This window comes from Micromonospora sp. NBC_00860, assembly GCF_045207375.1.
Classification (GTDB): Bacteria; Actinomycetota; Actinomycetes; order Mycobacteriales; family Micromonosporaceae; genus Micromonospora; species Micromonospora vinacea.
In genome coordinates, this window is record NZ_CP108825.1 from 6,174,842 (window position 1) to 6,287,145 (window position 112,304).

A 112,304-nucleotide genomic window follows, 5' to 3' on the forward strand; every position below is an offset into this window, starting at 1 on the left:
AGTACTCGTGGTTGCCGGTGACGAAGAAGCTGCCGTAGCGGGAGCGCAGGTCGCGCAGGGGCGCGGCGGCCGAGCCGAGTTCGGCCACGGAGCCGTCGACCAGGTCACCGACGACAGCGACGATGTCCGCGTCGAGCCGGTTGATCGCGGCGACGATCCGCTCGGTGTGCGCCCGGCCGCGCAGCGGGCCGAGGTGGATGTCGGAGACGGTGGCGATGCGCAGGCCGTCCATGCTGCGGGGGAGCTTGGCGAGCGGAATCCGTACCCGGTCGAGGTGGGGCGGGCCGAGCGCCGTGCGGATGCCGTACCCGGTGACGCCGGTGGCGGTGAGGCCGGCGAAGATGGCCGCCCCACGGGCCAGCAGCAACCGACGGGACGGATCGTGGTCCGGTGCCGCGACAGCACCGGCGGCCGGCGGCTCGGTCGGCCCGGCGGCGCCGACCAGCACCGGCTCGGGGGCGGCGGTGGTCGGCTCCGCGGCAACCACCCGGCGGCGCAGCACCAGCCGGGCGACCAGCATCGGGACTTCCAGCACGACCAGTACGACCAGCAGGTAGAACATCAGCGCGAGCCACAGGTAGCCCGGCCAGGCGAGCCAGTACAGCCCGGCCTGCGTCCCGGCGAGGGTGACCGGCACGAGCAGAGCCAGCACCAGAGCGGCGATCCCACCGATCCGTCGCCAGCGGCCCGGCGTGGTGGTGTCCCGAACGAGCCGCTTCCACAGGTAGAGGTGGATGAGACCGGTGACCAGCGCCAGGACAGCCACGAACCCCAGAACCGCCATCATGTGTGCGCCTCCCTCAGCCGCCCGCGAACGGGGGCAGGACATCGATCGTCGCCCCGGCCGGTAGGGGTGCCTGACGATCATGACAGGTGACGCCGTTCACGAGGAAACTCGCCACCCGCAGCACGGCGGCGAGTCGGTCGCCGTGGCGCTGGGTCAGCTCGGCCGTGAGGTCGTCGAGTGACCGCCCGGCGGAGACGGCCTCCTCGGCGCGGCCGACGGCGGCACGGGCGCCCGCGAAGTAGCGGACCGTCAGTGGTGTCCCCTCCACGCTCAGCCTCCGATCGCGGACATCGGGCGGGTCGGCTGGAGGAAGGTGGGATCGTCGATGCCGTGCCCGGCGCGCTTGCCCCACATCGCGGTACGCCAGCGCCGGGCCAACTCGTCGTCGTCCGCGCCGGCGCGCAGCGCGGCGCGCAGATCCGACTCTTCTGTGGCGAAGAGGCAGGCGCGGACCTGGCCGTCGGCGGTCAACCGGGTGCGGTCGCAGTCCCCGCAGAAGGGGCGGGTGACGCTGGCGATCACACCGACCCGGGCGGGGCCGCCGTCGACCAGCCAGGTCTCCGCCGGTGCCGCGCCACGCTCCGCCGGGTCGGGGCTGAGATCGAACACGGTACGCAGGGACGCCAGGATCTCCTCGGCGGTGACCATTGTGTCGCGGGCCCAACCGTGCTGGGCGTCCAACGGCATCTGCTCGATGATCCGCAACTGGTAGTCGTGCTCGAGGGCGAAGCGGAGCAGCGCCGGCGCCTCGTCCTCGTTGACACCACGCATCAGCACTGAATTGATCTTCACAGGGCTGAGCCCGGCGGCCGCCGCCCCGGCGAGCCCGGCCAGCACCGCGTCGAGGCGGGGGCGGCGGGTGAGCTTGGTGAACCGGTCCGGGTCCAGGGTGTCCAGTGAGACGTTCACCCGATCCAGGCCGGCCGCCCGCAACGCCGGGGCCAGCCGGTCCAGGCCGATGCCGTTGGTGGTCAGCGAGACCCGGGGACGCGGTGCGAGGGCGGCGACCTCGGTCACGATGTCGACCAGCCCGGCTCGGATCAGCGGCTCACCGCCGGTGAACCGCACCTCGGTCACGCCGAGCAGCTCGACAGCCACCCGGACCAGCCGGACGATTTCCTCGTCCGTCAGCAGCTCGGGGCCGGCCAGCCAGGGCAGACCTTCCGCCGGCATGCAGTAGGTGCAGCGCAGGTTGCACTTGTCGGTGAGGGACACGCGCAGGTCCCGGGCGACGCGGCCATACCGGTCGACGAGGACGCCGTCGGTCCCCGGGGCGGCGCTCACCTGTCGACCGTAGCGCGCTCGGCCCGGCCCAGGACGGCACGGGCGGTCTGGACGACCACATCTCGGTAACTGGCACCGAAGAGTGCGGTGTGCACGAGCAGCAGATGCAGCTGATGCACTGGCACGCGGTCACGCCAGCCGTCCGGCAGCGGCCAACTTTCCTGGTAGGCGGCCAGCACCCGATCCAGGTGGGGGATACCGCCGAAGAGCGCGAGCTGGGCGAGATCCGTTTCCCGGTGCCCACCGTGCGCTGCCGGGTCGATGAGCCAGGCGCGGTCGTCGACCCCCCACAGCACGTTGCCCGGCCACAGGTCGCCGTGGATGCGCGCGGGCGGCTCGTCGCCGCCGAGCCCGTCGAGGCGACCGATCACCTGCTCGACCAGAGCGGCATCGGTGCTGGTCAGCGCGCCACCGTCGACCGAGCGTCGTAGGTAGGGGGCGAGGCGGCGCTCGGCGAACCAGGTCGACCAGCGCCCGTCGGTGAGGGTGTTGTCCGCAGGGAGCGAGCCGATGAACCCGGGCCAGCTGGCACCGAAGGCGGTCGCGCCCGCCCGGTGCAGCCCGGCCAACTCCCGGCCGAAGCGCTCCGCGGCCTCCGGCGTCGGTTCGCCGGGCTCCACCCAGTCGAGCGCCAGCAGCTCCGGCAACACCACGATCACCTCGGGTACGCCGACAGTGCCCGCTTCCCGCAGCCAGCGCAGGCCGGCGGCCTCGGCGGCGAAGAAGCCCTCCGGCGCCGGTCGGTCGGCGCCCTCCGGCCAGGACTTGGCGAAGACGGAGTGGCCGTCGTCGAGGGTGAGCCGGGCGGCGGCGCAGATGTCGCCACCGGCCACCGGCGTCTCCCGGAGCCGCTGATGGGTCCGGAAGGTCGGGAGGTGTGCCGGATGCGCGCGCAGGTACGCCAGGTCCATCAGCGCACGGTAACCGCTCCTTACGACAGCCAGGTGTCGCCCGACGACATCGGCGCTCTTTCCGCACTCGTAGGTGTGGCGTGAGCAGGGAAAACACGTTCAGTAACTGTGGATAAGTCGCGTGTCATCCACAGGGGTGGCAGGGCCAGATGCCCCCACCGCAGGCTTCCGACATGACCTCGACCGAACGCCCGCAGCTCGCCGTCCGCTCACCAGCCGACCTGATCGCCGCCGTGCCGTACCTCCTCGGGTTCCACCCCACCGACAGCGTGGTCGCCGTGGCGCTGGTCGGCCGGCAGATCATCTTCGCCGCCCGGGCGGACCTGCCCGACCCGACGGATACGGGCGGGCTGGCCGGGCATCTGGCCGGTGTGATCCGCCGGCAGGGCGCGGAGGCCGCCACAGTTGTGGGTTACGGGCAACCGGAGCGGGTCACCCCGGCGGTGGACGCGGTGCGCGACGCGCTGAACGACCTCGGGCTGCACGTGCTCGACGCGCTGCGGGTGACCGACGGCCGCTGGTGGTCCTATCTCTGCGCCGAGCCCGACTGCTGTCCACCCGAGGGCCGCCGCTATGACCCGACCGTCAATCGGGTGACCGCCTCGGCGGTCTTCGCCGGTCAGGTCGCACTCCCCGACCGGGCCGCCCTGGTGGCGCAGGTGGCGCCGGTGGACGGCCCGGCCCGGGACTCGGCCCGCGCGGCCACCGCCCGCGCCGAGCTGAGACTGGCCGAGTTGATCGAGCAGGCGCCCGAGAGTGACCTGCTCGGGGCGCGGGCGCTGCGCGCTGCCGGGGTGGCGGCGGTCCGCGAGGCCCAGCGTCGGCAGCGGCGTGGTGAGCGGCTCGACGACGACGAGGTGGCCTGGTTGAGCCTGCTGATGACCCACCTTCCGGTGCGCGATCACGCGTGGGAACGCACCGACGGCCGGGACCGGGACATCGCCCTCTGGACCGACGTGCTGCGCCGCGCCGAGCCGGAGGTGGCCGCCGCTCCCGGCGCGCTGCTGGCGTTCGCCGCCTGGCGCGCCGGACAGGGCGCGTTGGCGGCGGTCGCTCTCGAACGCACGCTCGACCTGCACCCCGACTACTCGCTCGCCCTGCTGCTGGACGACCTGCTCCGGCGCGGCGTGCCCCCGGCCGAGCTGGACGGCTGGCCGTCGGTCGGGATGCCCGGGGTCATCCGCCCCCGCAAACGGAGTCGACGTGGCCGCCGCTGACGAGCCAGATGCCGGAGACTCCGCAGCAGCCGTATCGCAATTCTGCTATAGTCGGCTCTGGTCAGTCTTCTATCACCCAGAGGCCGTGACCGAGCTGCAAGCCATATCCGCGATCGAGCAGGCGGCAATCGGACACGCCGTCGAAAAGCTGGAGAGCCTCGGACCCAACCTGGGTTACCCGCACTCCAGCAAGATCCGAACCGCCGACAATCTGCGTGAGCTACGCCCACGTGGGGGGCGTAGCCGGTGGCGTGTCTTCTACACCCAGGTGGGTGAGGCGTTCGTGGTCGGCGCCATCGGCCCGGAAGCCAGCGTCAGTCAGCGGCACTTCGCCCGGGCCGTCGCAGCCGCAGAGCGAAGGATCAAGGACGTGGAGGCGGAGTGATGAAACCTTCCGAGCTCAAGACCTCGCAGCAGGTCATCGGCGATGCCAGTCGTCAGGACCCGGTGTTCCGCGCAGAGTGGGATCGGACAGCGTTCGCGCGCGAGGTTGCGCTCCGTATCGTGAAGTACCGTACTGAGAACCAGCTGACCCAGACCGCGCTCGCTCGCAAGGTGGGAATGACCCAGTCGGTCATCGCGCGACTGGAATCAGGCGACCAGCCGCCGTCGATCGCGACCCTCGTCAAGCTCTCCAAGGGCACCGGCATGGAGTTCGACGTAAAGATTTCCCGAGGTGCCGCCGAGATCGTAGCCGCATAGCCGGCGGTTTCTCGAGTCGATCGCGGTTCAGAGAGTGACGGGGTGAGCCTGCGACAGGGCGAGACCTAGCCGACGGAGCCGATCTTCTTTGCCAGCCCGACGAAGCCCGCCCAGGCGGTCGGCTCGAAGGTCAACGTGCCGCCGTCCCGGTCCTTGGTGTCGCGGACGAGCACGACACCGGGCAGGTTGTCGGCCACCTCGACGCACGCGCCGCCGTTCGAGCTGCTGCGGGTGCTCTTGCGCCAACGGGCGCCGGTCAGGTCATCCATGCTCGCGCCCTCATCAGGTCGATGGTCAGGTCTCGCGGTAGCGCTAACGACCTCACGCTATCCCAGACCGCCCAGAGTGGAGCAACGTCATTACTGAGGCGTCCGGCCGCCTGGTCGTCGAGGTAGCCGACGTCGCCGCCGTCCGGCGTGCTGGCGATGACGAACGGCCCGGCCTGGCCGGGGTGGAAACCGGCCGTCAGGGGGAGGACGTGGATCATCACGGCCGGCCGCTCGGCGAGCGCGATCAGATGGTCGAGCTGGTCGGCCATGATGTCGGGTCTTCCCCGACGCAGCGCGGCCTCGTCGATGACGAAGACACTCAACGGTGGCCGAGGCCGGTCGAACACGGCGGCCTGGCGGCGGAGGCGCGTCTCCACGTGGGCCCCGGAGGGCCTGACCGAACGTTTCACCGGCTGGGTCAAGGCTCGATAGCCCCGCCGACTCCCGCCCCGGCGCTGATCCCTCGTCCCCCGAGGTCGATCGCCCGGGGCGGGTACCACCGGCGTCGCCCTCCGTCGAAGGATGTACGCGTTGCTCCTGTCCACGGCCGACGCGGCAGGGCCAGCGCCGCCAGAGAATTGATCTCGTGGCTGTTCTCCGTGTTGGTACGACATGACCCCCGAGTTGCTGCTGTCGCTGGCCGGGCTGGCGTTGATCGACAGCACCAGCATCGGCACCCTCTTCATCCCGGTCTGGTTGCTGCTCGCCCCCGGGCCGGTCAACGTCCGGCGGATCCTGGGCTACCTCGCCACCATCGCGGCGTTCTACCTCGCTGTGGGGCTGCTGCTGGTCTGGGGCGGCAGCACGTTGGGCGACGCGCTGGGTGGCGCCCTGGACAACCGTGGTGTCCTCTGGGCGCAACTCGTCCTGGGCGTGGGGATGCTGGCGCTCAGCTTCCGCTACGACGGCAAGCGGCGTCCCCGTACCGGTGGTGTGTTGCGCTGGCGGGACCGGGCCACCGCCGGAGACTCCTCGGCCCGCTGGTTGGTCGGGCTGGCGCTGCTCGCGGCGCTCGCCGAGGTGGCGACCATGCTCCCGTACCTCGGTGCGGTGGGCCTGTTGGCCACCTCGGGGGTGGGAGCGGCCAGCGTGGTGGGGTTGCTCACCGGATACTGCCTGGTCATGGTGCTGCCGGCGGTGTTGTTGCTGGGTGCCCGGGTGGCGCGCCCGCGACTGGTCGAGCCGGTGCTGGCCCGCCTGAACACCTGGATCGTCACGAAGGCGGGCAGCGCGTTGGGCTGGATCCTCGGCATCGCCGGTTTCCTGATCGCCCGCGACGCTGCCGCACGGCTCTCCCTCTTCGACCTGATCGACCGGATCGGGCGATGACGGGCCGCTCGGGTCAGGCTGGCTGCTCCACAGTGATCCGGTGCGGCCCGGTGTAGACGTTCATGGTCCGCCCGCGCAGGAAGCCGACAAGTGTCATTCCCGCCTCGTCGGCCAGTTCGGCGGCGAGGGTGCTCGGGGCGGACACCGCGGCCAGCAGCGGCAACCCCGCCATCCACGCCTTCTGGGTCAGCTCGAAGCTGGCCCGCCCGGAGACGAGCAGCAGGTGCCCGGCGAGCGGCAGTCGTCGTTCCCGCACGGCCCAGCCGATCACCTTGTCCACGGCGTTGTGCCGGCCCACGTCCTCCCGGAGCACCACGAGCTCACCGTCGGGGGTGAACAGGCCGGCCGCGTGCAGCCCGCCGGTCCGGTCGAAGCCGCGCTGGGCGGCGCGCAACCGGTCGGGTAGTTCGGCGAGCAGCGCGGCCGGCACGCTGAGCGGATCGGCCGCGACCGGGAAGAGCGACCGGGTGCGTACCGCGTCGATGCTGGCCTTGCCGCAGACCCCGCAGGAGCTGGTCGTGTAGAAGTTCCGGGACGGGTCGGTGGTCGGTTCCGGTACGCCGGGGGCGAGCACCACGTCCACCACGTTGTACGTGTTCGGTGTCTCCGCGCCGGCGCAGAGCTGCGCGGTCAGCACGTCGTCGGTCGACCTGATCAGCCCTTCGGTCAGCAGGAACCCGATGGCCAGGTCCAGGTCGTCGCCGGGGGTGCGCATGGTGACGGCGAGCGGCCGGCGTTTGCCGGGGCCGGCCGCGCCGACCCGGATCTCCAGCGGCTCCTCCACGGCGAGCGTGTCCGGCCGGCGGACCGAACCGCGCCCGGCGGTCGCCGCGTCCAGGTCGATCCGGAGTACGCCCCGTCGATCAGTTGCCCGTCCCATCCCGCCATCCTCCACCCCACCCCGACCCCACCCACCCCCAACCCCGCGCGTTGATCATGAGGTTGTCCGCGCGTGTCGTCGGCGTGTCGAGCGACAACTTCATGATCACCGGGGCGAGGGGTCGGGCCGGCAGGGTCGGCGCGACCGAGCGGCGGCACGGCTACGGTGGCCGGATGGGGACGTACGCCGCCGTGGTGCTCGCGGGTGGGGCCGCCCGACGGATGGGCGGGGTCGACAAGCCCGCGCTTCCGGTCGGCGGCCGGCCGATGCGTGACCGGGTGCTGACCGCCGTCACCGATGCGACGCCGCGTGTGCTGGTCGGCGCGGCCGACGCCGTGCCGGCGGGTGTGCTGGTCGTCCGGGAGGACCCGCCCGGCGGGGGCCCGGTCGCCGCGGCGGCGGCCGGCCTGGCACTGCTGGATCCCGACGTCGGCGTGGTCGCGCTGCTCGCCGCCGACCTGCCGCTGCTCACCCGGGCCGCGATCGGCGACCTGCTGAACCACCTCGACCGGGAGGCCCTCGACACCGAACCGGCGGGTGGCGGCTCTGCTCCGGCATCGCCGGCCCACAGCGGCCTCGCTCCGGCCCACGGCGGCTCTGCATCGCCGGCCCGCAGCGGCCCCGGCGACGGCGAGCGGAGACCCGACGGGGTGTGTTTCGTGGACGGGGACGGGCGGCGGCAGTCGCTCTGCGGTGTCTGGCGGGTCGCCGCGCTGCGGGCGGCTGTGGACCGGCTGACTGTCGAGCGGGGCGGCAGTCTGGCCGGAGCCCCGGTCCGGGCGCTGCTGGCCGGTCTCGTCGTACGGGAGGTGGCCTGGTCCGGCGAGGGCCCGCCGCCGTGGTTCGACTGCGACACTGACGAGGACGTACGCCGGGCGGAGGAGTGGGCGCGATGACGGTGATGGACGACTGGGTCACGGCGGTCTGCGCCGAGTTGGACCTGGACCCGGCCGCGGTGCCGGTGCCGGCGGTGCTGGACCTGGCCCGGGACGTCGCCCACCAGGTGCTGCGTCCGGGTGCACCGGTCACCGCGTACCTCATGGGGTTGGCGGTTGGCCGTGGCGCGGAGCCGGCGGACGCCGCGGCGCGGCTCAGCGCGCTGGCGGGCGCCTGGCCGGTCGGGTTGGACGCCGAGCCCGCGGACCCCACGGCCCCCTGAGCGCCGCTGTCCGATCCCGGTCCGGGCTGATTCGACCTCCGGGCGGCGTGGGTAGGGTGATCGTGACGGACGGAGGCGATCATGACGGCTGACCACCCCTCGGCGCCGCACGGTGAGCTGCCCGGCGCTTCGACTGAGCCGGCGGAATCGATCCTGCTCGACGAGCCCAGCACCACCGACCTGCGGGCGAAGGTGACCGAGGCGTGGCGGGAGTTCGCCCGGGCGCTCGCCGTACGGCTGCGGGAACTTCCCGTCGGCGCGCACCTCGACGTGACACTGGACCCCACCGCCTCCGGCACCGGGGACGCCGTCTATTCGATAAGCGTCGACGTGGACGCGGACCGGGTGTTGTCCGCCCGCGCGGTCGGGAACGCAGCCCTGCCGGCGGGCTACCGGCTGGACCGGGGTGCGGTGGCGGACATGGTCGCGCTCGGTTGGTCTCCGCCCGGGGTGGTCGCCGGCTCCGGCGGTTCCTTCGGTCTGAACGCCACGACGGCCGAGTCGACCCAGGTCGCCACACTGCTCTCCCGCACTTTGCGGGACGTCTACGGTGCTCCGCACCCGGCGTTCCTCGTCTACCTGGTGCACGACGCCGAGGGCGAGCCGCTGGCCGTGGAGCCGCTGGGCACCGCGCGCAGCGAGTTCGGTCCGGACGCCGACGTCGAGGCGGACCTTGAGGAGGCGTTGGCCGAGGCGGCCGCCGCGCAGGTCGAGCGGGACGACGTGCTCGACCTGGCCGACCGGGTCCGTACCGTGGTCTCCACGATGTTGAAGTCGGACACCGACCGGTTGCAGATCGACTCGGACGGCGACATCACCATCCGCGCCGGCTCGGCGATGGTCTTCGTGCGGGTGCGGGACAACCCGCCACTGGTGGACGTCTTCTCCCCGGTGCTCACCGAGGTTGAGCCGACCGAGCGGCTCTACGTGAAGCTCTCCGAACTGACGAACCGGATGCCGATCGGTCGCCTCTACTGCGCCGACGACACGGTCTGGGCGTCCATTCCGGTGTTCGGCCGCAACTTCCAGGCGACCCATCTGATGCTGGCGGTGCAGGTGATGACCGGTCTCGCCGACGAGTTGGACGACCGTCTGCACGGCGAGTTCGGCGGCAAGCGGTTCTTCGGTGAGGGTGACAAGCCGGTCCGACGCGACGAGTCGGAGCACCGCACCGGCATGTATCTCTGAGGCTCGGTCAGGCCACGTCCAACAGGGTCTTGCCGACCGTCGCGCGCGCCTCGATGGCGGCGTGCGCGTCGGCGGCGCGTTCCAGCGGGAAACGTTGGCCGATGAGCGGTCGGAGGCGGCCGGCCGCCGCGTCCGCCAGGGCCTGTTCGGTGTACGCCCGTAGCCGGGCGGGTGGCACGTCCGGGCGGATCACTGTGACCTGCCGTGCCGTGGCGGCCTCCGCCGACACCGGGGACCACTCACCGCTCGCCAACCCGAAGCTGACCATCCGGCCGCCCGGGGAGAGCAGGTCGAAGGCGGCCCGGGCCACCGGCCCGCCGACCCCGTCGAGCACCACGTCGACCCCGCCGACCGCCGCGCGGACCTGCTCGGCCCACTCGGGCAGCAGGTAGTCGACGGCCAGCTCGGCGCCCAGGCCGGGCAGCCGGTCCACCTTGCGTCGCCCACCGGCCGCGCCGATCACCCGGGCTCCGGCCCGGGCCGCGAGCTGCACCAACAGGCTGCCCACACCGCCGGCCGCGGCTTCCACCAGCACCCGGTCACCTGGGCGGACGCCGACCGCCTCGATCAGCATGGTGGCGGTCCGTCCGTCGGCCAGCAGCGCGACCGCCGCGTCCAGCGCGAGCCCGGCCGGCACCGCGATCGGCGCGGCCGCGTCCACGGCCGCGCGTTCGGCGTAACCGCCGGAACCTCCGGTGGCGCTGACCACCCGTCGCCCGGTCAACGCCGGGTCGACGTCCGACCCGACTGCCGTGATCACCCCGCCGACGCCGTTGCCGGGGATCAGCGGTGGGGTGAGGCGGAACGGGCCGGGGCGACCGGCGCGCAGTTGCGTCTCGATGAAGGTGATGTTCGCGTGAGCGACGTCGATCAGCACCTGGCCGGGGCCGGGCACCGGGTCGGGTGCGGGGCCGGCTACCAGCACCTCGGGTCCGCCGAACTCCCGTAACCAGATCGCCCGCATGACAGTCCCCCTCAGCCTCGATGGGCCGTCCGCCCATTCGGGGTCAGTCCATCTCCTCAACCTCGGTTGAGGTCAAGAGGTGCCGGCGGACGGGCCGACGCCGGGCGATTCGACCAGCCGGGAGAGCACGATGGTGCTGCGGGTGGACGTCACGAAGGACTCGGCCCGCAGCCGCTCCAGCGCGGCCTCCAGGTGGGCGATGTCGGCGGCGCGCAGGTGCACGAGCGCGTCCGCCTCCCCGGAGACGGTGTACGCGCCGACCACCTCGGGGTGTCGGCGGGCGGCCACGCCGATCTGCGCGGGGGTGGTCCGGCCGGCGCAGAACAGCTCGACGAACGCCTCGGTGGTCCAGCCGACGGCGGCCGGGTCAACGACGGCGGTGAATCCCCTGATCACGCCGGTGGCGCGCAGTCGGTCGACGCGACGCTTGACCGCTGGGGCGGAGAGTGACACCCGAGCGCCGATGTCCGCGTACGACGCGCGGGCGTCCGCGACGAGTAACGCAATGATCCGCTGGTCTACCGCGTCTATCTGCAACGTTCCGCCTCTGGGAAGCAACACTTGTGGCTGTTTTCAAAGTTCCACGGTACCTACTCTTGGTGACCGTGAACCAGCAGCGTTTCCCGCGAAAGCGGACATATCTCATGTGCTCGCCGGAGTACTTCGCGGTCGAGTACGCGATCAACCCGTGGATGGACGTCACCACCCCGGTCGACCGGGACCTGGCCCTCAAGCAGTGGGACCGGCTGCGCGAGACGCTGGTCGGCCTCGGCCACGAGGTGCACCTGCTCAGCCCCGAGCAGGGCCTGCCCGACATGGTCTACGCCGCCAACGGCGGCTTCATGGTGGACGGCAGCGTCTACGGCGCCCGGTTCAAGCACGAGCAGCGGGCCGCCGAGGCCGCCGCTCACCACGCCTTCTACGAGGCGCAGGGCTGGCGGTTCATCGCGCCCAGCGAGACCAACGAGGGCGAGGGCGACTTCGCCTACGTGCCGGAGGCGCACGGCGGGCTCATCCTGGCCGGGCACGGCTTCCGCACCGAGATCCCGGCGCACGCGGAGGCGCAGGAGGCGTTGGGCCGCCCGGTGGTGTCGCTGCGCCTGATCGACCCCCGCTTCTACCACCTGGACGTGGCGCTCGCGGCCATCGACGACACGAACGTCGTCTACTTCCCGGGCGCGTTCTCCGCGGCCAGCCAGCGGGTGCTCACCCAGCTCTTCCCGGACGCGGTGATCGCCGACGACGAGGACGCCATGGCCTTCGGGCTCAACCTGGTCAGCGACGGCGCGAACGTGGTGCTCAACAGCGAGGCCACCCGCCTGGCCGGCAAGCTCAAGGCGGCCGGGTACACCCCGGTCCCCGTCGATCTGGCCGAGCTGAAGAAGGGCGGCGGCAGCGTGAAGTGCTGCATCGCCGAGTTGCGGCACTGACAGGCGAACGTCTCGGGGCCGGTCTCCCAGTGGGAGACCGGCCCCGAATCGTGCTCCGGGTGGGCGTTCAGCCCAGCGTGGCCAACTCGTTGATCAGCACGTTCGACATGACCTGACCGTCGCGCTGCACCTCGCGCAGGTACCACTTCTGCTGCGGGGTGCGCGGCTGGTTGAACTGCCAGATGCCGCGCGGGCTGTCGATCTGGCCGATCTTGCCCAGGGCCAGGTTGACCTGCTGGGGCGTGGGCTTTCCACCGGTCAGCTGGATGGCCTGGTCGAGCACCTGCGCCGCGTCGTACGACGCCATCGCGTAGGTGGTGGGGGTGACCTGGTACTTCTTGCGGTACGCCGAGGCGAAGACCCGGTTCGAGGTGTTGTTCAGGTCGGCCGAGTAGTTCAGCGCGGTCTGGATGCCCAGCGCGTTGTCCTTCAGGTTGTCCAGCACGGTGCCCTCGGTGAGGAAGCCGGGTGCGTAGATCGGCCCGGCGAACTTCTCGCGCAGCTGCTTGATGAACTCCACAGCGGCCGCCCCGGCGAAGAAGCAGAAGACCGCCGTGGGGTTCTTGGCCAGCGCCTTGGTGATGTCCGAGGAGTACGTCGTCTTGCCGGGGGTGGAGGTGGCGTTGGTGTAGGTCACCGCGTCGCGGATCCGGGAGTCGCTCGCGCCGAACTCCTGCCGGAAGCCGCGGACGACGTCCGGGCTGCCGACGTTCTCCGGCATGATGATCGCGATCCGGCCGTTCGCCGGCAGTTGCTCGCGCAGGTAGCGGCCCAGCGCCTTGCCGGCCTCGTCGAGCACGTACGAGGTCCGCCAGATGTAGAACACGCTCTGCAGGCTGCTCGGTGAGGCGTTGGAGCCGATCAGCGGGACCCGGGCCTGCTCCACGGTGTCCTTGATGCCGACCATCACCGCCGAGTTGACCACGCCGGTGAGCGCCAGCACGCCCTGCTTGAGTAGACCCTCGACGGCGGCCTTGCCCGTCTTCGCGGTGTCGCCCTCGTCGGCGGTCAGCAGTTCGACCGGGTGGCCGCCCAGCCGCTGGTCGTGCAGGTCGAGGAAGAGCTGGAAGCCATTGGTGATGTCGTCGCCGATGCTCTTGAAACCACCGGCCTGCGGCGTGATCAACCCGATCTTGATCGGGCTGCGGTCGGCCGTCGACTCGGCGTCACTGTCTGAGCCACACCCGGCGACGAACCCGGTGGTACCGAGCGCGGCCAACAGTTGGAGCGCCCGCCTGCGATTCATCTGCGACACCGAGTTCCTTCCAAGGAGCGTTACAGGGCCGAACACCGCCCCTCCGGCGTTCTACCTGGTCCGCGACGCTGCGTCAATGGCTAGTGATCATCGTGCAAGGACCGCAACACAGCAAGCACGTGAGGCCAGGCGACGGCCTCCGGGTCGATCAGCCCGAAATGCTCGCATCCAGGCAGTTCAACAAGGGAGATATCGGAACCTGCGGCACGCGCCTCCGCGACGAAATCCCGGCTCATCTCCACCGGAACCTGGAGATCGTCCGAACCGTGCACAACCACTGTGCGTGTTCGTATCGGTACCAACATCCGTGGATCCGCCGTCGCGTACCGGTCCGGGACCTGCGCCGGGCCGCCGCCGAGCAGCGCGGCGACCGCGCCCGAGTCCAGATCTCGCCGGTACGCCTCGCTCAGATCGGCCACCGGCGCCAGCGCGAGCACCCCGCTCACCGTCGTCGGGGAGGTGGCCGCCGCGAAGAGCGCCAGGTGGCCGCCGGCGGAGTGCCCGACCAGGATCGGCGCGGCCCGGCTCACCCGGCCGGGCAGGGCCTCGGCCGCCAGCGCCGGCAGCTCGGCCACCCCGGCCAGTACGTCGGTCAGGGTGCCCGGCCAGCCACCTCCGGGCTGCCCGGTGCGGCGGTACTCCAACTGCGCCACCGGGTAACCGGCAGCGGCGACGGCCGCAGCCAGCGGGCCGGTGTGCCGCCGGTCGTACTCGGCCCGCCAGAACCCGCCGTGCAGCACGACGACCAGCGGTCGGGCCGGCCCGGTTCCCGGCGGGAGGCGCAGATCGGCCACCTGATCCGGGTCGTCCCCGTACGCCACCGTCTGGTCGGGCTCCGGTGCGGGCCGGGTCAAGACGGCGCGCGGGTCGACAGGCATGGCGCGACGGTAGCGCGCCCCGCCCGGGTGGTTCGGCCCCGGGAGTCGGTCCCGGCCGGCATGGCTCGCGCCCGCTGGGTAAAGATGGACCCCATGACCGAAGCGCGCTCCGCTGGACAGAACGACGAGCCCGGCCCCGACGACTCCGGCCACTCCGGCACCGTTGTGGTGGTCGGTCCGGACGGCCGGCCGATCGGCACGATGCAGACCGACGAGGGCCAGGGTGAGGACCCGACCCGCCTGGTCGAACAGCCGGCCAAGGTGATGCGGATCGGCAGCATGATCAAGCAGTTGCTGGAGGAGGTGAAGGCCGCACCTCTCGACGACGCCAGCCGCAGCCGGATGCGGGAGATCCACGAGCGGTCGATCGTCGAGCTCAAGGAGGGCCTCGCCCCCGAGCTGCGCGACGAGCTGGAGCGCATCTCGCTGCCCTTCGCGGAGGACAAGGCTCCGAGTGAGGGCGAGCTGCGGATCGCGCACGCCCAGCTCGTCGGCTGGCTGGAGGGCCTGTTCCACGGCATCCAGGCGGCCCTGGTGGCCCAGCAGATGGCCGCCCGGGTGCAGCTGGAGCAGATGCGCGGCGGCCGGCAGGCGCTGCCCAGCGGCCCCGGCGGGGTCGTCCCCGGGATGCCGGGCATCGGCCAGCCGGGCGGCGGCGAGGGTCACAACACCGGTCAGTACCTCTGACCTCAGTCCACCCCGAAGACCTTCTCCAGGTACGCCGCCACGCCGTCCTCGGTGTTCGCCGTCGTCACGTCGTCGGCGACCGCCAGGACGGCGCGGTGCGCGTTGGCGACCGCCACGCCACGACCGGCCCAGGTCAGCATCGGGACGTCGTTGGGCATGTCACCGAAGGCCAGCACGTCCGCCGCGGCCACCCCGAGTTGGTCGCAGTACCAGGCCAGCCCCGCCGCCTTGGTCACCCCGGCCGCGGAGATCTCCACGAGCCCGGAGGAGGACGAGTGCGTGGCCTCGGCCAACCCCGCCACCGCCGTGGCGATCAGCTCGGCGAAGGCATCCGGGTCCTGCTCGCCCGCTCGGGCGAGGAGCTTCACGGCCGGCGCCGAGAGCAACTCCTCCGGCGTCGCGATCGGCCGGATGCCGTTGGCGTCGGCGTCCCAGCGCAGCGGGTAGTGCGCCTCGTGCCGCATCTCCCGGCTGTCCAGGATCTCCACAGCGAAGCTGATCCCGGGCACCTCGGCCCGTAGCCTCCGGGCCACCTCGGCCAGGTGGTGCGGGGCGAGCGGGTCCGCCCGCACCACCTCGTCCTCGAACGGGTCGTAGACCACGGCGCCGTTGGCGCAGACCGCCGGCAGCGGTCGGGCGAGCTGGTCGTACACCATCTTGAGCCAGCGGACCGGACGGCCGGTGACCAGGACGACCGGCGTGCCTCGCGCGGAGATCCGCGCGAGCAGGTCGGCGGTGCGAGGGCTGACGGTGTGGTCGTCGCGGATCAGCGTGCCGTCGATGTCGGTGGCGATGAGGCGGGGCGTGTCTCCCATTACCGGGACAGTAGCCGGTCCAGGTACACCGCCACCCCGTCGTCGTCGTTGCGCAAGGTCACCTCGTCGGCGACGGCGCGCAGCGTGGGGTGCGCGTTGGCCACGGCCACCCGCGACCAGCCGGCCCACTCGAACATTGGCAGGTCGTTGGGCATGTCACCGAAGACCAGCACGTCGGCCGGGTCGACCCCGAGGGTCTGCGCCACCACTGTCAGCCCGGTCGCCTTGTCGACGCCGGGCGGGCAGATCTCGATGAAGCCGAGCCCGGCCTGGGTGAGCGTGGCGACCTGCGGCGGGACGATCCGGCGGGCCACCGCCAGCAACTCGTCCACGTGGTGGTCGGCGGTCCGGGCGAACGCTTTGATCACGTCGCAGGCGAGGCACTCGTCGCGCGTGCGCGCCTCGAAATGGTCCTGGTAGGGCCAGTTCTCGTGGTAGTCGCCCCACAGCGGGGCGTCGTGCTCGTCGGACGCCTCGACCATCACGGTCAGCGGGCCGACCTCCGCCTCCAGGTCGGCGAGGAGCCGGGCCAGCACCTCGGCGGGCAGCCGCTCGTCGCGCAGCACCACCGGGCCGGTCGGGTCGCTCTGATCGACCACCCGGCCACCGCCGGCCATCACCAGGAAGTCGGCGGCGCGGATGTCGTTGCGGGTCAACTCGGTCAACCGAGGGCCGCGTCCGGTCGCGCCGACCACCGGAATCCCGGCGGCGCGCACCCGGTCGAGCACCCCATGGGTGTACGCGGAGACGGTGTCATCGCTGCGGACCAGCGTCCCGTCGAGGTCGGTCGCGATCAACTTGGGCAGTCCCGGGCGGGTCATGGTTCCTCCTTCGCCCGCCGCCGTCGCACCTGCCACGGCCAAGGAAACCGAGGCCCGGGCGTGACGGCGGGCAGCAACCGTACCTCGCGGAACGGGTCGCATCCATGGCTTCCAGGCGAATCGGGCGCCAACCCCGGGCACCCACAAGATGTCCTCCACCGTCCGCGCGATCTTGCACTTTCAGTTGCCGTTTTGCGGGTTTATGCGCCCTGTGTCGGGACAGCAACCGCAAGATCGACGCGGTATGGGGTGGGGGGTCAGGAGTGGGGGTCGGGGTGGGCGAAGGGGGCGGCTGGGGTGACCGTCAGGTCGGCTGGGGCCGGGAGGCCGTCCTCGACCGGGTGGTGGTCTCGGCGGCGGCGCCAGAGGCGCGCTGCCGGGGCGTCGGCGGGACGGTCGTCGTCTGCTGGCCCGGCGAACGCGCCAGCGGGTGCGGCGGGCGCCAGCCGCAGGGCGGCGGCGAACAGCGCACAGGCGGCGAACGCCATCACCAGCCCGCGGCCGTACTCGACCTGGAAGCCATCCTGGGGCGAGTAGAAGAAGTTTCGCTGACCGGGGTTGTCGAAAGAGGCGGTGGCGGCCACCAGCAGCGCCAGCAGGGCACCGGCCACTGTGAGGCCGGCCAGCCGGGCGTTCGGCCGCACGGCCGCCGTGCCGCGCAACGCCAGCGCCACGGCGCAGACGAGGGCGAGGAGCCCAACCAGGTAGCCAACCCCGAAGCCACCGACCTCGGACACCCCGGCGGGCACCTCGATCGTCGCGTTCCCCTCGGGCCCGCCGTTCGGCAGGCTCATCACCAGCCACTCACCGACCAGCGAGGCGATCGCGGCCACCGCGCCCAGACCGGCCAGCAGCAGAGGCAGTCGCGGATCCCGCGCGAAGTCGGCCAGGGACCAACCGAAGCGGCGTCGCGGGGCCGGGTCGACGGCACCCCACTCGATCACGGCCGGGGACTCGGACCGGTCGCCCTGCCGCGGGATTGGAAGCTCCTCGGACATCGGCCACCCTTCCGCCGGTCACGGACCTGGGTCGCATCATGGCACAGCAAGCTGGTGGTGACAGGGATCGCAGGGCTGGCGAGCGCGCCGGTCTGTCGCTCGGCGGTCGCCTTTCCGCTAGCGTTTGCCTCATGCCTATCCGTACCGCTTCAGCACAATGGCAGGGCAATCTCACCGAGGGCGCGGGCACCATCCGCACCGGTAAGGGCGGCCTGTCCGGCAACTACTCCTTCAAGTCGCGCTTCGAGGAGGGTGAGGGCACCAACCCCGAGGAGCTGATCGCCGCAGCGCACGCCGGCTGCTTCTCGATGGCGTTCTCCAAGGGGCTTGCCGACGCGGGCTCCACGGCCACCTCGGTCGAGACCACCGCCAAGGTGCACCTGGACAAGACCGACGCTGGCATGACCGTGACCCGGATCGAGCTGGAGACCGTCGGCCAGGTCCCGGGGATCGACGAGGCCGAGTTCCAGAAGCTCGCCGAGGCCGCCAAGGCCAACTGCCCGATCTCCCGCCTGCTCTCGCCGGGTGCCGAGATCACCCTCAACGCCCGCCTGGCCGCCTGAGCGGGCAGACCCAGACCGTACGTCCACGGAAGGAGCCTCCGCCCGGTCCCGGGTGGTCGCTTCTTCCGTGCATGTGCGGGTGACGGCCCCGGTCGTCCAGCAGGACCGGGCCGGGTGCCCCCGCGTCGGGCACAATGGGCGAGGTGCCGGTGGAGATGAGCCGTGAGCGCTTCGAGGAGTTGGTCGGCGAAGCCCTCGACGAGGTGCCCGAAGAACTGCTCGGCCTGATGAACAACGTGGTGATCCTGGTCGAGGACGACCCGCCACCGGGCGAGGTCGACCTGCTCGGCCTCTACGAGGGGCATGCGCTCACCGAGCGCGGTTGGGACTACTCCGGCGTACTGCCCGACCGGATCTTCATCTATCGCCGTCCGATCCTGCGGATCTGCGACAACGACGAGGACGTCATCGACGAGGTGGCGGTGACAGTGGTGCACGAGATCGCCCACCACTTCGGCATCGACGACGCGCGGTTGCACGCGCTCGGCTGGGGCTGAACCCCGCCGCTCGACGCCCGCCCGCGCCACACGAACGCGCCGCGCCGCCCGGTCGATGGCCGGTGCTTGCCGAGGTCGCCTACCGTCGGTGCAGCGAACGCGACCCTATTCAGGAGGCCCTTTCATGCGCAGCGAGCTGTTCTCCGCGGAGAATCTGGAGAAGGAGTCCGCGCAGCCCGGCATGCGGTTGCAGAACTCCAAGATGTTGAAGATCGAGCTCAACGGCGAGGCGATGGCCCGGGTCGGGTCGATGGTCGCCTACCAGGGGAACGTGCAGTTCCAGGCACTGGGCTCAGGCGGGCTCGGCAAGTTCCTCAAGCAGAAGCTCACCGGCGAGGGCGTCCCGCTGATGAAGGTCTCCGGCCAGGGTGACGTCTTCCTCGCCGAGCTGGCCAAGGACGTGCACATCATCGACCTGGAGCCGGGCGACGCCCTCTCCATCAACGGCAGCAGCGTGCTCGCCTTCGACTCCACCCTCCAGTACGACATCAGGATGGTCGGCGGCGCCGGGATGGCGTCCTCGTCCGGTCTCTTCAACTGTGTGTTCAGCGGCTACGGGCGGATCGCCATCACCACCAAGGGCACCCCGGTCGTGCTGAACGTGGACGCCCCGACGTACGTCGACCCGCAGGCCGCGGTCTGCTGGTCGGCGAACCTCCAGACCGGCTACCACCGGGCCGAGCAGCTCGGCCTCGGCACACTGCTCGGCCGTCGTACCGGCGAGTCGTTCACGATGAGCTTCGCCGGTCAGGGCTTCGTGGTGGTGCAGCCGTCCGAGGAACCGCCGGTCCTGGGCAGCGGCCAGCAGCAGCAGGAGGGCGGTCTGCTCGGCGGTCTGCTGAGCTGATCGGCAGTGGCGCGGGGCGCTCCGATCTTCGGGGGCGCCCCCGCCCCGCTCAGGTCAACTCACCGGTACGCAGGCGGGCCAGCCAGGCCGCCGCGTCGGCGTAGTCGACGTCGGAGAGGCCCGCCGGCGCGGGCACCGGGCGTTCGCCCGCCTCGGCCCACCGGTGCCGGGGATAGGAGCCCAGGAAGCGGACGTCGGCACAGACCCTCCGGAGCCCCTGCAACGCCTCGCCCAGGCGTACGTCGGCCACGTGACCGGTGCAGTCCAGGAAGAAGACGTACCGGCCCAGCGCCTCGCCGGTCGGACGGGACTCGATCCGGGTCAGGTTGACCCCCCGGACGGCCAACTCCATCAGCACGGACAGCAGCGCGCCGACCCGGTCGTGGGCGATGTAGACGGCGAGCGAGGTGAGGTCGTCACCGGTCGGCGGCGGTGGCGGCCCGGGGCGGGACACCAGCGCGAACCGGGTCACCGCGTCAGGGTGATCGGCGATCTTGTCGGCAAGTGTGGTGAGTCGGTGCCGTGCGGCTCCGATCGGAGCGCAGATCGCCGCGTCGTACTCACCCGCGCCGGCACCGGCGGCGGCCGCGCCGTTGGAGAGCACGTCGACCACCACGGCGTCGGGCAGGTGGTCGCGCAGCCAGCCCCGGCACTGGGTGGACGCCTGTGGATGGGCCGCCACGGTGCGGATCGACGTCAGCGAGGTGCCGGGCCGCGCGGCGAGCACGAACTCCACCGACAGGATCACCTCCCGGGTGATCACCAACGGCTCGCCCTCGGCCATCTCGTCCAGCGTGACGCCCACCGCGCCGCCGATCGAGTTCTCCAGTGGCACCAGCGCGGCGTCGGCGTCGCCGGCGCGGACGCTGTCCAGCGCCTCTCCGACGCTGCGGGCGGGCGTACGGGTGCCGCGCTCGGCGGCGGGTACGGAGCGCAGTGCCTGCTCGGCGAAGGTGCCCTCCGGCCCGAGGAAGACGAAACGTGTCGGCGGTGTTCCCGGCATGCCGATCAGCCTACGCACCCGGCCCGATGGCCGGGCCGGCGTCGCAGGCGAGGGTGCGGATCCCGGCCGGGCTGGTGGCGCGTACTTCGATGGTGCAGACGTCCGTGCCGGCGGTGACCAGCACCGGGGCGGTGGGTTTGCCCCGGGTGACCACCTGGAGTTCCTCGTGCCCGGTCACCGCCAGCACCGTGAACTGCCAATCAGCGGCACAGAGTGGCCCGGTGCGGACCTGGACCCGGACGTTCGCCGGTAGCACTCCGGCCTGGCCACGCAACAGTTGCAGCACCCGCTGGCCGGTCGGCCCGTTGCGGCAGGCCGTCGCGACCAACCCGGCGTCCGGGGTGGGCGTGACCGTGCCGGGAGAGGGCGCGGTGGCCGGCGGGGTCGTCGGCGTGGTGCTCGGGCCGGGCGTCGTCGGGGTCGCGCTGTGGGTGGGTACGCCGTTTGGCTCCCCCAGCCCGGGTGGGGCGCCACAGCCGGCCAGCGCCGTGACGACGAGCGCCATCGGCAGGACTCGGGAGATGGTCCGCGTGGGAAGACGGTCGGCTGCCCGGCCGGGAGCCGCAGGTGGGGTGTGGATCGCCCGCGGTGCGAGGGGCGCGGGGCGGGGTGGGGTGAACGGCACGGGCCGATCCTCGGGACATCGGAGAATTCGTCGCGGCCGGGGGTGGCCGAGCCCATCGTAGGGTGAGCGGCCGGTCGGGTGAAGGTCAGCCGGTGACGCGATGCCCGGCGCGCTGGAGCGCGGCGGTGCCCTCGGCGAGCCGGACGGTCGGCACCAGCAGGTAGTCGGTGTCGAACGTGGAGAAGGTGACGGCGCTGACCCGGGCCTCGGCGAGCGGGTCGACGAGCGCGGCCAGGCTGCCGGTGGCGGCCAGCGCCACCGGGGCGGTGACCCGGAGGCAGCGCCAGGTCGTTTCCAGCACGGCCTGCGCAGGTGCCCGGTCGGCCGGGCAGATCACGGAGATCCCGTCGGAGGTCCAGCTCACCGTCACCACGTCCGCGCCGCGCAGCCCACTCGACAGCGCGTACGGCACTGTGGTGCCGGCCGGCAACCGGCACACAGCGTATTCCCCCGGCAGCAGAGCGATATCGAGCATGAGGGCACCCTACGGCCTTCGTGTGGGCCCACCCCGGCAACGCCGCCTGCGGCGAAGGACACACTCCGCCGCAGGTCAGACCTCGGAGAAGAAGGTGAGTGAGCCGGCGACGGTGCCGTCGGTGAGGACCGGGGTGGAGATCGCGTCGACTGTCGCGTCGGAGCTGTTCGCCGTGGCGGCCTGCACCCGGAGTAGTCCACGGGCGAGGCGGCCGGAGGAGAGCGCCAACAGGGGCGGGATCTTGTCGATCTCGGCTTCGGTCAGCTCGCCCCGGTTGGCGGTGAAGTCGAGCAGGCGGAGCCCGCCGTCGAGCAGCGGTCGCCCGATCAGCCTGTCCGGCTCACCGAGACAGAGCAGTTCGCAGCCGGCCGTGGAGATCGCCACCACCCGGGTGTCGGCGTCGATCAGCAGACACGGCTCGTCGGCCCGGGAGACTGTCGACGACCATTGGCCGACGTTGTCGGACTCCGGCTCTGTCGAGGCCCGCGCCGCCGGCACGAACGCTTCCGAGAGCGAAAGTTCGACGTGGGCCACCGCGCCTCCTATGTGCACCGATCGACTGTCCACGCTAGCGGGTCGCCGACGGAATCACCGAGCGCACCGGGTCACCGGGGCGCGCAGCGTGAGCCGAGGCGACCGGTGACGGCGCGGAGACCGGTGAGGTGTACGGGGGGACCGGAGCCGCGTGGCGTCGCCGGTGACGTTACCGGCGGTGGGCCGGCTTGTCAGCGGCCGTTCGGCCCTCGTCGTACCACCGGTAGTCGGCTGTTGGACGGTACGTGCCGTTCAGCCAGGTCCCGGGGTGCTGTGCGACCCGGGAAAGCTTCTCGGCGGTCGCGGGGCTGATCCGGCTGCCACCGGCCACGAGCAGCCGGTCGAGTTCCCGGTGGGTGGCCATCAGACAGTCCTTCGGAAGGCCGTAGACGCTGATCACGCCGGAGCCGACGAAGGTCAGCACCGGCGTCACCGGAACCGGTAGCCCCACCGCCTCGGAAAGGGCCTTGCTGGCCCGCTTGGCGTCCCGGCGGGACTCGGCCACGTACGGGGGCCGCTTGCCGTTGATCTGCACCACGTCGCCGGCGACGAGCACCCTGGCCCGGCCGTGGTCCGCGATGGTCACGGCGAAGAGGCCGCTCGGCCCGATGGCGAGGAACCCGGCCCGGTCGTCCTGACCGCGGTCGAGGACGTCTGTCACGTCGGTGCGCGGCCACTCGATGACGTGCCAGGCGGGCCCGAGATGGTCGAGTTGGCCCAACGCCCGTGCCCCGGCCGCCTCCAGGCGGCGTGCACCCCGCTCGGCCCGACGGCGGCGGGCCCATTCGAGTGGTGTCGGACGGGCCGGTTCGAGAACCCCCGGCGCCTCGACGCGGGGGTGAGGCACCGCGACGGGCGGCAGTGCCCGAGCGGACGGTACGGCTCGTCGTGCGGGAAAGACAGTCATCGCGACCTCCGGCAAAAGGTCCCTCGAAGTTATGTCCTCACTACCCTACGTTGCCAGTACCGGTGTTCGGCAAGCCGGAGCGCCGGAGTGACTGTGGATGAATGCCATATTCATCCACAGTTCTTTTCTCGGATGCCGCTAAACACTGCCCTACGCTGCGGGAGTGACCCACTACGTCGACAGCGAAGTCGGGCGGCTCGGCACCGTACTGCTGCACCGACCCGGCCCCGAACTGGCCCGGCTCACCCCCCGCAACAACGACTCGCTCCTGTTCGACGCGATCCCCTGGGTGGGACGCGCCCAGGAGGAGCACGACGCGTTCGCCGCCGCCCTGCGCGAGCGCGGCGTCGAGGTGCTCTACCTGGCCACCCTGCTGGCCGAGACGCTTGCCGTCGCGGACGCCCGGGCCGAACTCACCGAGCAGGTGCTGCGCTCCCGACGGCTCGGTGACACCCTGCGGGCCCGCGTGGCGGACCACCTCTCCTACCTGGACCCGGCCGCCCTGGCCGACGTGCTCACCGCCGGGCTGGCCCACGAGGAGTTGCGGATCAGCTCGGAGCGCCCGGGCGGCTTGGTCTACACGCTGATGGACCGCCACGACTTCGTCATCGACCCGTTGCCCAACCTGCTGTTCACCCGCGACTCGTCGCTGTGGATCGGCGACCGGGTCGGTGTCACCAGCCTGGCCATGCCGGCCCGCCGCCGCGAGACCACCCTGACCGACGCCATCTACCGCCACCACCCCCGGTTCGCCGGCACCGAGTTCGTCTACCGCCCCACCCTCGAGCACCTGGAGGGCGGGGACGTGCTGCTGCTCGCACCCGGGGTGCTGGCGGTCGGGGTGGGCGAGCGGACGACCCCGGCCGGCGCCGAACGCCTCGGCCGGCAGGTCTTCGCCGCCGGCCTGGCCCACACCATCCTGGTGGTGCCGATCGCCCAGAAGCGCGCCACCATGCACCTGGACACCGTGTGCACGATGGTCGACGTGGACGCCGTGCTGATGTATCCCAACATCGCGAGCGCGCTCTCCGCGTACACGGTGATCGCCGGCGCTGACGGCGAGGACCCGCGGGTGGACGGGCCGGCACCGTTCCTGCGGGCCGCCGCCGACGCGATGGACCTCGACCTGCTCCGGGTCATCGACACCGGGCTGGACCCGGTCACCGCGGAACGCGAGCAGTGGGACGACGGCAACAACACCCTCGCCCTGGCCCCCCGGCTCTGCGTCGGGTACGAGCGCAACACCGAGACCAACGCCCAACTGGAGCGGGCCGGCATCGAGGTGATCCCGATCGCCGGCTCCGAGTTGGGCTCCGGTCGCGGCGGACCGCGCTGCATGTCCTGCCCGATCACCCGCGACCCGCTGCCCGTCGCCGGCTGAAACGCGCGACGACCGGCCCGTCACCCGGCCGAGCGGGACGACAGCGTCCGGGTCAGCGCAGGGTGAGCTGGCGGCCGAGCAGACCCTGACGGGCCCGGCGGCCGGCGGCGTCGAGTGGGTCGGTGACGGTGAGCGCCTCCGCGTACCGCTTGGCGAACTGCGCCACCGGCTCCTCCCACTCGGCCGCCGGGGTGTCCTCCGGCAGGTCCCAGACCGGCACGAGTCGGCCGTGCGCGCGGAACATGCCGGCGAACTTGGTCTGCTCGCCGAGCGTCAGCGTGCCGGCCGCGCCGAGGCGGGCCAGGGCGTCCAGGGCGGCGTCCTCGTCATCCGGCAGGACCCAACGCACGTGGGCCTTCTCCGGGACCTGACACCAGTACGCGGCCTTCGCCGCGGTCAGCCGCACCGTCGGGTAGATGGCCGCGTTCGCCCGCTCCAGCGACGCCTGGACGGTCGGATCGTCGGCGGCCCCTGGGTCGAGCCAGAAGTCGAAACCGTCGTGCATGGTGATGTCCAGCGGACCGTCCACGAGGATGTCCTGCAGCCGGGGCCCGGGGCCGGGCAGTGGCGCCACGGAAACCTGACCACCCGGCTCGGCGCGCAGCGCGCTGAGCAACGCGTCGGCCAGGTCCCGGGAGACGTCGCCGGACTGCTGGTGGCGCTGGAGACCGATGAGCACCCGACCGTCCGGCTTGGTGATCGCCGGGGCGGCCATCGGCAGCACCGTGGCGAGCGTCGCCGCCCGGTCACCGAACTCCTCGACCAGGGCGGGCGCCAGCCGCAGCGGGGCGGAGGCGGCGGGCACCAACTCGCGCAGCGCGATCCACTCGGACTCGTCGACCAGCCCGTCGAACGGACGCGGCACGAAGACGTCCCGCACCTTGTCCCGACGGGGGGTGGTCTCGGCGGCGGTGCGCTGGCTCTTTCGACGCTTGCTCACGGCGTCACAGCCTAGAGCCCCGAGCGGCACGCCGTGGTCGGGACCCGCCCGAGCCGTCCTCAGCCGGCCGGCACCAGGTCGGGTCGGGGTGCCGGCACCCCGTCGAACTCCGCCCAGACGCGCTGGCCCATGCCGTCCTGCTCGACGCCCCACCGGGTGGCCAGGCCGGCCACGATGTGCAGGCCACGCCCGTCCGCGGCGTCCGGGCTGGCCGTCCGGAGTCGTGGCCCGGTGCTCGCGCCGCCGCCGTCGGTGACCCGAAGCTGGATCTGTGCGCCGTCGGCCGAGGGCCGCAGCCGCCAGGCGACCCGGATCACGCCGCCGGGCAGCGGCCGGGCGTGCCGCACCGCGTTGCCCACCAGCTCCGCGAGCACCGCGATCAGGTCCGCGAGGAGCGTCGGGGGTACGACGTCCGTCAGCTCGGCGGCGAGCCGGTGTCGGGCCAGCCGTGCCCCGCCCGGGTGGTGGGGAACCACCACGCACCAGGCTCGATCCCTCGCTGCCGCTGCCGCTGCCACCGTCGCCTCCACGTCGCGCCACCCCTGTCAACCGCGCGGTAGCCGCACCTCTGCGACCGTACCGCCGCCGGTCCTCGGACGTAGGGATACCCATCCATTCTGCTGTTCAACGATCCGGCGGACGAGATAGAGGCCGAGCCCGGCCCCCGGGTAGCCGCGACGGTCGCCGGACTCGCCCTGCCAGAACCGGTCGAATGCCCGTTCCACGTGCTCCGGTCGGATGCCGATGCCCTGGTCGCTGACCCGGAACGCCACCAGTTGGCCGTCGCCGCAGGCGGTGATCTCGATGGGCGAATCCGGTGCCGAGTACTTACCGGCGTTTGTCGTCAACTCGGTCAGCACGGTGGCCAGGCTGGGCCGGTGGCCGAGCGCCTTGGGTAGATCGCCCGGGAGGCGGAGCACCAGCCGGCGGCGCAGCTCCGCCGGCAGGTCCACGACGGCGGAGCGCAGCGCCTCACCGAGGTCGAACGGGGTGGGCGGGTCGTCGCCCGGCCCCACCTCGGCCGCCGAGCTGAGCAGACGGTCGACCAGCCGGGCCAGTTCGTTGGCGCGTTGCCCGATCACCCGGGCCGCCTGCCGTCGATCGACGTCGGTCAGCGACTCCCAGTGGTCGGTGAGGGTGTCCGCGTACCCCTTGATGACGGTGACCGGGGTGCGCAGCTCGTGGCTGGTCACCGCGACGAACAGTTCCCTGTCGTGGTCGCGGCGCTGCTGGTCGGTGATGTCGCGGAAGGTGACCACCCGCAACGTGCCCGGGCCGGGCAGATCGCCGGAGGTGATCCGCAGCCAGCGGCCGTCCGGCATCCGATGGTCCCGGACCTGCCCGGAGGGTGGCAGCGGGAACGGCAACGGGCGGCTCAGCGCCTGCTCGACCGTCCGGCCGGTGACCTGGGCGGCGGCCGGGTTCCAGAGCCGGACGCGCCCGTCCCGGTCGACGACGGCCAGCCCGTCGGCGAGGGCCGCCACCACCGGGCCGTCGCCGTGCACCGGCAGGCCACTCTGGTCGCCGTACATGTGCCCGACGCAGGACGCGAGGTAGGCGACCACCCCCTGCTGCTCGGCGCCCGGCTCGTCGTCGCCCGGATAGAGCGCGTGCAGGCTGCCGACTGTGTGACCGCCGATCTCGGCCCGGGAGACCACCATCCGGCGCAGCCCGCTGCCGGCCAGTTCACCGGCCAGCTTGCCGTTGAGGTCACCCACCCGCACCTGACGCACCCGTGGCCCGGAGAGCAGGCAGACGGTGTCCGGGTCGTCGACCGCCAGCGGTCGGCCGAGGGCCCACTCCGCGACGCCGGTCGCGGCGATCACGCGACCACCTGTCGGACCGAACTCGACGAACGCCATTCCGGTCGCGCCGAGCGCCGGCTGGGTCACCCGGAGCAGTTGGGTGAGGACCGGCAGGCCCGCGTCCCCCGAGTTGATCATCTCGATCACTACGGTGTGGCCGGCGATGAGAGCGGGGAAGTCGATTCGCTCCGGCATGTGCCGAGTCTGCCCCGCCGACAGGGTTTTGGGCACCCCCGCCCGGCGGATGGGGTCAGCGGTCCAGCCGGGCGAGGGCGTACGCCGGCCGGTCGGTGATGATCCCGTCCACCCCGGCGGCCAGCACCAGCTCCAGGTCGGTCGGTTCGTTGACCGTCCAGACGTACACCTGGTTGCCGGCCGCGCGCAGTGCGGGCAGCAACTGCGGGCGGGCCCGGACCAGGCCGATGCCCGGCCCGGCGATCCGCGTGCCGAACGGCAGCCGACCCAACCGCAGCCAGCGCGGCAACACCTCCAGCAACAGCACGGTGGGCAGCGTCGGGGCCAGCTCGCGCACCCGACGGACCGCCAGCGGGGAGAACGACATGACTGTCACCTGCACCGGGTCGTCCGGCGCGGGGTCGGCCAGCCCGTACCGGCGCAGCAGGCTGACCAGGCGCCGTTCCACGTTCGAGCCGTAGCGGGACGGGTGCTTCGTCTCCACCAGCAGCCGGACCGGCCGCCCGGCGGCGAGCACCGCGTCCAGGAGCCGGGCCAGGGTCAGCAGCCGGGTGTGCGACTCGTCCGGCGGCAGGTCGCCGTTCGGCGCGCTGCCCGGGTGCCACGAGCCGAAGTCCAGGGCGTCCAGCTCGGCGAGCGTACGCGCGCTGACCAGACCGCGACCGTTGCTGGTGCGGTCGAGTCGTCGGTCGTGCACGCAGACCAGGTGCCCGTCCCGGGTCAGCCGGACGTCGCACTCCAGGCCGTCGGCACCCTCGTCAAGGGCGCGCAGGTACGCGGCGAGGGTGTGCTCGGGTAGGTCGTACGAGGCGCCGCGGTGCGCGAAGACCAGTGGCCCGCCCATTCCGCCGGCCTCAGATGACCTGGCCGGGCTGCCCGTTCGCGTCGACCACCGGTCGGCCGACAGCAGCCCACTGGCGCATCCCGCCGTCGGCGTTGCGCACCTGCTCCCAGCCGTTGTTGATCAGGTAGGCGACGACCTGGGCGGAGCGCCCGCCGGAACGGCAGACGACCGCCACCTCCCGGTCGGTGGGCACCTCGGCCAGCCGGGCCGGCAGCTCCATCATCGGCAGGTGGTGAGCGGTGGGCGCGTGGCCGGCCGCCCACTCGTCGTCCTCCCGCACATCCAGCAGGTAGGTCTCGTCGGCGATCTCGGTCACGGGCACGGTGGGAACCTGGGGTCCGAACACAGGAAGCAACACTAGATCCTCATGGCCCGGTTCGGCACCGACCGGGCCGTCGGCACTGTCACAACCGGGTCACCCAGCGCGGGTTGGCCTGCGCCCAGGCCGGCACCCGCGTGCCGCGAAGCGCCTCGAAGAGCCCGTTGCCCCCGTTGTCCAGCACCACGTACGAGACCTCGTCGATGGTCTGCGGCGAGGAGGGCACCTGGACGCCGCGCATGCCGTCTGGCGGCAGCGCGCGCAGCGCGAGGAGCAGGTCCTCCAGGGGTACGCCGTTGGTGTCGACTGTCAACGAGCCGCCGACCGCCCGGAGCACCTGGTCCAGTTTGACGGGGTTGCTCCGCAGGTCCGCCCTGCCGGCGCTGTCCAGCATCGCCCTGAGCAACTGCTGCTGGTGGTGCTGCCTGTCGTAGTCCCCGCCGGGCAGGTCGTAGCGCTGTCGGACGTAGTCCAGTGCCTGCGCCCCGTCCATCTGGTGGCAGCCGGTGGAGAAGACACGGTTGGTGTGGATCGAGCGGACCTCGGTGTCCACGCACATCTCCACCCCACCGAGCAGGTCGATGACCTTCCGGAAGCCGGAGAAGTCGATCAGCGCGGCACCGTCGAACCGGATTCCGGTGAGTCGGTTCAGGGTGGCGGAGAGCAGTTGGGCGCCGGCCTGTCCGCCGCCGCCGTGCTCGTACGCCGCATTGATCTTGTCTTGGCCGCCGCCGAAGCCGTTCGCGGGCGGGATGGCGACCAGCAGGTCGCGCGGGATAGAGACCAGGTACGCCTCCCGCTGACCGGCGGGGACGTGCACGATGAGGATGGTGTCCGAGCGTTGGTCCGGGCCACTGTCGCCCGGGCGTCGGTCGGAGCCGACCAGGAGGTAGTTGAGCGGCCCGTCCAGGTCGGTGCGGTCGGTGCGGGCGTCGGCGTCGAGCAGTTGCTCCTTGGTCACCGTGCGGTCGTACCGGTGGCTGAGCATCTTGAGACCGGCCACGGCGAACCCCGCCAGCAGGACGAGCACCAGGCCGACACCGAGCAGGATCCGCGGCCCACGGGCGCGAGGTGACCGGGCGGGCGGGGCCGCTCCGGCCCGACCCGCTGCGTTCCGTCCCCACCTGGACGTGACCGCCTCCCCGCAGCCGATACGTGAACCCTGCTCACGTCAGGCTACGGGCGGTGACGAGGTCGTCGCTGAGTTTCCCCGACTACCGGCCCTACTTGCGGGTGGAGATCACCTCGGGGTGGGTGAAGACGAACTCGGCGAGCTTGTCCTGCTTGACGGCCTGGAACATCGCCATCGTCTCTTCGCTCAAGCCCTCGGTGTTGTTGTCGTTGGCGTGGAAGGTGCCGTTGTTGGTCTTGAGCATGGTCAGTTCGTTGCCGGTGACCCCGCGCATGGTGAAGATGAAGTCCTCGATCGGCACGCCGCCGGTGTCCAGCACGAACGCCTTGCCCGCCGCCTTGATCAGGTTGTTCATCTTGGCCGGGTTGGACAACATCCCGCCCTCGGTGGCCTTCTTGGCCATCGCCTTGATCAGCTGCTGCTGGTTCGCCTGCCGGTCGTAGTCGCCGTTCTTGAGGGACTTGCGCTGGCGGGAGTAGTCGAGCGCGGCCCAACCCTCCATCTCCTGGCAGCCCTTCTTGTGCACCACCGGAGTGCGCTCCTTGCCGGTCTTCTTGGCGTCCGCGTTCCACATCGGCTTGCCGTCGACGTACGACATGTGCAGCGACTTGACCTCCTGGCTGACACAGATCCGCACAGTGCCCAGGGTGTCGATGACGTTCTTGAAGCCACCGAAGTTGATGATCGCCGCGCCGTCGAAGCTGATCCCGGTGAGCCGCTTGATCGTCTGCGCCATCAACTGGGCGCCACCCTCCCAGCCGCCGCCGTTGGCGGCACCGGCCTGGAACGCGGCATTGATCTTGCCGCTGCCGCCGCCGTAGCCGCTCTTCTTGAACGGAGGGATCTGCGCCTCGGTGTCCCGGGGGATCGAGATCAGGTACGCCTGGTCGTGCGTGGCCGGAATGTGCAGGATGATGATGCTGTCCGAGCGGACGTCGTCGGCAGCCCAGCGCTCCCGCGCGTCCACACCGAGCAGCAGCATGTCGATCGGGCCGTCCAGGCTGGCGCCGCCCTCGGCGTCGGACTTGCCGGCATCACCCAGCAGGTTGCCCTTCGCGATGCCCCCGGTCGCCTGCCCGATCAGCGCCTTGCTGCCGACGATGGCCACGCCGCTGCTCAGCATCAGCACGGCACCGAAGACCACTGTCAGCCTGGCCCAGAGCGGGTCCTTGCGCTTGGTCCGCTTCTTCGACCCACCGCCACCCGGGCGGTCCCCACCGCCACCACCACCGCCGCCGGGCGGACGCGAGCCCGGCCCGCCACCCGAGGGGCGTGCCTGCGCTGGTATGGCCGCGGCGACTCGACCGCTGGGGGCGGCGGACCCGGAGGAAGAAGGGCGACGACTGGCCTGAACCGGCATTCGTGCTCCAGCTCGTGATCAGGAGGGGGCGGCACCACTGTACGTACATCAAATCGACTTGGCGAGTTCATCCCGGGTCAATCCGGACGTCGAATTTCACCGACTCAGTCGATCGTCGCCGCTCGATGACCCGAACGGCTGGTGCCCGTCGGACCGGGGTCAGCCGCCGTCGTTGCTCTTCGGCGGGTTGGCCTTGACCCAGTCGGCCATCGTGTCCGCCGACATGGCCTGGTACATCGCGAGGGCCTTCTCCCGGTCCGATACCACCACCGACTCGCCGTTGATCGTGTCGCTGCCCGAGTTCGGGCTGGTCACAAAGGTGAGGTTCTGGCCGCGCAGGTTACGGAACTGCAGCGCCATGTCTGTAACCGAGAAAGACTGGTCGACGGTTACGGCCGCGGTCACCGACTTCAAGAAGTCGTTCAACTTCTTCGGGTTCGCCAGCGTGCCGGTGCTGGCCGCCTTGTCCATCAATGCCCGAAGGAACTCCTGCTGGTGCCGCATCCGGGCGAAGTCCCCGTCCGGGAACTGCTTGCGCTGCCGGATCCAGTCCAGCGCCTCCGCGCCGTCCATGTGGTTGGTGCCCTTGGTGAACGTCCGGTACGGCTTGTGGATCGAGGTGACGGTCCGCTCGACCTTCAGGTCCACCCCGCCGAGGGCGTCGGTGACCTCCTTGAAACCGCCGAAGTCGATCGCCATCACGTGGTCGATCCGAACATCGGTGAAGCACTCGACGGTGCGTACCGCCAGCGGCAGCCCACCGAACGCGAACGCTGCGTTGATCTTCGCGCGGGAGCCGGAGCCGCAGTCCGCGCCGGCGCTCTCCGGGATCGGCACGTACAGGTCCCGCGGGATGGAGACCAGGTATGCCTCCTGGTGGTCGGCTGGGATGTGCATGACGATGATCGTGTCGGCACGCCACTGACTTTTGCTGTCGACCGGAGCGTCCGGGTCCCGCGAGTCGCTGCCGACCAGCAGGATGTTCAGCGCGCCATCGACTGTCTTCGCCGGCCGGCCACCGGTGATCTCCGCGAACGGGTCGGTGCGGGCCAGGTCACTGTTGAGGTTGCGGGCGTACAGCCAGGCGCCGACGCTGCCGAGCAGCGCCAGCACCAGCACCGCGGCCCCGGCCACCAGGGCGATCCGGCCCCAGCGCGGTCGCGGCCCGCGCCGCCCCGGCCCACCGGCGCCACCCGGGCCGCCGGGCCCGGTCGGCCCCGCCGGGCCGCCGGAGCGAGGCTCCTCCTCGTCGTACGACGGGTAGAAGCGTGCCTCGGTCGGACGGGCACGCCCGGAGGCGCCCCGGTCGGGGCCAGGCACCGACGCGCGCCCGGCGCTGCGGTGCAGGTACGGATGCGGGACGCCGGCAGACGAGGTCGCGGACATGTAACTCAGGGTACGTAGCGAGAGCCACTGCCGCCTTCAGGCGACACTCAGCGGCTGGCCTACGCGAGGGAACTGGTTACCCTAGCCGCGTCCGGAAGTACTCGATCGTGCGTCGCAGGCCATCTTCGGGCGCCACCGACGGCTCGTATCCGAGCAGTTCACGAGCGAGGGTGAGATCCGGCCGGCGCATCTCCGGGTCATCCGAGCTGCGGGTGACATAGGTCACCTTCGAGGTGCTGTCGGAGAGCGACACGATCAACTCGGCGAGTTGCCGCATGGTCAGCTCGTGCTCGGTGCCGCAGTTGACCGGGCCCGTCTCGGTCGAGTCGAGCAGCAGCAGGATGCCGCGCACCAGGTCCTCGACGAAGCAGATGGACCGGGTCTGGTTGCCAGTGCCGTGCACGGTGATCGGCTCGCCGCGCAGCGCCTGGGAGATGAAGGTGGGGATGGCGCGGCCGTCGTCCGGACGCATCCGCGGGCCGTACGTGTTGAAGATCCGGACGATCGCCGCGTCGAGCCCGCGGTAGCGGTGGTACGCCATCGTCGCGGCCTCGGAGAAGCGCTTGGCCTCGTCGTAGACGCTGCGGACCCCGATCGGGTTGACGTTGCCCCAGTAGGTCTCCCGCTGCGGGTGCTCCTTCGGGTCCCCGTACGCCTCGGAGGTGGAGGCCATCAGGAACCGGGCGCCGTCGGCGACCGCGCGCTCCAGCAGGTGCAGGGTGCCCACCGAGCCGACCCGGAGGATCTCCACCGGCAGCTGCGCGAAGTCGGTGGGGCTGGCCGGAGAGGCCATGTGCAGGATCGCGTCGAACCGCTCGGTGAGCGCCGGGTGGTGGGTCGGCAGGCCGTCGGAGATGTCCGCCTCGACGAGGGTGAAGGTCGGCCGGTCCAGCAGGTGGGCGACGTTCTCCTTGGAGCCGGTCACGAAGTTGTCCAGCGCCACCACTGTGCAACCTCGGGCGATCAGGGCATCCACCAGGTGCGACGGGACGAAGCCAGCTCCGCCGGTGACGAGGACGCGGTGACCGGAACCAAAGCGCTCAGCAACCTTCATACCGCTCAGCCTACCGACAGCCGAATTCGCGGAAGGGGTCCCCTGTTGACGTCGCGCGTCAACAGGGGACCCCTCTGCAGAGGTGGCGCTGTCAGTGGGCGCCGGCGCCGGTGAGGGCGCGCACCTCCAGCTCCGCGTACTTGTCCTCGTCGTGCTCCTTGGAGATGACGGTGCCGATCCACCCGCAGAGGAAACCGAACGGGATGGAGAGGATGCCCGGGTTGGACAGTGGGAACCACTGCCAGTCGTGGTTCGGGAACATCGAGGTCGCCGCACCGGAGACCACCGGCGAGAAGAACACCAGCAGTACAGCCGAGAGCAGCCCGCCGTAGATCGCCCACACCGCGCCGGACGTGTTGAACCGCCGCCAGAAGAGGCTGTAGAGGATCGCCGGCAGGTTGCCCGAGGCGGCGACCGCGAAGGCCAGCGCCACCAGGAACGCCACGTTGAGGTTCTGCGCGAAGATCGACAGGGCGATCGACACCGCACCGATCGCCAGCGCGGAGATCCGGGCGACCCGTACCTCCTGCCGCTCCGACGCCTCACCCTTCTTCAGCACGTTCGCGTAGAAGTCGTGCGCCAGGCTGGACGACGAGGCCAGTGTCAACCCGGCGACCACCGCGAGGATGGTGGCGAAGGCGACCGCCGCGATGATCGCCAGCAGGGCTGCCCCACCGAGTTCGCCGCCGAAGAAGTCGAGGCCGAGCGCTTCGGCCAGCTGCGGCGCGGCGGTGTTGCCGGCCTTGTCCTGTGCCGTGATCGCCTGGCTGCCGACCAGCGCCGCCGCACCGAAGCCGAGGGCCAGGGTGAGCAGGTAGAAGGTGCCGATGATGCCGATCGCCCAGAGCACGCTCTTGCGGGCCGCCTTCGCGGTCGGCACCGTGTAGAAGCGGATCAGGATGTGCGGCAGACCGGCGGTGCCGAGCACCAGGGCGATGCCCAGGGACAGCAGGTCGACCTTGTTGTAGAAGGTCTGTGTCGAGTTGCCGGCCACCTCGACGCCGTACCGCAACCCGGGTTCGAGGAACGCGTTGCCCTTGCCGGATGCCGCGGCCGCCTGGCCCAGCAGCTCCGACAGGTTGAAGTTGAACTTCGCCAGCACCAGGATGGTCATCAGCAGCGCGCCGCCCATGAGCAGGAACGCCTTGACGATCTGCACGTAGGTGGTGCCCTTCATGCCACCCACGGTGACGTAGATGATCATTAGTGCGCCGACCATGATGATGGTGGCCACCTTCGCGGTGTCAGCGTCCATGCCGAGGAAGGTCGTCCCCGGCCGGATACCGAGCAGCAGCGCGACCAGCGCGCCGGCGCCCACCATCTGCGCGAGCAGGTAGAAGATCGACACCGTGATGGTGGAGACCGCCGCCGCCGTCCGCACCGGACGCTGGCGCATCCGGAAGGCCAGCACGTCCGCCATCGTGTACCGGCCCGAGTTCCGCAGCAGCTCGGCGACCAGCAGCAGGGCCACCAGCCAGGCGACCAGGAAGCCGATCGAGTAGAGGAAGCCGTCGTAGCCGTACAGCGCGATGATGCCGGCGATACCGAGGAACGAGGCGGCCGACATGTAGTCGCCGCCGATCGCCATGCCGTTCTGGAAGCCGGAGAAGGACCGGCCACCAGCGTAGAAGTCGGTCGCCGTCTTGGTCTGCCGGCTGGCCCAGATGGTGATGCCCAGGGTCACCGCCACGAAGACCAGGAAGAGCGTGATGGTCAGGTTGCGGGCGGTGTGATTGCCCGCCTCAGCCGCGAGGAACGTCTCAACCGCGAGGACCTTGCTCATGGGTCACCTCCCCGATCTCGGCGCGGATCCGGTCCGCGACGGGGTCGATCTTGCGGTCCGCGTACCGCGAGTAGAGCCAGGCGATCAGGAACGTGGAGACGAACTGGAGCAGGCCGAAGACCAGTGCGACGTTGATGTTGCTGCCGAACAGCTTCGTGCCCATGAAGTCCCGGGCGTACGCGGAGAGAATGACGTAGAGCGCATACCACAGGAAGAACGCGACGGTCATCGGGAAGACGAAGCCGCGCAGCGCACGCCGCAGCCCGGCGAACTCGTCCGACCGTTGTACGGCCAGGTACTTGTCCGACTGGGAAGCGGCCGGAGCGGGTGTGTCCGTGGACATCTGTGGATCACCACCTTCACAGGCGTCAGAGGAGTTTCGCGCACCGTAAAGAGCGCACTCCCCGGCAGGGAAGGCTGAGATCGACGCCGGTCGGCGAGTGCGCCGAGCGGTTGGCTGGCTGCGCCAAGTGACTCAGGTCACTGCGATGATCGGTCGCCTCCGGGCGAGGCGGCAGTTCAGGCCGGCAGCTCGTGATAGCGACCGCGGTAGTGCAGCAGCGGAACGGCCTCCTCGGCCAGGTCGACCGCCTCGATGGTGGCCTCGACCAGCAGGCCCCAGCCGTACTCCCGGGCGGTGTCCAGCCGGCACCCGGCCCAGCCGCCGGCGTCCCCCGGGACCGGCCCGTACGGCGTCTCGACCCACGCGCCGGTGGCGAAGAGCCCGCCCGGGGCGGGGAAGAGGCCGGCGAACCGGTCGGCGAGTTGCCGGTGCGGCGGGCCGAGCGGCGTGACAGCGAACCGACCCGACTCCTCGACGGCCGCCCAGAGGTCGGACTCCGGGTCGATCAGCCCGAGCAGCCGGTCCGGTTCCCCCTCGGCCACCAGGGTCGACGAGACGGTCAGCCCGGCCGGACCGGGCGCCGTCCAGAGGGTCACCGGTGCGGCGAGGCGACCACGCAGCCGGCGTACCGGTGACCGCTGCCCGGTCGGCACCGCGAACGGATCGGTGTGGTGGATCTCGGCACCCGGCTCATGATTCACGTGAAACATTGTGCCGCCCCGGACCCTCGCCCAACCAAGGAAGCGCTCGTGCAGATCGGCGGGTCGTCCGCCGAGCCGGGCGAGCTGATCACCGGCCTCCGCCATCATCGTGGCCAGGTAAACCAGCAGCCCCGACACCGCTACAGCGGCCGCATTGGCAGGTGTGGCCGGCTCACCTTGGCCCTCCGGCCGTCCGGGGCCTTGGAGTCGCCCGGCTGCGGCGCGGTCCGCTCGGCGGAGGGCCATGGCCGAATGACCGTGATGCCTCTGAGTCATATTGATGCCTGAGAGTCATCACGCTCGCGGTGACACACCGATCCCTGGTGCGATGCGCCGTCCGGTCGCTTGCGTGGTCTGAGGTTCGATCCGCTGGCCGGGCTGCGGGCTTCACCAGCGGCCACCGACCGACAGCGGCTGCCGACCTGGTTCGTCCCGTGGCGCAACCATGAGGAGCAGGCGATCCGGCTCTGCGGAATTCGAGCCGTGCCTGATTCCCGGACTCCTGTAAACCGAGGACTATGCCCGCGCGGTCATTTCCGCTGCCCAGGACCCCGGCCGACGCGCCGGTTAGCGGCGCGGCGTGACAGTGGCCAGCAGCTCCGGCTGGCGGCGGTCCAGCACGTCGCCGGCCAGGTACGCGCCCAGCAGCGCCGCGCCCAGCCCGTACGCGACGCCGACCGGCAGGGCCAGCCAGAGCCACGCGTCACCGAGCAGCGCGGCGGCCACCACCATCGGCACCGCGGCGACCACCGAGGCGAGCATGGCCAGCAGGGTCAGCAGCCCCTTCGCCAGGCCCGCGCCGCTGTTCATGGCGAACGGGTTGCTCGTCTCCGGCAGTGAGTACGCCCCGAGCACCGAGACCAGGCTGTTCACCGCCAGCCCGGCACCGTAGGTCGCGACCAGGCCGCCGATGGTGAGCCCGATCCACCCCGGCCGGGCGAGCACCAACGACAACACCACCGAGACGACGCCCAGCATCGGCAGCACGTACAGCGAGAAGGCCGTCATCCGGGCCCGCAACTCGACCCGGCCGGGCACTCCGGCCACCACGTTCGCGGCGTACGCGCTGCCGTCGAAGCCGAACTGGTTGGCCAGGGTGACGGCGGCGAGCACTCCCACGAGGAGCATGGAGATGGTGACCACGACAGGTGAGCTGTCGCTGGCAGCCGCCGTGAACCCCTCGTCGCCCATGGCCGCGAAGTCCCCACCGGTCACGTTGATCATCACTGGCACGAAGATGCCGACCACCGCGATCGTGATCAGGTTGGCCCGGCGTCGCGCGTCCCGCCACCAGTAACGGGCCTCCCGGGCGACCAGGGCACCGAACCGGTCCCGGCCGGCCCAGCTGGCGACCCGGGGAAACAGTTGGGCGACAGCGCCGCCGGTGACCCCGCGCCGCACCGGGGCCTTACCGGCGCTCGCCGCACCCACCATCGCCGACTCGATCGACCGGGACCACCAGGCCAGCAGGGCGCCGAGCGCCACCACCGTGATCAGCAACTTGACCGGTGCCGCCCACACCCGCCCCTGGGCCACGTCGATGCCGACGGTCCACGGAGCGCCGAGCGGCGTCCAACCGATCACGGTCGCCGCACCGGTCAACCGGGTCCAGTCCGCCTCGCGCAGCGCGGCGAGGCCGAAGACCTGCAACGGGCCGAGCAGCGCGGCGGTCACCGCCAGCAGCACGGCCGCCAGGTCGCGGACCCGCCGGGACCGCAACATGGTGGCGAAGGCGCTGGTCACCGCCCGGCTGGCGGCCACACAGAGCAGTATCCCGGCGAGCACACCCACGACGGCGACCAAACCCGCCGACCAGCCACCCAACGACCAGGCGGTCAGCACCAGCCCGAACGACGCGATGAGCACCGCCAGCACCGGCACGCTGATCAGGGCCGCCACGAACAGGCCGGTCACCAACGTGCGCCGGGGCAGCGGCAGCAGCGCGAACCGGGCCGGGTCCAGTGTCTCGTCCACACCGAAGAAGACGAGTGGCAGGAACAGCCAACCGAGCACCAGCAGCCCGCCACCCGCCGCAGCGATCAGCACCGCGTACCGGCCGTCGCCGGTCAGGCCGGGGGCGGCGAAGAGGAGGAACCCGGCGGCGGCGAACCAGAGCCCGAGCAACGCGCCGCCGACGAACATTGCGATCCGCCAGCCCTGGCCCCGGAAGTTGTTGCCCATCACCCGCAGCTTGAGCCGCACGAAGTGTCGAGCGGAGACCGACCGTACCGGCGCGGCGGGGCTGGCGTCCGCGCTCACTGGGAGAGCCACGACAGCTCCTCGCCGGTCGCGGTGCGGCCGCCGACCACCTCGACGAAGACCTGCTCCAACGAGCGACCGCCACGAACCTCGTCGATGGTCCCGACCCGCTTGATGGTGCCGCCGGCCAGGATCGCCACGTGCGAGCAGAGCCGCTCGACGACCTCCATCACGTGACTGGAGAACACCACAGTGCCGCCGCCGGCCGCGTAGCGGGTGAGGATGTCCCGGATCAGCGCGGCGGAGACCGGGTCGACAGCCTCGAACGGCTCGTCCAACACCAGCACCCGAGGGCCGTGCAGCAGCGCGCAGGCCAGGCCGATCTTCTTCTTCATGCCAGCCGAGTAGTCCACCACCAGCGTCCGACCGGCGTCGCCGAGCGCCAGCACGTCCAGCAGCTCGGCAGCCCGCTGGTCGACCACCGCCGGGTCCATCCCGCGCAACAACCCGTTGTACGCCAGCAGCTCCGCCCCGGTCAGCCTGTCGAACAACCGCACCCCGTCGGGCATCACGCCGAGCAGCCGCTTGGCGGTGACCGGGTCCTGCCAGACGTCGTGCCCGAGCACCCAGGCCGAGCCGGCGTCCGGCCGCAACAACCCGACAGCCATCGACAGGGTGGTCGTCTTGCCAGCACCGTTCGGGCCGAGCAGGCCATAGAAGGAACCGGCGGGAACGTCCAGGTCGACGCCGGCCACCGCGATCGTGCCGTCGAACCGCTTGGCCAGGCCACGCAGTGCGAGCGCGGGGTGCTCAACAGTCATGCGCCGACGTTATCCGTCGATCGCCAGTTCCGCCGTCCGGCGACGGGCGGACCTGCGATCATCCCCGAGGCGGACGACGATCGCGCCGATCTTGCAGCTTCTGTTGTCGAAATGGGCTGATATGACGCTTGCGTCGGGACAGAAAGTGCAAGATCGCGGGGGAAGGCTCGGATGCTGTTGATCACTGCATCCGGAGGGCTTCCGGGGTGTGCAGGCGGAGCATGGTGGCGGCGACGTCAGCGGGAGCTCGGCGGCGGGTCGCCATCGACACGGCGACCATCACCGTGAAGGCCAGCGGCACCGTCCAGGCGGCCGGCTGCGCGATGAGCGTGGCCGGCCAGCCGGACAGCGGTGGGCCGAGCACGGTGACCAGCACCGCGCCGATCGCCGCGCCGCCGCCGACCACCACGCCGGCGGTGGCGCCCACGTCGGTCAGCCCGCGCCACCAGATGCCGAGCACCAGCAGCGGACAGAAGCTCGACGCGGCGACCGCGAAGGCCAGCCCGACGACCTGCGACACGTCCAGTCCGGAGACGTGCAGCGAGAGCACCGCCGGCACACCACCGGCGATGACCGTGGCCAGCCGGAACCCGCGTACCGAGCCGCGACCGAGCACGTCCGTCGAGATCACCCCGGCGACGCTGGTCAGCAGCCCGGACGAGGTGGAGAGGAACGCCGCGAAGGCGCCCGCGGCGACCAGCGCGGCGAGCAGTCGCCCGGTCAGCCCGTCGCCCAGGGCCGCGCCGGGTAGCAGCACCACCACCGCGTCGGTCTGGCCGCTGAGCAGCAGTTGCGGGGTGTAGATCCGGCCGAGCACCCCGTACAGGGTGGGCAGCAGATAGAAAGCGCCGACCAACGCGAGCACGACCAGTGTGGTCCGGCGGGCCGCTGCGCCGTCCGGGTTGGTGTAGAAGCGCACCAACACGTGCGGCAGGCCCATGGTGCCCAGGAAAGTGGCCAGGATCAGCGAGTACGTGGCGAAGAGGCCACGGTCGTCGTCACCTGCGGCGCTGGGCAGCAACCAGTCGTTGGCATCGGTGGCCACCCCGGAAACCTCCGGCACCGGGTCGCCGGCCGCGAAGGTCAGCTCGTCGCCGGGGCGTACCTCCCGGATGTCACCGTCGGGCAGGGTGAGGGTCGCGCGGTGCTCGACCACGACTGTGGTCGCGGCCCGGAACGTCGGCCCGTCGGGTGGGGTCACCGCCGGTCGGCCGTCGGCCTGCCACTGCAGGGCCAGGAAGACCACCGGTACGGCGAGAGCGGTCAGTTTGAGCCAGTACTGGAACGCCTGCACGAAGGTGATCGCGCGCATTCCGCCCAGCGCCACGTTCGCGGTGACAACGGCCGCCACCAGCAGAGCTCCGAGCGGGTACGGGGAGCCGGCCACCGTGGCCAGGGTCAGCCCGGCGCCCTGGAGCTGCGGCACCAGGTACAGCCAACCAATGAAGATCACGAAGGCGGTGGCCAGGATGCGGAGTCGACGCGACCCCAGCCGCAGCTCGCAGAAGTCGGGCAGTGTGAACGCCCCGGAGCGGCGCAGCGGAGCGGCCACGAAGAGCAGCAGGGCCAGGTAGCCAGCGGCGAACCCGACCGGGTACCAGAGCACGTCCACGCCGTACTTGAGGACCAGCCCCGCGATGCCGAGGAAGCTCGCCGCCGACAGGTACTCCCCGCCGATGGCGGCGGCGTTCCACGTCGGACTGATCGCGCGGGACGCCACCAGGAAGTCGGACGTGGTCCGGGCCAACCGCAGCCCGTAGAAGCCGATCCCGACGGTGACCAGGGTGACCGCCACGATGGCCGGGACCACGAAGTCGTTGCCCACTCAGCGCTCCGGCCGTTGCACCAGGTCGGTGAAGTCCTGCTCGTTGCGCTCGGCCAACCGCACGTACGCCCAGCCCACAGCGATCAGGAACGGGAAGGATGCCACCCCGAGCAGCAGCCACGGCAGGTTGACACCGGCGACGGTGGTCCGGCCGAGCGACGGCGCGATCGCGAACAGCCAGGGCAAGCCGCCCAACCCGATGGCCACCACCAGGGACAGCCGCAGCGCCAGCGCGAGTTGGGCCCGGACCAGGCCGCGGACCAGCGCCTCGCCGACCTGGGTCTGCTGGGCCAGCTCGGCGCGGGTCCGCTCGGCGCGGGTGTCCTGCCGGGTGATCTCGGCCAGCACGATCCGGGACCGCCGGGGCGGCGGTACCGCACCGCCCGACCCCACATCAGGGAGTTGCTTGGCCACCCCGGCAGTCTCGCCCGCCGTACGCGATTGTCAAGCGCTCACGCTCACCAGCGTTGCAACCCGAGGCACTCGGTAACGCTGGCGCTCACGGGGGCCGTGTCGAGAACCCGCCGGGCCCGCTCCCTACCGAGGTTCGTCGCGAAGAAGCCGTCCCGGGGCAGCTCGGCGGCGATCTCCCCCAACGCGCAGGAGCGCATCGGCTCGGGCAACCGGCTCAGGGCCGGTACGGCGTCGGCCGACAGGCCGGACAGGTAGCTGACGTCCAACCGGCCGGTTTCCAGGTACCTGTCGACGTTCCGTTCGGCGATCAGGCGGTCCGGGTTGAGAACGGCCAACCCGAGCAGCGCCAGCACCGCCGTGCCGACCACCAACCGGGGGAGCCAGTCGGCCCGCAACCGCACCACGGCCACCCCGACCAGGACGAAGAGCAGCCCGAGCCAGAGTTCGACAGTCGACACGACGAGCCGCAGCCGGGTGGCGCCGTACGCGTCGGCGTAGACCTGCATCCGGTAGAGCGCCGAGGCGACGATCACCAGACTGAGCGCGGCGAGCGTGCCGAGCAGCACGCGGACCAGCAGCCGGTCCGCCCGGGTGGCCTTCGGCGCCCGGCGAGCGGCGATCGCGATCACCAGCAGGGTGAGCGCGGTGACGGCGAGCAGTTGCCAGAACCCGCCGCGGGCGTACTGGGCGTAGGTGAGACCGGCCGTCCGCAGCACGTGCCCCGCCCCGCCGAACAACACAGTCAGCTGGACCAGCACGAACACGGCGAACAGGGCGTCGAGCAACACCAGCGGGAGGGTCCACTCCAACCGGTGGGCAGGCCGTGACGACGCCGGTCGCAGGCCCTCCAGGTCGGGTGGGCGGCTGACCAGGTACGCGCCGCCGAGCAGACCGCCGCCGAGCAGGATGAGCCGCAGCAACCAACCGATCACACCGGCCGGCGCGATGTCGGGCAGCAGACCGCCGACCAGGTTGGCGAAGACCGCGTCGGCGGAGGAGAAGAGCAACCCGAACAGCGTCAGCAGGACGGCGGACATTGCCAGGCTGGTCAGGATGCGTCCGAACCCGATCCCCGAGCCCGCCGGGCGGTTGTGGCGCACTCCGCGTACGGCCCACGGGAGCGCCCGTACCGTTGCGGCCGGTGGCAGCGTCGCGGCGACAAGCATTCCGAGCGGGCTTCGCCCGCCGGTCACCGTGAGCGTCCCGGTCGCCACCGCGGCGAGCACGCAGAGCGCGAAGAGCCAACCGGCGGACCGGAACGTGCCGACGGCGACCAAAGCGACAGTCGCCGCAGCCCAGGCGACCTGCGCCACCCGCCCCGGTGCCCCCGTGGCACCGGGACGGGCGGGTTCGGCGCCGGCTGCGGTGCCGGGCTCGGTCGGCTCGCTGCGGACCGCAACCGGGGCTGACGTCCCGGACCTGACGACGGCGGCGGTGCCGAGGGCGGCCGTGCCGGCCAACGCGGCGACCAGCCAGCCGAGGCCAGGACGAACTGTCGTGAGCACCGAGGCGCCGACGACTGCCGCCGCCATCGACGCCACCAGCACCATCGGACGCGCATCGCCGGATGGTCCCGGCCAGCGCCGCGCGATCATCGATGGTGGCCGGGGCAGGGCCGGTGCGGCCGGAGCCGCCTGGGGCCAACCCGCTGCCGGCGGTGCCGCCGGTCCGGGCCTGACGGTTGGGGCGACAGGCGCCGGCCCGGTCGGCCCGGTGGCCGGGAGTGGGGTACTGCCGGGGCTGGTCATGCGGCCTCTTCTCGGTATGGCCCGTGGCACGGGATGGTGACCTGGATGCGGCAGCCGGGCCGGTCACCCTGCTCTGGTCCGGCGGGATCGAGGACACCGATCTGACCGCCGTGGAGTTCGACGACCCACCGGGCGATGGCCAGGCCGAGCCCGGTCCCGCCTCCGGCGGACCGGTCGCCGCGGGTGAACCGCTCGAACACCCGGGAACGCTCGGAGGGCGGAATGCCCTGGCCCTCGTCGCTCACCTCGAAGCGGAGCTGGTCGCCGTGTTCCTCGGCGCTCACCCGCACCGTGCCGCCGGGTGGGCTGTGTCGCGCCGCATTGTCGAGGAGGTTCGCGAAGACCTGGTGCAGCCGCCACGGGTCCGCGTTGACAGTCAGCGGTGCCGGCAGGTCGCGGAGCTGGAAGCGCACGTCCAGGCCGGCGCCGGACGCGCTGGCCGTGGCGTGCTCGACCGCCTCGTCGAGGAAGTCCCCCACGTCGATGCGTACTCGCCGCAGCGGCACCACCCCGGCGTCGAGTCGGGACAGGTCGAGCAGGTCGGCGACGAGGTGCCCGAGCCGTTCGGTCTGGGCCAACGCCGAACGCAGCGCCGCGGGTTCGGGGTCGGCCACCCCGTCCACCATGTTCTCCAGCACGCCCTGCAACGCGGTGATCGGCGTACGCAACTCGTGCGAGACGTTGGCGATCAGCTCCCGTCGACGCTGGTCGGCGGCGTGCAGGTCCTCGGCCATCTTGTTGAACGCCTGGGCCAGCTCGCCGACCTCGTCCCGGGAGGTGGCGCGCACCCGACGGGTGTAGTCGCCGCGGGCCATCGCGCCGGCGGCGGCGGTCATCTCGCGCAGCGGCGAGGTCATCCCGTGAGCGAGCACCTGCGAGGTGACCAGCGCGATGCAGATGACCGTGATCGAGGTGCCCGGTGGGAGCCAACCGATGCCGTACCAGAAGTAGCCGATGGCCACGGCCCAGGAGGCAACCAGCAGAACGCCGAGCTTCATCTTGATCGAGCGGACCGGGTCCAGCGGGCGGGGCAGCACCCGATCCAGCCAGTTCACCAGCCGGCCGGTCACGCAGGCACCTCCAGGGCGTAGCCGACCCCGTGCACGGTGCGGATGAGATCCGCACCCAGCTTGCGGCGCAGAGCCTTGATGTGGCTGTCCACGGTGCGGGTGCCGCTCCCGTCGCCCCATCCCCAGACGTCGGCGAGCAGCCGTTCCCGGGGGAGCACCGTGCGGGGTCGACCCGCGAGGTGGACCAGCAGGTCGAACTCGGTCGGGGTGAGGTGCACGTCCGCCCCGGCCCGGCGGACCCGTCGCTCGGCCTCGTTGATTTCGATGTCGCCGAGGCGGATGGCGGGCGGCGCGGGGGTGGCGGCGGCCCGCTCCATCCGACGCAGCAGAACATGCACCCGGGCGGTGAGTTCCCGCATCGAGAACGGCTTGGTGAGGTAGTCGTCCGCGCCGACCGCCAGCCCCACGAGCAGGTCGGTCTCGTCGTCCCGGGCGGTGAGCATCAGCACCGGCACTGGCCTGTCGGCCTGGATCCGGCGGCACACCTCCAAGCCGTCGAAGCCGGGCAGCATCACGTCGAGGACGACGAGATCCGGCTGTCCGGCGTGGAACTGCGCGACCGCGCTGGGCCCGTCCGCCGCGATCTCCACACTGAAACCCTCGGCCCGTAGTCGGGCGGCGATGGACTCGGCGATGGTCCGTTCGTCCTCGACCACCAGTACCCGGCGTTCGTTCATGGGTCCTGACTGTAGGGAGCGGCCGTGGAGATCAGTGGTTTGCGTTGTGAACAACCTGTGGAGAACCGCTCACGCCTGTGGATAACTCGGGGATCATGCCGGCTGGCGTGTGGGAACTCCGGAGGCTCGTTGTGGACAACCGACCGAGGTGTGGAAAGTCGGGCCATCCGGGTTGATGGGATGGCCCGACTTTCAGGAACCCGAGTCGATCAACGGCGGCCCGTTGTCACTCCAGGCCGATGCGCTCCGGTCGGGCCGACGCGGAGCCGAGCCAGGTGTGCGGGTTGCCGTACCAGCACCAGCCCAGCTTGGGTGCGCCCTGGCTGATCCAGAGCGCCGGCACCCGCTTGTCGCCGCAGCGGGAGCCGATCAGCGAGAAGCACCTGTTGCTCGCCAACGCGGCCGGGTGCAGCGTGACGAAGGCGAGCCCCTCGTCGATGCTCAGCGGCAACCGGCCCTGCGCGGTGATCCCCTCCATGGCGGTGGCCGGTGCCAGGTTGCGGAACTCCTCACCCCGGTCGACGTCGAAGAGCAGGTAGGCCGGCCCGGCCGGCACCTCCAACTCCTTGATCGGGTCGAAGCGGGGCAGGTCGTCCTCGGCGTAGTTCCGGTCGACGACGCCGGGCTTGCGCTTGCCGGCGAGGGTGGTCAGCTCCACCCGTTCCGGCACCCCGATGAGGTCCCGGGTGATGACCAGCAGGAACGGCACCCGGGCGTCGGTGGGGGCGGGTAGCCCGGCGGTGCCCTCGGCCGCTCGGGCCCGCAGTGGCGCGACCAGGTTGCGGAAGGCGCTCTCGGTCAGCCCGGCGAGAGCGGGGTAGCCGAGCTGCACCAGTCGGTCGAGTTGGCTGTCGAACTCGGATTCGGCGTTGAACGGGGTCTCGGTCACGGCAGGCCTCCCGGAAGTCGTACGGACTAGCGTACAACGTACGGTAGGGGTGGCTTCATTCCCGGCTCAGCGACTCCAATCCTGCTTCGCGGCCCTGACCAGCTTGTCCTTCAGCTCACGGGTGTGCCGCCGGCTCACCGGCAACTCGGTGGAGTCGATCACCACCACGTAACCGGAGTTGACCAGCCGCAACTCCGCGATCAACTTCAACTGGACCAGGTACGACCGGTGCACCCGGACGAACCCCGCATCGGCCCAGCGCTCCGCGAGGGTGGCCAGCGAGACCCGCACCAGATGCGACCCCTCCGCGGTGTGCAACCGGGCGTAGTCACCCTGCGCCTCCACCCACCGCACCGCCGAGCGGGGCAGCATCCGGGTGGTGCCGGCCAACTCGATGGGGATGGTCGGGTCCTCCTCCGCGCGGGCCAGCGCCGCCGGGTGCGACGCCACCACCCGCGAGCCGATCACCCGGCGCAGCGACTCGGCCAGCCGATCGGCGCGAACCGGTTTCCGCACGTAGTCGGTGGCGCCCAGGTCGAACGCGTCCACCGCGCCGTCGTCGTACGCGGTGACGAACACGATCGCCGGTGGCCGGGCGAAGCGGCGCAGCACCCGGGCCAGCTCCATGCCGTCCAGGCCGGGCATCCGGATGTCCAGGAAGACCACGTCCACGTCGCCGTCGCGCAGCAGCCGCAGCGCCTCGGTGGCATCCCCGGCCGTGTGCAGCCGGGCCACCCGGGGGTCGGCCCGCAGGTGGTACGCCAGCTCGTCGAGCGCGGGCGGCTCGTCGTCCACAGCGAGGACCCGCAGGAAACCGGTCGCGTTCACCGCACCCGTCGCGGTTCGCTCGCTCACGACCCTGCCCGTACGCCGGGATGGAACTTCGGGACCCGCATGCTCACCTTCGTGCCCGAGCCCAACCCGGTCTCCACGACCAGGCCGAACCGGTCCCCGAAGACCGACCGCAGCCGCTCGTCGACGTTGGAGAGGCCGACGTGCTGGCCCGTGTCGTCACCGGGGTCGCCGGCGCCGCGGGCCAGCTCGGCGATGCCGGCGGTCAGCGTGGTCGGATCCATTCCCACTCCGTCGTCCTCCACCGTGATGTGGCATTCGGCGCCCGCGTCCCGGGCCTCGATGCTCACCATGCCCGTGCCCGGCTTGCGGGACAACCCGTGGCGGACCGCGTTCTCCACCAACGGCTGGAGGCAGAGGAACGGCAGCGTCACCGGCAGCACCTCCGGAGCGATCTGCAGCCGCACCTGCAACCGGTCCCCGAACCGGGCCCGCTCGATGGTCAGGTAACGGTCGATCGACCGCAGCTCCTCGGCCAGGGTGGTGAACTCCCCGTGCGCCCGGAACGAGTACCTGGTGAACTCCGCGAACTCCAGGATCAGCTCCCGGGCCCGCTCCGGATCGGTGCGCACGAACGAGCCGATCGCGGTCAGCGCGTTGTAGATGAAGTGCGGGCTGATCTGCGCCCGCAACGCGCGGATCTCGGCGCGGGCCAGCCGCTCCCGCGACGAGTCCAACTCGGCCAGGGCGAGCTGGTTGCCGGCCCAGTGCGCCGTCTCCAGGGTGGCCTGCACCAACCCCGGCGGCGGTGGGCTGTCGGCGACCGCCACCAGCGCGCCCACCACCCGGCCGTCCGCCCCCAGCAACGGTGCGACCACCGCCCCCCGGATCGGGCAGTCGACCCGGTCGCAGTGCAGCTCCTGCTCACCCAGCACCGTCGAGCGGCCGGAGTCCACAGTCCGCTGGGCCGCCGCGAGCAGTTGCTCCCCGTGGTGCGTGCCGCGCCCGTCGAGGGCCAGCAGCCGGTCGGCGTCGGTGAGCGCCAGCCCGACCGCGCCCACCAGCGCCCGCAGATGGCGTACGGCCTTCGTCGCGCCCGCCTCGCTCAACCCCGCGCGCAGCGGCTCGGCGGCCAGGCCGGCGGTGTGCAGCACCTCGTAGGTGGCCCGCTGGGTGGCGGTGGCGATGCCACGGCGCGCCCGCAGCCGCAGCACCGCCAACAGGGCCGCGGTCAGCGCGGTGACGAGTGAGACGACGCCGACCACGGCGGAGAGGTTGGCAGCCACGCAGCGATCCTCGCCCCTGCGAGCCGGCGCGCCAACCTTCTAGTACGCGCCCTTGCGGGCGAGCACCACCCCGACAGTGCGCCACAGGATGCTCAGGTCGTACGCGAGCGACCAGTTGTCGACGTAGTAGAGGTCCAGTCGGACCGACTCGTCCCAGGACAGGTCGGAGCGGCCGGAGACCTGCCACAGGCCGGTCATGCCGGGGCGGACCAGCAGGCGGCGGCGTACGTCACCCAGGAAGTCACCGTCGTCGGCCGGCAGCGGGCGGGGCCCGACCAGCGACATCTCGCCCCAGAGCACGTTGATCAACTGCGGCAGTTCGTCCAGCGAGGTGGCCCGGAGGAAACGACCGACCGGGAAGACCCGGGGGTCCTCCTTCATCTTGAACAGCATGCCGTCGGTTTCGTTGCGGTCGACCAGGCTCGCCAACCGGTCCTCGGCGTTGACGTACATCGTCCGGAACTTCCACACCCGGAACGTGCGCCCCTCGTGCCCCACCCGGGGCTGGCGGAAGAAGACCGGCCCGGGATCGGAGATCCGGATCGCCACGGCGATGGCCAGGAAGAGCGGGACCAGCAGCAGCAGGCCGAGGCCGGCGGCGACCCGGTCCATCAGGTTCTTCGCCAGCAGCGCCGGCCCGGAGAGGGTCGGCTCCTCGACGTGCAGCAGCGGCAGACCCTCGATCGGCCGGATGTGCACCCGGGGCCCGGCGATGTCGGTCAACTGCGGGGCGACCACCAGGTCGACGCCGGAGCCCTCCAACTGCCAGGCCAGCCGACGCAGCTCGCCCGGCTCCGCGCTCGCCGACCCGCAGACCGCGATGGTGTCCCCACCGACCTCACGGACCAGGGCCAGGACGTCGCGTCCGGCGTACACCGGAACCGGAGTCGGCATGCCTCGGGCAGCCGCGTACCCATCGGTGATGTGGATGGCGACGGGCATCAGCCCGGCGGCCGGGCTGCGGGTGACCGCCGCGTAGACCTCCAGGCACTCCGGCAGGGTGCCGACCAGCACCATCCGGTGCGCGGCCTGGCCGGCCCGCCGCCGGATGTAGTGCAGCGCCCAGCGGGCCACGAAACGGCCCCACAGGATCAACAGCAGCGCGCCGAGCAGCGCCGTGCCGACCGTCCACCGGGACAGCGCGGTCTTGGTGGCGAACGCGAGGAACGAGACGCTCGCGGCGACCGTCACCGCGGCCCTGATGACCCGCTTGAACTCGTCCGGGCCGAGGCCCAGATAGCGCCGGTCGTAGGCCCGGTTGCTCCAGAGGATGACCACCCAGCCGAGCGGCAGCAGCAGGTAGGAGACGGTGTGGAACCAGGTCGGGTCCTGCTTGAGGTCGTTGAACCCGGAGGCGGCCTGGTCGAACAGCTGGATCGCGATCCAACTGGCGAACGCCGCCGCGCCGAAGTCGAGCAGCAGCAGGATCGCCGTGTACGGGCGGTGCCAGCGGGAGACACGACGTCGCGCTCGGGCCCAGGCCGACCGGGGTACGCCGTTGTGGGACGGCGGCGTCGGCGGCTGGATCTCGAAGCTGTCGACGTGCCGCACGAGTCTGCTCCGGCCTTCGTTGGTTACCGGGCGCTGGAGGCTTGCCGTCACCTCACCCATGTCCTCCCGCATGACACGGGCCGCTCACTCACCGTGAAGGCCCGGTCGCCCACCGTCCCAGTCTCCCACGCGGGCTCCGACCGGTCGCCGCCCCGAAGGAGATTGGCGACTGACGGTGCTGGCAGGATCTGGCCGGCTCCGCACCATTTCAGAAGCCGGGGACCGGGCCACTATACCGATGGATGCGCGCCTGACCAGAACGGCGGACCGGAGCTTCCACTCAGTGAGGGCGATTCCGCTCCGTAGTCGTGGAGTGGAATTACTCACCGTACGAGACGGGACAACCGACGGTCAGCGAGCGGCTTTCCGCCGGTCTGGCAGGTCGGGCAGTACTGGAGGCTGGAGTCGGCGAACGACACCTCGCGCACGGTGTCCCCGCACACCGGGCAGGGCAGCCCGGTGCGGGCGTGCACCTTCAGCCCGGAGCGCTTCTCACCCTTGAGCTCCGCGGCCCGCTGACCGAGGGACCGCTCGACCGCGTCGCCGAGGACCTGTCGGGTGGCGGCGTGCACTGTGGCGATCTGGTCGTCGGTGAGCCGATCGGTGATCGCGAACGGGGACAGCTTCGCGGCGTGCAGGATCTCGTCTGAGTACGCGTTGCCCACCCCGGACAGCACCGACTGGTCGGTCAGCACCCCCTTGACCTGCCCCCGCCGGCTCCGCAGCCGCTCGGCGAAGGTGGGCAGATCCGAGGCGAGCGCGTCCGGGCCCAGCTTGGCCACCCCGGGGACCTCCGCCAGGTCGGTGACCAGGTACGCGGCCAGCTTCTTCTGCGTGCCGGCCTCGGTGAGGTCGAAGCCGGAACCGTCGTCCAGGCGTATCCGGACAGCGATCGGGCCCTTGCCGGGACGCAGCGGGGTGGTGGAGGGGAACGCCTCCCGGTAGTGCAGCCAGCCCGCCCGCGCCAAATGCACCACCAGGTGCAGGCCACCCTCGAACAGGACATCGAGGAACTTGCCGTGCCGAGTGGCGTCGACCACCGCCCGGCCGGCGACCTCGGCCGGCGCCGGCTGGTACGTCTTCAGGGCGCTGATCGCGGCGATCTCCAGCCGATCGACGCGCCGCCCCACCGCGCGCTGACGCAGGTAACCCGCGAGCGCCTCAACCTCCGGTAGTTCGGGCACGACACAACGGTAGCCTTCTTTCCCGTGAGAATCGTGGTGGCACACAACCGGTACCGGGAAGCCCAGCCCTCCGGTGAGAACACGATCGTCGACTCGGAGATCGCTCAGCTCACCGCCGCTGGCGTCGAGGTGCTGCCCTTCATCCGCAGCTCGGACGAGATCCCCTCGATGTCGAAGTCGGCGAAGGCGCTACTGCCGATCTCGCCGATCTGGGCGCCGCGCGCCCAGCACGACCTGAGCCGGCTGCTCACCGAGCACCGACCGGACGTTCTGCACCTGCACAACCCGTACCCCCTGATCTCGCCCTGGGTGGTGCGGACAGCGCACCGGCACGGCGTGCCGGTGGTACAGACGGTGCACAACTACCGGCAGGTCTGCTCGTCGGGGATCTACTTCCGCGACGGGGTGATCTGTCAGGACTGCAAGGGCCGAGCGTTGGGTGTGCCGGCGATCAAGCACCGCTGCTACCGCGACTCGGCGGTGCAGAGCGCGCTGATGGCGACCACCCTGGCCGTGCACCGCGGCACCTGGCGCTCCGTGGATCGGTACATCGCGCTCACCACGGCGATCGCCGACCACCTCAGCGACTACGGCATTCCGGACGAACGCATCGTGGTGAAGCCGAACTCCGTACCCGACCCGGGCCGGCCGGCGCCGCTCGGTGACGGGTTCCTCTACATGGCCCGGCTCTCCCCCGAGAAGGGCGTCGACCTGCTGCTGGACGCCTGGCGCCGGCACCCGGTGGGTGCGTTGGGCACGCTGCGGGTGGCCGGCGACGGCGAGCTGCGCCACCTCGTGAAGGCAGCCGCCGCCGAGCGACCCGACGTGGTCTACCTCGGCCAGCTCGACCGGGCCGGTGTGCAGGCAGCGGTCGAGGCGAGCGCTGTGGTGATCGTCGCCGCGATGTGGCACGACGTGCTGCCCACCGTGATCATCGAGGCGTTGGCGAACGGCCGGCCGGTGCTCGGTACGGCGTTGGGCGGCATTCCGTACCTGGTCGGGGCCGACGCCCCGCACGAGCCCGCCGGCACCGGGCCCGCCGAGAACGCCTCCGCGGTGGCCGGGGGCGGCGGGTCACCCATGCCCGCGGGGATCGCTCTGGGCGAGGCCGGTTGGGTGGTCGCCCCGGAGCCCGCCGCGCTCGCGGCAGCACTGCCGGTCGCCCGCGCCGGTGCGTCCGGGCTGACAGTGGCCGCCCGCGCCCGCTACGAGCGCATCTTCCACCCCGACGTGGTCACCAAGCAGCTCATCGACATCTACGCAGGCCTGGCCCGAACCCCCAACCACGTCTGAACCCCGCACCGCCCGCCCCACCTCGCCTTGGCCGGGACGGCTCGGCCCCGCCCTGCCCTGCATGATCGCGCTCGATCCAGGATGTAGTCCCCTCCGGCTGCTCCGAGGCCACTACATCCTGGATCGAGTGCGATCTTGTCGGCGGACGCCGCCACGCCGCCACGCCGCCACGCCGCCGCCCCTCCGCGCGGCGCTGCGGATGGGCCAGGCGGATCTGCCCGCAAGATCCGCGCAACATCAGGGATGTTGGGGTCTCCCGCCGGTCGGAGGCAGCAACTTCGGGGAAGTTGGATGGATCTTGCGGGCGGGCGGCGGGCAGGTGAGGATCTTGCGGACGGGCGACGCGCGGGTGAGGGTCAGCGCAGGGAGGCGCGGGCGGAGAAGGCGATGCTCGCCAGCAGGAAGCCACCGTTGACGATGGTGAAGGCGACCATCACCCAGAGGACCAGCGCGGGGGCCAGGGCGAGCACCACGGCGGCCACGAACACCACAGCGCCGTAGTCGCGGACCAGCTTCACCAGGCGCACCGGCAGCGAGGTCGAGGTGACCATGCTGGCCGCGTTCGGGCCGGCCTGCATCACCGACGTCACCAGGTTGACCATCCAGGTGCCCGCGAAGGTCGCCACGAGCCAGGTCGGCGTGGCCGGCTCCTGGGCCACGGCGGTGGCGGCCAGGGCGGCCACCAGGGCGATCTGCGCGGCCACGTCGCAGAGCACGTCGACGCGGGCGCCGGCAGCGCTGCCCTGGCCGGTCACCCGGGCCAGCTGCCCGTCGGCGCAGTCCAGGGAGTACGCCACCTGCCAGCCGATGAGGGCGAGCAGGCCGACCACCCAGGCAGGTACGTCCCCGGCGGCGACCGGGCCGGCGAGCGCCACAACGGTGACCGAGGTGGCCAGCCCGAGCACCAGGTTGGTGATGGTCAACGCGGTCGGTCGCAGCCCGAGCCGCTGGGCGACGAGCGCGAAGACGGCCCCCAGCCACTGGCTGATCGACTCGCTGAACAGGCCGCCGCCCCGGTTCACCCGGTGGAAGTCGGCGACGGTGGGACGGGGGTCAGCCAAGCTGGTCGCGGATTGCACCGGCGTAGTCTGCCAGCCGCTCCCGGGTCTCGGTAGGCGACAGTGCCAGGTGTTCGAGGATGGTGTACCGGTCCGGCCGGGTACGCGGCGCGAACTGCACCGCCTCGATGAACTGGTCGTCGGTGAGCGCCACCTCGGCGGGGAGCCGGGGCAGACCGTGCCGGGCCAGGCAGGCCGACATCTCCCCGAAGCGGCGGAGGTCTCCGCGCAGCCAGGTGCAGAACAGCGCGCCCAGCCCGGCCAGCTCACCGTGTGAGGCGGTGCCGGGGAAGAGCGCGTCGACCGCGTGCATGATCTCGTGGCAGCCGCCGCTGCACGGACGGCTGGTGCCGTCGACAGCCATCGCGAGGCCGCTGGAGATCAACGCCTCGGCGAGGACGATCACGAAGGCGTCGTCGCTCATGTCGCCGGGGTGGTTGAGCACCGCCTCGGCGCCCGCCCGCGAGAGCGAGGCGGCCAGCCCGTCGACCGGCTCACCGCGTACCTGCCGGGACAGCTCCCAGTCGGCCAGCGCGCTGATGTTGCTGATCACGTCGCCGATGCCGGCCCGGTTGTGCCGGTCCGGGCCGCTCTCCACGAAGTCCAGGTCGACGATCACCCCGATCGGGATGTGTACGCCGTAGGAGCCCTTGATCCCGTCGGTGATCAGGCTGGCCACCGGGGAGGCGATCCCGTCGTTGGCGAGGCTGGTCGCCACCGACACCATCGGCAGCCCTCGGCGGGTCGCCGCGTACTTGGCCACGTCGATGGTCTTGCCGCCGCCGATGCCGACCACCGCGTCGTACGACCGGGCGCGGAGTTTGCCGCCCAGGTCGTCGGCGGCGTCCAGCGTCCCGCCGGAGACGGTGAAGACGTCCGCGGAGCGCAGCGACGGTCGGATCAGCTCCGCGATCTGGGCGCCCTGACCCGGGCCGACCACCACCGCGACGTCACCCCCGGAGGAGATCCGCCCGTCGGCCAGGATCGCCCCCAGGTCGGCGACCGCCCCGCGTCGCACGTCGATGTGCAGCGGGGTGAGGACGCTCCGAGCTAGTAGAGGCACGCGATCTCCCGCGCCCGGGCCAGGTCGGCGTGGTTGTCGACCTCGACCCAGGGGACGTCACCGATCGGCGCCGCCCGCACCTCCCCGCCCCGGTCGGAGAACTCCTGGTAGCCGTCCTCGTAGTAGAGGTTCGGGTCCCGTTGCCAGGTCGCCTCCAGCGCGTCGGCGAGGGCGTCGGCGACCTGCGGCTCGATCAGGGTGGCGCCGATGTACTCCCCGTACGCCTCGCCCGGGTCCATGATCTTGGTGATCCGGGTGAGCTGGCCGGCAGCGTCGAAGGTGGTCTTCATTTCCTCCTCGGCCAGCGGCTTGAGGGTGTCCACGGCGAGCAGGATGCCCGGGCCACGCTCGGCGAGCAGGGTCTTCTCCACGCTCACCGGGTGCACGGTGTCCCCGTTGACCAGCAGCACCCCGCGTGCGAAGTACTCCCGGGCGAGCCAGAGCGAGTAGGCGTTGTTCCACTCCTCGGCCTTGTCGTTGTGCACCAGGGTGAGCGTGACCCCGTACCGCTTCTCCAGGTCTGCCTGCCGCTCGCGGACCGCGTCCGCCGCGTAGCCGACGACGATCACGATGTCGGTGAGCCCGACCTCGGCGAGGTTGCCCAGCGCGATGTCCAGGATCGTCGTCTCGCCGTCCACCGGCACCAACGCCTTGGGCAGGGTGTCGGTGTACGGGCGCAGCCGTCGTCCCGCTCCGGCCGCGAGCACCATTCCGATCATCGCGACATCCTCCCTAGTCCTGCTCCCGTCACCGCTGGAGGATAGCGCCGGCTTGGTGCGCCGCTCCGGCCAACCGGGTCAGCCGGGCAGGGCCGCCAGGTCGGCAAGCATGGTCAGGCGCTCCTCGGCGCTGAGCACGGCGTACGGTTCGGCGGCCCGCCGGTCGGTCTCCAACTCGATGGCGAGCCGTTCGGGACCGCTCGGCAGGGCGGCGATGCTCGACGCGGTGTGCCCGGCGGCAGTCCAGGCGGCGGCGTGCGCGTCGGCCCGGTGGTGGCGCAGCGTGCCGAGCCGGTTGAGCAGCAGCACGCCCGATGGGGTGCCGTCCGGTTCGTACGGGGGCGCCAGCGCGGCGAAGGCCGAGCCGCCCCGGTCCTCCTCCTCGTCGGCCAACACGAGGGCGTACGACAGCAGTCGGCCGAGCAGGGCGACCAGCCGGGCCACCCGGTCGTCGTGCCCGGCCCACAGTTCCTCGGTGACCTCGGCGTGCACCTGGTACAGCTCGGCGAGGAAGGCGCCGCCCCGCTCGGTGGCGGAGAGGGCGCCGTCCGGGCCGCGGTAGATCATCCCATGCGCCACCTGCTTGTCCACTGTCCGCCGGCAGACGACCGGGTCCTGGTAGCGGGTGATCGCCGCGAACCCGGGCCCGTCGACAGTGCCACCGGGTGCGGCCAGCCGGGTGCGCAGGTCGACCAGGAAGCCGGTGGCCGTCACTCCGCCGTAACGCTGGGACAGTTCGGCGCCACCGCCGTCCCGGCCGGCCAGCATGCCGGCGCGGAAGGTCCGGTCCACGGCCGGCGCGAGCAGCCCGGCGATCCGGTGCGGCGCCAGTTCGACGGTGTTCACAGACCGATCGACCGCAGGACGGCGAAGCCCTCCTCCGCGATCCGTCGGATCAGCCCGTCGTTGACGTCGCGGTGCTCGTCGAGCACTGTCACGTCGTGCTCCGCCAGCCAGCGGTACTCGGTGTGCTTGCCGGCCTCCAGGGTGGGGCGGTCGAGGTCACCGTCGACGCGGACCAGGAAGTCGTACTCGGTCCGGGCCAGGCCGTCGTCGCCGACGTAGCTGTACTCGCCCACCTGGCCCAGGACGTGGGAGAGGACCCAGCCGGTCTCCTCGGTGATCTCCCGGCGTAGCGCCTCGTCGATGTCCTCGCCGGGCTCCAGGTGGCCGCCCACGATGTCCCAGCAGTTGGGAAACAGGCGTCGGTGTGGTGAGCGGCGCTGAAAGAAGATGCGGCCGTCATGGTCGACGATCAGCGCGCCGGCGCAGCGCAGGGGCTCGGTGGACACCATCCGACAGTAGCCAGCGGCCGCAGCTTGTGCGATGCCGCTCTTGTCCTGGAAACATCCACCGACCACCATGTCCGTACCGAATGCCACCGTCCCAAAGGGGTGATGTGTGATGCAGGTACGGGATGCGATGTCCAGCCAGGTCCTCGTCGTCGGTCCGGAGCACACGCTCCGCCAGGCGGCCCGGATGATGTCGGCCCGCGGTATCGGGTCGGCGGTCGTGATCGACCCGGATTCCGAGGGCGTGGGGATCATGACCGAACGCGACGTGTTGAAGGCCATCGGCGCTGGCCTGGACTGCGACGTGGAGCGCACCGGCGCTCACCTGACCTGGGACGTGGTCTACGCCGGGCCGGAGTGGACGGTGGCCGAGGCCGCAGCCGCGATGGCCCGGGGCGGGTTCCGGCACCTGGTGGTGCTCGACGGCCGGGAGGTGGCCGGCGTGATCTCCGTCCGGGACATCATGCGGGTCTGGTCGGAGAGCCAGGCGGTCGCCACGACCTGACCGGGGGTGGTGTACCGGGCCGGATCGATGGGTAGGCATCCCTTGCGGGAGCGGAGATGCCGTGGCCCGTTGGGGAGGTCCCGATGCGCGACGCGGAGCGGCTGGTCGAGATGCAGTACGCCATGCTCCTGCGTCGGGACGTGGCCCGGCTGCCGGATCTCTACGCCCCGGAGGCGTTCTACGCCATGCCGGGCGTGACGGTCCGGCCGATCGAGCTGCCCGCGCTGCTGCGCACCTGGACCGGCGCCTTCGGAGACCTGCGGGTCGACCCGATGGGCGCGGTCCGCACGGGTGGTGGCGCCGCAGTCGAGCTGCGGCTGACCGGCACCCACACCGGCACCCTGCATTCGCCGTACGGCACAGTGGCGCCAACCGGCCGCCTGGTGAGCTGGGAGGTGGCCGACGTGGTCCGGGCCCGCAAGGGCCGGATCACCGCCTGGCGTTCCTACTTCGACTGGAGCCAGCTCCTCGACGCGCTCGGCGTGCAGCTGGAGGGACTTTCCCGGGCCGCGCAGCACGACGCGCTCGCCCTTCCGGTCTGATCTGCCGCCGACCGGTGGAGTGCTGTCACCCGACCCGGTGGCTCAGGATGCGGACATCGCCGTGCCGACCGCGCGTTCCCCACCGCCGCCCGTACGCTCAACATCCATGACCGCCGAGCAGTTGATCTCCTTTGCCCGTGGGGCTCCCTCGCTGGACATCGTCGATGTCGAGGGGCTCAAGGCCGCCGCCGTCCGCGCCTTCGACGCCGACCCCGCGGGGGTGACGGCGTACGGCACCTCCGTCGGGTACCTTCCGCTGCGAAAGTGGATCGCCGAGAAGCACGGGGTCGAGGCCGACCAGGTGCTGGTCACCAACGGGTCGCTCCAGGCCGACGCGTTCCTCTTCGACCACCTGGTCCGCCCCGGCGACGCGGTGGTGGTGGAACGCCCGACGTACGACCGGACGCTGCTCAACCTCCAGCGGATGGGCAGCGAGCTGCACGGCGTCGCGGTCCAGCCGGATGGCCTGGACACTGCCGAGCTGCGCAAGCTGCTGGAGTCCGGGGTCCGACCCCGGCTCGCGCACGTCATTCCGAACTACCAGAACCCGGCCGGCATGACGCTCTCCCTGGAGAAGCGCCGGGAGCTGCTCGACCTGGCCGCCGAGTACGAGTTCACGATCTTCGAAGACGACCCGTACGCGGATGTCCGCTTCCGCGGCGAGGCGCTGCCGTCGATGCTCTCGCTGGACACCCGCAACGTGGTGGTGCACGCGTCGAGCTTCACCAAGACGGTCTGCCCGGGTGTGCGGGTCGGTTACCTGGTCGGCCCGGCGGACCTGATCGCCTCCATCGCGAAGAACGCGACGAGTCTCTACATCTCCCCGGGGATGGTGTCCCAGGCGATCGTGCACCAGTTCTGCGTCTCCGGTGACATCGACCGCTCGATCGAGACGGTCCGGGCGGCGCTGGGTGAGCGGTCGCAGGTGCTCGCCGAGTCGTTGCGCCGGCACCTGCCGCAGGCGCGGTTCGTGGAGCCCGACGGTGGTTACTTCCTCTGGGTGGAGTTCCCCGAGGACGTGCTCGTCGACCGGCTCGCCCCGGCGGCGGCCGAACGCGGGGTCGCCGTGGTCAAGGGCAGCGACTTCATGCTGGACGGCGGGCGGCACGCGCTCCGACTGGCTTTCTCGGCGGTGACCGCCGACAAGATCGACGAGGGTGTCCGGCGGCTCGCGGAGGCCGTCGAGGCCGTCCGCAGCTGATTTAACTGTCGGGTTCCTGACAGAACGACGATGCCGGCCGTCCCGGGGCTCCCCTCCGGGCGGCCGGCTGGCCCACAATGCTGCGAGCGTCACCCCGTCGGCTGCGGAGTTCACCGCCCGGCCTCCGGGCCGGCCCCGCCCGGGTTGACGCGGCAGCACAACCTCCCGCCCCCACAGGTGCCGGGTGGGCCGTGTCGTTCCCCGCACACCCCCCGATGCGGCCCGGCCCGCCCGGCGCCGCCCTCCCCACGCGACCGCCGTCACACCGGTCCTCGACCGCAGTCGGCGTAGCCTGCAAGCCGCAGCTGAGCGCGGGAGGTGACGCGATGACGGATCGGACAGAGCGGGACCGGACGGCACCGTCGACCACCGGTCGGGTGTTGCGACCTCGGGCGTGGCCCTCCCCGGTCCGGGCGATGACCCGGATCCTCAACGCCGACGGCTCGCCGCCCGTCCCGGCCCCGGCGGGCACGGGCACCGGCCGCAGCGCGGTGGTCGACTGCGCGCTCTACGTCGACGGCAAGCGGCAGCCCGGCGACTGGACGTACGCGGAGGCGCTGGCCGCCGCCCGCCGCGAGGAGCACGGCTTCGTCTGGATCGGCCTGCACCAGCCGGAGCTGGCCGAGATGACCGCCATCGCGGAGACGTACGGCCTGCACGAGCTGGCTGTCGAGGACGCGGTCAAGGCCGAGCAGCGCCCCAAGCTGGAGCGGTTCGGCGACGTCGTCTTCCTGGTGCTGCGCACCGCCCGTTACTGCGAGCACACCGAGCTGACCGAGAACTCCGAGGTGGTGGAGACCGGGCAGGTGATGCTCTTCATCGGCCCGAACTTCGTGATCAGCGTCCGGCACGGGGACGCCTGCCGGCTCGCCCCGATCCGCGCCGACCTGGAGACCAAGCAGGAGTTGCTGCTGCACGGCCCGTGGGCGGTGGCGTACGGGGTGACCGACCGGGTGGTCGACCTCTATCTGGAGGTGGCCGAGCAGATCGAGGACGACCTGGACGTGCTAGAGGCGGAGGTCTTCGACAGGCACGGCCACGGGCGGATCCAGCGGATCTACCAGATGAAGCGGGAGCTGGTGGAGTTCAAGCGGGCGGTGGTGCCGTTGCAACGGCCGCTGATGACGCTGACCTCCCAGGTCAACCGGGACGTGCCCAAGGAGATCCGCAAGTACTTCCGGGACGTGCAGGACCACCTGAGCCGCACCGTGGAGCAGGTGAACTCCTACGACGACCTGCTGAACTCGATCCTCCAGGCGCGGCTGGCCCAGGTCACCGTGGACCAGAACAACGACATGCGCAAGATCGCCGCGTGGGCGGCCATCGCCGCGGTCTGGACCTCCATCGCCGGCGTCGAGGGCATGAACTTCGACAACATGCCCGAGCTGAAGATGACGTACGGCTATCCGGTGGTGCTGGCCCTGATGCTCGGCGTCTCGCTGGCCCTCTACCGCTGGTTCCGCCGCAACGGCTGGCTCTGACCGCTCACGCGGAAGCGCCGACGAGCGGGGTCAACCCACTCGTCGGCGCCCGATGCGCTGCTGCTGACCTCAGCGGCGGCCGTTGGTGCGGGCCGTGTCCTTGCCCAGCGCCTTGGTGAGGTCGTCGGTCGGCCGGCCGGAGACGTCGGTGGCACCCTCGGCGACCGACGGGACCTTGTCGGTCGGGCGGGCACCGGTCTGCTTGGCCGGGGCGGTGGTGCTGGCGCTGGAGCCGCCGGCCACCGCCGAGCTGCCCGCGCCGGTCATCCCCGCCGCGCCGGACATGGCGGAACCGTCGGAGCCCCGGGCGGCGGACGGCGTACGCACCTCGATCGAGTCGACCTCGTCGCGCATCGGCTCCAGGGTGCTGCGGGTCGGGTCGTACTCGGCCCATTCCTGCTGCTCCCGGCGGCGACGCAGCGCGACAGCGCCGGCCAGGCCGGCGATGGCACCCGCCGCCAACAGGCCGGTCATCATCGAGCCGCGACGACGCGGCTGCTTCTTCTTACCGGTGATCCGCATGGTCTTCGACTTGGCCTTCCTGGTCAGCGGCCCTGCCTGCGCGGCGCCATCACGAGCAGCCGCCGCCAGTGGTGCCAGCGTGGTGAGAGTCGTCCCCCAGCCGGTCGACGCGCGGTCGCGTACCTTCGCGGCGGTCGGTCCGACGTAGCCCCGGGCCACCTGGACCCGCGGGCCGACGGTGGCGCCGGCGCCCTTCGCGGCGTGGTTGGCTGCCAGCATCAGGTGGCTGATGCTCTGGTTCAGCTCGGCCTTGGCCAGCTGCCCCTGGGACTTACGCCGCCCGAATCCAAACACGGTCCTACCTCCTGGGAGTTGTTCCTTCGTCATCCTCCACCTTCGGATGCCTCCGCGATGCCAGATCGGGCACATGGGAGGATCCGCATGGAACTGACCAACGAGTGAGGAGTACCCGTGGCCGAGGCTGTCTACGCCACCCTGCACACCAACGCTGGCCCAATCCGGCTGGAGCTCTTCCCGAACCACGCGCCGAAGACCGTCCGCAACTTCGTCGACCTGGCCGAGGGCAACCGTGAGTACACCGACCCGCGCACCGGTCAGCCGGGCAGTGGTCCGTACTACGACGGCACCATCTCGCACCGCGTGATCAGCGGTTTCATGGTCCAGATGGGCGACCCGACGGGCACCGGTCGGGGCGGACCGGGCTACAAGTTCGCCGACGAGTTCCACCCGGAGCTGCGGTTCGACCGTCCGTACCTGCTGGCGATGGCGAACGCCGGACCGGGCACCAACGGTTCGCAGTTCTTCATCACCGTGTCCCCGACGCCGCACCTCAACAACCGGCACACCATCTTCGGCCAGGTCGCCGACGAGGAGTCGGTGAAGGTCGTGGACTCGATCGCGAACACCCCGACCGGTCCGAGCGACCGTCCGCTCCAGGACGTCGTCATCGAGCGGGTCGAGATCGAGCGGTCCGGTTCCTGAGCGACCGGCGAGGTACCTTTGCTCGCATGATTGAGCGCTCCGGAGCACGGCCGGTGCCGGTGGACCGCGCGGTGGTGGCGGGAGGGTCGGCCCGGTGAGCGAGTCTCCGCCGACCACCCCGGTCTGCTACCGGCACCCCGGCCGGGAGACCTACGTCCGGTGCACCCGCTGCGACCGGCCGATCTGCCCGGACTGCATGCGGGAGGCCTCGGTCGGGCACCAGTGCCCGGAGTGCGTCAACGAGGGACGTCGCAGTGTCCGGCCGGCGCGTACCGCCTTCGGCGGCGGTACGGCCGGCCGGCACGGCTATGTCACCAAGGCACTGATCGCCGTGAACGTGCTGTTCCTGCTGCTCTCCATCGCCTCCGCCCGGGGCGGGGACGCGGCGGTCGGCGGCGCCGGCTTCGGCGGTCTGATGGGCGGCAGCACGCCGCTGACCGAGTGGGGCGCGGTGCTCGGCCGGGCCTACCTCTCCGACTACACGCTCGGCGGGATCGCCGAGGGCCAGTGGTACCGCCTGGTCACGGCGATGTTCCTGCACTACGGCGTGCTCCACCTGCTGCTCAACATGTGGGCGCTGTGGGTGCTCGGCCGGTCGCTGGAGGCCAACCTCGGGCGCGTGCGGTTCGCCGCGCTCTACCTGATCGCGGGCCTCGGCGGCAACGTGGCGGCGTACCTGTTCAGCAGCCCGCGGGCGGCCACCGTCGGTGCGTCGACCGCCGTGTTCGGTCTCTTCGCCGCGCTGATCATCATCGAGCGCAGGTTGGGCCGGGACATCTCCCGGATCATCCCGATCCTGGTGATCAACCTGGTGTTCACGCTGGCCGTGCCGGGCATCTCGATCCCCGGGCACCTGGGTGGGCTGGTGGTCGGCGCGCTGATGGCGTTGGTGCTCGCGTACGCGCCGCGGAGTCGGCGGACGCTGGTGCAGGTCGCCGGTGGGGCGATCATCCTGCTGGTCCTGCTCGTGCTCGTCCTCTTCCGGACCGCCCAACTGCTCACCTGACCGGGCGGGCGCTCCGCAGCTCGGCGGCTACCTCTTCCGGGGTGGTGCCCAGGTCGTAGCGGCTGAAGAGGTGCAGTGACTCGCCCGCGTCGATCTCCAGGACCTCGGACGTCAGCCCCAGTCGCGGTCGACGGTCCACGGTGATCGCCTCGATCGCCGACCAGGGCAGCAGCCGGCGACCGGCGAACCCGCGGATGACGGTGAGTCCTGCCGGGTCCACCGCCAGTCGGACCGGTGCGATCAGGTCGCGTACCGCCCAGCCGGCCAGGACGGCGGCGGCCAGAATGGCCAGCACCAGCCGGACCGCGTCGCCGTCGGCGAAGAGCAACCCGAGCGCGATCAGCAGAACCGCACCGGCGAGTTTCGCCGCCGGCAGGCTCGCCTGCACTCGCCACTGCCGGGCCGGGGAGATCTCATCCACCCACCCAGCATGCCAGCGGTCCGTCGGATCGAAGCCTCGCGCGGGTCGATCATGGAGTTGTGCTGCCCCACATATGGTGCGAAGTGGAAACTTCTGCCCACCACAACTCCTTGATCGACGCGGGAGAGTCCGGGGGCGGTGCCGTGGGCGCTGGTCGGCGTAGGATCGGGACAGCCCAAGTTACCGGGGAGTAAACATGAGTGACGCGGTCATCGTCGGCGCGGTACGTACCCCGGTCGGGCGGCGCAAGGGCAGCCTCGCCAGCGTCCACCCGGTCGACCTCTCGGCGCACGTGCTGCGCGCCCTCGCCGAGCGCACCGGGCTCGACCCGGCCCAGGTCGACGACGTCTTCTGGGGCTGTGTGTCCCAGGTCGGCGAACAGTCGTGGAACATCGCCCGCAACGGCGTGCTCGCCGCCGGCTGGCCCGAGACGGTGCCCGGCACCACACTGGATCGCCAGTGCGGCTCCAGCCAGCAGGCCCTGCACTTCGCCGCAGCGACGGTGCTCTCCGGCCAGGCGGACCTGGTGGTCGCCGGCGGCGTCGAGTCGATGACCCGGGTGCCGATGGGCTCCAGCGTGGCTGGCGGCATGCCGTTCAGTGACCAGCTGCGCGCCCGCTACCGGGGCGTCGAGGGCTTCGCCGACGACGCGCCGCTGCCGTTCAACCAGGGGGTCGGGGCCGAGCTGATCGCCCAGCGGTGGCGCCTCTCGCGTACCCAGCTGGACGAGTTCGCGCTGGCCAGCCACGAGAAGGCAGCCGCCGCACAGGACGCCGGCGCGTTCGACAGGGAGCTGACTCCGGTGCCGCTCGCCGACGGTGGCAAGTTTGCCGCCGACGAGGGCATCCGCCGGGAGACCTCCCTGGAGAAGCTGGGCGAGCTGGCCACCCCGTTCCGCGCCGACGGCGTGGTGACCGCCGGCTCCGCGTCGCAGATCTCCGACGGCGCCGCCGCCCTCGCGGTGACCACCTCCGACTGGGCCAGCCGGCACGGCCTGCGCCCGCTGGCCCGGATCCACACCGCTGTGGTCGCCGCCGACGACCCGGTCACCATGCTCACCGCGCCCATCCCGGCCACCGCGAAGGCGCTGCGCCGCGCGGGGCTGGGCATCGAGGAGATCGGGGTGTACGAGGTGAACGAGGCGTTCGCCCCGGTGCCGCTGGCCTGGCTGGCGGAGACCGAGGCGGACCCGGAGCGGCTCAACCCGCGTGGTGGGGCGATCGCCCTCGGTCACCCGCTCGGCGGCTCCGGTGCCCGGATCATGACCACGATGCTCCAGCACATGCGGGACAACGGCATCCGCTACGGCCTGCAGACCATGTGCGAGGGCGGTGGCATGGCCAACGCCACAATCGTCGAGCTGGTCTGACACTGGCGGGAAAACGCCTCGCCTCGATGCGGGACGGCCGCCTAAGGTGCCCAGCGTGACGACGATCGCCGGTGAGCGCGCGCCCGACTGGTCCAGCGAGCAGTGGCAGGTGCGGGCCCGATCCTGGGTCGACGCGCAGCTCAGCCGGGCCGGCCGGCGGGTGACCGGGCTGGTGGAGCCGAGGGTGCGTCCCTGGTCACTGGTCTGGCGGGTGCCGACCGACGACGGGCCGGTCTGGTTCAAGGCCAACAACCCGGGCACTGTGCACGAGGCGGTCCTGATCGCGGCGCTCGCCGAGTCGACGCCCGACCGGGTGCTGACGCCGATCGCCGTGGACCCGGCGCAGGGCTGGTCGCTGCTGCCCGACGGCGGTGAGTCGTTGCGCGACGTGTTGGGGCGCGACCCCGATCTGGCGCACTGGGAGCGGGCGCTGCCCGGGTACGCGCAGCTGCAACTGGCGAGCGCGTCGCGCGCCGACGACCTGGTCGCCCTGGGGGTGCCGGATCAGCGCCCGGAGGTGCTGGCCGGCCTCTTCGCCGAGCTGCTCGACGATCACGAGGCGCTGCTGGTCGGCGTGGAGGGCGGGCTGAGTCCGGAGTTGCACGAGCGGCTGCGGGCCGAGCTGCCGTCGTACGCGCAGCGGTGCCGCCGGCTCGCCGACCTCGGCATCCCGGCGACAGTGCAACACGACGACCTGCACGACGGCAACGTCTTCGCTGGCGAGGCCGGGTACCGCTACTTCGACTGGGGTGACGCCTCGGTGGCGCACCCGTTCGGCACGCTGCTGGTGACCCTGCGGTCCATCGGGCACGAGAGGAAGCTCGCCGCCGACGACGCCCAACTGGTGCGGTTGCGCGACGCCTACCTGGAGGCGTGGACCGACCGGTACGACCGCCGGACCCTCGTGGAGGCCGCCGACCTCGCCATCGGCCTGGGGCCGGTGAGCCGGTCGCTCTCCTGGCGTCGGGCACTGGACACCGCCGAGGAGTCCCGCGCCGAGTACGCCGACGCGGTCCCGGGCTGGCTGGAGGAGCTGTTCGCCGCCAGTCCACTTCAGCCCAACTCCTGACCATGATCCGTCCGAGTCGGAAGTCGGACAGGCAGTGCGACATGCGGCGTGGAACTTCCAAAAAACATCCGTGACCCACGTCACCCCGCTGGGGAGGTCGTTGGGCAGGTCATGGACGTCTTCTCCCGAACGTTCCTTCCGGCCGCCGCTGAGGCTGGCCTGGCCGTGCAGACGGTGAGCCGGCACATGCCGGTCTTCCGGCGCTGCGTCGGCTCCGGTGACGCCACCATCCTGGTCACCCGTTGCAGCCGCCCCGACCGTCCGGTCACCGGCGACTACCTGTTGCTACTCACGCACCGCCGCCTGGTGGTGACCCAGCAGACCCGCCTTCTGCACCGACTGCGCCTGCACCTCAACACCGAGTTGCGCGAGCTGAGTAACGTCACCTGGAGCCCGGACCCGCGGCTGCAGTCGGTGGAGATGGCGGCCACCGCGATCGACGGGATCCGTGAGCGGTTCCTGATCCGGACCAGCCACCCGAAGCAGGTCTGGCAGCTCGACGCGCTGCTCAACCAGGCGTTCCGGACCCGCCTGCGGCCGCCCGGCGCCCGGGTCGTCGCCAGCATCGGTGACGCACCGGCCGTCGCACGGCCCGGCATGTTCGCTCCGTCCTGGTGAGCTGACCCCGACCGGGTGTCGCACCGCCTTTACCGAACTCGAACACGTACCGATCGCGCCGAGCCTTCGCAGTCGGCAATCATGGGCCGGTGACCGTCGAACCACCGCATCGCGGGCTCGTCCTCGTCGTGGAGGACGAGCCGGCCATCGCCGACCTGGTCCGGCTCTACCTCGCCCGGGACGGGTTCGGCGTCCACCTGGAACGTGACGGCGAGGCCGGTCTGAGCGCGGCCCGCCGGTTGCGTCCGGTGGCCTGCGTCCTGGACATCGCGCTGCCGGGTCTGCCCGGCACCGAGATCTGCCGCCGGCTGCGCGAGGCCGGCGACTGGACCCCTGTCATCTTCCTCACCGCCCGGGACGACGAGGTGGACCGGATCGTCGGCCTGGAGTTGGGCGCCGACGACTATGTCACCAAGCCGTTCAGCCCACGGGAGCTGGTCGCCCGGGTGCGCGCGGTGTTGCGCCGATCCGCCGGCGGCCCGGAGGGCGCGGACCGGCCACGGGTCGTCGGGCCGGTGACGCTCGACCCGGCCCGCCGCACGGTCACCGCCGCCGGTGCCCTGGTGCAGCTCACGTCCACCGAGTTCGACCTGCTGGCCCACCTGATGGCCCGGCCGGGCCGGGTCTTCACCCGGGAGGAGCTGCTGGCCGGGGTCTGGGGTTACGCGGCGCACGCCGGCACCCGGACGGTGGACGTGCATGTCGCCCAGGTGCGCGCGAAGCTCGGCCCGGCGAGCGTGATCCGGACCCATCGCGGTGTGGGGTACGCGGTCGATGCCTGACCAACCCGGGCACGTCGAGTCGCCGACCATGGCCCTGCCGGTGGTCGGCGCCACCCCACCCGCCGCACCTCGACGAGGCCGATTCGGTCGTACGCTGACCGCCCGCGCGGTGCTCGTCACCTGCGCGGTGGCGCTGGTGTCGGTGCTGGTCACCGCCATCGTCGCGGTGCCGTTGGCGATCCGGGGCGCGGAGCGCAGCGAGCAGGAGGCACTCGCCGCCCAGGCCCGGCTCGCGGCCGAGGTGCTGCGGACCCGCCTCGACCGGGGTCGCAGCGCCGACGAGGAGCGGCTCATCCAGCAACTGCGCGACCAGGGCATCGACGCGTACCTGATCCGGCGTGGGGCGGTCGACCGGGCGGGTCTGCCACCCCGGGTGGTGCAGCGGATCGGGCAGGGCCGCAACGTGTCGGCCCGTCGCGCGGTCAACGGTGAGCGGGCCCTGGTCGAGGGTCGGGCCCTGCCCGGCGGCAACGGGGTGGTGCTCTCCCGTCCGTTGGCCAACGGGCTGTGGGCCCGGGTGCTGCTCAGCCTGTGGTTGCCGCTGCTGGCGGGGTTGACCGCCGGTGTGGTGGCGGGGCTGCTGCTGGCCCGTCGGCTGGCCCGGCCGATCCGGGTCGCGGCCACCGCCGCCGCCCGGCTGCGAGCGGGTGACCGCGCCGTCCGGGTGCCGGTCGAGCCGCCGGACGAGGTTGCCGACCTGGCCGAGGCGTTGAACGGGCTCGCTGCCGCACTGGCCACCAGCGAGGGTCGACAGCGGGAGTTCCTGCTCTCCGTCTCGCACGAGCTGCGCACCCCGCTGACAGCGATCCGGGGGTACGCCGAGGCACTCGCCGACGGGGTGCTCGGTGCCGACGACACGGTGGACACCGGTCGGACGATGCTGACCGAAGCCCAACACCTGGACCGGCTGATCGGTGACCTGCTGGCACTGGCCCGGTTGGAGGCCGCCGACTTCCCCCTGGAACCGGTGCCGGTCGACCTGACCCGACTGGCGGTAGACGCGGAGCCGACCTGGTCCGGTCGGTGCGCTGCGGTGGGCGTGCCGTTCCGGGTGGAGACGCCTGGTCGGCCGGTGCCCGCGTACACCGATCCGGGGCGGATCCGGCAGGTGCTGGACGGGTTGCTGGAGAACGCGCTGCGGGTCGTACCCCCGGGGTCGCCGGTGGTGCTCGCGGTCCGGCCGGCCGGCGCGGACCCGGCGCACGGCGGCGTGTTGGAGGTTCGCGACGGCGGGCCCGGCTTCACCGACGACGACCTGGCGGTGGCCTTCGAACGCGGTGCCCTGCACGAGCGTTACCGGGGGGTGCGCAAGGTGGGCAGCGGACTGGGGTTGGCGCTGGCCGCCGGGCTAGTCCGCCGGTTGGGCGGGGAGATCGCCGCGGGGCACGCGCCGGAGGGCGGTGCCGCCTTCACGGTCCAACTGCCCGGCGATCCTTACCTGACCCGAACATCGGTCTGACGCTCCGCTCGTCGTTCCCGGGAAGGCTGAGGGCTCCACTGACGAGAGGGAGAGTCATGCCACGTTGGGGTATCGCCACCGGCACCACGGCACTGCTCGCGGCGGTCGCGCTGGGCGTCAGCGGCTGCGGGGCGGCCGAGGTGGCCAGCCAGCCCGCCCGGGACGTCGCCGTCGAGGTCGCCGCCGCCATGGGGGTCGAGGGTCAGGCGCTGACCGCGATGGGCTTCGACGCCGACGACCTGGACGTACTGACCGTCGCCGCACCGGCCACCCCGACGCCGGGTGCGTCCCCCAGCGCGCAGGAGAAGGGCCGGGAGAAGCGCGGCGAGGAGTGGCGCAAGCGCCGCCAGGCCCGCGTGCTGCTGCGCAAGAACACACTGCACGGTGAGGCGGTGGTGAAGACGAAGGACGGCGGTACGCAGACCGTCGCCGTGCAGCGCGGCGAGGTGACCGCCATCGACGGCGACTCGATGACCGTCAAGTCCACCGACGGCTTCACCATGACCTGGACCTTCGGCGACGACCTGCGGGTGGTCGAGCGGCGGGCCACCGTGCAGCCGAGCGAGGTGAAGGTCGGCGCGACGCTCGGCGTCGCCGGAGCGAAGGACGGCGACAAGGGCGTGGCCCGGCTCATCCTCATTCCCCGCGCCAAGTGAGCGCAGGGGCCCTGGTCGACGCCAGGGCCCCTGCCCACCTCAGTAGACGCGGGAGCCGATGAAGTCGTCGTGACCGTAGCCGACCGGGTTGGCGGCGGTACGGGCCTCGAACGACCACTGCTGCCGGGTGCTGGTGGAGCAGTTCGCCAACCGCAGGCGAGAGCTGCCCAGCAGCGGGTTGTCGAACGCCACGCAGAGGTTGGTGGCGCTCGCCGGCCTGATCTGGTTACCAACGAAGACGAACTGCTGCGCGCCGGTGCCGTTGCAGTCGTAGATGTTGACAGCGGTGCCGGCGTTCATCGAGCTGTTGGCGACGTCCAGGCACCGGTCGTGGGACAGCTCCGAGTGCAGCGACCGCCGGGCCGAGTCGTACCAGAAGCCCTGGTTGCGCCCACCGTGGCAGGAGTACGGCTGCTGCGCGGTGCCGTTGCGGGAGTCGTACCCCTTGCCGTCGACGCAGGTGCCGGTGGCGAGGTTGCGCAGCTGCTTGAACTCCAGCAGCCCCGGGTAGAGCACGCCGCCGCCGGTGCTGGCCGGGTCGACGCAGCTTGCCCGCGTCTGCCCGGAGTTCCAGAACTGTGTGATGCACTGGGCGAACATGCCGTGCCCACGGGCGTTGGGGTGGAACGACTGGCGGGCGGCGTTCTCGTTCCAGATGCCGACCTCGATGTAGAGGCCACGGACCGAGGTGTTGTCGGTGCACACCTCGTGCCCGTGGAAGAGCCGGCTGGCGTCCAGGTAGCGGGTGCCGGTGTTCGCCGCTGCCGAGCGCAGCGCCGACTCGAACATCGGCACCGCCTTGTTCCGGGCGAACGCCGCGTCGGCCAGGTAGAGCAGACAACCACCGGAGTACCAGCCGGGGAAGTTGGGGTTGTCCTCCACGTCTGGGCTGCCGGGACTCGGGTACGACATCAGCACCAGCTCGTAGTCCGACCGCAGGTAGCCGGCGTTGGTCATGGTCTGCCGGATGTCGGTGAGCGCCGACTCCACGGCCTGCCGGCTGCCGTCGGTGCGGATCGTCCACTGGTCGGTGTAGGTGGGGTAGCAGGCGCCCTGGAAGAAGACCCGGCGGACGGCGCAGTCGGTGGCGACCGGACCGAACTGGATGGTGCCGTCGCCGTTCGCGCCGACCACCACCCAGATCAGCTTCACGTGCGTGTTGCGTGCCTTGATGCCCAGGTGGTCGCCCTGGTTCAGCTCGTTGTGCTGGGTCGGGCCGCCAGCGATGAGGTTCCAGGGGGTGGCACCGGAGCAGGCGATGTTGTACTGCGCGTCCGACGTGATGCCGGTGCGGAACACCGCCTGGTCGTACGAGCGGTCGCACCAGTTGCCGTCCTGGTGGGTGCCGGGGACGTAGTTGCCGACCCCTTCACCGGAGATCTCACTGTCACCCATGGTGACCAACGCGGTGCGGCGCTGTTCGATCGGGCGGATCGCCGGGCTGCCGTAGAGGGCGGTGGCCTCGGCGGCCCGGATGGCTTCGAGGTTGGCGGGGAGTGGTTGGACGGTTGGTCGGTCGGCGGCGGTGGCGGGGGTGGCCGGTCCGGCGAGCATCGGTAGGACGAGAGCGGCGACGGCGACGGCGACGGTGATGGCCCGTCGTCGGGTCGCGCGTTCGGGCCTGGCGGGGATTGCAGGCATCGACGCACTCCTTTCGGCTCAATCGCGGGACGTCGATTGAGTTACCAGACGGTAACGTGCGGATCAACAGATGTGAATGCGCCTCAGATCCTTGCGCGCGGGATGCAGAACCGCCCGGATCGGACTATCCGGGCCTGCGGTTTGGCGCCAGGGCGGCTCTGGGCCGGCTCCTGGTTCAGCGGCCCGGTGGCAGGGCGTAGCCGACGTAGTTGCGGAACTCCAGCCGCCAGCCGGCCGGGACGAGTTTGGCGCAGGCCGCCTTGTTGCCGGTGCAGACGATCGCGTCGACAGAGGAGGGCTCGGCCGGCGGTCGTTCCGGCAGTACGGACTGCAACGCCACCAGGTCCGGTGAGCCGCCGTCGGGCTGCCGCAGCAGCAGCCACCACGGGTACTCCCAGTTGTCGTTCTGCTGCACCAGCCCGATCCGGCGCGCACCGCTGTCCTGGACCACTGTCGCCGCCCAGCGGAACTCGTCGGCCCACTGCGGTCGGCGCAGGAAGCGGGTGTCCCAGTCCGAGGTGGTGAACACCGAGCCGGCCCCGACCAGTCGGCGCGGGAAGCCGTACGACAGTGCGAGCACTCCGGCCAGCGCCGAGGTGGCCAGCACGGTGACGGCCGCCACGGTGGCCACCGAGCGACGCCCGCCCGCGCGGTCACGCAGGAGCGCGTCCAGCCAGAGGCCGGCGAGGGGCACGGCCAGCACCACGGCGTAGAGCAGCAGCCGGTTTCCCCACGGCTGCCACTTGATCATCGCGGTGTGCAGCAGTGCGGCGGTCAGCACCACCGCGGCGTACGCCCGCAGCGACCCGGCCCGCTCGGGTGCGATCCGTCGTGGTCGGGCCAGCGCGATCACCGCGCCGATCACCGCCAACGCCCCGGTCAGCGGAAACGCCACCCGGTCCTCGTCCGGATACCAGGCCGGCTCCGGAAACAGCTCCCGACCAAAGGTGATCGCGCGGTCCTGCGGGTCGACCCCGACCGCCTCGGCGCCGCTGATGATCACTTCGGCTCCGGCCCGACGCAGCGGTGCCAGCGGGGTGTCGAACGCGGTGTGTCCGATCCGCAGCGCGTTGACCACTATCGACGCCGGGTCGTGCCGTTCCATCGGGATGGACTCGCGCAGCCGGGGTGGCCCCAGCGGGTGCCCGAACTCGGCGGTCACCCGCGCCAGGAACGGGCCGACCACCACGGCCGCGACCACCAGGATCAACACCGAACCGCCAACCGTGCGGGCCAGCCCGCCGACCGACCAGGACCGCCGTCCCCCGCCCGCCGCCGCCGGGCCCGCCGGTGCCGGTTGATCGGCCCGGGCCAGCCTCAGCTGGGCCAACCCCCAGAGCACCAGCAGCGGGCCGACCGCGATCAGGCCGCTGGTCTTGGTCACCGCGGTCAGCCCGGTGGCCGCCCCCAGCCCGAGCAGCGTGCCCCAGCCGGTCCGCCGACGCAGCCCGTCCAGCACCAGCGTCGCCGCGCAGGCCACCCACGCCGCGCAGATCAGGTCGGTCTGCGTGCTGGTCGCCTGGAGCGCCACCATCGGCGTGGTCGCCAGCACGAACGCGGTGAGCAACTGGGCCCGCCGGCCGCCGCCGAGCTGCGCGGTGATCCGCGCGGCCACCAGGAGGCAGACCACTCCGGCCGCCCACTGCACCAGGTTGTACAGCTGGTCCCCGCCGGTGAGCAGACGCAGGTGCAGCAGCAGGTACTCGGCGCCGGGCGGGATGGTCACCTGCCGGTGGATGGCGGTGGGCCAGAAGTCCAGGTCGCCCTGGGCGACCCAGTGCTCCACCTTCGGCAGGTGATAGGTCTGCGAGTCGAAGTTGTTCGGCTCGGCCAGCAGCGCGACAAGCAGCTCCACCAGGACCAGCCCGCCGATCGTGCCGGCGAGGAGCCGCTCGCCCGGTCGGGCCGTACGCCAGGTGCCGACCGCCACGGCGAGCAGGCTGGCGGGCCCCCAACCGGCCCGAGCCGGCGCGGGGTCGGGCTCAACGCGCTCGGCGGCCGGGGCGGAAACGTCGGGGCCGCCACCGGACACCACCGCCCCCACCGGAACCTGTCGCGGCACGGCACCGACTGTCACCGGCGCGTTGCCGACTGTCACCGACGTGGCTGCGAACTGCTGCCCGAGGCCGGCTTCGCGTCGCCACCGCAGACCGGCCGCTGTCGCGGCAGCGGCCAGGAAGAGCAACCAGGCGACGGCGAAGGCCTGTCGGGTCAGTGCGTGCGACGCGCCGAGCACCTCGACGACGAGCACCGCGTACGCCCCGCCGAGCAGGACGGCGCGCACCACGCCGAGCCGCAGCGGTGCCACTGCACCAACCTCGCGTGGCCGCACCGCGACGGTGAGCAGGAGCAACGCGGCGGCGGGAACCGCCGCGAGCAGGGAGCCGGCAGCCGACATGGCGGAAGTAAACACCATGGATCTGAACCCGCCGCGCCGACTGCCCACGGTGGCGGTATGTGGTTAACAAATCAACCAGGCTAGGCTATGGCCGTCGTGTTGCCGCCACCGTGGAGATTCCCGTGAAGCTCTCGATCCTCATGCCGGTCTACAACGAGGAAGAACGCATCGCGGATGCCCTCAAGCAGGCATTGGCGGTGGACTATCCCTGTGAGATCGAACTCGTCGTCGTCGACGACGGCAGCCGCGACGGCACCGGCGAGGTCCTCGGTCGCGCCGACGACGCGCGCCTGCGGGTCATCACCCACCAGCGCAACGCCGGCAAGGGTGCCGCCATCAAGACTGCTGTCGACAGCGCCGAGGGCGACTACATGGTCATCCTCGACGCCGACCTGGAGTACGACCCGCAGGACATCCCCAAGCTGCTCGACCCGGTGCTCGACGGGCGGGCCACGGTGGTCTACGGCAATCGCACCTTCGGTAGCCACAGCGCCTACAGCTTCTGGTACGTGATGGGCAACAAGGGCGTCACGATGGCGGCCAATGTGCTGTTCAACTCGTACATCGGTGACCTGGAGACCTGCTTCAAGCTGATGCCGGTTGCGCTCTACCGCTCGCTCGAGGTGCGCTCGCGCGGCTTCGGCATGGAGGCCGAGGTGACCGGCAAGCTGCTGCGTCGCCGGATCCGGCCGTACGAGGTGCCGATCAGCTACCGGGCGCGGGGGCGCGAAGAGGGCAAGAAGATCACCTGGAAGGACGGCGTCGAGGCGATCTGGATCCTCGGTCGCGAGCGCGCTCGCCGCCGCCCCGCCGTCTCAGCCTCCAACTGACCCCAGGAACGCGCTGATCGACCTACGCAGGCCGTCGGCGTCCAGACCATGCCACCGGGCGTGGTCGGCCGGGTCGCCGTACCGTCGCAGGTCGGTCTGACCGACCCCGAGGGCGAGCAGTCGGTGCGGTACGTCCGCCAGTGCCCGGCTGACGACAGCGCTCGACGTTCCCGCCAGGTACGGCTCGACAAGCACCACGTCGGTGCTGGCGAGCGCCCGCAGCCCACGGCTGTCGAACGGCCGGGGCGTGTGGGTGTACGCCACCGTCACGTCCATCCCCTCGGTCGCCGCCAGTGTGGGGTCGAGCATCGGTCCGACCGCCACCACGAGCGGCGCGTCCGCCAGGCCCCGCCGGAGCACCAGTAGCCGGCTGGCATCCGGGTACGCCTCCGTGTTGCGCTGCTCGGAGAGCCGCAGGTAGACCGGATCGTCGGTGGTCGCGGCGTTGCGCAGCAGCGGCGCCACCTCGTCCGGGTGGCCGGGCACCCGGACCGTCCAGCCGTCGCCGAGGGAGTCGAAGAGCGCCACGTCCCCGGGTGACTGGTGGGTGCGGCCCTCCGCCGACCCGTCGTACGACGCGCCGATGCTGACCAGGACCGCGCCCACGCCCTGGTGATCCAGGTCCAACTTGATCTGCTCGTACGCCCGGTCCACCAGGAACGTCGCGTACGAGTGCGCGATCGGACGCAGCCCGGTCAGGGCCAGCCCCCCGGCCACGCCGATCATCAGTTGCTCCCGGATGCCCACGTTGAGCACCCGGTCCGGGTGCCGGTGCCCCGCTGGGGCGAACTGGGCCGCCGATATGTCGGCCAGCACCAGTGCGGTACGCGGGTCCTCGTCGAGGAGCGCGGTGGCGGTGTCGATGAAGGCGGTACGCATGTCGGTCATCCCTTGCTCTCGGTGCGGGCTACCACCAGGTGCGGGTGTCGTGGCCGGTGCCCGGTCAGCGCCGCGTACAGGGCTTCGTGGTCCCGGCCGTCGACGGTGTCGGCGGTCCAGCCGTTGACTGTGAACCGGCTGGCGATGCCACCGGCCCACCCGTAGCTGGCCGACGCGTTGTCGACCACGACGGCTGTGAGGTTGTCCAGGCCTGTCGCTCCCGCGTACGCGATCGCCTCGTGGTTGGAGCCCTCGTCGAGTTCGGCGTCGCCGAGCAGCACGTACACCCGGGGTTTCAGCAGTCCCTGGGCGCGCAGGCCGAGCGCGGTGCCGACGGCCAGCCCGAGCCCGTGCCCGAGCGAGCCGGAGCCGATCTCGACCCCGGGCACCAGGAGCCGGTCCGGGTGGTGGCCGAGCCGGCTCTCCGGGCCGGCCAGGTCGTCGAGCCAGGCGTCCGGGATGAAGCCGTGTGCGGCGAGCACCGCGTAGTAGGCGGCCGGTCCGTGGCCCTTGGAGAGCAGGAAGCGGTCCCGCTCAGGGGCGTCGACCGTGTCGGGGGTGACCCGCAGCACCCGGTCGTAGAGCACCTGGAGCACGTCGATGGTGGAGTGCGCGCTCGGCGCGTGCTTCTCGTCACCGGTCAGTCGTCGGATCAGCCCGGGCAGGCGGGCGCTGCTGTCGGTGGGCAGTGTGGTGGTCATGCCACTACTGTGTGAGTTGAAGTGGACTTCAACTCAAGGACCTGGTGATGCCGGATCTACTGACGATCGGTGAGCTGTCCGCCCGTTCCGGGGTGGCAGCGTCGGCGCTGCGCTACTACGAGCGACTCGGGCTGATCCGCGCCGACCGTACCGGCGGCAACCAGCGCCGCTACGCCCGCGCCGAGTTGCGGCGGGTCGCCTTCATCCGGATCTCCCAGCAGGTCGGTGTCTCGCTCGACGAGATCCGGGCGGCACTCGACTCGCTCCCCGAGGCGCGCACCCCCAGCCCGCAGGACTGGGCGCGACTCTCGGCGAGCTGGCGGAGGCGGCTGGACGAGCGGATCCGGCTGCTCACCAAGCTCCGCGACGACCTGGACGGCTGCATCGGCTGCGGCTGCCTGTCCTTGCAGCGCTGCACGCTCAACAACCCGGAGGACACCCTGGCCGGGGAGGGCCCGGGCGCCCGGCTGGTGCTGCCCCGACCGACCGACGACCCGAACCTGGCAGGCGCGCTCAACTGACGGCCGACCGGATGGGCGCGCTCAACTGACGGCGAATCGGGTGGGCGCGCGGCTCAACTGACGGCCGCTCCTCCGCCCGGAGGGCGGGTGAGCAGCACCTTTCCGAAGTGATCGTTCGACTCGACGAGCCGGTGCGCCTGCGCCGCCTCGGTCATCGGCAGCCGCCGGTCGACGATCGGCCGGATCCGGCCCGCCTCGACCAACGGCCACACCTCGTCCCGTACGCCCTGGACGATCTCCGCCTTCTCGGCGAGCGGACGGGACCGTAGCGACGTCGCTGCGACGCTCGCCCGCTTGGCCAGCAGCGCACCGAGATCCAATTCGGCCTTGCGCCCACCCTGCATACCGATCACCACGAGCCGACCGCCGGTGGCCAGCGCGGAGACGTTCCGCCCCAGGTAGGACCCACCCATGATGTCGAGGATGACGTCCACGCCGCGCCCGTCGGTGACCCGCCGGGCCTCCTCGACGAAGTCCTGCTCCCGGTAGTCGATCAGGTGCGCCGCGCCCAACTCCCGCAGCCGGGCGTGCTTGCTCTCCCGCGCGGTGGTCAGCACTGTGACGCCGAGGGCCGCGCCGAACTGCACGGCGAAGGTGCCGATCCCGCTGCCACCGCCGTGCACCAGCAGCGTGTCGCCCGCCCCGAGCCGCGCCACCTGGACCAGGTTCGACCAGACAGTGCAGGCCACCTCGGGCAGCGCCGCCGCGTCGACCGGGTCGCACGCCGGCACCGGCAACAGTTGCCCGGCGGGGACCGCGACCCGCTCCGCGTACCCGCCGCCGGCCAGCAGCGCGCAGACCTGCTGCCCGACCGCCCAACCGGCGACCTCCGCGCCAACCTCCGTGATCACCCCAGAGCATTCCAACCCGGGGTACGCGGGCGCCCCCGGCGGTGGCGGGTAGTGCCCCTGCCGTTGCAGCAGGTCAGCGCGGTTCACCCCGCTGGCCCGCACATCCACGATCACCTCGTCCGGCCCCGGCTCCGGGTCGGGCACCTCGGCCCACACCAGCGCGTCGGGTCCACCGGGCTGCGGAATCGTGATGGCTCGCATGGGCCCAGTCTTCCCGATCTTCCCGGGTGCCGCAGGCGCACCGTCCAGCCCACAGTGGACACCAGACCGCCTGGCCGGCGTACCGGGGAGGGACGCCGGGCCGTCCGAAGCGAGCCGTGGCACACTATGCGTGGCCGTACGCCCACGGGTGGCGGCCCAGGAGGGTTCGCCTAGTGGCCGATGGCGCTGGTCTTGAAAACCGGTAAGGCAGCGATGTCTTCGTGGGTTCGAATCCCACACCCTCCGCCCACCTTGATCCACTCGGCTTCCCGGAGATCGGGGTGTCGGACCTCCTGCGACACCCCGACATCACTGAACCCGAGTCGATCGTCTCGTCCGCGCCTCGCAGCTGAGCAGCACGACGAGAAACGCGGTGAGCAGGCCGAGAGCGGCCAAGCCGGGCAGGTGCCGGCCGACGGGGAGCAGCAGCAGCGCCACGACGGGTGCGACGAACTGCCCCGGTCGTACGCACCGGACGCTGAGACTCAGGAACGCCGCCCGGCCCCCGAGGAACAGGGCGGCCCCGCCGAACAACGCGACGACCGGCATCCACTCCGAGATGCCGTGGGACTCCTCATGTGCCAGGCCGGCCAGCACCTGCTCGACCCCCAATGCCACGTAGATGGTCCCGGCGAGTACCGGGAAGTGGGCAACGCTGTAGGCGTTGGCACCCACGTGGGCCCGCCGCAGCCCGGACTCTGTCGTCAGCGCCTGCCTGGAGGTTGCTGCGCTCGCGGAGTAGAGCCAGTACAGGCACACAGTGACGGCCAGGGTGAGGAGCGCGGCCAGCAGGATCGGTCCACGGATCCGCTGAGTTCCGACGCCGGCGGCGACCGAGATCAGGGATTCCCCGAGCGCAATGATCACCACGAGGCTGTGCCGCTCGGCGAAGTGGCCGGGGCTGCGTACGGGCCACCCGCTCAGCATCGAGGAGACCACCCCGCCGCCCATGTCGATGGTGAGGGCCAGCGCCCAGAGCAGGATCTGTGCGGTGCCGCCGAACACGGCGCCGAGGACGAGCGGAATCCAGGACAGCGCGGTGGAGAGGGTGTAGAGGCGAATGGTCCTGCGTACCTGCCGGTTGCCAGCCGCCACCCAGCGGAAGAGAACCAGATCGACAACTCGAAGCACGATGTAGGCCAGCACCAGGATCAGCCGGGATCCCGTTGTACCCGGTCCGGTCCTCCAGGCGTCGGGGATGACGAGGGCGGCGACGAAGACGGCCGCCATCGCGACTGTGACGCCGGCGCGGATCAACCCCACATCGATCCGGACGTGGTTGCCCAGCCAGGAGTAGACCAGCCAGGAGATCCAGAGCAGCAGGAGTACGAGGAATCCCTGCATCAAGGTCACCGGCGCGGGCCGCTGGCTCATGAACGTGGTGACGCGGATGAGCCCGAAGACGAAGACCAGGTCAAAGAAGATCTCGAACAGAATGGGTCGGTGTGTTTCCGGGGTCACCATCGGTCGTGCCCCGAAAATCCGCCCCATCAGGTCATCTTGACGGTCAGCGGCGAGGTGGTCCGCTGCGCCGCGTCCCGGTCACTCCGGCGGGTCGCTGGTCCGCCGCTCCCGGCGGATCGTCTCCTCGGCCAGTCGCTCGACAGCTCGTCGGCGCTCGTCGGCGATGGCTCGCTCGTCCCGGCGGCGGAACGCGGTGATGACGGCCACCACGAAGTCCCGCCAGATGCCGGCCACGATGTCCCCCTGAGGAACGCTGCCCGACCTCAAACGTAGCTCTGCGAAACCACACCGGGTCAGCGCGTGCTTCCGGTCGTCGGGACGGCCGTGGCGGGGTAAGAAGGGGCTGGTATCTCCGCACATCGGAAGGACGCGTCCCCATGACCCTGGAACGACCGATCGCCCCGGACCCGTACGAGCTGCTGCCGACGCTGCCCTCGTTCACGCTGACGAGCGACGACGTGCAGAACGGCGAGCCGATGGACGCCCGGCACGCGCATGGCAGCACCGGGGGCGACAACGTCTCGCCGCAGCTGACCTGGTCGGACTTCCCCGCCGAGACGAAGAGCTTCGCGGTGACCTGCTACGACCCGGACGCGCCGACCGGCAGCGGTTTCTGGCACTGGGTGCTGGTGAACGTGCCGGTCAACGTCACCCAGTTGCCCACCGGTGCCGGCGGCGCTGCGGGCACCGACCTCGGCGGGGCGTTCTCGGTCCGCAACGACTACGGCGAGCAGGGGTACGGCGGGGCGGCTCCGCCGCCCGGTGACCGCCCGCACCGGTACGTCTTCGCGGTGCACGCCCTGGACGTCGACCGCTTGGACCTGACCCCGGACGCCAGTCCCGCCTACGTCGGCTTCAACCTGACGTTCCACACCCTGGCGAGAGCCGTGATCCGCCCCACGTACCAGATCAAGGAGTAATCCCGCCCCCAGCTCCCGCGATCTTGCACTTACTGTCCCGACATCCCTGGCATAACGGGGCATAAGGACGACAGGAAGTGCAAGATCGCCGGGGCCGGGGCCGGGGCCGGGGCCGGGGCCGGGGTGGGTCAGGCTGGGACGCGGGCCACGGCGAAGACGGACTGGCCGAACGGCGGGAGCACCAGCTGCTCGGCGGCCTTGGTGGCGGGCAGCACGAGGGTGTCGTACACCTTGACCATCGGGCCCTCCTTCGGCATCAGCCGGAAGACCTTGGTGGCCATGAAGTAGCCGATCAGCCCGAGCGCGTTCGCGTAGTGGATCTTCTCGATGGTCAGGCCTGCCTCGGTCATCGCCGCCCCGAGCGTCTTCTTCGTGTAACGGCGGACGTGCCCGGTGGCGATGTCGGCCGGGCCCATCGCGAACTGGAACGCCGGCACGATGATGATCACGGCACCGCCGGGTCGGACCAGGTCGCGCATGCTCTGCAGCGCGCCCACGTGGTCCTCGATGTGCTCCAGCACGTTGTACGAGACGGCGGCGCTGTAGTCGCCGCGGTCGTTGTGCGGCAGCAGCATCTGCCGGACGTCGATGTTCGGGCGGTCGGCGAGGCGCTCCTTGAGCTGCACCAGCCGGTCCGGGTTGGCCTCGGTGGCGGTGAACCGGGGCAACCGCTCGGACCATTCCAGCGCGTAGTCACCGAGGCCGCTGCCGATCTCGATCGGGTCGTCGCCGAGGTACGGCACGGCCAGTTCGATGAACCAGCGACGGTGGTTGACAGCGGTTGCCAGGCCTTCCAGGACCTCGGACTGCACGCGCTGATCCCCAGTGATTTCTGCCATGCGTCGATTCCTCACGATATGAACTCGACCCGTGCCTGGACCGACAGAGTGAATCATCCGCTGGGACGGCGAAAGAATCGGGGCATCGGGGTGGCCGAATTGTGGTCGGGGGGTGGGTTCGTGATCGGCGGTCGGCGAACCCGGCACATAGTACGGCAGTACCCCGAAACATGTCACGGCGGTGCCATACGCTGACTACCCTATGAATTGTCATGACTACTCCTGAACCGGACGTGCCCAGCGACAGTGGCGGCCCGGCCGCCGCTTCGTCGGCGGAGGGGGCCTCCGGTGCCGTTCGGCCTTCCCGCAGCGGGATGTGGGCCGATCTGGCCGCCGTGCTGAGTTTCGTGCTGCTCGGCTTCTGGGTCACCGGTCGGCTCTGGCTGGACCCGAGCAGTGATGTGCGGGACAACCAGACCGATCAGTCACAGTTTGAATGGATGATGGCCCACGGTGCGCGAGTAGTCACGCACTTTGCGTATCCGTTCCATTCCAATCAGATGAACGTCCCCGACGGCGTGAATCTGATGGCCAATACGTCCGTATTATCCATTTCATTGCCAATGACGCCGATCACCCTGTTGTTCGGACCTCGGGCGTCATTTCTGCTCTTCCTGACCGTCGGCATGATTGCCACCGCCACGGCCTGGTATTTCCTGCTCTCCCGGGTCGTGATCGGCAGCCGGGGGCCAGCGTGGCTGGGCGCGGGCTTCTGCGCGTTCGCGCCGGCCATGGTGTCGCACGCCAATGGGCACCCGAACATCGTGTCGCAGTTCGTCGTCCCGTTGATCATCTGGCGCACGCTGCGACTCGGCGAACCAGGCCGCTGGCTGCGCAACGGGGCCCTCCTCGCGCTGGTCATCGTCTGGCAGGCATTTCTCAACCTGGAGATCCTGCTGATGACCGCGATCGGGCTCGGCGTGGTCGTCGCTGTGCTCGCCCTCGGTCGCGCGGATCTGCGGTCGCGGGCCCGACCCTTCCTCGCCGGCCTGGCCGTCGCCGCCGGCGTCGCCGGACTCCTGCTGGCGTACCCCCTGTACGTCCAGTTCTTCGGACCGGACGCGTACTCCGGGCTGTCCCGCCTGATCCGCGGCTACTCCAGCGACCTGGCCTCGTTCGTCGCGTACTCCCGGGAATCACTCGCCGGTAGCGCGCGCACCGCCGCGGGTCTGGCCAAGAACCCGACCGAGGAGAACAGCTTCTTCGGCTGGGGGCTGCTGGTGCTGGTGATCGCCCTGGTCTGGTGGCTGCGCCGCTCGATCGTGGTGCTCGCGCTGGCCGCGCTCGGGTTGCTCTTCGCGGTGCTCTCGCTGGGACGGGAGGTCCGCTTCGACAACCGGGGTACGGGTGTGCCGGGCCCCTGGGCGGCGCTGGAGAACCTACCCATCCTGCACTCGGTGGTGCCGACGCGCTGGGCGTTGGCGATCACCCCGATCATCGGGCTGCTGCTCGCCTACGGTGCCGAACGTGCCCGCGAGTTGGCCGGCGCACACCCGGCCGCCCGGGGCCAGGTCCGCTTCGTCACCGCCACAGTGCTGACGATGGCCCTGCTGCCGATCGTCCCCACCCCGCTGCCGGTGGCCCGCCTCGACCCGGTCCCCACCTTCGTGACCAGTGGGGCGTGGCGGCCGTACGTGGCCGGTGGGCGCAGTGTGGTGACCCTTCCGTTGCCGGACAGCACGTACGCGGAGCCGCTGCGCTGGTCGGCGGCGACCCGGCTGGACATGCCGCTGGCCCGTGGTTACTTCCTCGGCCCGGACACCCGCCCGAGCGCCGACCCGCCGAAGGTCGCACTGTTCGGTGCGACTCCACGCCCCACCAGCAGCTTCTTCGCCACCATCCGGCGTACCGGGGCGGTGCCCCCGATCACCCCGCAGAGCCGGGTCCGAGCGGTCGACGACCTGCGCTACTGGCGGGCGGGGGTGGTCATCCTCGGGCCACACGAGCACGAGGCGGCGCTGCGCCGGGGGATGACCGAGCTGACCGGGATCCAACCGGTCTTCACCGGCGGCGTGTGGGTGTGGGACGTCCGGTCGTTGACCGACTGACCCGTGCGGCCCAGCGGCCTAGCGGACGCAGCAGCCCTGGCAGACCTTCGGCCGGGGCAGCGTGAAGGCGAGGCAGCAGGTGCGGCGTTGCACTGTGGGCTCGCCGGTCGGCCCGGGCACCAACTCGATCAGGTCGGTCAGGTCGAGTGCGCCGAGCAGTGTGTCGATGCTCTGCACCGTGGAGCCGGGCAGGCCGTCAGCTGCCCGCAGGATGCCGTGCGCGATGCCGGAGGCGACCGAGCCGAGCAGCGTCCGGGTGCCCACCCGGACCTCGGACTGGATCGCCGTGATGAGCGGTGCCAGGTGGGCGTCGAGCAGCGAGGCGCGCAGTGCGGCCAGCAGTTCGGCCTCGTCGGCGACGACCCGTACCTCCGGCAGGCCGGCGAGCGCCAGCGGATCGTTCGGCAGCACCGCCACCGTGGTGCCCCGGCGCATGCCCATGGTGAGCAACTGCCGGTGGTCCTCGAAGTGGATCAGCAGGTTGGTCGGATCGAGCAGCGGCACCCGCCGGGCGGAGGCCCAGCCGAGCACGACCGGCAGCGCGGCCCAGTAGCTGTACGACTTCCAGGCCAGCGCCGCGCAGGCGTGCGGGGTGCCGCCCCAGCGGACGGCGGCGCCGTTCAGCAGCTCCGGCAGTCGGCTGCCGTCGATCAGGGTGGTGGCGGGCGCCCAGCCGAGTTCGTCGTCGACCAGCAGGCCCCGGGCGAGGCCGGGGAGGTCGTCGGTGCCGAACATGGCCCGGAGCGCCGCGGTGACGGGGGCGAGCGGTGTGGTGGCGGCCTCCCGCCTCGGCATCACCGCTGTCACCTGAGTCGTCCCCTGTCTGTGTGACCGAGGAGTGCGCCCCGGCGGACGAACCAGTGCCGTCCTGAGCTAAGGCTAGCCTAACCAGACCCCTGGCCGTAAGGGAAGCCTCACCTTGGTCACATCCCGGACGCCCAGGTCACCCCGTATTCGACGGGAGTAGCGCTTCGCGTACTACCCGGAGTCAGTGCTGGGAAACGCGGTCGCACGATCGATGGTCATCGGTGGATTGTCAAGCGGTGTGTCGAAAACATGCCACATGCGTGTGTGCTCAGGCACGGAACGTGAAAACTTATATCCCCGGCCCCGAGGAAGCTGATGACGACCTCACCCCTCGAACGGGCTGCCGACTCCTTCGCGGCCGAACTCGCCCGGCAACGAACCGGGCGCGGGTTGTCCAAGAAGCAACTGGCCGTCCTGATGGGGTTCGACCCGTCCTACGTGAGCCACGTCGAGGGGCGCCGGCACCGCCCGACCGAGGATTTCGCCCGCCGCGCGGAGGCCGTCCTGGAGGCCAGCGGCGCGATCTGGCAGCGCTTCCGGGAGTACGACGACCTACGGCACGCCCGGACGGGTCAGCCGCAGCGCGAGCCGCACCTGCCGGGACAGTGGCTGCCACCCGGCACCGGCCTGGTCGTGGAGCGGGAGCTGGCCACCCTCACCCACGCCGACGACGGCTACCGGTGCGTCATCCACCGTGAGCTGTACAACGCAGGCACCGAGCCGGTCACCCGCTACCTGGTCCGGGTCGCCGTCGACCGTTACCCGAACGACCCCGGCCGCTCCAACCGCCACCACCGGGAGCATCCCCTCACCTTCGCCGAGCTGCAGATCCAGGCCCACCGAGACGACGGCGGTGGCGACCCGGAGCCGATGCACTGGCGAGCCAAGCACGATCGGGACGCGTTCAAGGAGATCTGGCTGCTCTTCGAGAACGGGGAGCGGCGCTTCCCCCTCTACCCGGGCGACCGGGCCACCATCGAGTACGCGTACAGCGTCGGGCAGGAGAAGTGGGGCCCCTGGTTCCAGCGGGCCGTCCGACTGCCCACCCGGCAGCTCGCCGTACGCCTGGACCTGCCGGCGGCGCTCGACCCGCAGGTCTGGGGCGTGGAGACCTCGCTCAGCGCGGAGGAGGGCCCGCTGCGGACGGCGCCGCAGCGTCACGACGAGGGCGACCGGGCGATCTACGACTGGCAGACCGACGACCCACCGTTGAACGCCCGGTACCGGATGCAGTGGCGGTTTCGCGCCCGCCCGGACAACGAACCGGATCTCGGCCCCGGCGGCGCCAGGGTCCGACCCAGCGACCGGATGCGCGGTCTCGGCATCGTGCAACGCGGGGACGACCTGCTCCGTCAGCGGGCCCGCCCGTTCGACCTGCCCGCTGAGGAACACGTCGCCCGGGACGTGGTCGACCGGCTCACCATGGCCCTGGCCCGGCTCGACGAGCTGCACCCGTTCAGCAAGGGGGTGGGTGTCGCCGCGCCGCAGTTCGGCATCGGCCGCGCGGCGGCCGTGGTGCGGCCCCCCGACCGGTCGGCGGAGCCGGTCGTGCTGCTCAACCCCCGGGTGGTCGACGCCGACCTGGAGACCGACGAGCAGTACGAGGGCTGCCTCTCCTTCTTCGACCACCGGGGTCTGGTGCCCCGACCGCTGCGACTGGACGTGGAGCACGCCCAGTGGGACGGCAGCCGGGTCATCACGTCGTTCGAGTTCGGCATGGCCCGGCTGGTCGCACACGAGATTGACCACCTGGAGGGTCGGCTCTACGTCGACCGGATGGCACCCGGCGTGCCGTTGGTGCCGGTGGAGGAGTACCGGGAGTCCGGGCACCCCTGGCGCTACTGAACAGGAAGGGGCCGGGGCGCGTGCCCCAGGGGGCAGGGGCACGCGCCCCGGCGTGGGGGGAGGAACGTCTAGAGGTCACCGAAGGTGTCGTAGCGGATGTGCGGCGGCGCCACATCGTCCGCGGCGAGCACCCGCAGGGTGGACCGGACCATCCGGGCGGCACCGGAGACGTAGCAGTCGTGCGTGGTCCACGGGCCGTACCGGGCCACCACGTCCGGGATCTCGCCCTGCTCGCCGTCGAAGTCCGGGTCCTCACTGCACGCCGCGGTGACCGACAACCACGGGTGTACGGCCACCAGCTCCTGCAACCCGTCCAGGCCGTACAGGTCGGCCGCCTGCCGGGCGCCGTAGAAGACGTGCACCCACCGGGTCCGGTTGAAGGTGGCCAACTCCTCCACCAGCGCCTTGATCGGCGCGAGCCCGACGCCGCCGGCCACGCAGAGGATGTCCCGTTCCGAGGCGCGGTCCAGTGTCATCGACCCCATCGGCGCCGCCAGACGCAGCAGGTCGCCCGGCCGCACCCGACGCACCAGCGCGCCGGAAACCCAGCCGGCCCCCGGAGACCGGACGTGGAACTCCAGCACGTTGTCGTCGTTCGGGGCGTTCGCCACCGAGTAGTTGCGCCACACCCGGGGGTGGTAGCGCGGCACCTCCAGACTCACGTACTGCCCCGCCTGCCAGCGCAGCGGGTGCTGCAACGCCCGGCAGGTCAGCACGGCGGTGTCCGGGCCGTACCGCTCATGGGTCAGCACCTCTGCGTGCCAGAACGCCGGGTCGTCGTCGGAGGCGGCGCCGGCCACCATCAGGGCGGCGATCGCCGCGTACGCCTCCCGCCACGCCTGGTCGTACTCCAGGTTCCAGCCGTCGCCGGCGGTGCTGCGCAGCGCGTCCAGCAGTGCGACGCCCATCGTGGCGTAGTGCCGCTCGTCGACGTGGTACTTGCGGTGGTCGCGGCCGAGCGCCCGGAGGAACTCGTCGAAGCTCTCCGGATCGTCGACAGTGTGGATCGCCGTGATGATCGCTTCGAGCAGGCGGTCGCCCTGGCCGGTCATCTGCACCGGGAAGAGTTGCCGCAGGGCGGGGTCGAGCAGGAACAGGCGAGCGTAGAAGTGGCCGCTCAACCGGACCCGGTCATCCTCGACCAGGGTCCAGCTCTCCTTCAGCAACCGCGCGAGGTTGTCCACTGACGCTCCTTCTCCAGACGGCAACGGATCGGGCGCCCATAGAATCTCCACGGAGAGTGTCGACTGGTCGCACAGAATGTGCGATCGGCTCATGCTGGCCGGTCGGCCATGTCCCGGGTGCCGCCCGTCGGGCAGAGTGGTGCGGTGACCGTTGAGCTGACCCGCCCGGTGTCCCGCCGAATGCTCGGCACCGAGACGCTGCTGGTCCTCGGCCTCTCCCTCGGCCAGTCCGCGATCTACGCGGTGGTCTCGATCATCGCGAAGTTGACAGCCGACGGTCCGCTCTCCAAGCAGACCGCCTCGCTGAACACCTCGGCGTCGGCCCGCCCCTGGCTGGACCTCACGTACCAACTGCTCGGCATCGTTTTCGCGTTGCTGCCGGTGCTGCTCGCCGTACACCTGCTCAGCCGTGACCCCGGCGACCCGGCGCGGACCCTCGGCCTGGACGCCCGGCGGCCCGGTCAGGACGTCGCGCGCGGGGCCGGCCTGGCGGCGCTCATCGGCCTACCCGGGCTGGCGCTGTTCTGGGTGGCGGCCCACCTGGGCCTCAACGCCACGCTGGTGCCGGCCGCGCTGCCGGACGTCTGGTGGGCGGTCCCGGTACTGATCCTCGCCGCCGTGCAGAACGCCGTGCTGGAGGAGGTGATCGTGGTCGGATACCTGGTCACCCGGCTGCGCCAGCTCCAGTGGCGGCTCGCCGCGATCATCGCGGCCAGTGCGCTGCTGCGCGGCTCGTACCACCTCTACCAGGGCTTCGGCGCGTTCGTCGGCAACGCGATCATGGGCGTCGTGTTCAGCCTCTTCTACCTGCGCACCCGGCGGGTGATGCCGCTTGTCATCGCGCACACCCTGCTCGACGTGTTCGCCTTCGTCGGCTACGCGCTGCTGCCCAGGGAGTGGTTCGACTGGCTCTGACCGGTCAACGCCGGGCGGCGGCGGATTCCAGGCCGACGTACAGCTCGAACCAGTGCCGGCTCCACTGCATTGCCTCGGCTGCGCCGTCCAGCGTCATCCGCGCCTCGGTGCGCATCTCGCGCAGCGCCCGCCCGAGTAAGGGGTGAGAGGCTCTTCGACGACCCGTACCCGATTGGGCTCGCCGCCCGCTTTCCGGTGGTCGTCCCGGTACGAAGACCACTGGGAAAGCGGGAGCACCGAATCCGGGAAGGCAGAAAACGGCGGGATTCAGCAGGCGTGCGTCCGCCAACTCACCTTCGTCACGGTCATGGGAACGTAGAAGAATCCGTCACCAGGAGGAGCGCAGTCCGTGCCGGTGAGAGTCATTCCCTGGGTGGTGAACGACCAGCTAATCTCGGCGTTCCGGTTCGTGTAGTTGTAGTAGTTGAAACCCGTGATGTTGCCGTTCCACTCCGTGGTGGTCACCAGGGACGGAGTCGCCGTAGGAACCCCGTTCGGGTGATCCCAGTGGGGCCAGACGCAGAATGTGCCCGGCTGGCAGTTCCCGGGCGGGTAGACGCCGGCCCCCGACTGGGGTGCCGCCGAGGCAGGAGGGGCAACAGCCAGCACACCTGCGATGACCCCGGCGATGGCGAAGGGTTTCAACAGCACGGCTACCTACTTCCATTGATAAACATGAATTGACTCAAGCTATCGCGGGAAAGTTGCACCGTCAAGGACCTGCGGCCGCCGGTCGATCCGGCCACCTCCGAACGCCCCCGCGACTCGGGTGGCAGGCGGCCAGCTCGTAGCCAGCTCTGCGTTCGGGCCGCTCAGCGACAGTGATCAGCGGCGGGTTGCTTGACACGGGGAACATAATCGATGCAAGTAAATCTATCCCTGGCTGAACGAGCTCCGGTCCCGTCCCTGAACACCGTTAGGAAGGGGAAGCTCATGCGCAGATTTACCAGCCGAATCGCTGCGGCTCTCGCCGCCGCCTTGATCACCACACTGGCCGTGACGATACCGGCGTCGCCCGCAGCCGCTGTCGAGACGCTCAAGGTTCCCGACACCGGCCTCGTCTTCTACCAGGCCTACACGCAGATCATCGTAGGCAGGCAGGCCACGCCCGACGGTATCTGCCGCCCGGTCCCGGCCGAGGCGATCTGGGCGATCGGTTGGAACGGCTTCGGTTCCGTCTCTGGCTACCGGACCTCCGACTGCACCGGCGCTGCGTCCGAGCTCAACAACTTCCACAGCTGGCCGTACGAGGGCTACTACCTCTCCTACCGGGCCGGTTGACCAGCGTTCCCGGTGGTCGATCGCGGACGGCCACCGGGAAAGCACCATTTCAACACGTGGGCAGGAGGCCTGTCGTTCCCCGCGAGCAGGGTGCCCCCGGACCGAGGTGATCAGCGACGCCCGTGATCGAGGGCTGCACTACGTGGAGAAGCTGATTCGGGACGCGGACAGTGAGTCCGGTGATGGTGGCGGCCGATTCAAGCGGGCCGCCGGTCGGGTCGGTAGACGGCCACCGTTCGGGCCGCGAGCCGGTCCGCCGCCGCCGCGTCACCCAACGCCGCCGCGAGCACCGCAGCGCCCGGCAGCAACCGGGCCACCAGTCGCAACGCCACCCAACCGCCGGCCTGCGCCGTGAGCGGCGCCGCCAACCGCCAGGCCGCCTCCGCCGCGCGCGGCCACGCCCCCTCGACCGGGTCACCCGCCGTCTCGGCGGCGGCCAGGGCCGCCGCCGCGCTCGGCCGATCCGGGTGCACCTGGGTCAGCACCAGCAGGTCGACGGCCCGGTCGGGATGCGTCGGATCCTTGCCGTACGCGGCGGCCAGGTGCAGCACCAGCTCCGAGTGCGTCCACAGCACCGCCGCCAGCTCGGCCACCGGCGCGAAGAAACCGGCCAGCGCGGCGGTCGCCCCGCCCGCACCCGCCGAGCGGACGAACCGCCGGGTCGCCAACCGGGCCAGGCCGTCCGCCGAGGCATCCGGATACCGGGTGCGCAACCCCAGGGCCCATCCGGCCGCGCCGGGCCCAAGCGACCGCACCGCAGCCAGAGCCAACAGCTCCGGCGCGAAGCCCGGGTGGTCGAGCACCTGCGCGGCGACCGCGCGCAGCTCCGATTCCGGGGTACGCCCCAGAGCAGGCTCAAGCTGCCGCGCGGCGGGTTCTGCCGGAGTCAGCTGCTGCTCGACGGGTGTCGTCTGCTGCTCGGCGGGTGTCGTCTGCTGCCTGGCTACGGTTTCGGGGGCGGGTTCTGCCGGCGTGGCGCTCTTGGTCGGCGTGGTGCTCTTTCGTGGGGTGGCCGCGCGCTTGGTGGTCTTTGCGGCTTTGGCCGGGGTCGCCGGTGTGGTGGTACTCGCCTCGCCGGTGGTGTTCGCGGCTTTGGTGGAGTTCACGACGCGCTTGCGGGGTGCCGGCGTGGTCGGGGTCACCTCGGCGGGCGCGTCAACTGCCTTCCGAGGGGCAGCCTTGCGAACGGGGGCGGTCCGGGCCTTCGGCGGTGTCGATGCGACCCCTGTGGCGGGGCCCGGTTGGTCGCCGTTCGGCTCCTCGGGCTGCTCCGCGCCCGCGTCGGTGGTCAGCTCAGCCGGTGTGGGCCGGGGCTGCCGAGGCAGAGGGCGGTCCGGCTCCGGTGGTTGGAAGAGCACCGCCGGGGCAGCCTTGGCCCGTCGAGGACGCTGGCTCGCCGGAGCGGCTGCCGGCGGCGCCGCCGCCTCAGGCTCCACCACCTCGGCGGGCTCCTCGGCCACGATCGGCGGCCGGAAGGTGGCCCGCGGGGAGCGCCGGCGCGCTCGTTCAGCAGGCTCTCGACGGGTCGACTCGCTGGGCGGCTGCTCCTGCATATCGATGGAGCGTAGTCCCGATCACGCCGACGCACAGCGTTGAAACACGGGGGCGGGCCGACCCTGGTGGGCGTACCCCGGAAGTCGTTTTGCTCCCGGTGGGTGGCGACCTGTATCCTCGGGCGCGGTGGTCTGAGGATCACCAGGGAGACTTCGCCTAGTCTGGTCTATGGCGCCGCACTGCTAATGCGGTTGGGGTCTTAAAGCCCCTCCCGGGTTCGAATCCCGGAGTCTCCGCGCGAAAGCCGGGTGTGTACACTGGCTGAGCACAAGCGCCCGTAGCTCAATGGATAGAGCATCTGACTACGGATCAGAAGGTTAGGGGTTCGAGTCCCTTCGGGCGCACAGAGCATGGGGAAGCCCTCGACCAGCCGAAACGGCAGGGATGGGGGCTTTTTCGTGTCCGCCAGAATCAGCATTCGAGCGGACGTGGGAGCCAAGCTGGGAGCCACCGGGTTCCTCACTGCCCGAACAACGCACGGGACATGGCCGCCGCCCGACGAGGAGATCCGCTTGAGTCCGCAGGGACTTGAGCCGCAGGCACTGGAGTCTTGCTCTAGCCGAGCGAGAGGAGCCCCTCGGCCCGCGCGAATCATGGTGCTGAGCTTCGCTAGCCTCGGCAAGTGATCTCCTACCGCGCTACCGCCCCCGCGGACCTCGACCGCGTGACCCCGTGGATCGTGACCGAGCCCGTTGGGTGGATCCCCGCCGACCGTTACCTGGCCGAACTGGCCGAGGACATGTACCGGCCGGAATGGACGTGGATCGCCGAGCAGGACGGCCAGGTCGTGGGACGGGCATTGTGGTGGGGGCCGAAGGGCAGCCCGCATCCGGTCGCGCTCGACTGCCTCGACGTGGATCCAGCCGTGGGCGACCGTGCCGCCGTCGCCGCCGAGCTGATCAGGGCCGCGCTGGCCGGGTTCCCGGAGCCGGTGCAGTACATGATCGAGGTCACCGGTGGCTGGCGTGACGATCCGGCCACCTCGGCGGCCGTGGAGTGGCGGCGGGCGGCGGCGCATGCGGCGGGCCTCATCCGCGAGGTGGAGCGGCTGCAGTTCGAGTGGGCACCCGCCGACGGGGTGCCCCCCGCAGCCGGCAGGCTGCGGTTCACCGAGGCCTCCGACGAGGAGTTCCTCGCGTTGTTCAGGAGAATCGCCGAGGGCAGCCTGGATGCCCAGACCCGTGCGAACCTGGCCGCCAAGGGCGTGGACGCGACCGCGCGCGAAGAGATGGATTTCTATCTCAGGGCGCCGGGCAAGCGGGAGTGGTGGCGAATCGCCTACACGCACGAGGGCGAGGTGGCGGGCATGGCGATTCCCTCCGCGACCCCGTACAACGTGAACGTCGGCTATCTCGGGGTGGTGCCGGAGTTCCGCGGGCGCGGCTACGTGGACGAGGTGCTCGCCGAGATCACCCGCCTTCACGCGACCAACGGGGAATCGCGCATCACCGCCACCACCGACATGGGCAACGCGCCTATGGCGGCCGCTTTCGGTCGCGCCGGATACCGCAACACGGGGATCCGGATCAACCTTTCCAACGACGTCCAGCCCTAGACGAGAAAAGGCGGGTGCCGACTTTGCAACGCACGAGCTCGGACCGCCTCGCCGAAGCTATGGATCAGATGGTCTGACTGTTTGAGGACGCCCACTGGTCGTGCTGTACCCGGCGATGAGTTGTTACGCGCGGCGCGAGATGAGTACGCGTGCGGATGGCAGACGCGGCCGCGGCGACCAGAATTTCTCCCCATGCGAACGCGAATCATGATCGCCCTGGCCGCGGCCGGCATGGGTGGGCTGATGGCCACCACCGGCTGCTCGTTCCGGGAGAACATCTGCGCTGGCGGTGAGTATCCGGCGATCGCGGTGGGCGGGCAGGGCGGCAGCGCCTGCTTCCCGGACGGGCAGGAGCCGACCCCGCCGTACGTCCGCTACCCGGAGGGTAAGGTTCCGCAGCACGTCGACGACGAGTGGGACGTCTACTGGCGCAGCCACGGCATCGACGAGAACAACAACATCATCGAGACCTGAGCCGCCCAACCCGGAGAACCGTCGCCCGGTGGACGGCATCCGGTCCCGCCGCAGGTCCGATCTTCGTGACCGAACCTGTGCGGGACCGGATGCGTTACCTGCTCTGTTACCTCTTGCTACCCGAGCGCCGGGGCGGTCGGACGATCAGCCGAAGCAGTTGGGCACCGGCGGTGAGCTGGGTGTGCAGTTGGTGGGCCGGTTGCCGCTGATGACGGTCTTCTGGTCCACGGTGACCTGGCCGCCGTCGTTGAAGATTCCGCCGGGTGCCAGTGTGGAGATGTTGTCGGTGACCTTGCTTTCGGTGAGGTTGAGTGTGGCGTTGTTGTAGATCCCGCCGCCCTGCGAGCTTGAGCCGATGGCCCGGTTCCGGTCGACGTGGCTGCGCCGCAGTACGACGGTGCCGCTGCCGTTGTAGATGCCACCGCCGTGTTCGATGGTGCTGTTCGTGCTCGCGACGTTCTCGCTGATCCAGCTGTCTTCGGCCACGAACTCGCCGATCTGGTTGTAGACGCCGCCGCCGCGTTGGCCGGCCTCGTTGTGGTGGACCTTGCCGTGGTAGAGGTGGAAGACGCCGTCGGCGAAGATTCCGCCGCCCTCGCTGCCGGCCCGGTTGTCGTTGACCTCGACGTTCCTGGCCTCGGTGGTGGAGTTGATGCCGCCGCTGATGCCGCCGCCACGGAAGCCCGCGGTGTTGTTGTCCAGGTGGACGTTCTCGAGCACGGCGACCTGGCTGTTCGACAACCCGCCGCCGGTGCCGCCGATGGGCAGGATGTTGACGACCCCGATCGTGTTGTTGTAGCTCAGCCGGGTGTTCTGCACGGTGAGGTTGCCGTTGTTGTGAATGCCTCCGCCACTGAACACGGCGCTGTTGTTGCTGATGTTGCTGCCGCCGTCGTCCTTCTTCTTGTCCTTGCCGTGGTCGGTCCCGCCGAGGATCTTCGTGACGCCGAAGTTGGCGATCCCGCCACCCGGGCCGTTCGTGTGGTTGTAGACCACGTTGGTGTTCTCGATGACGGACCTGCCGCCGATGTCGATCCGGATGCCACCGCCGCCGGCGCCGAGCCCACCCTCGGCCAGGCCGCCCTTGATGGTGGCGTCGCGCAGCGTCAGGTCGCCGCCGGCGCCGACCTCCAGGATCCGGAACGGCGTGGCGTTGGCCGCGCGGACGATGGTGGACCCGTTTCCGTCGATCACGACCTGCTGGGTGATGATCGGCAGGCCGACCGCACCGAAGGGCACCGGTGGCTGGGGTGCGGACCTGGTGAGCGTGTAGGTGCACTTCTCGGCGAGCCGCAGCTTCGCCCCGGAGCCGGCGTTCGCGCGGACGATCGCCGCGATCAGCTCGTCGGCGTTGCAGGGTACGGACCGGAAGTCGTCGCCCTTGTCGTCCCGATGGTCGTCGTCCTTCTTGTGGTCCTTGCCGTCGCGGCCGCCCGGGTCCTGGCCTCCGTGGTCGTCGCCGCTGTCCCGGCTGCCGTCGGCGAGGACCTGCGTTCCGGCGTTGGAGGGGTTGCCGCTCTTCCCGGCCGCTCCGCTCACTCCCGCCGAGGTGAAGGCGGCCAGGCCGACCACACCGGTCAACCCGGCCACCCCGGCGACCAGCCAGCGCGCCCGCCGCCTCTTCGACGGTCGGGCCTGACCTGCCGCTACTTCGCTCATGTTCGGGTGTAGATAGTTGGACATCGAGCTACCTGGCCCTTCTCCGCGCGCCATGTCTCCGCACGTCACAGTCGGTGCAGAAGGCGACAAATCGGTTGTCGCCACCAAGGCGAAGGTAGTCGAGCGATCCTCACATCAAACGGTCTTATGCGAAAAAGACCTACATTCGGCGTACGTGTCACTCGGGCCCCTGAGGCACCGCCCTGCCCTTCCGCCCCACCCGCTCGGCCCGCCGGGTACGGGAGGGCGGGGCGAATGAAGGCGGCAAGCGGCACTGACGACGAGTGGCAGCCGGCGACGCTGGTTCGGCGCACGGAGACCAGTTGCTGGCGCTTGACGCGGGCCAGATCAGCGACAAGAATTTACATAGATCGCTGTTAGCGTTAACAATCCGTCCCAGTGCTGCGACGGCATCGTCATGCCGATGTGGCAGCGGCCGCGACGGCCTGACTCCTCGGTCAGCACTAAACCGCAGGGGAGAAATCTATGCGAACGAGGGCAAGATGGCTCGCGGCGACCGCCGCACTCGGTGTTGTCCTCGCCGGGGTGCTGACCTCGACGGGCCCGGCCAACGCGGAATCCAACGGCGGGGTGCGGGTGATGCCCCTCGGCGACTCCATCACCGAGGGCACCCAGGTGCCGGGCGGGTACCGCATCGGGCTCTGGCAGCGCCTCGTCAACGGTCGATACACAGTGGACTTCGTCGGGTCGCAGTTCAACGGGCCAGCCAGCCTGGGTGACCACGACCATCAGGGACATCCCGGCTGGCGCATCGACCAGATCGACGCGAACATCGTCGGCTGGCTGAACACCCAACGGCCGCAGACCGTCCTGCTGCACATCGGTACCAACGACATCCTGCAGAACTACAACGTGAGCACCGCGCCGAACCGGCTCTCCACGCTGATCGACCGGATCACCACCACAGCTCCCACCGCGGAGGTGTTCGTCGCGCAGATCATCCCGCTCTCCAACAGCAACCAGGAGGCCGCCGCACGAACCTTCAACGCGGCGATCCCCGGCATTGTGCAGAGCAAGGTGAACGCCGGCAAGCGGGTGCGCCTGGTCGACATGCACAGCGCCCTCAGCACCGCCGACCTGATCGACGGCGTCCACCCCACGTCCGGCGGCTACGACAAGATGGCCGCCCGCTGGTACAGCGCGTTGCAGTCGGTGCCCGGCAGCATCGGCAACCCGGGCAGCGGCACCGGGCAGACCACAGCAATCGTTGGTGCCTTGTCCGGCCGCTGCGTCGACGTCCCCGGCTCCTCCACCACCAACGGCACCCAGGTGCAGTTGTGGGACTGTCACGGCCGCACCAACCAGCAGTGGACCTACACGAGCAGCAGGACGCTGACCGTGTACGGCAACAAGTGCCTCGACGCCGCCGGTTACGGCACCTCCCCGGGCACCCAGGTCACCATCTACGACTGCCACGGCGGAACGAACCAGCAGTGGAACGTCAACGCCAACGGCACCATCACCGGGGTGCAGTCCGGGCTCTGCCTGGACCCCTACAACGTGGGCACCGGCAACGGCACGAAGCTCGTCCTCTGGACCTGCACCGGCCAGGCCAACCAGCAGTGGAGCCGCCGATAGCTCGTACGGTCGCGGCGGGTGGTCGGATCGCAGGTGATCCGACCACCGTTCCTGGTCGGCGCATCCGGCCGCCCATCGGCGCCTCCGCCACAGGTGAAGGGTCGTTCAAATCGGGCGCGACTTTGGGCCGACTGATGGACGGCATCGACGGGATTCGGTGGGCGGGCGATAGGCTGCGGCCGGCGTCCGACTGACCGAAGGGGAACGGGTGATAGGCGGAACGGTTCGCGCTGTGGTCGCGGTCTGCGGGCCTCTGGCGTGAGCACGGGATTACGTCCCGGTGACCCGGCACGCCTCGGTGGGTACGAGGTGCTCGACCGGCTCGGCGACGGGGGCATGGGCAGTGTCTTCCTGGCCCGCTCGCCGCAGGGACGGCTGGTGGCGATCAAGGTCGTCCGTGCGGAACTCTCGCACGACGAGGAGTTCCGGGGTCGGTTCCGTAGTGAGGTGAACCGCGCCCGCCAGGTTCCACCGTTCTGCACGGCCGAGGTCCTGGACGCCGACCCGGACCATGAGCCGCCGTACCTGGTGGTGGAGTACGTCGAGGGCCCCAGCCTGGCCGAGGTGGTCCGGAGACAGGGGCCGCTGGGGGCGGCGCAGCTGCACAGCATCGCGGTCGGGGTGGCCACCGCGCTCACCGCCATCCACGGTGCCGGGGTGATCCACCGCGACCTGAAGCCGGCGAACGTCCTTGTCGCACCGGGTGGGATCAAGGTCATCGACTTCGGCATCGCCCGCGCGTTCGAGGCGACGAGCCAGCACACCCGGACCAACCAGATGGTCGGGACCGTGTCGTTCATGGCTCCGGAGCGGTTCGACACGACCTCCGGCCGTCCGGTGGGCCCGGCCGCGGACATCTTCGCCTGGGGTGCCCTGGTCGCCCAGGCCGCGACCGGCCGCAACCCGTTCGGGGGCGACTCCGTTACCGCGACCGCGATGCGGATCCTCACTCAACCGCCGGACCTGACCGGGCTCGGTGGACCGTTGCGGGAGTTGGTCTCCCGGGCCTTGGAGAAGGACCCCGCCGCCCGGCCCACCGCCCGGGAACTGCTCGACGGATTGTTGACCGCGGCGCAACCGGGCGCTGCTGGCGGCCCGGCCCAAGGTGTGAGCGGGACGCCGTCGGTGCCTGGGTCGCCCGCTGCCGGTGGTGATGATCAGGGCGCGCGGTCGATGCCACCGGGTCCGGCCACGGCCGGTCGCGCGGGTTCACCCCGGCGTCGCTGGCTCACCGCGCTGGGGGCGACTGCCGCGGTGATCGCGGTGCTGGTGCCCGCTTTCCTGTTCGGGCCGCAACTGCTGCGTGATGAGTCCAAGCCGGATCCGGCGGGCTCGCCGGCGAACGGCAGCCCGGCAACGAGCGGGCCGACGGCCAGCGCGTCTTCGTCCGCATCGGGTACGCCGGCCGCGTCACCGTCGGCCAGCGTGGACCCCACCCGGGCCATGCTGGCCGGTCAACGGCGAATCCTGCTGCACCTGGTGGAGATCGACCGTGACCTGTCGCTGCCGTCTCACGGTGAGCTTGAGGTCGGCAACGGGACCGGCAAGGATGCGCTCTTCGTGCTCGAACCGGTCGGGGTCGACTACATGATCAAATCGGTGAACCCGGAGATCGCCCACCGACCGTGCCTCGGGGTCAAGCTCGATTCAGAGGGGTACAAGTCGCTGGTGGGAGCCGACTGCCGGCCGACCAAGGCAACCGTGTTCGCGATATCCCGTGAGGGCAGGGACGACAAGGGGCGTACCTCCTACGCCATCACCAACGACGAGTACGGCCCGGTGCAGTGGAGCCCGACCAAGAGGGAGATCTACGTCGAGTTTCTCGGCGACGCCCCGCTCGACACCACGTTCAGCCTGGTCGATCGCGGAGCGGTCTGACTCGGACGTACCGCGCCGCCACGGGCGACGTAGTGCCCCGAGGGACCGTTGGCGGGTTGTTATGCGTTTCGTCCGTCCATCAGCGTCTGGCCGGTGAAGGGCCGCATACAGTACGGGCACGGCGGTGCCGGATGGCAGCTGAAGCTCGGATGACAGGGGCAGGTATGGGCGAGGCACCGCTGGCGCAGCCGCTGGCGGCCCGGTTCGGTCGCGGGCTGCCGACGCTGGCCGATCGGTTCGACCCTCGCGCCAACAGCATCGGGCTGCTGCGGATGGCCCTGGCGTTCGCGGTGCTCGTCGCGCACTGCTGGCCTCTCGCGCTGGGGCGGTCGATGCTCGGCAGCAGCGAGACCATGCGGCAGGCCGATGTCGGCAAGCTCGCGGTGTACGGCTTCTTCGTGCTCTCCGGCTTCCTCATCACCAGCAGTGCGCTGCGCTTCAGTGCGCCGCGGTATCTCTGGCACCGCGCGCTGCGCATCCTGCCTGCCCTGTGGGTGTGCCTGCTGGTGACCGCGCTGGTGGTGGCCCCGGCGATCGCCTACTACGAGCGGGGCACCCTGGACGGCTTCTGGGGCCACCCGCAGGGTCCGTTGCAGTACCTGAGGGCGAACTGGCTGTTCGCCATGGACCAGTGGACGATCTCCGGCATTCTGCGTGACGTGCCCTACGGGCGGGGCATCGAGAGTGGCGGTCCGGTGAACGGCTCGCTGTGGACGCTGCGGTACGAGGTGCTCTGTTACTTCATGCTCGCCGCGCTGGCGGCGACGGCGGTACTGGCCCGGGCACGCGGTGCCATGGTGTTGCTGCTGCTCGGGGTGTACGGGGTCATCGTCGAGGACTTCGTCCGGGGTGACGGGCTCGCCGTCCTACCGGCCAAGCACGGGGTCCTGGGTCCGTACCCGGTTGTCGGAACCTTCGAGAAGCACCTCGTCATCTACCTGACCTTCGCGTTCCTGCTCGGTGCGGTCGCCAAGCTGTACGCGCACCGGGTGCCGATGACCGGCTGGCTGGCGGCGCTCGCCGCCGTCGGGGTCGCGGTGACCGCGCGGGTCGGCGGCTTCTACGTCGTCGGGGTGCCGCTGCTGGCGTTCCTGCTGCTGTACCTGGCGGTCGGGCTGCCCCGGTGGCTGCACTCGATCGGTCGTAAGCGGGACTACTCGTACGGCGTCTATATCTACGCGTTCCCGGTTCAGCAGGTCGTCGCCCTGCTCATCGGCGTGCGGTACGGCTTCGTCACGTACCTGGCGGTGTCGTCGGCCGGCACTCTGGTCCTCGCGGCGCTCTCCTGGCACCTGGTCGAGCGCCCCGCCATGTCGCTGAAGGACGTGGTGGTGCCGATGCCCCTGCGGCGGGGCGATGGTTCTCCGGCCGGCGCGGACTTCGGCCCCGAGCGAGCGACGAGGGCTGGCGTGTCCGCTACCGACGCGCCCGCTCCACCGGCCGTCGCCGCACCGGCGCTCCAGCCGGTCGAGGTTCAGGGCTGAGATCGCCGGCACCGCCGGCAATGGGCAAACGTCGATGTTAACGCGCTCGCGAGGCCTCCTCAAGGGCTCGGCCGGAGTGCGCGCCGGGCATCTGGGGTGATGCCTGCGGGAAGTCGGTGGAAGACGTCCCGCCTCAAGATCTGCGCTCGGACAGCGGCTGATGTTCCCAGCACATTACGTCTTGACGAACGGCATGTTATCGCTCACAGTCGATGCCTAAGGACGACGACACCTCGGCTTTCCGGGCAAGCCCTGCTTCGTCGATCTCGAATCAGGCGTGCGCCACGGCTCGCCGGCGTCTTGTTAACGCTAACTATCTGACGCCTGCGCGCTCGGCCACGCGTCGCGGTACGCCCACCCTCGGGCAGGCCGTTCGGCTCTTGGTCACTGGAGGAGGATCATGTCTGCCCTCGATAGGTCTCCATCGATCGCAACGCCGTCGCGGCGGCGTTGGTGGTTGCCCCGCCTTCTCGCCGCCAGCGCGGCGGCGCTGATGGTCGGCGGCGCCGCCGTAGCAGTGGTGTCGTCACCCGCCGCCGCGGCGACTGTCGACACGAGCGCGTGGTACGTGTTGGTCAACCGCAACAGCGGCAAGGCCCTGGACGTCTACAACCTGGCCACGAATGACGGGGCCCGGATCACCCAGTGGGCCCGCAACAACGGCAACCAGCAGCAGTGGCAGTTCGTCGACTCCGGTGGTGGCTACTACCGGGTGAAGTCGCGGCTGTCCAACAAGGTGCTGGACGTCTCGGGCTTCTCGACCGCCAACGGCGGCAGCATCGTGCAGTGGAGCGACAACAACAGCACCAACCAGCAGTTCCGGCTGGCCGACTCGGACAGCGGCTACGTCCGGCTTATCAACCGGAACAGCAACAAGGTGATGGAGGTGCAGGGCGCCTCGACCGCCGACGGTGGCAACATCGTGCAGTACGACGACTGGAACGGCACCAACCAGCAGTGGCAGTTCGTCCGCGTCGATGGAACCACGCCGCCGACGACGACTCCGCCGCCGGGCGGCACGTGTGACCTTCCCTCGACGTACCGGTGGTCCTCCACCGGGGTGTTGGCGAACCCGAGGTCGGGGTGGGTGTCGCTGAAGGACTTCACCGTCGCCCCGTACAACGGCCAGCAACTGGTCTATGCCACCACGCACGACTTCGGGTCTAGCTGGGGTTCGATGAACTTCGGCCTCTTCTCGAACTACTCGCAGATGGGCTCGGCCAGCCAGAACGCGATGAACTCCGGAACTGTCGCGCCGTCGTTGTTCTACTTCGCGCCGAGAAACATCTGGGTGCTCGCCTACCAGTGGGGTGGGCCGGCGTTCTCCTACCGGACCTCGTCCGACCCGACCAACCCGAACGGTTGGTCGTCGCCGCAGACGCTGTTCAGCGGAAGCATCACCGGTTCCGGTACCGGCCCGATCGACCAGGCGGTCATTGGCGACGGTACGAACATGTACCTGTTCTTCGCCGGTGACAACGGCAAGATCTACCGGGCGAGCATGCCGATCGGGAACTTCCCGGGCAGCTTCGGCTCCAACTACACGACCATCATGAGCGACACCACCAACAACCTCTTCGAGGCCGTTCAGGTCTACAAACTTCAGGGTCTGAACAAGTACCTCATGATCGTCGAGGCGATCGGCTCGACGGGCCGCTACTTCCGTTCGTTCACGGCGACCAGCCTGAACGGTTCGTGGACGCCGCAGGCCGCTTCCCAGAGCAACCCGTTCGCGGGCAAGATCAACAGCGGCGCGACCTGGACCAACGACATCAGCCACGGTGAGCTGCTGCGCACCAACGCCGACCAGACCATGACCGTCGACGCCTGCAACCTGCAACTGCTCTACCAGGGGCGTTCCCCCAGCTCCGACGGTGTCGACTACGGCCTCCTGCCGTACCGGCCGGGTCTGCTGACCCTTCAGCGCTGACCCAATCTGATCAAGCTCGACTGACCCGGAACGGGCGGGCTCGGCGTCACGCCGAGCCCGCCCGGCTCAGGTCAACGCTGCGATCAGCCCAGGCTCACCGGATCGGCGTGCCGATGACGCAGGTCAGCACCTGGCCCTGACCGCGGGTGGCGCTCGATGTGGTCGTGGCGAAACCGTGGGTTTCGAGCAGTACCTCGGTCGCGGCGAGGTTCGCGGTGGCGTGCGCTTCGGTGGGCCGCTCGCCGAAGACGTAGAGCCGTCCTCCCGGCGCGAGCAGGCTGCGTATCCGAGCGATCTGCTGCGCCGCGTCGCCCAACCAGAAGAGGCTGACGTTCACCGCGAAGATCTTGGTGAAGTGATCAGTCGGAAGGTCGGCCGACTCGAACCCTGCTCGCCGGATCTCGGCTCGGCCGGCGTCGATGTGGCTCAGGTTCCGTTGGGTCGCGAGCCGCACCATCGTCGCGGCACGGTCGATCGCGACGATCCGACCGTTCGTGAGGTGTTCGGCGACCAGGGAGACGGCAGATCCCCGACCGCAGCCGATCTCCAGCACCTGGTCGTCGGGTGTGACAGCCATGGTCTGCACCGCCCAACGCTGCCGGTGGGCGGCCGTCACCCGAATCGGTTCGGTCGTCGCGGGCGTCGTGCCAGCGTCGGACGAACCCGGATCGCGGGCCGAAAGAGTGGACCTCACGACGTCACCCGCCGGTGCCTTCTCTGCTCACACCCCTGATTCCACCCTCTCGGCGGAGTCGGTGCACCGTGTCCTCGGTCACCGCGCCGGATCGACAGGCACGACAGTGATCAGTGGACGGGCACCGGGGTGACGTCCCCGAGGGCGTCCGCCGGGGCCGGGACGTGCTTCGGAGCACCGGCGTTCACCATGACCACGGAGACGAGGGCCGCCGCGACCACGAATCCGACGGCGACCCAGTACGCGACCGAGTAGCCGTGCATCAGCGCCTCGTTCCGCTCCTGGGCTCGCGCCGCCGGCCCGCCGTGCGAGACCAGGTAGGTGGCGGCCGAACTGGTCGCGATGGTGTTGAGCAGCGCGGTGCCGATCGACCCGCCGACCTGCTGCGACGAGCTGATCATGGCGGAGGCGACACCGGCGTCCTTGGGCTCGACGCCGTGGGTGGAGATGCTCATCGCGGGCATGAAGGCGGTGCCGATGCCGAGCCCGATCACCGCTTCGGCGAATGCGATCTCCAGGAAGCCGCTGTCCGCGTCGAGCAGAGCCAGCAGCACCAGACCGACAGCGGTGACGAGGTACCCGCCGACCATGATCGGCCGGGGTGCGATCCGGTGCGCGAGTCGGGCGCCGATCTGCGTGGCACCGATGGCCTGCGGCACCGCCATCGGCATGAACGCCAGACCGGCCAGCACCGGCGACCATCCCTTCACCTGCTGGAAGTAGTAACTGAGCAGGAGGAACATCCCGAACATGCTGACGATCGCAAGGCCAACCGAGAGGTACGCGGCGGCCCGGTTGCGTTCGGTCAGGACGCGCAGCGGCAGCAGCGGGGACGTGACCCGCGCCTGAACCACGACGAAGGTCGCCAGCAACAGCACCCCGGCGGTGAACGACCCGATGGTCACCCCCGCCGACCATCCGTGGCTCTCGGCGACACCGAACCCGTAGACGAGGCCGACGAGCCCGGAGCTGGCCAGCAGCACGCCGGGCAGGTCGAGCCGGGCGCGGTGCCGCTCCCCGTCGTCGTGGACGGTGCGACTGGCACCCAGGATCCCGACGACCGCGATCGGCACGAGAACGAACATCGCGAAGCGCCAGTTCAGGTACTGGGTGAGCAGCCCTCCCACGATCAGGCCGACAGCGCCGCCGGCGATCGAGACCGCGCTGAAAACGCCGAACGCCTTCGCGCGTTCCCTCGGCTGCGTGAAGGACAGGGAGAGCAACGAGAGCGCGGCAGGCGCGAGCAGGGCCGCGAACACGCCCTGGAGTGCCCGGGCGAGCAGCAGCATCGCGGCGTTGACGGCCAGGCCGCCGATGGCCGAGGCGATCGCGAAGCCGGCGAGCGCGATCAGGAAGGTGCGCTTGCGCCCGACCATGTCGCCGATTCGGCCGCCGACCAGCAGCAGGCCGCCGAAGGCCAGGCCGTACGCGGTCACCACCCACTGCCGGCTCCCGTCCGTGAAGTGCAGCGCCTGTTGTGCCGAGGGGAGCGCGATGTTCATGACCGCCCCGTCGAGCACCACCATCAGTTGAGCGATGGAGATGAACAACAGGGCCTTCCACCGCTGAGACCCCGGGGCGGCGCGACCTGTGGGCATGACTGTTCCTTAAGGGTGATTTGCGCGGATTCGTTCGACGTGGCCAACGCTATCGGCGTTATGGAACGACCACCACAGAATGTGCCAGTGGTTACAACGGCCTGACCGCCATTTGGTCGGGTCCAATGAGTGGTTTAGCGACGAAAGTCGGCACCTTTGAGTCGCGGCGGGTAGTGGGCCGCCGCCACGTTGTGAGTGGCGTTACTTTGTCGACCGTTCCAGAAAAGGCTAGCGTTCCGTCTCACGAAGCCCCGCGGGTCCCGTGGCGGCTGCTCACCAGTCGAAGTGGATGGGAGACGAGATGTCTGGGCGGTTCGAATCAAAGGTGCTGGTCGTGACCGGCGGTACGCAGGGCATGGGTCTGGCGTTCGCCCAGCGGGCCGCCACCGAAGGGGCCCGCGTCGTCATCGGCGCCCGGGACAAGGACCGGGGCGAGGAGGTCGCCGCGCAGATCAGGAGCGCGGGCGGTAGCGCCCTCTTCGTGCCCACCGACGTGACTGTCGAGGAGGACATGGCGCGTCTCGTCGACGCGGCGGTGACGGAGTACGGGCGGCTGGACGGCGCGTTCAACAACGCCGGCGGTGGCCCGATGGCCAGCGTGCGCGAGACCGACAGCGACAACTGGCACCGGTCGCTCGCCCTCAACCTGACGAGCGTCTTCTACGGCCTGAAGTACGAACTCCCGGCGATCATCGCCTCCGGCGGTGGCGCGATCGTCAACAACGCCTCCGTCTCCGGTGTGAAGGGTGACGGGACCCAGGCCGCCTACAACGCGGCGAAGCACGGCGTCATCGGGCTCACCCGCTCGGCGGCCCTCGACGTGGCGCGCTCCGGTGTGCGGGTCAACGCCCTGGTCACCGGTCTGATCGACACCCCGCTCTGGCAGGGCGTGGTCAGCCAGGCCCCGGAGATCGCGGAGCGCTACCTGTCGGCGCAGCCGACCGGACGAGCGGGCACCTCCGAAGAGGTCGCCGCGCTCACCGCGTTCCTGCTCAGCGACGAGGCCACCTTCATCAGCGGCGCGTCCATCGCCATCGACGGCGCCCTCACCGCCTGAGGCACTGCGGCACTGAGGTCCGGTCCGGGGCGGCGGCTCGAGCGGCCGCCCCGGACCGGGCGATGCGTCAGGCGATCCGATAGGCCCGCTGGATCGTCTGCGTGACCGTGTTGCCGGCGGTGTCGGTGGCGGTCAGTCGCAACGAGACGAATCCGGCCCGTCGTGGGTGACTGATCAGGGCGACGTTCCGGACCACCGGCAACGCGACCCACGTCTGGCCGCCGTCGAACGACGCGGACACGCCGAGCGTGCGGTTGGGCGCGGCCTTCGAGCCGGCCTGGCGGTCCAGCGCCACCGGAATCGTCGTGATCCGGCCGGCCCGTGCGGTGTTGGTGTCGTCGAGCAATGGCGTCGGGCGAGCCGTGGTCAGGGGCAACCGCTCCGGTGATGTGGTGTGCGCCGAGGTGAAGGTCCAGGCCACCGAGACCGACGTCGACAGGGTGTCCGGTGCGCCTCGGGTGGCGGTCGCCTCCAGACGGTAGGTGGCCTTCCCGGCGGGCACCGCGAACTCGGCCCACGGGCTGTCCGAGGTGCCGATCTCCTTACCGTCGCGCAGCAGCCGGAACCGCACCGGCTGGTCGTCGCGGCTCGCGGGGCGACCGGCAGCGTCGCCGAACAGGGGCACCGACGCGATCGAGATGGTGTCGCCGTCGCGGCCCGCGTACCCCAGGGGTGACAGGGTCGGCGCCTGGGCCACGGTGGGCCCGAAGGGTGCCGCGTTCCAGGTCTGGGTGTACGTCCGCCCCGACCTGAAGGTGGAATCCTGCGTGGTGAGGTTGTCCCCCTCGACGAACGTGGACGTCCAGACGATGCCGCCGTCGGTGTTGTAGTACTCGGTGCCCTTGAACGGCAGGTCGATCGGCGTGTTCGACCCGATCGGGCCCGCGCCTCCGGGGGCCGACGCGCGGTGGAACCGGGTGGCCGTCGTCGTCGCGGACTGGCTGCGGTAGGTCGTCCTGACAGTGGCGAGGTTCTTCGGTGACAGCTTCCTGGTCAGGCCGGTGAACATGTCGCCCTTGGCGACGTACGCCAGGTCGTAGGTGTAGGGGCTGTTCCGGAAGGTGCGGTCCCTGCCCGGTCGGGCGAGCCCCACGCCCAGCGTCGCGGTGAACTCGGGCGCCGCGACGGCGGGCCCGAGCCGGCCGAAGAAGACGTCAGCGACTGACACTCCGCTGAGCTGGACGCCCGGGTAGCGCAGGCCGTCGTCCCAGTTGGCGCTCACGTTGATCGAGATCGGTGCGGCGTCGCGCTGCGGCACTGTCAACGCGACCGGCTTGGCGGTGCGGGCGTCGACCGCCTCGGTGACCGGGCCGCGTACGTCCAGGACCGGCTGTGCGAGCAGGGTCGACACGGAAGCCTCGTGGATGGTGCTGTACAACGCGTACCGACCCTTGGGCAGCCGCAGGATCCCGCCGCCCGGTGTCGTGGCGAGGGTGCTGAACTCGCCGGTGGTCAGGTTCGCCGCCACTGTCGTGTACTCGGTGGCCGGCTTGCCGTCGCGTCCGATGTGGTCGAGCCGTACGTCGTAGCTCTCGATCTCACGGTTCAGCACGAAGGGCGTCCGTACCCGCAGGTCGCCGGCGCCGGTCGCGGTCAGCGCCCCCTGGTAGACGCCGTCCGGGGCGTGCACCCTGGTGTCTACGGTGATCGTCGCCTCGGCGCGGCCACCGGCCGGCACCACCAGCGTGGCCGGGCTGACGGTGAGCATGCCGGCGGGGGCCGGAGCGATCGCCAGCGTCACTGTGACCGGCGCGGTGCCTGTGTTGCGGTAGCCGACGACCTGGGTGATCGGGCTGTCGTCGGCGTGCGGCCAGCGCTGCACCGGAAAGTCGATGGCGGCGACGTCGGCGGCGACCGGTTGGGCGACCGCGCGGGCGATGTCCACCCGGCCGGCGCCCTGCTCGTAGATGGTGTCCTCGCCGGTCGGCTTTGCCGAGTCCATCAGGGCGGCCTTGAGCTGCGGGCCGGTCCAGTCCGGGTGCTGACCGGCGAGGATCGCGGCGGTGCCGGCCACGTGCGGGGTCGCCATCGACGTACCCGACATGGTGGCGTAGTCACCGCCGGGGGCGGCGGCCACGATGTCGACACCCGGCGCGCTGATCTCGGGCTTGATGTGGTTGTCGCCGACGCGCGGACCTCGGCTGGAGAAGTAGGCCCGCTGGTCGTCGGCGTCGACGGCGGCGACGGCGAGGGCGTCGTCGGCGGAGGCCGGCGAGGAGACCGACTTCGGCTTCCCCTCGTTGCCGGCCGCGACCACGAAGAGGGTGCCGTACTGGTGGCTCAGCTCCTGGACCGCTGTCTCCAGCGGGTCGAGGCCGGGCGCGTCGTCGCCGCCCACGCTCAGGTTGACCACCCGGGCCTGCGGCGCGAGCCACTGCATGCCGGTGATGATGTCCGAGTCCTGGCATTCGGTGGTGGCGCAGACCTTGCCGACGAGCAGCTTCGCCCCCGGTGCCACCCCGCGATACCTGCCACCGGAGGCGGCGCCGCTGCCGACGATCGTCGACGCCACGTGGGTGCCGTGACCGACCGCGTCGCTCGGGTCGTTGCCGCCGGTGAAGTCCCGGACCTCGGTGAGGTGGCCGGCGAAGTCGGGGTGGCTGGCGTCGATCCCGGTGTCCAGCACGCCGACGGTGATGCCGGTGCCGTCGAAACCGGCCTGCCACGCCGCCGGGGCACCGATCTGCGGCACGCTGCGATCGAGGGAGACCGTGCGCTTGCCGTCCAGCCAGATGTGGGTGACCCCCGCGGCGAGGGTGCGCGCGGACGACGTACCCCTGGTGAGCGACGCCCAGAGCGTCACCCGGTCGTCCCGGTCCGCCCGGACCGCGAGCGCGTGCGCGGCCGGGAGGTCGGCCCGCACCCGCCCGGCACCCCCGGTGGTAGCGGTCCGCGCCCGCGCCGCCATGTTCTCGGGGTACGCGACCAGCAGCGGCAACTCGGCGGCCCGGTCGTCGTAGCCGAACTCGCCGAGCGTGGTGAGGTCGAACAGGCGCCGATCGAGTCGCCCGTCCCGCACCAGCGGCACCGCGTCCACCGGGATGACGTACTGGTGACCGTCCTCCCGGCTGCTCACGAACCGCATGGCGGCCCGATCCGGCCCGCGCTGGATCTGCGGGCGGCCCGCCGCGTCCAGCGACACCCGGTCCCCGGTGATCAGGGTGAAGGTTCCGTGGGTGCCGGGAGCCGCAGCCGCCGGTCTCTCCTGCGCGTTCGCCGGTTGGGCGGTCAGGCCCGCCGCTACCAGCGCGGTCGCGAGTACGCCGGCTGTCAGGGCGCGTCGTTGCCGTCGTCGCACATCGTCCTCTCCGCCACGGGCGTCTCCCGGGTCGGCACGATGACGCCTGGCCAGGTCGTCAGGTTGATCACTGCGGTGTGACGGAGGCCACAACCGCGCCCCGCGCCGACGTGACCGGTCCACCCATGCGAGTTCCATGCGGCGGTGACCAGGGGACGAGGCAGGGGAGGGCACCGGTCGGATGCGTGACGCCGAAGAGTTCGACGCTCTCTACGCGGCCTGCGCGGGTCGGGTCGTGGGTCACGTGTACGCGCTCACCGGCAACCGCGCCGAGGCGGAGGACGCCGTCGCCGAGGCGTTCATGCGGGCCTGGCAGCGGTGGGCGACGGTGCGGGAGACGGACAGTCCGGAGGCGTGGGTCCGCCGGGTGGCCTCCCGGATCGCGGTGAGCAGCTGGCGCAAGGCGTTCAACCGCGTACGCGCGCACCGCCGGGCCGCGGTCGACCAGGGCGTGCCCGGGCTGAACGAGGACCACGTCGCGCTGTTGCAGGCGCTGCAACGGCTGAGCGCCAACGAGCGGCGGGCCGTCGTTCTGCACCATCTCAACGATCTCAGCGTCGCGGAGGTGGCAGCCGAGATGCAGGCGCCCGTCGGAACGGTGAAGACGTACCTCGCCCGAGGTCGCAGAGCGATGGCCGGGTTGCTGACCGATGCGCACCAGGAGGAGAGCTCCCATGGCTGATCCGCGCGACGATCTCACCGCGATCGTGGACGAGGTCCGGCGAGTCGCCACGCTGCCGGGGGCACAGACGTTGCGGCACCGCAGTGACAGGCGTCGGCGGCGTCGGGCGGCCGTCGGCGCCACGGGGTTGGCCGTGCTGGCCATCGCCGCTGGCACCACCGTCTTGCAAGCGCGGAACGACGTCGAGACGCCGGGTGTCGGCCCGGCCACCCAGGTCGCGCCGTCCGTGACCCCGTCCGCGACCGCCTCGGCGGGACCGCAGGAGATCCTCGCCGGCCGGCGGCAGGTCCAGATCGTGCTGCCCGGCATGCGCGGAGCGACGTTGGCCATCGACAGCGACGGCGACCAGGTGCGGGCCACCACCGAACAGGGCATCGACGATCGGGCGCTGTGGGTGCTGCGCCCCGAGGGCGACAGGTACCGGATCCTCCGGGCGTCCGGTGCCGACACGATCTGCATGACAGTCGTGCACGACGCCGCGCCGGGCAGCGTACGCGGCCGGCCGTGTGACCCGGCCGCCTCGACGCAGCTCTTCCGGATCGATCAGGTTCCCGACGGCAGCTACTCGATCTTCCAGGGCAAGCGCTACGTCCAGGTGGTGGACGGCACCAACGCCCTGGTCCCCGACCTGCCCGAGGGCCTGACCACCACGTACGAGTTCGAGGACAAAGGGCCGGCCCCGCGCTGAGCGCGAGGGCCGGCCGGGTCGCGTTCGTTCCGGTCAGGTCGGGGGACGACGCGTTTTCGACCACCTCGCGTCCGGGTCCAATGTCGGCGGGTGCGGGAGCCCGATCGTCCTGCCGACCGCGACGGCGGCCGAGGTGACAGTGGTCGAGGTGTAGCGGTCCCGGCTGGCCGTGACCGCTACCGTCAGCCGCTGCCCGACCAGCGCCACAGGGATCGTGAACGTCGAGTCGTTCGCGTTCCAGATATCGACACCGTTCGCCGACCACTGGTACCAGTAGCCCTCCGCGCTGGGCGTCCATTCGCCCGGGTCCACCGTGGCGGTGCCACCGGCCGCCACCGTCCCGCTGATGGTGGGCGGCTTGACCGACTGCAGTGCTGGGGGTGGGCCGATCGTGAACGCGTTGGCCAGGACCACCGGCTTGAGCGTTCCGTACGGGTGCAGGGTCAGGGTGGCCGGACCGAGCAGTGCGTGGCTGAGATCCACCTCGACGGTGAGCGTCCTGCGGTCCGCCGAGACCGTCTTCACCCAGGCCCGGATCGGCACCGTGCGGTAGGGGGTCACCTCGACCTTGTCGTCCTGGTGCAGTTGGGTGCCGTCAATGGTGATCGTTCTCAGGTCGCCGGACGGCACGGTGCCCGGAGCGACGGATGCGACAGTGGTGACAGCGTTGGCGACCGCGAACAGGTGGTCCTTGAACGTCCGGGACCAATGGGTGTCGGCTTTGATCCGGAAAACCCTGAGACGGTGGGCGCCCTCGGCCGTCGGCGTCCAGGTCACCTGCGCGGTGCCGTCGGCGCGGGCCGGGACGGTCACGTACGACCCGCTGTTCATCGAGTAGTGGTAGCCCACGGTGTCGGGCAGGTACGAGCTGAAGGTGAACGTGCCGGTGGCCAGTCGGCCGCTGCCGTTCTCCGGGAACTCGACGGAGCTGACCTGCGGCTCGTCCGTCGTCGTCCAGACCTGGGCGCCCCTCTCCGTCTGCACGCCGGCGGCGTTACGGGCAACGACGTTCACGTAGTTGTGGCCGATCACCATCGTCTTGAAGCTGAAGGTGACCTTGCCGTTGGCCGCCGGACGGAGAACCTGTTTCGTGCTGTCGTCGCTGTTCAGCGTCGCCACGTAGTCGACGATGTCGGCCATCGAGCTGTGCGCGGTGAAGGTGGACGAGGTGCCGGCCGCGGTGCTGCCGGTGCGGGTCACGGTCGGTGCCGCATCGTCGACCGAGACTCGCAGCCAGCGAGGGGTGGACAGGGTGCCGTCCGCGCTCCGGCTCTGGATCCACAGGCCGTCGACGCGGGTCTCGGTGGCGGTCCAGACGAGGTCGGCGCTGCCGTCCGGGCGGGCTGGCACCGTGGTCGTCACCACCGGCCGCTGGTCACCGCGCGGGTATTCCGGCCAGTACAGGTACTCCACCACCTGCGGCGCGCGCGGGGCGAGGTGGATGGTGAGCGAGGAGCCGATCGTCACCTCCCCCCGGGTGTCACCGGTGAGGACCGGGGCGTCGTCAACCGCGAACGTGTAGGCGCGAGGGGCGTGCGCGGTGCCGTCCTGGGTGACGCTGTGGACGTACAGGGTCTGCTGGCCGCCGCGGGTCGGGGCGATCATCGCCGTCGCCTTCCCGCTGGCGTCCGCCGGCACGGCGCCGGACGGTCCGCCCTCGTCGATCCGCCACGCGAAGGACGCCGTGCCGGCAACCGTGGCCCGAAAATCGAACGCGCCCGGTACGCCGACGTTGTAGTCCTGGTTCGGCAGGTAGGCCGGGTAGGCGGCGGAGAAGACCTCCGGTCGGGTCTCCTTGACGTAGAACGGGTGAGTCGTCCGCTCGGACCTGTTTCCCGCGCGGTCGACGGCATAGACCGTCACTGAGTGGGAAGTGGCAGCCTTGGGCGTGAACGTGACGACCGCCGGCCCCCCGAGTCCGACAGCATCCACACTGGATTCCTGGTACTCGTCAGGTAGTTCGCTCGAGTGGAACTCGTAGAGGTAGCTGACGGTGTCGGCGGAGGCCGGGGTCAGGGTGAACGTGCCGGGGACACCGATCGCGCCAGTGCCGCCCCAACTGCTGACGGGGTAATCGGTCGAGGTGACTGTTGGTGCCGGGCCTCCGCTGCGATCGACAGTGAAGTGGCACGTGTTGCTCCACGGCGACGCGTCCGCGCCGTCGAGGACCCGCACCCGCCAGGCGTACGTGACGCCGTCGAGTTGCCGCGAGCTGTCCTCGAGTTGGACGTAGACGGTGTTGCTCTCCTCGCCCATCTCGATGAGCCACTGCTGCGGTCGTGCCGGGTCGGTGACGTCCCACACCTGGAAGTCCGCCTGCCGTCCGCTCCGGGGGGTACCGCTGTGGGTGCCCTGTAGCGAGACGGCCTCGGCGCTGCCGAAGTCCGCCGGGTTCAGGTACGGCCCAGGGGCGGCGCTGGCGCAGGGATTACCGGCGGTCTTGAGATCGGTCGGTGCGCTCGCCGCCGCGATGGCGGTGGCGGAGGTGAGCCCCACCGCCGCGCCGCAGACGAGCGTCACGGCGACGCCCAGCGACACCATCCGTCGGTGAATGCGCGAAGCGGTACCCAAACCCTGCCCCCACTACCGGTCCCGATCATGATCAACCGGCAAAGGATCGCACGCAGGACCAATCCACGCAGCTCGTCTTTCCGGCCCGAAAATCAGCCGAACGGATGCGGCGACCGGGGTACCCGCGCGGGAGCCCAGCCCTCCGGTGTCAGAGCCAGACCACGAGCCCGGTCAGGTCGTTGAGGACGGCGGCCACGCCCGCCCGGATGGCCGCCGCGCAGCGGTCCGCGGTGAACGAGTTCGGGTCGTACGTCGAGGACATCCCCAGCCCTTCGCCACGGAACGACGCGCCTTCCCAGTCGACAGCTGTGACGTTGTGGGTGGGCTCGGCCAGTTCCGCGCCGACCACGAGGAACTTCTCGTCCAGGTGGTTCGGGGTGACCAGCGCGAGCCCGTCGATGAGGTCGTTGCCTGCGCTGACGATGAGGTCCGGGCCCATCTCCATCGCCTTGGCGATGCTGGGAACGGTGTCGTGCGCACTGCCGACGGCGATCGTCCTGAGGTCGACATCCTCGTCGTCGGCCCATTCCTTCACCGCCGTCACCAGGGCCTTGGTCGGGTTGTCCGTACCGCTGGTCAGCAGGACGACGCGGTAGTCCTTCGGCGGGTGGACGCCGGCCCACGAGCCGGGTTGCGGGGTGATGGTCGCCTCCGGCGCGGGCTTCGTGGAGGGGTCGACGAACCCCGGGCCGAGAGTGCCGATGGCGCTGGGCGCCGGACGGGGCTCGGACCAGTCGTCGCTGGAGTTGCAGGCGGTGACCAGCGCGGCGGTCGCGGCCAGCATGACAACGGCCCGAAGCGGGGGGCGCAAGGTGATCGTCCTCCGGGTGGTGGCGGAAAGTGCGCGTACTTCTTCGTATTCCTATCTCAATTCCGGTCACCGGTAATCGGTGGGCCGCCGTTCGGGGACTTTGTTTTCCGGCGGTTCGTCGGTACGCGGGTTGGTGTTCACCCACGACATGCAACGTGCACTGGCCAACCGAGGGAGTCGAATGTCAGGCCGGATCCGCCGTACCGTTTTCGTCGCCGCTGTCGGTTTCGCAGCGGCAGTGGTTCCGTTTCTGAGCACCGAACCGGCGTCCGCGCACGGCTTCTCGTCGACTGTGTACGCGAAAATTGCAGCGGGAGATGAGGGTCACATTCGGACCGGGGTGGAGCTCGAATACGACCTCCTCGTGGTGTCCGCCGCGGATGCCGGCGACGACGACCCGCTCTTCCAGGTGGGAACCGCCGCGTTCGAGGCGGGCGACAGCGCCGCCCAGGCCGCCGCCCTGAAGGGTCACGCGTCGGCGGTCCTCGGATACGTCTCCGACCGGTTCTCGGTGAGTTCCCGGGGTGCGGCCTGCCGGCCGACGCAGGTGGGTGACGCGACGATCGGGGAGCGCGAGGGCGTGCCGTACGCGAACCTGCTCCTCGACTGGACCTGCCCCGAGCCTGTCGACGAGCACGTGGTGCGCAGCGGCCTCTTCCCGGATGACGAGGGCTACGTCAAGGGCACGAAGACGATCGTCACCTACGAGATCGACGGCCGTTCCG

The 112,304-nt window shown here is 70.9% G+C and carries 111 protein-coding genes, 3 tRNA genes and 1 pseudogene (2 of these 115 running past the window's edge); 46 read left to right on the forward strand and 69 right to left on the reverse strand.

From position 1 onward, the window contains the following. The 4 genes in view from OH804_RS28445 to OH804_RS28460 are tightly spaced (at most 13 nt apart) and all read right to left on the reverse strand, a layout consistent with a single transcriptional unit that may run on beyond the window. Positions 1 to 787, reverse strand: partial view of a metallophosphoesterase gene (locus OH804_RS28445; RefSeq protein ID WP_196920316.1) — the 5' portion only. Its footprint begins 458 nt before the window's first position; only the first 787 of its 1,245 coding nucleotides appear in the window; the start codon lies at positions 785 to 787; its stop codon lies off the left edge, out of view. Positions 788 to 800: 13 nt separating this feature from the next. Beyond that, the gene (locus OH804_RS28450) at positions 801 to 1,055 is read right to left on the reverse strand and encodes a MoaD/ThiS family protein (protein ID WP_406060627.1); all 255 of its coding nucleotides are present in this window, start codon (positions 1,053 to 1,055) and stop codon (positions 801 to 803) included. Between the two features lie 2 nt (positions 1,056 to 1,057). Further along, positions 1,058 to 2,071, reverse strand: a complete 1,014-nt coding sequence (gene moaA, locus OH804_RS28455) for a GTP 3',8-cyclase MoaA (RefSeq protein ID WP_406060629.1) — start codon at positions 2,069 to 2,071, stop codon at positions 1,058 to 1,060. Further along, complete coding sequence (locus OH804_RS28460) at positions 2,068 to 2,982, reverse strand: fructosamine kinase family protein (RefSeq protein WP_406060631.1); 915 nt, start codon at positions 2,980 to 2,982, stop codon at positions 2,068 to 2,070. The genes moaA and OH804_RS28460 overlap by 4 nt, the downstream gene beginning before the upstream one ends. Before the next feature lie 173 nt (positions 2,983 to 3,155). On the opposite strand from OH804_RS28460, the gene OH804_RS28465 reads away from it, so the two are divergent. The 3 genes from OH804_RS28465 (at position 3,156) to OH804_RS28475 (ending at position 4,901) form a co-directional block, all read left to right on the forward strand. Then, entirely contained in the window at positions 3,156 to 4,199 is a 1,044-nt protein-coding gene (locus OH804_RS28465; RefSeq protein WP_406060633.1) for a DUF4192 domain-containing protein, read from the forward strand. Between the two features lie 85 nt (positions 4,200 to 4,284). Further along, complete coding sequence (locus OH804_RS28470; RefSeq protein WP_406060635.1) at positions 4,285 to 4,584, forward strand: type II toxin-antitoxin system RelE/ParE family toxin; 300 nt, start codon at positions 4,285 to 4,287, stop codon at positions 4,582 to 4,584. Continuing rightward, positions 4,584 to 4,901 (forward strand): helix-turn-helix domain-containing protein, encoded by a 318-nt coding sequence (locus OH804_RS28475; protein ID WP_406060637.1) that lies wholly within the window; start codon positions 4,584 to 4,586, stop codon positions 4,899 to 4,901. The genes OH804_RS28470 and OH804_RS28475 overlap by 1 nt, the downstream gene beginning before the upstream one ends. A 65-nt stretch (positions 4,902 to 4,966) precedes the next feature. Here the strand turns inward: OH804_RS28475 and OH804_RS28480 are convergent, their stop codons facing one another. After that, positions 4,967 to 5,161 (reverse strand): DUF397 domain-containing protein, encoded by a 195-nt coding sequence (locus tag OH804_RS28480; protein ID WP_406066702.1) that lies wholly within the window; start codon positions 5,159 to 5,161, stop codon positions 4,967 to 4,969. After that, positions 5,158 to 5,589: pseudogene (locus tag OH804_RS28485) on the reverse strand (DUF5753 domain-containing protein); the annotation flags it as partial. The pseudogene OH804_RS28485 and the gene OH804_RS28480, both read right to left, overlap by 4 nt. A gap of 193 nt (positions 5,590 to 5,782) precedes the next feature. Here OH804_RS28485 and OH804_RS28490 point away from each other — a divergent pair. Continuing rightward, complete coding sequence (locus OH804_RS28490; RefSeq protein WP_196920308.1) at positions 5,783 to 6,499, forward strand: GAP family protein; 717 nt, start codon at positions 5,783 to 5,785, stop codon at positions 6,497 to 6,499. 13 nt (positions 6,500 to 6,512) lie between these two features. Here OH804_RS28490 and fdhD read toward each other — a convergent pair whose 3' ends face one another. After that, positions 6,513 to 7,379 carry a formate dehydrogenase accessory sulfurtransferase FdhD gene (gene fdhD / locus OH804_RS28495; RefSeq protein ID WP_406060639.1) on the reverse strand — a complete coding sequence of 289 codons (867 nt, stop codon included), beginning with the start codon at positions 7,377 to 7,379 and terminating at the stop codon, positions 6,513 to 6,515. A 173-nt stretch (positions 7,380 to 7,552) separates the two neighbouring features. Between fdhD and OH804_RS28500 the strand changes: the two genes are divergently transcribed. From OH804_RS28500 to OH804_RS28510, 3 genes are all read left to right on the forward strand, one after another. Further along, positions 7,553 to 8,275 (forward strand): molybdenum cofactor guanylyltransferase, encoded by a 723-nt coding sequence (locus tag OH804_RS28500; protein ID WP_406066704.1) that lies wholly within the window; start codon positions 7,553 to 7,555, stop codon positions 8,273 to 8,275. Next, a complete protein-coding gene (locus tag OH804_RS28505; protein WP_366333069.1) occupies positions 8,272 to 8,538 on the forward strand; it encodes a DUF6457 domain-containing protein in 267 nt (88 codons plus the stop codon). Before OH804_RS28500 ends, OH804_RS28505 begins: the two co-directional genes overlap by 4 nt. An 81-nt stretch (positions 8,539 to 8,619) precedes the next feature. After that, a complete protein-coding gene (locus OH804_RS28510; protein WP_196920304.1) occupies positions 8,620 to 9,726 on the forward strand; it encodes a T3SS (YopN, CesT) and YbjN peptide-binding chaperone 1 in 1,107 nt (368 codons plus the stop codon). Between the two features lie 7 nt (positions 9,727 to 9,733). Here the strand turns inward: OH804_RS28510 and OH804_RS28515 are convergent, their stop codons facing one another. Further along, on the reverse strand, positions 9,734 to 10,690 hold the full coding sequence (locus tag OH804_RS28515) for a zinc-binding dehydrogenase (protein WP_406060642.1): 957 nt from the start codon (positions 10,688 to 10,690) through the stop codon (positions 9,734 to 9,736). A gap of 72 nt (positions 10,691 to 10,762) precedes the next feature. After that, on the reverse strand, positions 10,763 to 11,227 hold the full coding sequence (locus tag OH804_RS28520; protein WP_030331732.1) for an Lrp/AsnC family transcriptional regulator: 465 nt from the start codon (positions 11,225 to 11,227) through the stop codon (positions 10,763 to 10,765). A gap of 59 nt (positions 11,228 to 11,286) precedes the next feature. On the opposite strand from OH804_RS28520, the gene ddaH reads away from it, so the two are divergent. Beyond that, positions 11,287 to 12,120 (forward strand): dimethylargininase, encoded by an 834-nt coding sequence (gene ddaH, locus OH804_RS28525; RefSeq protein ID WP_406060644.1) that lies wholly within the window; start codon positions 11,287 to 11,289, stop codon positions 12,118 to 12,120. Between the two features lie 67 nt (positions 12,121 to 12,187). On the opposite strand, the gene OH804_RS28530 is transcribed toward ddaH, so the two are convergent. Both OH804_RS28530 and OH804_RS28535 read right to left on the reverse strand, forming a co-directional pair. Then, complete coding sequence (locus OH804_RS28530; RefSeq protein ID WP_196920301.1) at positions 12,188 to 13,375, reverse strand: ABC transporter substrate-binding protein; 1,188 nt, start codon at positions 13,373 to 13,375, stop codon at positions 12,188 to 12,190. Between the two features lie 80 nt (positions 13,376 to 13,455). Further along, entirely contained in the window at positions 13,456 to 14,253 is a 798-nt protein-coding gene (locus OH804_RS28535; RefSeq protein ID WP_406060645.1) for an alpha/beta hydrolase family protein, read from the reverse strand. 84 nt (positions 14,254 to 14,337) lie between these two features. On the opposite strand from OH804_RS28535, the gene OH804_RS28540 reads away from it, so the two are divergent. Continuing rightward, positions 14,338 to 14,940 (forward strand): bacterial proteasome activator family protein, encoded by a 603-nt coding sequence (locus OH804_RS28540; protein ID WP_196920299.1) that lies wholly within the window; start codon positions 14,338 to 14,340, stop codon positions 14,938 to 14,940. 2 nt (positions 14,941 to 14,942) lie between these two features. On the opposite strand, the gene OH804_RS28545 is transcribed toward OH804_RS28540, so the two are convergent. From OH804_RS28545 to OH804_RS28555, 3 genes are all read right to left on the reverse strand, one after another. After that, positions 14,943 to 15,755 carry an HAD family hydrolase gene (locus OH804_RS28545; protein WP_196920298.1) on the reverse strand — a complete coding sequence of 271 codons (813 nt, stop codon included), beginning with the start codon at positions 15,753 to 15,755 and terminating at the stop codon, positions 14,943 to 14,945. Continuing rightward, positions 15,755 to 16,576 (reverse strand): HAD family hydrolase, encoded by an 822-nt coding sequence (locus OH804_RS28550; RefSeq protein ID WP_196920297.1) that lies wholly within the window; start codon positions 16,574 to 16,576, stop codon positions 15,755 to 15,757. The genes OH804_RS28545 and OH804_RS28550 overlap by 1 nt, the downstream gene beginning before the upstream one ends. 257 nt (positions 16,577 to 16,833) lie before the next feature. Continuing rightward, positions 16,834 to 17,574 (reverse strand): hypothetical protein, encoded by a 741-nt coding sequence (locus tag OH804_RS28555; protein WP_406060648.1) that lies wholly within the window; start codon positions 17,572 to 17,574, stop codon positions 16,834 to 16,836. A 131-nt stretch (positions 17,575 to 17,705) separates the two neighbouring features. On the opposite strand from OH804_RS28555, the gene OH804_RS28560 reads away from it, so the two are divergent. From OH804_RS28560 to OH804_RS28570, 3 genes are all read left to right on the forward strand, one after another. Further along, on the forward strand, positions 17,706 to 18,137 hold the full coding sequence (locus OH804_RS28560; protein ID WP_196920295.1) for an OsmC family protein: 432 nt from the start codon (positions 17,706 to 17,708) through the stop codon (positions 18,135 to 18,137). 149 nt (positions 18,138 to 18,286) lie between these two features. Next, entirely contained in the window at positions 18,287 to 18,634 is a 348-nt protein-coding gene (locus OH804_RS28565) for a metallopeptidase family protein (RefSeq protein ID WP_196924705.1), read from the forward strand. A gap of 124 nt (positions 18,635 to 18,758) precedes the next feature. Continuing rightward, positions 18,759 to 19,481, forward strand: coding sequence for an AIM24 family protein (locus OH804_RS28570; protein ID WP_196920294.1), 723 nt, complete (start codon positions 18,759 to 18,761; stop codon positions 19,479 to 19,481). 49 nt (positions 19,482 to 19,530) lie between these two features. On the opposite strand, the gene pheA is transcribed toward OH804_RS28570, so the two are convergent. The 5 genes from pheA to OH804_RS28595 all read right to left on the reverse strand — a co-directional run bounded on the left by pheA (position 19,531) and on the right by OH804_RS28595 (position 23,025). Continuing rightward, positions 19,531 to 20,484: a prephenate dehydratase gene (gene pheA, locus OH804_RS28575; protein ID WP_196920293.1), complete on the reverse strand. Its 954-nt coding sequence runs from the start codon at positions 20,482 to 20,484 to the stop codon at positions 19,531 to 19,533. A 10-nt stretch (positions 20,485 to 20,494) separates the two neighbouring features. Then, on the reverse strand, positions 20,495 to 20,989 hold the full coding sequence (locus OH804_RS28580) for a hypothetical protein (protein ID WP_196920292.1): 495 nt from the start codon (positions 20,987 to 20,989) through the stop codon (positions 20,495 to 20,497). Positions 20,990 to 21,194: 205 nt separating this feature from the next. Then, positions 21,195 to 21,584 carry an ACT domain-containing protein gene (locus OH804_RS28585; RefSeq protein ID WP_196920291.1) on the reverse strand — a complete coding sequence of 130 codons (390 nt, stop codon included), beginning with the start codon at positions 21,582 to 21,584 and terminating at the stop codon, positions 21,195 to 21,197. A gap of 75 nt (positions 21,585 to 21,659) precedes the next feature. Then, the gene (locus OH804_RS28590; protein ID WP_196920290.1) at positions 21,660 to 22,118 is read right to left on the reverse strand and encodes a hypothetical protein; all 459 of its coding nucleotides are present in this window, start codon (positions 22,116 to 22,118) and stop codon (positions 21,660 to 21,662) included. Positions 22,119 to 22,287: 169 nt separating this feature from the next. Beyond that, on the reverse strand, positions 22,288 to 23,025 hold the full coding sequence (locus OH804_RS28595) for a hypothetical protein (protein WP_196920289.1): 738 nt from the start codon (positions 23,023 to 23,025) through the stop codon (positions 22,288 to 22,290). 163 nt (positions 23,026 to 23,188) lie between these two features. On the opposite strand from OH804_RS28595, the gene OH804_RS28600 reads away from it, so the two are divergent. Beyond that, positions 23,189 to 24,406, forward strand: coding sequence for an arginine deiminase (locus OH804_RS28600; RefSeq protein WP_196920288.1), 1,218 nt, complete (start codon positions 23,189 to 23,191; stop codon positions 24,404 to 24,406). Between the two features lie 52 nt (positions 24,407 to 24,458). Here OH804_RS28600 and OH804_RS28605 read toward each other — a convergent pair whose 3' ends face one another. The 24 genes from OH804_RS28605 to OH804_RS28720 form a co-directional block, all read right to left on the reverse strand. Next, complete coding sequence (locus OH804_RS28605; protein WP_196920287.1) at positions 24,459 to 25,346, reverse strand: DUF5926 family protein; 888 nt, start codon at positions 25,344 to 25,346, stop codon at positions 24,459 to 24,461. Between the two features lie 59 nt (positions 25,347 to 25,405). Continuing rightward, positions 25,406 to 25,825: an ATP-binding protein gene (locus OH804_RS28610; RefSeq protein ID WP_406060652.1), complete on the reverse strand. Its 420-nt coding sequence runs from the start codon at positions 25,823 to 25,825 to the stop codon at positions 25,406 to 25,408. A 66-nt stretch (positions 25,826 to 25,891) separates the two neighbouring features. Next, positions 25,892 to 27,346, reverse strand: a complete 1,455-nt coding sequence (locus OH804_RS28615; protein WP_406060654.1) for an ATP-binding protein — start codon at positions 27,344 to 27,346, stop codon at positions 25,892 to 25,894. Positions 27,347 to 27,401: 55 nt separating this feature from the next. Then, entirely contained in the window at positions 27,402 to 28,190 is a 789-nt protein-coding gene (locus OH804_RS28620) for a glycerophosphodiester phosphodiesterase family protein (RefSeq protein WP_196920284.1), read from the reverse strand. Positions 28,191 to 28,200: 10 nt separating this feature from the next. Next, positions 28,201 to 28,536 (reverse strand): rhodanese-like domain-containing protein, encoded by a 336-nt coding sequence (locus tag OH804_RS28625; protein WP_030487745.1) that lies wholly within the window; start codon positions 28,534 to 28,536, stop codon positions 28,201 to 28,203. 58 nt (positions 28,537 to 28,594) lie between these two features. Further along, complete coding sequence (locus OH804_RS28630; protein WP_196924704.1) at positions 28,595 to 29,497, reverse strand: LCP family protein; 903 nt, start codon at positions 29,495 to 29,497, stop codon at positions 28,595 to 28,597. A gap of 235 nt (positions 29,498 to 29,732) precedes the next feature. Continuing rightward, complete coding sequence (locus OH804_RS28635) at positions 29,733 to 31,001, reverse strand: LCP family protein (RefSeq protein ID WP_406060656.1); 1,269 nt, start codon at positions 30,999 to 31,001, stop codon at positions 29,733 to 29,735. A 159-nt stretch (positions 31,002 to 31,160) separates the two neighbouring features. Further along, the gene (locus OH804_RS28640; protein WP_196920282.1) at positions 31,161 to 32,387 is read right to left on the reverse strand and encodes an LCP family protein; all 1,227 of its coding nucleotides are present in this window, start codon (positions 32,385 to 32,387) and stop codon (positions 31,161 to 31,163) included. Between the two features lie 76 nt (positions 32,388 to 32,463). Further along, positions 32,464 to 33,441 (reverse strand): NAD-dependent epimerase/dehydratase family protein, encoded by a 978-nt coding sequence (locus OH804_RS28645; protein WP_196920281.1) that lies wholly within the window; start codon positions 33,439 to 33,441, stop codon positions 32,464 to 32,466. A 91-nt stretch (positions 33,442 to 33,532) separates the two neighbouring features. Then, positions 33,533 to 35,224, reverse strand: a complete 1,692-nt coding sequence (locus OH804_RS28650) for a cation acetate symporter (protein ID WP_196920280.1) — start codon at positions 35,222 to 35,224, stop codon at positions 33,533 to 33,535. After that, a complete protein-coding gene (locus tag OH804_RS28655) occupies positions 35,202 to 35,567 on the reverse strand; it encodes a DUF485 domain-containing protein (RefSeq protein WP_196920279.1) in 366 nt (121 codons plus the stop codon). The genes OH804_RS28650 and OH804_RS28655 overlap by 23 nt, the downstream gene beginning before the upstream one ends. 176 nt (positions 35,568 to 35,743) lie before the next feature. Beyond that, positions 35,744 to 36,376 (reverse strand): flavin reductase family protein, encoded by a 633-nt coding sequence (locus OH804_RS28660; RefSeq protein WP_196924703.1) that lies wholly within the window; start codon positions 36,374 to 36,376, stop codon positions 35,744 to 35,746. 459 nt (positions 36,377 to 36,835) lie between these two features. After that, a complete protein-coding gene (locus tag OH804_RS28665) occupies positions 36,836 to 38,527 on the reverse strand; it encodes an ABC transporter permease (RefSeq protein ID WP_406066707.1) in 1,692 nt (563 codons plus the stop codon). Further along, positions 38,524 to 39,288, reverse strand: a complete 765-nt coding sequence (locus OH804_RS28670; RefSeq protein WP_091396824.1) for an ABC transporter ATP-binding protein — start codon at positions 39,286 to 39,288, stop codon at positions 38,524 to 38,526. Before OH804_RS28670 ends, OH804_RS28665 begins: the two co-directional genes overlap by 4 nt. A gap of 181 nt (positions 39,289 to 39,469) precedes the next feature. Next, positions 39,470 to 41,113, reverse strand: coding sequence for a cation acetate symporter (locus tag OH804_RS28675; protein ID WP_196920278.1), 1,644 nt, complete (start codon positions 41,111 to 41,113; stop codon positions 39,470 to 39,472). Then, entirely contained in the window at positions 41,114 to 41,527 is a 414-nt protein-coding gene (locus OH804_RS28680) for a hypothetical protein (RefSeq protein WP_307788549.1), read from the reverse strand. Between the two features lie 44 nt (positions 41,528 to 41,571). Next, positions 41,572 to 43,077 carry a DUF4153 domain-containing protein gene (locus OH804_RS28685; protein ID WP_406060660.1) on the reverse strand — a complete coding sequence of 502 codons (1,506 nt, stop codon included), beginning with the start codon at positions 43,075 to 43,077 and terminating at the stop codon, positions 41,572 to 41,574. 194 nt (positions 43,078 to 43,271) lie between these two features. Beyond that, positions 43,272 to 44,345: a sensor histidine kinase gene (locus OH804_RS28690; RefSeq protein WP_372432948.1), complete on the reverse strand. Its 1,074-nt coding sequence runs from the start codon at positions 44,343 to 44,345 to the stop codon at positions 43,272 to 43,274. After that, positions 44,342 to 45,022 carry a response regulator transcription factor gene (locus OH804_RS28695; protein ID WP_406060662.1) on the reverse strand — a complete coding sequence of 227 codons (681 nt, stop codon included), beginning with the start codon at positions 45,020 to 45,022 and terminating at the stop codon, positions 44,342 to 44,344. The genes OH804_RS28690 and OH804_RS28695 overlap by 4 nt, the downstream gene beginning before the upstream one ends. A 226-nt stretch (positions 45,023 to 45,248) precedes the next feature. Further along, entirely contained in the window at positions 45,249 to 45,911 is a 663-nt protein-coding gene (locus OH804_RS28700; RefSeq protein WP_406060664.1) for a DUF5701 family protein, read from the reverse strand. A 66-nt stretch (positions 45,912 to 45,977) separates the two neighbouring features. Beyond that, complete coding sequence (locus OH804_RS28705) at positions 45,978 to 46,739, reverse strand: LytR/AlgR family response regulator transcription factor (RefSeq protein WP_406066709.1); 762 nt, start codon at positions 46,737 to 46,739, stop codon at positions 45,978 to 45,980. Between the two features lie 23 nt (positions 46,740 to 46,762). Continuing rightward, positions 46,763 to 47,989 (reverse strand): sensor histidine kinase, encoded by a 1,227-nt coding sequence (locus OH804_RS28710; protein ID WP_406060666.1) that lies wholly within the window; start codon positions 47,987 to 47,989, stop codon positions 46,763 to 46,765. A 39-nt stretch (positions 47,990 to 48,028) separates the two neighbouring features. Next, positions 48,029 to 49,600 (reverse strand): sugar transferase, encoded by a 1,572-nt coding sequence (locus tag OH804_RS28715; RefSeq protein WP_196924698.1) that lies wholly within the window; start codon positions 49,598 to 49,600, stop codon positions 48,029 to 48,031. A gap of 263 nt (positions 49,601 to 49,863) precedes the next feature. Further along, a complete protein-coding gene (locus tag OH804_RS28720) occupies positions 49,864 to 50,724 on the reverse strand; it encodes an Fpg/Nei family DNA glycosylase (protein WP_406060668.1) in 861 nt (286 codons plus the stop codon). 24 nt (positions 50,725 to 50,748) lie between these two features. Here OH804_RS28720 and OH804_RS28725 point away from each other — a divergent pair, with 24 nt between their 5' ends. Continuing rightward, positions 50,749 to 52,017, forward strand: a complete 1,269-nt coding sequence (locus tag OH804_RS28725; RefSeq protein ID WP_406060670.1) for a glycosyltransferase family 4 protein — start codon at positions 50,749 to 50,751, stop codon at positions 52,015 to 52,017. Positions 52,018 to 52,373: 356 nt separating this feature from the next. Here the strand turns inward: OH804_RS28725 and OH804_RS28730 are convergent, their stop codons facing one another. The 5 genes from OH804_RS28730 to OH804_RS28750 form a co-directional block, all read right to left on the reverse strand. After that, a complete protein-coding gene (locus tag OH804_RS28730) occupies positions 52,374 to 53,096 on the reverse strand; it encodes a CDP-alcohol phosphatidyltransferase family protein (protein WP_406060672.1) in 723 nt (240 codons plus the stop codon). Continuing rightward, entirely contained in the window at positions 53,071 to 54,138 is a 1,068-nt protein-coding gene (locus tag OH804_RS28735; RefSeq protein ID WP_334500071.1) for an iron-containing alcohol dehydrogenase family protein, read from the reverse strand. The genes OH804_RS28730 and OH804_RS28735 overlap by 26 nt, the downstream gene beginning before the upstream one ends. After that, positions 54,126 to 54,857 carry a sugar phosphate nucleotidyltransferase gene (locus OH804_RS28740; RefSeq protein WP_196920269.1) on the reverse strand — a complete coding sequence of 244 codons (732 nt, stop codon included), beginning with the start codon at positions 54,855 to 54,857 and terminating at the stop codon, positions 54,126 to 54,128. The genes OH804_RS28735 and OH804_RS28740 overlap by 13 nt, the downstream gene beginning before the upstream one ends. 78 nt (positions 54,858 to 54,935) lie before the next feature. Then, positions 54,936 to 55,703, reverse strand: coding sequence for a hypothetical protein (locus OH804_RS28745; RefSeq protein WP_406060675.1), 768 nt, complete (start codon positions 55,701 to 55,703; stop codon positions 54,936 to 54,938). Then, entirely contained in the window at positions 55,700 to 56,152 is a 453-nt protein-coding gene (locus OH804_RS28750; protein WP_406066711.1) for an NUDIX hydrolase, read from the reverse strand. Before OH804_RS28750 ends, OH804_RS28745 begins: the two co-directional genes overlap by 4 nt. A 109-nt stretch (positions 56,153 to 56,261) precedes the next feature. Here OH804_RS28750 and OH804_RS28755 point away from each other — a divergent pair, with 109 nt between their 5' ends. From OH804_RS28755 to corA, 4 genes are all read left to right on the forward strand, one after another. Continuing rightward, positions 56,262 to 56,654, forward strand: coding sequence for a cyclic nucleotide-binding/CBS domain-containing protein (locus tag OH804_RS28755; protein WP_406060677.1), 393 nt, complete (start codon positions 56,262 to 56,264; stop codon positions 56,652 to 56,654). Positions 56,655 to 56,737: 83 nt separating this feature from the next. Then, positions 56,738 to 57,196 (forward strand): ester cyclase, encoded by a 459-nt coding sequence (locus OH804_RS28760; RefSeq protein WP_196920266.1) that lies wholly within the window; start codon positions 56,738 to 56,740, stop codon positions 57,194 to 57,196. Between the two features lie 106 nt (positions 57,197 to 57,302). Further along, positions 57,303 to 58,397 (forward strand): PLP-dependent aminotransferase family protein, encoded by a 1,095-nt coding sequence (locus OH804_RS28765; protein ID WP_196920265.1) that lies wholly within the window; start codon positions 57,303 to 57,305, stop codon positions 58,395 to 58,397. A gap of 326 nt (positions 58,398 to 58,723) precedes the next feature. Beyond that, positions 58,724 to 59,878, forward strand: coding sequence for a magnesium/cobalt transporter CorA (corA, locus tag OH804_RS28770; RefSeq protein ID WP_406060679.1), 1,155 nt, complete (start codon positions 58,724 to 58,726; stop codon positions 59,876 to 59,878). Positions 59,879 to 59,947: 69 nt separating this feature from the next. On the opposite strand, the gene OH804_RS28775 is transcribed toward corA, so the two are convergent. Beyond that, on the reverse strand, positions 59,948 to 60,727 hold the full coding sequence (locus OH804_RS28775; RefSeq protein ID WP_406060681.1) for a hypothetical protein: 780 nt from the start codon (positions 60,725 to 60,727) through the stop codon (positions 59,948 to 59,950). Between the two features lie 84 nt (positions 60,728 to 60,811). On the opposite strand from OH804_RS28775, the gene OH804_RS28780 reads away from it, so the two are divergent. Continuing rightward, positions 60,812 to 61,342, forward strand: a complete 531-nt coding sequence (locus tag OH804_RS28780) for a peptidylprolyl isomerase (protein ID WP_196920262.1) — start codon at positions 60,812 to 60,814, stop codon at positions 61,340 to 61,342. A gap of 94 nt (positions 61,343 to 61,436) precedes the next feature. After that, positions 61,437 to 62,348, forward strand: a complete 912-nt coding sequence (locus tag OH804_RS28785) for a rhomboid family intramembrane serine protease (RefSeq protein ID WP_196920261.1) — start codon at positions 61,437 to 61,439, stop codon at positions 62,346 to 62,348. Here the strand turns inward: OH804_RS28785 and OH804_RS28790 are convergent. Beyond that, positions 62,341 to 62,769, reverse strand: coding sequence for a PH domain-containing protein (locus OH804_RS28790; protein ID WP_406060683.1), 429 nt, complete (start codon positions 62,767 to 62,769; stop codon positions 62,341 to 62,343). The genes OH804_RS28785 and OH804_RS28790 overlap by 8 nt on opposite strands. A 196-nt stretch (positions 62,770 to 62,965) precedes the next feature. Here OH804_RS28790 and OH804_RS28795 point away from each other — a divergent pair, with 196 nt between their 5' ends. The 6 genes from OH804_RS28795 (at position 62,966) to OH804_RS28820 (ending at position 68,722) form a co-directional block, all read left to right on the forward strand. Then, entirely contained in the window at positions 62,966 to 64,138 is a 1,173-nt protein-coding gene (locus tag OH804_RS28795) for a thiolase family protein (RefSeq protein WP_406060685.1), read from the forward strand. Positions 64,139 to 64,193: 55 nt separating this feature from the next. After that, positions 64,194 to 65,207, forward strand: a complete 1,014-nt coding sequence (locus tag OH804_RS28800) for an aminoglycoside phosphotransferase family protein (protein WP_406060687.1) — start codon at positions 64,194 to 64,196, stop codon at positions 65,205 to 65,207. A gap of 111 nt (positions 65,208 to 65,318) precedes the next feature. Next, positions 65,319 to 65,825 carry a hypothetical protein gene (locus OH804_RS28805; protein ID WP_238662381.1) on the forward strand — a complete coding sequence of 169 codons (507 nt, stop codon included), beginning with the start codon at positions 65,319 to 65,321 and terminating at the stop codon, positions 65,823 to 65,825. 89 nt (positions 65,826 to 65,914) lie between these two features. Continuing rightward, on the forward strand, positions 65,915 to 66,607 hold the full coding sequence (locus OH804_RS28810; protein ID WP_196920256.1) for a response regulator transcription factor: 693 nt from the start codon (positions 65,915 to 65,917) through the stop codon (positions 66,605 to 66,607). Continuing rightward, positions 66,600 to 68,066, forward strand: coding sequence for a sensor histidine kinase (locus OH804_RS28815; RefSeq protein ID WP_406060690.1), 1,467 nt, complete (start codon positions 66,600 to 66,602; stop codon positions 68,064 to 68,066). The genes OH804_RS28810 and OH804_RS28815 overlap by 8 nt, the downstream gene beginning before the upstream one ends. A gap of 56 nt (positions 68,067 to 68,122) precedes the next feature. Next, positions 68,123 to 68,722 carry a hypothetical protein gene (locus OH804_RS28820; RefSeq protein ID WP_196920254.1) on the forward strand — a complete coding sequence of 200 codons (600 nt, stop codon included), beginning with the start codon at positions 68,123 to 68,125 and terminating at the stop codon, positions 68,720 to 68,722. 39 nt (positions 68,723 to 68,761) lie between these two features. Here the strand turns inward: OH804_RS28820 and OH804_RS28825 are convergent, their stop codons facing one another. Together OH804_RS28825 and OH804_RS28830 are read right to left on the reverse strand one after the other, a co-directional pair. Further along, on the reverse strand, positions 68,762 to 70,363 hold the full coding sequence (locus OH804_RS28825) for a ricin-type beta-trefoil lectin domain protein (protein ID WP_406060692.1): 1,602 nt from the start codon (positions 70,361 to 70,363) through the stop codon (positions 68,762 to 68,764). A 175-nt stretch (positions 70,364 to 70,538) separates the two neighbouring features. Beyond that, positions 70,539 to 72,761 (reverse strand): glycosyltransferase family 39 protein, encoded by a 2,223-nt coding sequence (locus tag OH804_RS28830; RefSeq protein WP_406060694.1) that lies wholly within the window; start codon positions 72,759 to 72,761, stop codon positions 70,539 to 70,541. Between the two features lie 122 nt (positions 72,762 to 72,883). Here OH804_RS28830 and OH804_RS28835 point away from each other — a divergent pair, with 122 nt between their 5' ends. Then, on the forward strand, positions 72,884 to 73,591 hold the full coding sequence (locus tag OH804_RS28835) for a glycosyltransferase family 2 protein (RefSeq protein WP_406060696.1): 708 nt from the start codon (positions 72,884 to 72,886) through the stop codon (positions 73,589 to 73,591). Here OH804_RS28835 and OH804_RS28840 read toward each other — a convergent pair. Both OH804_RS28840 and OH804_RS28845 read right to left on the reverse strand, forming a co-directional pair. Then, the gene (locus OH804_RS28840) at positions 73,577 to 74,470 is read right to left on the reverse strand and encodes a transketolase family protein (protein WP_196920252.1); all 894 of its coding nucleotides are present in this window, start codon (positions 74,468 to 74,470) and stop codon (positions 73,577 to 73,579) included. The two genes, OH804_RS28835 and OH804_RS28840, sit on opposite strands and share 15 nt — an antisense overlap. 5 nt (positions 74,471 to 74,475) lie before the next feature. After that, positions 74,476 to 75,171, reverse strand: coding sequence for a transketolase (locus OH804_RS28845; RefSeq protein WP_406060698.1), 696 nt, complete (start codon positions 75,169 to 75,171; stop codon positions 74,476 to 74,478). 47 nt (positions 75,172 to 75,218) lie between these two features. Between OH804_RS28845 and soxR the strand changes: the two genes are divergently transcribed. Beyond that, positions 75,219 to 75,692: a redox-sensitive transcriptional activator SoxR gene (soxR, locus tag OH804_RS28850; RefSeq protein WP_406060700.1), complete on the forward strand. Its 474-nt coding sequence runs from the start codon at positions 75,219 to 75,221 to the stop codon at positions 75,690 to 75,692. A gap of 53 nt (positions 75,693 to 75,745) precedes the next feature. On the opposite strand, the gene OH804_RS28855 is transcribed toward soxR, so the two are convergent. Beyond that, positions 75,746 to 76,744 (reverse strand): NAD(P)H-quinone oxidoreductase, encoded by a 999-nt coding sequence (locus OH804_RS28855; RefSeq protein ID WP_406060702.1) that lies wholly within the window; start codon positions 76,742 to 76,744, stop codon positions 75,746 to 75,748. 159 nt (positions 76,745 to 76,903) lie between these two features. Here OH804_RS28855 and OH804_RS28860 point away from each other — a divergent pair. Continuing rightward, positions 76,904 to 76,990 (forward strand) — tRNA-Ser (locus OH804_RS28860). A 63-nt stretch (positions 76,991 to 77,053) separates the two neighbouring features. Here OH804_RS28860 and OH804_RS28865 read toward each other — a convergent pair. After that, positions 77,054 to 78,208, reverse strand: coding sequence for a low temperature requirement protein A (locus OH804_RS28865; protein ID WP_406060704.1), 1,155 nt, complete (start codon positions 78,206 to 78,208; stop codon positions 77,054 to 77,056). 78 nt (positions 78,209 to 78,286) lie between these two features. Continuing rightward, positions 78,287 to 78,442: a hypothetical protein gene (locus OH804_RS28870; RefSeq protein WP_406060706.1), complete on the reverse strand. Its 156-nt coding sequence runs from the start codon at positions 78,440 to 78,442 to the stop codon at positions 78,287 to 78,289. A 143-nt stretch (positions 78,443 to 78,585) separates the two neighbouring features. Between OH804_RS28870 and OH804_RS28875 the strand changes: the two genes are divergently transcribed. Beyond that, positions 78,586 to 79,128: a YbhB/YbcL family Raf kinase inhibitor-like protein gene (locus OH804_RS28875; RefSeq protein ID WP_406060708.1), complete on the forward strand. Its 543-nt coding sequence runs from the start codon at positions 78,586 to 78,588 to the stop codon at positions 79,126 to 79,128. Between the two features lie 128 nt (positions 79,129 to 79,256). Here OH804_RS28875 and OH804_RS28880 read toward each other — a convergent pair whose 3' ends face one another. Next, on the reverse strand, positions 79,257 to 79,967 hold the full coding sequence (locus tag OH804_RS28880; protein ID WP_406060710.1) for a class I SAM-dependent methyltransferase: 711 nt from the start codon (positions 79,965 to 79,967) through the stop codon (positions 79,257 to 79,259). Positions 79,968 to 80,281: 314 nt separating this feature from the next. Between OH804_RS28880 and OH804_RS28885 the strand changes: the two genes are divergently transcribed. Beyond that, entirely contained in the window at positions 80,282 to 82,015 is a 1,734-nt protein-coding gene (locus OH804_RS28885) for a hypothetical protein (RefSeq protein ID WP_406066713.1), read from the forward strand. Positions 82,016 to 82,033: 18 nt separating this feature from the next. Here OH804_RS28885 and OH804_RS28890 read toward each other — a convergent pair whose 3' ends face one another. Next, positions 82,034 to 82,810 carry an IucA/IucC family C-terminal-domain containing protein gene (locus tag OH804_RS28890; protein WP_196920243.1) on the reverse strand — a complete coding sequence of 259 codons (777 nt, stop codon included), beginning with the start codon at positions 82,808 to 82,810 and terminating at the stop codon, positions 82,034 to 82,036. Positions 82,811 to 83,137: 327 nt separating this feature from the next. Between OH804_RS28890 and OH804_RS28895 the strand changes: the two genes are divergently transcribed. Beyond that, positions 83,138 to 84,667 carry a peptide deformylase gene (locus tag OH804_RS28895; protein WP_406060712.1) on the forward strand — a complete coding sequence of 510 codons (1,530 nt, stop codon included), beginning with the start codon at positions 83,138 to 83,140 and terminating at the stop codon, positions 84,665 to 84,667. Between the two features lie 68 nt (positions 84,668 to 84,735). Here OH804_RS28895 and OH804_RS28900 read toward each other — a convergent pair whose 3' ends face one another. Next, positions 84,736 to 85,851, reverse strand: coding sequence for a globin domain-containing protein (locus OH804_RS28900; protein WP_406060714.1), 1,116 nt, complete (start codon positions 85,849 to 85,851; stop codon positions 84,736 to 84,738). A 144-nt stretch (positions 85,852 to 85,995) separates the two neighbouring features. Here OH804_RS28900 and OH804_RS28905 point away from each other — a divergent pair, with 144 nt between their 5' ends. Beyond that, entirely contained in the window at positions 85,996 to 86,766 is a 771-nt protein-coding gene (locus tag OH804_RS28905; RefSeq protein ID WP_406060716.1) for a CPBP family intramembrane glutamic endopeptidase, read from the forward strand. A 93-nt stretch (positions 86,767 to 86,859) separates the two neighbouring features. Here the strand turns inward: OH804_RS28905 and OH804_RS28910 are convergent, their stop codons facing one another. Together OH804_RS28910 and OH804_RS28915 are read right to left on the reverse strand one after the other, a co-directional pair. Continuing rightward, a complete protein-coding gene (locus OH804_RS28910; RefSeq protein WP_406060718.1) occupies positions 86,860 to 87,003 on the reverse strand; it encodes a DUF6879 family protein in 144 nt (47 codons plus the stop codon). Between the two features lie 30 nt (positions 87,004 to 87,033). Continuing rightward, positions 87,034 to 87,231: a hypothetical protein gene (locus tag OH804_RS28915; protein ID WP_406060720.1), complete on the reverse strand. Its 198-nt coding sequence runs from the start codon at positions 87,229 to 87,231 to the stop codon at positions 87,034 to 87,036. Positions 87,232 to 87,699: 468 nt separating this feature from the next. Here OH804_RS28915 and OH804_RS28920 point away from each other — a divergent pair, with 468 nt between their 5' ends. Continuing rightward, on the forward strand, positions 87,700 to 88,047 hold the full coding sequence (locus OH804_RS28920; protein ID WP_196920239.1) for a hypothetical protein: 348 nt from the start codon (positions 87,700 to 87,702) through the stop codon (positions 88,045 to 88,047). A 197-nt stretch (positions 88,048 to 88,244) separates the two neighbouring features. Here the strand turns inward: OH804_RS28920 and OH804_RS28925 are convergent, their stop codons facing one another. Continuing rightward, a complete protein-coding gene (locus OH804_RS28925; RefSeq protein ID WP_406060722.1) occupies positions 88,245 to 89,600 on the reverse strand; it encodes a hypothetical protein in 1,356 nt (451 codons plus the stop codon). A gap of 146 nt (positions 89,601 to 89,746) precedes the next feature. Here OH804_RS28925 and OH804_RS28930 point away from each other — a divergent pair. The 4 genes from OH804_RS28930 (at position 89,747) to OH804_RS28945 (ending at position 91,630) form a co-directional block, all read left to right on the forward strand. Continuing rightward, positions 89,747 to 89,837: transfer RNA gene (locus OH804_RS28930), tRNA-Ser, on the forward strand. 35 nt (positions 89,838 to 89,872) lie between these two features. After that, positions 89,873 to 89,945: transfer RNA gene (locus tag OH804_RS28935), tRNA-Arg, on the forward strand. Positions 89,946 to 90,223: 278 nt separating this feature from the next. Further along, on the forward strand, positions 90,224 to 91,156 hold the full coding sequence (locus OH804_RS28940) for a GNAT family N-acetyltransferase (protein ID WP_406060724.1): 933 nt from the start codon (positions 90,224 to 90,226) through the stop codon (positions 91,154 to 91,156). A 192-nt stretch (positions 91,157 to 91,348) separates the two neighbouring features. After that, entirely contained in the window at positions 91,349 to 91,630 is a 282-nt protein-coding gene (locus tag OH804_RS28945) for an SCO0607 family lipoprotein (RefSeq protein WP_196920238.1), read from the forward strand. A 144-nt stretch (positions 91,631 to 91,774) separates the two neighbouring features. Here the strand turns inward: OH804_RS28945 and OH804_RS28950 are convergent, their stop codons facing one another. Further along, positions 91,775 to 93,313, reverse strand: a complete 1,539-nt coding sequence (locus tag OH804_RS28950) for a hypothetical protein (RefSeq protein ID WP_406060726.1) — start codon at positions 93,311 to 93,313, stop codon at positions 91,775 to 91,777. A 462-nt stretch (positions 93,314 to 93,775) separates the two neighbouring features. Here OH804_RS28950 and OH804_RS28955 point away from each other — a divergent pair, with 462 nt between their 5' ends. The 4 genes from OH804_RS28955 to OH804_RS28970 all read left to right on the forward strand — a co-directional run bounded on the left by OH804_RS28955 (position 93,776) and on the right by OH804_RS28970 (position 100,180). Beyond that, a complete protein-coding gene (locus OH804_RS28955; protein ID WP_406060728.1) occupies positions 93,776 to 94,888 on the forward strand; it encodes a ricin-type beta-trefoil lectin domain protein in 1,113 nt (370 codons plus the stop codon). A 258-nt stretch (positions 94,889 to 95,146) separates the two neighbouring features. After that, complete coding sequence (locus OH804_RS28960; RefSeq protein ID WP_406060730.1) at positions 95,147 to 96,766, forward strand: serine/threonine protein kinase; 1,620 nt, start codon at positions 95,147 to 95,149, stop codon at positions 96,764 to 96,766. Between the two features lie 164 nt (positions 96,767 to 96,930). Then, positions 96,931 to 98,250 carry an acyltransferase family protein gene (locus OH804_RS28965; protein ID WP_406060732.1) on the forward strand — a complete coding sequence of 440 codons (1,320 nt, stop codon included), beginning with the start codon at positions 96,931 to 96,933 and terminating at the stop codon, positions 98,248 to 98,250. Between the two features lie 400 nt (positions 98,251 to 98,650). After that, positions 98,651 to 100,180 (forward strand): non-reducing end alpha-L-arabinofuranosidase family hydrolase, encoded by a 1,530-nt coding sequence (locus OH804_RS28970; RefSeq protein WP_196920233.1) that lies wholly within the window; start codon positions 98,651 to 98,653, stop codon positions 100,178 to 100,180. A gap of 94 nt (positions 100,181 to 100,274) precedes the next feature. Here OH804_RS28970 and OH804_RS28975 read toward each other — a convergent pair whose 3' ends face one another. Both OH804_RS28975 and OH804_RS28980 read right to left on the reverse strand, forming a co-directional pair. Continuing rightward, positions 100,275 to 100,874, reverse strand: a complete 600-nt coding sequence (locus OH804_RS28975; protein ID WP_406060734.1) for a class I SAM-dependent methyltransferase — start codon at positions 100,872 to 100,874, stop codon at positions 100,275 to 100,277. Between the two features lie 110 nt (positions 100,875 to 100,984). Next, the gene (locus tag OH804_RS28980) at positions 100,985 to 102,472 is read right to left on the reverse strand and encodes an MFS transporter (RefSeq protein ID WP_406060736.1); all 1,488 of its coding nucleotides are present in this window, start codon (positions 102,470 to 102,472) and stop codon (positions 100,985 to 100,987) included. A gap of 301 nt (positions 102,473 to 102,773) precedes the next feature. Between OH804_RS28980 and OH804_RS28985 the strand changes: the two genes are divergently transcribed. After that, positions 102,774 to 103,529, forward strand: coding sequence for an SDR family NAD(P)-dependent oxidoreductase (locus OH804_RS28985; RefSeq protein WP_406060738.1), 756 nt, complete (start codon positions 102,774 to 102,776; stop codon positions 103,527 to 103,529). A gap of 67 nt (positions 103,530 to 103,596) precedes the next feature. Here OH804_RS28985 and OH804_RS28990 read toward each other — a convergent pair whose 3' ends face one another. After that, entirely contained in the window at positions 103,597 to 106,827 is a 3,231-nt protein-coding gene (locus tag OH804_RS28990; RefSeq protein ID WP_406060740.1) for a S8 family peptidase, read from the reverse strand. A gap of 181 nt (positions 106,828 to 107,008) precedes the next feature. Between OH804_RS28990 and OH804_RS28995 the strand changes: the two genes are divergently transcribed. Continuing rightward, on the forward strand, positions 107,009 to 107,509 hold the full coding sequence (locus OH804_RS28995) for a sigma-70 family RNA polymerase sigma factor (RefSeq protein WP_196920228.1): 501 nt from the start codon (positions 107,009 to 107,011) through the stop codon (positions 107,507 to 107,509). Next, positions 107,502 to 108,197, forward strand: a complete 696-nt coding sequence (locus tag OH804_RS29000) for an RICIN domain-containing protein (RefSeq protein WP_196920227.1) — start codon at positions 107,502 to 107,504, stop codon at positions 108,195 to 108,197. Before OH804_RS28995 ends, OH804_RS29000 begins: the two co-directional genes overlap by 8 nt. A 33-nt stretch (positions 108,198 to 108,230) precedes the next feature. Here the strand turns inward: OH804_RS29000 and OH804_RS29005 are convergent, their stop codons facing one another. Continuing rightward, positions 108,231 to 110,738, reverse strand: coding sequence for a hypothetical protein (locus tag OH804_RS29005; RefSeq protein WP_196920226.1), 2,508 nt, complete (start codon positions 110,736 to 110,738; stop codon positions 108,231 to 108,233). Positions 110,739 to 110,916: 178 nt separating this feature from the next. Continuing rightward, positions 110,917 to 111,579, reverse strand: a complete 663-nt coding sequence (locus tag OH804_RS29010) for a hypothetical protein (protein ID WP_196920225.1) — start codon at positions 111,577 to 111,579, stop codon at positions 110,917 to 110,919. A 340-nt stretch (positions 111,580 to 111,919) separates the two neighbouring features. Here OH804_RS29010 and OH804_RS29015 point away from each other — a divergent pair, with 340 nt between their 5' ends. Beyond that, on the forward strand, positions 111,920 to 112,304 hold the start of the coding sequence (locus OH804_RS29015) for a HupE/UreJ family protein (protein WP_307788545.1). 674 nt of this gene lie beyond the right edge of the window; 385 of the gene's 1,059 nt are visible here — the first part of the coding sequence; its start codon is at positions 111,920 to 111,922; its stop codon lies off the right edge, out of view.

Excerpts from the sequence above, each read along its gene's own strand:
- OH804_RS28580 (WP_196920292.1), bottom strand. The coding sequence starts at position 20,989 with ATGGCGCTCGTCGTCACGGCGCTGGCCGGCTGTGGCGCCCCACCCGGG.
- OH804_RS28760 (WP_196920266.1), top strand. The coding sequence starts at position 56,738 with ATGCGCGACGCGGAGCGGCTGGTCGAGATGCAGTACGCCATGCTCCTG.
- OH804_RS28775 (WP_406060681.1), bottom strand. The coding sequence starts at position 60,727 with ATGACGAAGGAACAACTCCCAGGAGGTAGGACCGTGTTTGGATTCGGG.
- OH804_RS28980 (WP_406060736.1), bottom strand. The coding sequence starts at position 102,472 with ATGCCCACAGGTCGCGCCGCCCCGGGGTCTCAGCGGTGGAAGGCCCTG.
- OH804_RS28820 (WP_196920254.1), top strand. The coding sequence starts at position 68,123 with ATGCCACGTTGGGGTATCGCCACCGGCACCACGGCACTGCTCGCGGCG.
- OH804_RS28465 (WP_406060633.1), top strand. The coding sequence starts at position 3,156 with ATGACCTCGACCGAACGCCCGCAGCTCGCCGTCCGCTCACCAGCCGAC.
- OH804_RS28825 (WP_406060692.1), bottom strand. The coding sequence starts at position 70,363 with ATGCCTGCAATCCCCGCCAGGCCCGAACGCGCGACCCGACGACGGGCC.
- OH804_RS28865 (WP_406060704.1), bottom strand. The coding sequence starts at position 78,208 with ATGGTGACCCCGGAAACACACCGACCCATTCTGTTCGAGATCTTCTTT.
- OH804_RS28830 (WP_406060694.1), bottom strand. The coding sequence starts at position 72,761 with ATGTCGGCTGCCGGCTCCCTGCTCGCGGCGGTTCCCGCCGCCGCGTTG.
- OH804_RS28500 (WP_406066704.1), top strand. The coding sequence starts at position 7,553 with ATGGGGACGTACGCCGCCGTGGTGCTCGCGGGTGGGGCCGCCCGACGG.
- OH804_RS28490 (WP_196920308.1), top strand. The coding sequence starts at position 5,783 with ATGACCCCCGAGTTGCTGCTGTCGCTGGCCGGGCTGGCGTTGATCGAC.
- OH804_RS28740 (WP_196920269.1), bottom strand. The coding sequence starts at position 54,857 with ATGATCGGAATGGTGCTCGCGGCCGGAGCGGGACGACGGCTGCGCCCG.
- OH804_RS28795 (WP_406060685.1), top strand. The coding sequence starts at position 62,966 with ATGAGTGACGCGGTCATCGTCGGCGCGGTACGTACCCCGGTCGGGCGG.
- OH804_RS28540 (WP_196920299.1), top strand. The coding sequence starts at position 14,338 with ATGGACCCCATGACCGAAGCGCGCTCCGCTGGACAGAACGACGAGCCC.
- OH804_RS28995 (WP_196920228.1), top strand. The coding sequence starts at position 107,009 with ATGCGTGACGCCGAAGAGTTCGACGCTCTCTACGCGGCCTGCGCGGGT.
- OH804_RS28965 (WP_406060732.1), top strand. The coding sequence starts at position 96,931 with ATGGGCGAGGCACCGCTGGCGCAGCCGCTGGCGGCCCGGTTCGGTCGC.
- OH804_RS28970 (WP_196920233.1), top strand. The coding sequence starts at position 98,651 with ATGTCTGCCCTCGATAGGTCTCCATCGATCGCAACGCCGTCGCGGCGG.
- corA (WP_406060679.1), top strand. The coding sequence starts at position 58,724 with ATGACGGATCGGACAGAGCGGGACCGGACGGCACCGTCGACCACCGGT.
- OH804_RS28645 (WP_196920281.1), bottom strand. The coding sequence starts at position 33,441 with ATGAAGGTTGCTGAGCGCTTTGGTTCCGGTCACCGCGTCCTCGTCACC.
- OH804_RS28880 (WP_406060710.1), bottom strand. The coding sequence starts at position 79,967 with ATGGCAGAAATCACTGGGGATCAGCGCGTGCAGTCCGAGGTCCTGGAA.
- OH804_RS28515 (WP_406060642.1), bottom strand. The coding sequence starts at position 10,690 with ATGCGGGCGATCTGGTTACGGGAGTTCGGCGGACCCGAGGTGCTGGTA.
- OH804_RS29000 (WP_196920227.1), top strand. The coding sequence starts at position 107,502 with ATGGCTGATCCGCGCGACGATCTCACCGCGATCGTGGACGAGGTCCGG.
- OH804_RS28655 (WP_196920279.1), bottom strand. The coding sequence starts at position 35,567 with ATGTCCACGGACACACCCGCTCCGGCCGCTTCCCAGTCGGACAAGTAC.
- OH804_RS28685 (WP_406060660.1), bottom strand. The coding sequence starts at position 43,077 with ATGGTGCTGGTGGCGTCGATGGCGGCGGCAGTCGTCGGCGCCTCGGTG.
- OH804_RS28560 (WP_196920295.1), top strand. The coding sequence starts at position 17,706 with ATGCCTATCCGTACCGCTTCAGCACAATGGCAGGGCAATCTCACCGAG.
- fdhD (WP_406060639.1), bottom strand. The coding sequence starts at position 7,379 with ATGGGACGGGCAACTGATCGACGGGGCGTACTCCGGATCGACCTGGAC.
- OH804_RS28505 (WP_366333069.1), top strand. The coding sequence starts at position 8,272 with ATGACGGTGATGGACGACTGGGTCACGGCGGTCTGCGCCGAGTTGGAC.
- OH804_RS28890 (WP_196920243.1), bottom strand. The coding sequence starts at position 82,810 with ATGCCGAGGCGGGAGGCCGCCACCACACCGCTCGCCCCCGTCACCGCG.
- OH804_RS28620 (WP_196920284.1), bottom strand. The coding sequence starts at position 28,190 with ATGGGCGGGCCACTGGTCTTCGCGCACCGCGGCGCCTCGTACGACCTA.
- OH804_RS28765 (WP_196920265.1), top strand. The coding sequence starts at position 57,303 with ATGACCGCCGAGCAGTTGATCTCCTTTGCCCGTGGGGCTCCCTCGCTG.
- OH804_RS28755 (WP_406060677.1), top strand. The coding sequence starts at position 56,262 with ATGCAGGTACGGGATGCGATGTCCAGCCAGGTCCTCGTCGTCGGTCCG.
- OH804_RS28840 (WP_196920252.1), bottom strand. The coding sequence starts at position 74,470 with ATGCGTACCGCCTTCATCGACACCGCCACCGCGCTCCTCGACGAGGAC.
- OH804_RS28510 (WP_196920304.1), top strand. The coding sequence starts at position 8,620 with ATGACGGCTGACCACCCCTCGGCGCCGCACGGTGAGCTGCCCGGCGCT.
- OH804_RS28545 (WP_196920298.1), bottom strand. The coding sequence starts at position 15,755 with ATGGGAGACACGCCCCGCCTCATCGCCACCGACATCGACGGCACGCTG.
- OH804_RS28750 (WP_406066711.1), bottom strand. The coding sequence starts at position 56,152 with ATGGTGTCCACCGAGCCCCTGCGCTGCGCCGGCGCGCTGATCGTCGAC.
- OH804_RS28955 (WP_406060728.1), top strand. The coding sequence starts at position 93,776 with ATGCGAACGAGGGCAAGATGGCTCGCGGCGACCGCCGCACTCGGTGTT.
- OH804_RS28920 (WP_196920239.1), top strand. The coding sequence starts at position 87,700 with ATGCGCAGATTTACCAGCCGAATCGCTGCGGCTCTCGCCGCCGCCTTG.
- OH804_RS28535 (WP_406060645.1), bottom strand. The coding sequence starts at position 14,253 with ATGCCTGTCGACCCGCGCGCCGTCTTGACCCGGCCCGCACCGGAGCCC.
- OH804_RS28570 (WP_196920294.1), top strand. The coding sequence starts at position 18,759 with ATGCGCAGCGAGCTGTTCTCCGCGGAGAATCTGGAGAAGGAGTCCGCG.
- OH804_RS28475 (WP_406060637.1), top strand. The coding sequence starts at position 4,584 with ATGAAACCTTCCGAGCTCAAGACCTCGCAGCAGGTCATCGGCGATGCC.
- OH804_RS28925 (WP_406060722.1), bottom strand. The coding sequence starts at position 89,600 with ATGCAGGAGCAGCCGCCCAGCGAGTCGACCCGTCGAGAGCCTGCTGAA.
- OH804_RS28945 (WP_196920238.1), top strand. The coding sequence starts at position 91,349 with ATGCGAACGCGAATCATGATCGCCCTGGCCGCGGCCGGCATGGGTGGG.
- OH804_RS28670 (WP_091396824.1), bottom strand. The coding sequence starts at position 39,288 with ATGACTGTTGAGCACCCCGCGCTCGCACTGCGTGGCCTGGCCAAGCGG.
- OH804_RS28885 (WP_406066713.1), top strand. The coding sequence starts at position 80,282 with ATGTGGGCCGATCTGGCCGCCGTGCTGAGTTTCGTGCTGCTCGGCTTC.
- OH804_RS28615 (WP_406060654.1), bottom strand. The coding sequence starts at position 27,346 with ATGCCGGAGCGAATCGACTTCCCCGCTCTCATCGCCGGCCACACCGTA.
- OH804_RS28855 (WP_406060702.1), bottom strand. The coding sequence starts at position 76,744 with ATGCGAGCCATCACGATTCCGCAGCCCGGTGGACCCGACGCGCTGGTG.
- OH804_RS28460 (WP_406060631.1), bottom strand. The coding sequence starts at position 2,982 with ATGGACCTGGCGTACCTGCGCGCGCATCCGGCACACCTCCCGACCTTC.
- OH804_RS28805 (WP_238662381.1), top strand. The coding sequence starts at position 65,319 with ATGGACGTCTTCTCCCGAACGTTCCTTCCGGCCGCCGCTGAGGCTGGC.
- OH804_RS28595 (WP_196920289.1), bottom strand. The coding sequence starts at position 23,025 with ATGACTGTCTTTCCCGCACGACGAGCCGTACCGTCCGCTCGGGCACTG.
- OH804_RS28715 (WP_196924698.1), bottom strand. The coding sequence starts at position 49,600 with ATGGGTGAGGTGACGGCAAGCCTCCAGCGCCCGGTAACCAACGAAGGC.
- OH804_RS28660 (WP_196924703.1), bottom strand. The coding sequence starts at position 36,376 with ATGATGGCGGAGGCCGGTGATCAGCTCGCCCGGCTCGGCGGACGACCC.
- OH804_RS28550 (WP_196920297.1), bottom strand. The coding sequence starts at position 16,576 with ATGACCCGCCCGGGACTGCCCAAGTTGATCGCGACCGACCTCGACGGG.
- OH804_RS28895 (WP_406060712.1), top strand. The coding sequence starts at position 83,138 with ATGACGACCTCACCCCTCGAACGGGCTGCCGACTCCTTCGCGGCCGAA.
- soxR (WP_406060700.1), top strand. The coding sequence starts at position 75,219 with ATGCCGGATCTACTGACGATCGGTGAGCTGTCCGCCCGTTCCGGGGTG.
- OH804_RS28635 (WP_406060656.1), bottom strand. The coding sequence starts at position 31,001 with ATGCCGGTTCAGGCCAGTCGTCGCCCTTCTTCCTCCGGGTCCGCCGCC.
- pheA (WP_196920293.1), bottom strand. The coding sequence starts at position 20,484 with ATGCCGGGAACACCGCCGACACGTTTCGTCTTCCTCGGGCCGGAGGGC.
- OH804_RS28630 (WP_196924704.1), bottom strand. The coding sequence starts at position 29,497 with ATGCTCAGCCACCGGTACGACCGCACGGTGACCAAGGAGCAACTGCTC.
- OH804_RS28555 (WP_406060648.1), bottom strand. The coding sequence starts at position 17,574 with ATGTCCGAGGAGCTTCCAATCCCGCGGCAGGGCGACCGGTCCGAGTCC.
- OH804_RS29005 (WP_196920226.1), bottom strand. The coding sequence starts at position 110,738 with ATGGTGTCGCTGGGCGTCGCCGTGACGCTCGTCTGCGGCGCGGCGGTG.
- OH804_RS28640 (WP_196920282.1), bottom strand. The coding sequence starts at position 32,387 with ATGTCCGCGACCTCGTCTGCCGGCGTCCCGCATCCGTACCTGCACCGC.
- OH804_RS28950 (WP_406060726.1), bottom strand. The coding sequence starts at position 93,313 with ATGTCCAACTATCTACACCCGAACATGAGCGAAGTAGCGGCAGGTCAG.
- OH804_RS28585 (WP_196920291.1), bottom strand. The coding sequence starts at position 21,584 with ATGCTCGATATCGCTCTGCTGCCGGGGGAATACGCTGTGTGCCGGTTG.
- OH804_RS28695 (WP_406060662.1), bottom strand. The coding sequence starts at position 45,022 with ATGAACGAACGCCGGGTACTGGTGGTCGAGGACGAACGGACCATCGCC.
- OH804_RS28650 (WP_196920280.1), bottom strand. The coding sequence starts at position 35,224 with ATGAGCAAGGTCCTCGCGGTTGAGACGTTCCTCGCGGCTGAGGCGGGC.
- OH804_RS28875 (WP_406060708.1), top strand. The coding sequence starts at position 78,586 with ATGACCCTGGAACGACCGATCGCCCCGGACCCGTACGAGCTGCTGCCG.
- OH804_RS28985 (WP_406060738.1), top strand. The coding sequence starts at position 102,774 with ATGTCTGGGCGGTTCGAATCAAAGGTGCTGGTCGTGACCGGCGGTACG.
- OH804_RS28815 (WP_406060690.1), top strand. The coding sequence starts at position 66,600 with ATGCCTGACCAACCCGGGCACGTCGAGTCGCCGACCATGGCCCTGCCG.
- OH804_RS28845 (WP_406060698.1), bottom strand. The coding sequence starts at position 75,171 with ATGACCACCACACTGCCCACCGACAGCAGCGCCCGCCTGCCCGGGCTG.